The sequence below is a fragment of the Rhodococcus sp. Leaf278 genome, assembly GCF_001426085.1.
GTDB lineage: Bacteria > Actinomycetota > Actinomycetes > Mycobacteriales > Mycobacteriaceae > Rhodococcoides.
Map to the genome: position 1 here is coordinate 170,095 of NZ_LMRR01000042.1, position 115,343 is coordinate 285,437.

Below are 115,343 nucleotides of genomic sequence, written 5' to 3' on the forward strand. Positions count from 1 at the left end.
CCTCGAGCGCGTCCGCAACGGCGCGATCAGTTCGGTGTTGATCCTCATCGCCTTCGGTGTCACCTTCACCTCGCTCGGACTGTGGTCGCTGATGATCCTGTTCCTGACCAAGCCCATCGATCTCCTGGTGAGGCGAGCAACCGAGTAGATTGGTCGGGTGAGCACCGAGAGCACGTCGAAGCAGCAGCCGCTTCTGGTGCTGGGCAAGATCACCGAGATACTCGACGCCTTCTCGTTCGACCGTCCCTCGTTGACTCTCGGAGAGATTCAACAGACCACCGGACTACCGACCTCGACCGTCCAGCGACTGGTCACCAATCTGGTGCAGCAAGGATTCCTGGACCGGAACGGCGATCGCATTCGCATCGGGGTGCGCATGGCCTACTGGGCCGCGACGGCGACCAAGGACCTGGACGTGCTCTCCGTCGTCAACCCGATACTCAAGGACATGCGCGATCTGACGACCGAAACGGCGTGTTTCTTTCGGCCCGAACAGAATTACCGTGTCTGCGTCGCGATCGCCGAGACACGGCATGCGCTGCGACGAGACATGTACGTAGGCAAGGTCATCCCGCTCAGCGCGGGATCGGCCAGTCGCGTCCTGCTGGCGTGGGATTCGGAACTGGCCGAGCGTGTCCTCTCCCGTGAGCTCGAATCGATGACCGAGCAGACGGTGACCGAAGCCGAGACGATGCGAGCCCTGTTGGCACAGACCAGGTCCGACGGCTACGCGATCACCACCGGTGAGCGCGAAACCGGAGCATCGGGCCTGTCCGCTCCGGTGTTCGACTCGGCGGCAGACATCGTCGGTGCCGTCACGATCAGCGGCCCGACATTGCGGATGCCGCAATCGCAGTGCGAGGCCTGGGTGGACCTGCTGATCTCGCATGCCGAGCAGATCACGAGAACCCTCGGCGGACGCTATCCCGCGTGACCCCAGGCGTCGGGATTCACCGGGTGCGGAGGCAGCGAACCCCCGAACATGGCCGCGGCGTTGGTGGCACACAGCCGTGCCATCTCCGAACGCACCGACACCGTCGCGCTCCCCACGTGTGGGAGCAACACCGTATTGGGCAGGTCTGCCAGGCCGGGTTCGAGGGCCGGTTCACGCTCGTAGACGTCCAAACCTGCTGCGGCGATCGACTTCTCACGCAGTGCGACCACCAGTGCCGCCTCGTCGACCACCGGCCCCCGCGCGGTGTTGATCAGAATCGCCGACGATTTCATCGCCGCGAGTGCGGCTGAGTCCACCAGATGGTGGGTGGAGTCCGAAAGCGGAACATGCAGGGACAGAAAGTCGCTTGTCGTGACGATCTCGTCCCACGACGCATGCTCGACGCGGCCTGCGAACTCACCGAGCTCGTCCTCGGAGACCTCGCGATCGCCGGGCGGACGGGGACAGAACTTGACCGTCATGCCGAAGCCCAACGCCCGGCGAGCGGTGGCGCGGGCGATACGACCGAAGCCGGCCAGCCCCAGCACTCGACCCGAGACGTCGCTGCCGAGAAGCAGTTCCGGCTCCCATCCGGTGAACGAGCCGGAGCGGACGAACGCATCGGCCTCGACGGCGCGGCGAGCCGTGGACAGGATCAGCAGCATCGCGATGTCCGCGGTCGAATCGGTCAACACCCCAGGGGTATTGGCGACCGTGATGCCGCGTTCGGTGGCCGCCGCGACGTCGATGTTGTCGTATCCGACAGCATAGTTGGATATCCCGACGAGTGATGCCGAGGCCAGCAGCTCCGCATCGAACCGGTCGCGTAGCTGGGAGACCACGACGGAGTAGTCCCCCGAGGCGCATGCCTCGACCAACTGCTCGTGATCGAGCTCCCGCAGGTCCACTTCCCCGGCGGCGCGCAGGATATCCATGCCCGGGGACGGGATCTCGGTGGTGACGAGGATGCGGCTCATACGACCCACTCGAACGCTCGAGCTTCGGATCGTGCGCCCTGAACGGTTTTCGATCGCATGGGCTCGCCCAGCTCGGTGAGCAGCTCCTCGGACAGAGAGACCATGGCTGCCAGGGTTTTCGGCTCGAACCAGTCCGGCCGCGTGGCGAACAGAATGTCCTCCGACGAGGTATTGCCGCTGGCCCCGGGGGCGAAGGGACAGCCACCCAGTCCGCCGAGCGAACCGTCGACCATCGTTGCTCCGGCGGAGATCGCGGCAAGAGTGTTCGTAACGCCCAGGCCCCAGGTGTCGTGCCCGTGGAACACCACTCTGCGATCCGGAGTCTCGGCGCGCACCCGCGAGATCAGTGACGACACCTGCACCGGGACGGCCTGCCCGAGGGTGTCGCAGATGACGATATCGGTTGCACCGGTTGCACGTTCGTCGTTGGCTATCTCGATGACCCGATCGGGCGGTACCTGCCCCTCGAACGGGCACGTGAAGGACGTCGCGATACACAGCTCGATCTCACCGCCCACCGATCGCGTGATGTCGACGGCATCGGGCATGGCCGCGAGCGACACCTCGGTGGTACGCCCGATGTTGGCCTGATTGTGCGAGTCCGACGCGGAGAAGCAGTACTGAAAGTTGCGAGCCCCAGCGGCGGCGGCCTTCTCGACGTGACGTGGAGTGGCGACCCACACCCAGCAGCGCGCAAGTTCCTCGGCGGTCAATTCACCGATGACCTCGAGGGTGTTGGCCATCGGCGGCACCTTGTCGCCCCGCGCCATCGAGCCGATCTCGAGCGACGGTACACCGAGTTCGATGAGGGCCCTGATGATCTCGAGTTTACGTTCGGTGGAGAGCATCTTGCCGGTGAGCTGCAGACCGTCGCGCATCGTGACGTCGCGCAAGTCGGCGGAAGGGTCGAATCGGTACATCTACAGGCCCATCTCTTCGTCGGTACGTCCGAGCAGGGTCGACAGTACTTCTCGGGTGTGTTCGCCCAGATCCGGTCCGACCGAACGAATCGGCAGGGATGCGTCGCCGATCACCGGGACCACCCCGACGAACCCGACGTCGGCGAGTTCGTCGTTACCGGTGTCCACCTGGAAGTGCTGAATCATGTTGCGGGCGGCATACTGCTCGTCGGCGACGATATCGGCCGCCGTGTAGATCGGTCCCGACGGCACCCCGGCAGCGTCGAGGATCTTCAAAGCCTGGTCGCGCGAATGTAATCCGGTCCAGGCCGAGATAGCGGCGTCCAACTCGTCGCGCCGACGCCATCGGCCCGCGTTGGACGCCAGGTCCGGATCGGCTCCCAGATCAGGACGGTCGATGGTCTCCATGTATCGCTGGAAGATGGCGTCGCCGTTGCCGGCGATGATGATCGAGTGACCGTCGTTGCACGGGTAGGCGTTCGACGGGGCGATGCCTTCCATCCGGCCGCCCGTTCGTTCACGTTCGACGCCATAGGCGAGGTAATCCGGGATCAGCGATTCCATCATCGACAGAATCGACTCGTTCAGTGCGACATCGATGGAACGTTGTTCGAGCGACAACGGATCCGATTTCTCTGCTGCGCGCTGCGTCTGGCGCTGGAACAGCGCCATGACGCAACCGAATGCCGCGTACAGACCGGCGATCGAATCCCCGATCGAGACACCGACTCGCACCGGCGGGCGGTCCGGATCACCGACGAGGTTGCGGAAGCCGCCGTATGCCTCTGCGACAGCGGCGAATCCAGGTCGCTGCGACATCGGGCCGGTCTGCCCGAAGGCCGAGATACGCGTGATGATCAACTCGGGGTTCGCTGCGCTGAGCACCTCCGGCGAGATGCCCCATTTCTCCAGAGTGCCGGGCCGGAAATTCTCGAGCACGATGTCGCATTTCGCGGCGAGGTCGACGACATCCTTGCGACCCTGTTCGGTACGCAGGTCCAGCACGATCGACTTCTTGTTCCGGTTGATCGTGCGGTAGAGCATCGACGTGGTGCCCGAGTACAACCGCCAGTTACGCAGTTCGTCGCCGGTTCCGGGCCGTTCGACCTTGATCACCTCGGCACCGAAGTCGGCGAGCATCCGCGCCGCAGTAGGGGCGGCTATGTAGTTGCCGAGTTCGAGTACTCGAACTCCGCTGAGCGGCAATGCCATCGTGTTCCTTTCGGTACTCACAGAATCAGTGCTCACAGAATCAGGGCTCACAGGATCCAGCTCATCGGCACGATCAACGCGATGGCGATGACCGACGCCAACGAGACACCCACCGAGCACGTCTTGAGTGTGCCCCTGGTCGACTGACCCATCAAGGACTGCAGCAGCCAGAAGGTGTTGCTGGTGACGTGCACGGCGAACAGGGATCCGGCACCGGCGGCGAGTGCAATGAACACCGGGTCGAGGCCGATCAGCGGAGCGACCGGGGCGAGGATGCCGGCGGAGGTGATGGCGGAGATCGTCACCGATCCGACGGCGATGTGCAGCGCGGCAGCGATGACCCACACCATCAACAGCGGCGCCGCGGTGCTGGCCGTGAAGTACTGGCCGAGAATGTCGCCGAGACCCGCTTCGTTGATGACGGCCGCGAGCGACCCGCCGACACCGGTGAGGATCAGGATCTGCCCGCTCTCGGCGAAGCCTCGGGCGAGCGCCTTCTCCACCCGGGCCTGACCGACGTGGAAGCGGCCGATGAGGCACGTCCCGACCAAGCCGATGAGCAGCGCGATCACCGGGCTCGCGATGAATTCGACCACAGGTACCGATATTTCGGCCACTTCGAGTACCGCGCCGACGGCGATGAGGACGAGCGCGAGCAGCAGCGGCGAGAGCAACACCAGCAGCGAGGTCTGCTTCTCGGTGCGCACCTTCTGCGCCACGCCACCGCCGGCTTCGAGGGGCTGGTCGTCGGAATCGACGGGATCGGGAATCACAGGCTCCGGGACTACGACAATCTGCTGCTCGTCCTTCTCCTCGTTCCACCAGCCGTGCCGGAACACGAACGACATGATGGCCACCGACAGCACGACGACGGGAACGATCAGGATCAGTCCGTAGATCATCATCTTGCCCAGCGGCACGCCGAGCAGTCCGGCCAGCGCGAGCGTCGCGACACCGGGGACCATGAACACGATTCCGCATTCGAGCGAGATGGCCAGTGCCGTAGCCATTCTCGCTGTGCCGTACTTACCGATCTTGGGGGCGAGGTTACGAGCGAGCGGCGCCGAGATCACGAGCAGCACGTCGAGGAAGATGGACTGCAACACGGTTGCGATGGTCAGCGACAGCGCGTACGGGAGCCGCTTGGGCCCGAACGTTTTCAGCAGGGTGCCGACGAGACGCTGGATGGCGCTCATCTCCTGCAGCACCGACCCCATGAGCACACCGAACGCGATGAGCAGCCCCACCTCGGCCATGATCTCGCCGAATCCGCCGGTGATGGTGTCGACGGTGGTCGATACGCCGAGCTTCGTCGCCAGACCCAGGTACGCGGCCCCGAGTACGAGCGAGATCACCGGGTTGAAGTGAAAACGAACGATGAAGACCACCACCGCCAGCACGGCGACGACGGTGTTGATCACGATCCACATGTCGGACATCGGCAATTCTTCCTGCTGGACGAGTGACCGACGCCATGAGGATCGGTGTGGTGTGATCCGTCACACCGCTACCCGCATTATGGGCATAGATTTGCTTGGTGAGCAAGAATCCACACAGCAAGAATCCACGCGGGTCCGAGAAGAGCCAGGTCAGATCGGCTGCGCGCGCCTGACCGACAGCGCCGCTCGTGCCGCCTCCAGCTCGACAGGGGAACGCACCATCAACTCCCCGACCCGCAGAATGCCGTCGGACAGTGGTTCCACGCGCAGTCCGCCGCGACCGATCAGCGCCTTACGTGCGCCGTCGGCCACCATGCGGTCCATCCACGCGCACGGGTGGGCCGGCCGCCCGCCGCGGAACGTGATCCAGCCGTCGCCGGAATCGAGTTCGAATTCGAGACCGCGGAGCGGGTCGAGTTCGAGACCACGCACAACTACATTTCTTCGGGCCACCGAGGGATCGGGCACCTCCACACCGAGCACGTCCCCCACCGCTTCCCATGCCTCGACGGCCAGGAAGCTCACCGCGGCCTCCGTGTGTGCTTTGACTCCGAAGAAGCGATCACCCCGGATGCCCTTGTGGGCCACGATCTCGACACTGGGCGGCAGGTCGGTCGCTACCTCGACCGGGCCGTCCTTGGATCTTCCGAAATACGCGTGCGAGGGGGCCCGCAGCAGCTGCACGATCTCGGCTCGGTACTCGAAAGGCATGCACTCGAGTCTGCCCGGTACCGAACCCCGCCGGTTCTTACCCACGGGTAAGGACCGATCAGTACACTCGCGACATGGCTGTGACGACACGCGTGACCACCTCAGACGGCATCATCGAGGGAAAGCCCGTCGGTGACCTCACCACCTGGCGAGGCATTCCCTACGCCGCCCCACCCGTCGGCCCACTGCGTTTCCGGGCGCCGCAACCCACCGAACGGTGGGACGGCGTGCGCGACGCCACCGAGTGGGGCAACGCCTCCGTTCAGCACAAGCGAGGCACGATGCTCGCGATCGGCAAGTACCAGCCGTCGAGCGAGGACTGCCTGACGCTCAATGTGCTCGCTCCCAGCGCACCGAGCGCGAACCCGCGGCCGGTCATGGTGTTCATCCATGGCGGCGCGTACACCCTCGGCACGTCGGCTACTCCCCTGTACGGCGGCGGCTCACTGGTGCGCCGCTCGCTGAAGGACGGCGACGGCATCATCTACGTCTCGGTCAACTACCGACTCGGCGCTCTCGGCTACCTCGACATGTCCCAGTTCTCCACTCCCGAGCGGCCGTTCGACTCCAACCTCGGCTTGCGAGATCAGGTAGCCGCTCTGGAATGGGTGCAACGCAACATCGCCGAGTTCGGCGGCGATCCGAGCAACGTCACCGTTTTCGGTGAGTCTGCCGGCGGCAACGCCGTCACCACCCTGATGACGGTTCCCTCGGCCAAAGACCTTTTCGCTCAGGCCATTTCCGAGAGTTCCGCTCCCGGCATGACTGCCACCAAGGAGCGCGCCGATCAATGGGCGCGTGAATACGTCGGCTACCTCGGCGGCACCGTCGAGAACGCTGCCGAGACCCTCGAGAACGCCGAGGTACTACGGCTCGGACGCGCGGGAACCAAGCTGGGTCTCACCACGTTGCACCGCACTCCGGGCCTGCTCCCGTTCGGCCCGGTGATCGACGGTGACTTCCTACCGATCAGCCCGGTCGAGGCGTATGCGAACGGCACCGCGCACCGCGTGCCGCTGATCATCGGTACCAATGCCCGTGAGGGAACGCTGTTTCCGAAGTTTCTCGACGCGTTGCCCACCAATCCGGAGCGCATCACCAAGCTGTTCTCACTCACCGATCCCGACGCCGAAGCGGTGGTCACCTCAGGCTACCGGGGCTACCCGAACGAGCGTGCCGCCATCGACTTCGGCGGCGACTTCACCTTCTGGAAGCCGTCACTGGAAGTGGCCGAGGGACATTCGCGTCACGCACCGACGTATTTCTACCGATTCGACTTCGCGCCGCGATCGATGAAGCTGCTCGGATTGGACGCCACCCACGGCTTCGAGTTGTTCGCCGTGTTCGGCATCAGTGAGACCTTGTTCGGTAAGGCGCTCACCCTGGCCGGCGGACGCAAGGCGTTCTCCGAGGTCACCGAGCAGGTGCAATCGCACTGGATTGCGTTCGCCACCAACGGAAAGCCGTTGGAGTCGTGGCCGGCGTACGACGAAGGCGACCGAAAGACACTGATCTTCGACACCCGCACTCGGGTGCAGAAGGATCCACGGAGCGACCGCCGCAAGGCGTGGGAAGGCTACCGCGGCTACGCCAGCCAGAAACTCGAACCCGTCACTTGAGCAGACGTGACATTCGACGGTCGGCAAGAATTTTGCCGGCCGTCTGGCAGGTGGCGCAGTACTGAAACGATCGATCGACGTACGCGACTTCGCGTACCGGATCTCCGCACACCGGGCACGGCAGCCCAGTTCTGGCGTGCACCCGCATACCAGATCGCTTCTCCCCCTTCAGCCGCGCCGCGTCCTGCCCGGCCGAGCGGGCCACCGCGTCGGACAGCACCGAGCGCATCGACGCGTAGAGCGTCGCGACGGATTCGGGATCGAGCTTGCTCGACGACGCGAACGGCGAGAGCTTCGCGACGTGCAATATCTCGTCCGAGTACGCGTTGCCGATACCGGCCAACAGAGATTGGTCCACCAACGAGGTCTTCAGTCGCGCGGTGGTGCCGGCGAGTATTTCGGCGAACTCGAGCTCGGTGACCGTCAGCGCATCGGGTCCGAGGCGAGCGACGCTCGCCACCTGCGCAGGGTCACGGACCACCCAGACCGCCAATCGCTTCTTGGTACCGGCTTCGGTGAGGTCGATGGCGGGCGTCGCGCCTTCGGGAGTGAAGAAGTGGATCCGCAGTGCCAACGGACCTTTGCCGGGCTTGGGCGGCGCGGCGCTGGGATTGTCCACCCACCGCAGCCAACCGCCGCGCGAGAGATGCGTGATCAACCACAGGTCGCCGGCCCGCAGTGCCAGGTGTTTACCGAACCGCGCGGCATCGGTGACGTCCTGGCCCTGCAGTTCGGTGATCGGCGGATCGAACGTCTTGAGAACACTCAGCGCGGCGATGTCGATGCGGCCGATGACGGCACCGACGGCATGTTCGCGCAGGAAGCCGGCAAGGGCTTCGACCTCGGGCAATTCCGGCATGAAACCAGTATGCAGCTACGATGACCGTCGTGATGGTTCCGACTCCGTACGAAGATCTGCTGCGCCGCATCATCGATACCGGGACGGCGAAGTCCGACCGCACCGGGACCGGCACCACCAGCGTGTTCGGGCATCAGATGCGCTTCGATCTGGCAGCGGGCTTCCCGTTGATCACCACCAAGAAGGTCCATCTGAAGTCGATCGTGTACGAATTGCTGTGGTTCCTGCGCGGCGACTCCAACGCCACCTGGCTGCAGGAGCACGGCGTGAGCATCTGGGACGAGTGGGCAGCTCCGGACGGCGAGCTCGGCCCCGTCTACGGAGTGCAGTGGCGGTCGTGGCCCACCCCGTCCGGCGAGCACATCGACCAGATCAGCCAGGTCATCGAGACCTTGAAGACCGATCCGGATTCGCGGCGCATGATCGTCTCGGCCTGGAACGTCGGCGAGATCCCGCGGATGGCGCTTCCGCCCTGCCACGCGTTCTTCCAGTTCTACGTGGCCGACGGCAAACTGTCCTGCCAGCTGTACCAACGCAGCGCAGACATGTTCCTCGGTGTGCCGTTCAACATCGCCAGCTACGCGCTGCTCACGCACATGGTGGCGGCCCAGACGGGTCTGGAAGTGGGCGAATTCGTGTGGACCGGCGGCGACTGCCACATCTACGACAACCACCGCGAACAGGTTACCGAGCAGCTCTCCCGCGAGGCGTATCCGTACCCCACTCTGAAACTGGCACAACGAGATTCGATCTTCGACTACACCTTCGAGGACATCGAGATAGTGGACTATCAGCACCATCCGGCCATCAAGGCTCCGGTCGCAGTGTGACTGCCCCGCAATTCGTCGGTCTGATCTGGGCTCAGAGCCGGGCCGGGGTCATCGGCGACGGGGGTGGCATCCCCTGGCGCATTCCCGAGGACATGGCGCACTTCAAAGCCACGACGGCCGAGCACCCGGTGATCATGGGGCGCAGGACCTGGGATTCGTTGCCGGCGAAGTTCCGCCCGCTGCCGGGCCGTCGCAACATCGTGGTCACCCGTAACGCGTCGTGGACCGCCGACGGTGCCGAAAGCGCACCGAGTGTCGCCGACGCTGTGGCCCTGGCGAGCGGAAGCCCGGTTTGGATCATCGGTGGCGGCGAAATCTATCGCAGTGCATTGAGTATCGCGACGCACCTCGAAGTCACCGAGGTCGATCTCGACATCTCCGGCGATACCGTCGCCCCCGAGATTCCGGACGGCTGGACCGCGAAGGCCGGTGAGTGGCAGAACAGCAGAGTGAACGACACTCGGTTTCGCTACGTCGAGTACGGACAGGCTACCCAACCTTCCTGAGCGCGTTCAGGATTCCCCCGTCGCGACCGCAGACCGTGCGTCATACTGACGATCATGGACAAGAAGTCACTCACCGCACTTGCCCGCCAACAACTCAAGCTCGCCGTCGGTGCGTCGAGTGGCCGCAGTTCGCAGACGGTGTACGGCGGTCACCGACGCCACCTGAGGCAGACTGTCGTGGCGTTGGCCGCCGGTAACAAGTTGGCCGAACACGACCTGTCCGGCGAGTCGACGGTGCTGGTGCTGAGCGGAAAGCTCGAGCTGATCAGCGGCGAGCGATCCTGGAAGGGCTCGACCGGCGATCTGCTCGTCATCCCCGACGCCCGCCACAGCGTCGAGGCCCTCGAAGACGTGAGCTTTTTGCTGACCGTCGCTATGTGAGTGCTTTTCGCACTACCAATACCGGGCAGTCCGCAGTGTTCACGAGTGCAAAACTCGTGGACCCCAGCAGCATTCCACCGAATCCGCCGCGTCCCCGGTTGCCCACCACTATCAATGCCGCGGTTTCGGACAGGCCACTGAGAACCCGTACCGGTCGGTCCTGCGCCACGATGCGCTGCACCTCGACCTCGGGGAATCGCTCCTGCCAGCCGGCGAGGCTCTCTGCCAGCAGTGCCTCTTCGCCGTCGGCAATGGCGTGCCAATCCTTGGGCGCGCGGCCGAACGATTGCGTCAAATCCACATCGGACCACACGTGTACCGCGATCAATACGGCATCGCGCGCCGACGCTTCGACGAACGCCGACTCGACGGCAGTCTGATTGACGTCCGATCCATCGATGCCGACAACGACCGGGCCCTCGGCGACCGGACGACCGTCGATGTCACGGCCCCGCACCACTGCCACCGGCGAGACGCTGTGGGCCGCCAAAGACAATGTGACAGCGCCGGTTTCACTGGCGCCGATCACCAGAATCTCGGCCTGCGCCGAGACGCCGATGAGAACGTCCATGACGCCGCCCTCGATGGCGCTCGACGTCACCTCGAACGCGGGATCGTCGACGACCAGCGCGGCCAGGGTCTCTGCCGCCACCAACCTGGACTTGGCCGTCGCAACGAATTCCGTTGCTTCTCCGGCGAATTCGCTCAGATCGACAACTCCCGGCATGTCGACGGCAGTGACGATGTGCAACCGCCGATCGCGTCGATGCGCGCACAAGGCCGCCCAGATCACTGCCTTGTCCGCCGCGGCGGATCCGTCTATACCGACGATGATCGGTCGAGAGCCTGTCACGATGGGGGCCTCCGGTCGTTGCCCCGAACACAAGGTGTGGAGCGTGAAGAAGAGTAGGAGTTCAGGTTAGTCGATCCACCCCGTCGAGGTAAGTGGTGTCAGCTGGCGCGCAATGCGTTTGCGTACTCCCGCGTTCGCACAGAGCTGCGTTCGATGGTGGCGGCCTGGGCATCGAGATGGTCCAGGTAGTCCGCCAATTGATCGCGACTACGCGCCCCGGCACCGAGATCTGTCCGCTCGAAGATGCGCCACTGGGCCAACACGGGCCGCAGTACCTCGTCGAGATGGCGCGCAAGATCGTAGATGCCGTCGCGCGCGATGAGCATTGCACTGCGCGCGAAACCGGGGAGGTTGGTACCCGGTAGCTGGAAATTCATGACGACCTCGGTGATAGCGGTGACCGTCAGGCCGGGTGCCACGGTGAGCGCTGCCGAGACCAAGTTCGCGAAGAATCGGACGTGCAGTTCCTGATCGGCGACGATGCGTCCGAGGAGACGATCCGCCACCGGATCATGGCACTGGTCCGCGGTGTTGCGATGACTGACAGTCGAGACCGACTCGTCGAGGACCACCTGAACCAGTGACCGAAGCAGGTGTGCACCGTTCATGGGGGCGTCGAACCCCACCGTCATACATTGCGCTCGAGCTCGTCCGAGGGCGACCGGATCGACGCTGCGGGTGGCGACCAGGTAATCGGTGAGGGCCACCGAGTGCCGACGTCGTTCACTGCTCCAGTCGGTGAGCCAGGACGGCCAGGCACCGATCTCGGTTGCCCCTGCATCCCGGCGGTAGAGCGGAATGTTCTGCTCGACCAGAAGATTGGTCACCAACGCGGCTTTGGCAGTTTCGGTCAGCGGCGAGGGACGCGATCCCCAGTACATCTCGGCACGCACGAAATCGGCCGGTACCCACTGAACCGACTCGACGCGGTGACGGGCGAGATTTTCCTCGATCGTCGGGCGCAACTCCCGGAGGACAGTGAACTGACCGATATCACTGTGCATGCTCGTCCCTTCGTTGCCCACTCCCGACGGGATCAAGGTAGATGTGCGCCGCGTGCGCCGTGAACAGCTTCCCGATTGTTTAGGGCAAGTCGCAGCCGGCCACGTCGGTCGCTCGAGATAGATCACAACGAGTTTTGCCGAAACCATGGATCACACGTAGATAACAACCTATGATCGATCCTGTTAGAGGCCAGGAAACAAACTTGAAGTACGAAAACAACGCGGTTTCAGGTTCGATTGTTTACATTGAGCCATCGAAGCGCGTTGATACGCGCCAGTAAGTTTGCAGTCCGTATGACCTGAAGAACCAACACGAAGGGTTGATCTGTGACCGTTCACAACTCGACTAGCCTCGGAATCATGGTCGCGGGTCAGCCTGCGTCGGCTCCTCTTCGCGACTTCCGCGCGGTGGCGCGGCTCCTGGTAGGACACTTCGCAGCCAACACTCCCTGCGGGTCGTTGCCAGGCGAACAGCTCCACGGCGACGTCACCGAATTCACCGTCAAATGCATCAGCATCGCGGTCCAGATGCTCGACGAGCGCCGCGCCCCGGCGGAATCCGACCTGGCCGAGCTTCGCGCCAAGGCCAGCCAGTGGGCTCGCGAAGGAGTTCCGCTCGAATCGGTGCTCAGCGTCTACCACGAGGGCATCCAGATCGGCTGGAATCTCGTGTCGAAGCGAGCGGGTGAGGGCGATGCAGCGCAGCTGATCGAGGCCGCGCGCATGTTCGTGCTGCTGTCGGAGAAGGTATCCATCGCCGCCAGCAAGAGCTATGTGGAAGAACTGCAGGCCGTGGCCAGCGAACACCACACTGCAGCGCACACTCTGGTCACCTCACTTCTCAGCGGCCACAACGCGGTGTCGATGGCACGTCAGTCCGGCATCGAACTCGCCGACAGCTACCTCGTGCTCGCCATCTCGGTGCCGCCGCACCCGGACGAGAACGACCCCAACATCCAGAAGACGGTCGCCGCTCGCAGAAAGCTGCGTCGTGTCCAGGCCGAGCTGGCCACGATCTGCGGCCGCACTCCCCTGTCCTTGCTGAGCACCGAGGGTGGCACCGTCCTGATTCCCGGTGTCCACGACGACGAGTGGGTCGAGGCTCTGGTGCATCGCATCGCAACCGCCGCCGAGGTGCCCGTCACCGTCACGGCCGAGCAGGCCGCCACTGCGGACATCCCCACCGCAGCCGATCAGGTCCACGAACTGCTGTCTCTGGCCCATCAACTGCACCGCCCGTCCGGCCTGTACCGCATGGACGATCTCGTGCTGGAGTACCAGCTGACGCGTCCGGGCCCCGGCCGACGCCACCTGACTCAGATACTCGAGCCGCTCGATTCGTCACCCGAGCTGCTCGAAACCCTGGAGATCCATATCTCGCACGATCTGAACCGTCAGCGGTCTGCTCGTCAGCTCCATCTGCACACCAACACCGTCGACTACCGCCTCAAGCGGATCGCACAGCTCACCGGCTTCGACCCCACACGTCCGTCCGGAATCCGACACCTACAGGCCGCGCTGGTGGCCCGCCGACTCGAATCCTCGCGCGGCGCAGCTTGATCTGAGAGTTCCGAACGGTTTCTCGATCCGACGGCAGGTAGCGTCGAAGATACATTCGAGAAGCAAGGGGATTCGTCCGTGGCGAAGTTGATGCTGGAGTTGTCCGGGGTGGTCAAGGAGTACCCCACCGGAGAGCAACCGGTGCGGGCGTTGGACGGCATCGATCTCACGATCGAGGGCGGCCAGTTCGTCTCGCTCGTCGCACCGTCCGGTGCCGGCAAGTCGACGCTGCTGCACATGCTGGGCGCACTCGACACACCGACGTCGGGTTCCATCAGGTTCAACGATGTCGAAGTCACCACCCTCGACGACAACGCCCAATCCGATTTCCGACGCCACCAGGTGGGCTTCGTCTTCCAGTTCTTCAATCTGTTGCCGACGATGTCGGCCTGGGAGAACGTCGCCGTCCCCAAGTTGTTGGACGGCACTCCCATCAAGAAGGCCAAGGCCGACGCGATGCGACTGCTCGAGATGGTCGGGCTCTCGCAACGCTCCGAGCACCGGCCGGCGCAGCTGTCCGGTGGTCAGATCCAACGCATTGCGATCGCCCGAGCACTGATGATGAATCCGGCACTGTTGATCGCCGACGAACCCACCGGCAATCTCGACTCGAAGACCTCCCACAACATCCTCGAAATACTGGCGGACGTGGCACACGCCAGCGAGGGGCGTCGAGCAGTGGTGATGGCGACCCATGACCTCGAGGCGGCGCGCTCCACCGACCGCATCGTCAGCATGATCGACGGTCGCGTCGAGACCGACACACCGACGGCCGGTCTCGATCGGTGATCGGTACCGCTCTCAGCAGATTTCGAGTCATCAGCCTTCGCGACCTCCGCATGCACTGGGTGCGTTCGCTCGTGTCCGCGGGTGTCGTGGCCGTCGCCGCCGGGCTGCTCATCGCCGTCCTCGGCACCTACGGGTCGTTGACCGGATCCGTCGAACGTCTCGCGGTGACGATCGCAGGAAACGCGAGTTACGAAGTCGTCGGTGTCACCGACTCCGGCTTCGACCAGAGCGAACTCGACGTGGTGCGCTCCGTTCCCGGTGTCGACACAGCGGTTCCCCTGCTGCGCAGCACCGTTCGATCCGACGTCGGAGATCTGACGGTCCTCGGTGTCGACTCGTCCATCACGGCACTGCAGTCGGACCTGCAGGGCGCGGTCGGCAATGCGGCAGGACTGTTGTCCGATCCTTCCGGTGTACTGGTAGGTGCCGCAACGGGTCTGAACCAGGGAGACACCGTCACGATCGATGACGTTCCGACGGCGGTGGTCGGCGTGATCGACGGCCCCGGCACGCAACGCATCGGTGGGGGCATGTTCGCGGTTGCGCTCCTTCCCGCTGCGCAGGCACTCACCGATCGCCCCGATCAGCTCGATTCGATCTTCGTCCTGGGTAACGGCGACACACTGCGGTCCGACCTCGACGCCGCACTCGCCGGCCGAGTGTCGGTGATGAGCCCAGACTTCCGGGCCGACCGCGCTAACCAGGCGATGAGTCTGACCCGCAATGCCACGCTCATGGTCTCGCTCATCGCGTTCGTCGTCGCGGCCTTCCTCGTCTTCAACGTCATGAACATGGCCATCGCGAAGCGTCGACCCACCATCTCTCTTCTTCGCGCCGTCGGTGGACGCCGCGCGGATATCGTCCGCGACCTGCTGTTCGAGTCCGTACTCGTCGGACTGGTCGGCGGTGCCGTCGGTGTTCCACTCGGAATCGCGATGGGCCGCATCGCCATCGAGAGCCTTCCACCGTTCCTGTCGCAGGCATTCGACGCTCGAATCGAGTACGTGTTGCCCGGTTTTGCCATTCCCGTGGCGATCGCAGCGTGCGTACTGGCCTGCGTCGGAGCCTCGGCCGTCGCTGCGGTGCAGGTGTATCGCATCTCGCCGATCGAAGCACTCGCCGTCGGCGGCGGAGAAACGGCAGACGGACCGCGTCGCGGATTTGTTGCTGCTGCCACCGCGTTCGGCCTCGTCGCCATTGCCGGATCGTTCGTGTTCGCCGTCAACGTCGACGGCCAACTGACCCTCGGGGCCGGTGCGCTGTTCATGTTCGGCGTCGTTGCGCTGTGCGTCGGGGGGACGGGACCGATCGTGTCGGCCACGGCGGCCGTCCCTCGCCGCTGGGGTGGTGCCGGCCGGCTGGCCACGGCCACCATCGAACGTGCCCCGCGACGGATCTGGGCAACGGTCATGACGATCGTGATTGCGGTGGGAGTCAGTGTCGGAGTGTCGGGTTCGTTGACCAACATGACCGACTCGGCGGCCGAATCGCTGTCGTCGTTGGCGAACACCGACCTGTACGTGTCGATGTCCTCGCCCGACGCCATACCGTCGGGCCCCATCGTTCCTACGGAGGTGGCAGACGCCGTCCGTTCGACGCCCGGAGTCGCTCGCGTCGTCGAGGGGCAGTGGGCATACGCGACGATCGACGGCGAGACGGTATCCATCCAGGGCGTCGCCGACGGCAGCAATGCGGTGACGCTCGCATCGCTCACCGACACCGTGCGTTCCCAGGTGCTCGCCGGTGACGGTGTGGTGCTGTCCCAGGGATTCGGCAGAACGTTGGGTGTATCGGTGGGCGACTACATCGACCTGCCGACGCCGACGGGCGTGAAGAACGTGCGAGTGCTGGATCTGGTCCAGTACATCAATGCCGCGGGCGGCACGATGGCAATCTCGTTGGACTCGATGCAGCGTTGGTACGACCGACCCGGCGCGACCTACCTGGAGATCGGCGTCGACGGAGACGTTGCGGCCGTTGAGGATTCGTTGCGTTCGACACTGCCGCCCGAGGTCTTCGTGTACACCGGCGCTGCCGCACTCGAGGGCACCAGCGCTGCCATCCGACAGTCCGGCGCACTGGCCATCGCGTTGCAGTGGATCGTCGCGCTCGTCGCCGCGGTCGCGTTGCTCAACACGTTGACGCTGTCGGTCCTGGAGCGTCGACGCGAACTCGGCGTACTGCGAGCCATGGGCGGTGGACGGGGAACCCTGGCACGAATGGTGTTGGCGGAGGCACTGTCGGTCGGCATCGTGGGCGGCGTGCTCGGCCTGATCATCGGCGCGGGTCTGCAGTATCTGAGCACCTTGATCCTCGGGGCCAGCATCGGAATCCCGGTTGCCTACACCGCCGGTTGGTCGGTGCTGCTGTACGGCCTCGTCGCCCTGGGCCTGTCGCTGCTGGGTTCCGCTCCACCCGCCGTGCACGCCTCGCGACTGAACATCGTGGAGGCCATTGCGGCGGACTAGGTTGTGGGCGGGGCCTCTGGATTCGGCGGGTCTGGCAGGATTCGCGGGGCCTCTGGATTTCGCAAACGCGCGCGCGTTTGTCAGGTGCGAGCGGAATGGTCAGCGGACAGGTAGCAAGACTGCGCGCGCCTAGCGAATGCGAGCGCGTTTGTGGGAGGGAAGGGTTGTCGGATGGCCACATTCAGCGTCGAGGTCGAGGATTACGACGTCGAGCGGCTGCGCGACTGCGTGGGAGGTCCCGAGTGGGAGCTACAGCCCGAACGTGCCGCGGTTCTGATCCACGACATGCAGCCGTACTACCTCAACGTGCTCGACGACTCTGTCCGCTCGAAAGTGTTTGCGGCGGCATCGGAGGTGGTCGCGTGGGCGCGGTCGAGTGGGGTACCCATTCTGGCCAGTGCTCCACGAGCGGCGAGTGACGTCGCCCAGCGGGGACTGCTGGGACCGATGTGGGGGTTGGGCCCAAACGCCGAGGAGGTAGCGATCACCGAGCCGGACTTCGTTCCGATCGCAAAGCGAAGTTACAGCGCCTTCTACGCCACCGATCTGGAGGTCGAACTGCGCCGACGCGGCCGTGACCAGCTCATCATCGTGGGCGTGTTCGCGTCGGCGGGAATTTTGGCGACGACGTTCGACGCTTTCGCCCGCGATATTGAGTGCTTCGTCGGCGTCGAAGCGATTGCCGATTACACCGCTCACCAGCACCGCACCGCATTGAAGCTGATTGCGTCACTGACCGGTCGAGTGGCGTCGATCCAGAACCTGCTTCCCGATCCGCGGGGTGGGCCGCTAGACTAGCGAGCGCGATGTGGGTCGGCTGTGCACTCTGGCAGCAAACCTATCCGCAACCGATTGTTCCGAAGATCGAAAAGTGTTGCGGTGCAGCAGTTTACGACCAACAGAACAGTTGCCAGCCTTCGTAGCTCAGGGGATAGAGCAACCCTCTCCTAAAGGGTAGGTCGCAGGTTCGAATCCTGCCGAGGGCACCACAGAGCCCGCAAGACTGCTGTGATGCCCGGATGCGGCACTTGCGAAGGCGAGCGTATGGCGAAATAGTGCAGGTGTGGACCACTCCCCTGACGAGAATGCGCCACTCGTCCACGTGAACCACAAGAGTTTCCCGCGCTTCACCGACTCGCCACTGCCTACACCCACCGTGGGCGACGTCGCGTTGGCCTTCGTCAGCGGGTTCGGGGGAACGGCGATCGGCGGACTGATCGGGGCCGTGGCGGGGTTCATGATCGGAGGGGTCGCCGAGGCAGCTTTGCTCGCCATAATTCTGGCCGGCATTATCGGATGCGCCGGCCTCTATTTCGCTTTGATTCGTCGACGTCGATGGTCGTTGTCGGACTTGGGCTTTCGATCCCCCGCGCACAGCCTCCTCCATCTTCTGTGGCAGGTTCCGCTCCTGATGCTCCTCGCTGTGCTGGCCACGGCCGGAATTGGCGCACTCCTCGACGTCGCACCGGACGACAACCAGAACGCGATAGTGAAAGACGCCGTCGAAATCGGACCGGCCTCGATCGCCGCGATACTCGTGTTGATTGCGGGCGTCGTTCCCTTGATAGAGGAGATAGTGTTTCGCAGGATCCTGCTCGATTGGCTCAGGTCCAAGATGCCGACAGCGGTCAGTGCTGCGCTCGTCACCGTCGTCTTCGCACTGTGCCACATTGCACCGCCGGCGATGCTGTACATCCTCTTCCTGGGCACCGGCCTTGTTGCACTACGTCTCTGGTACCGATCGCTCTGGGCTCCGCTGATTTTGCACGCATTCAACAACGCCGTTGTCAGCTCCATCGCCATCGCAGTAGTGCTCACCTGACCTCCGAAGCAGGTCTTGCGTACCATCGAATTCACCCGTACTATCGAACATGCATTCGAGTACTGGGGAGGAACTCGTGGTCACAGCTTTGAAAAATTTGCCGCTGACACCTGATGAGGTGTTGCGTTTCGTCGCACGTCTTCAGGCGTCCGATGTCGTTGTCGACGCAGCAGCAGGCATCGATTTGATCTCCGCTCTCGAGACGGTCAAGTGCGTCAGCGTGGCAACGCAAGCCGTGGTGACCGATGCCGTCGCAACAGCCATCAGCAACGAACGCAAAGAGCTCGGCAAACCGAAAGCTCAGTGGCGCAGCGGGATTGCGTCACAGATCGGCCTGGCCCGACGCGAATCGCCGAACCGTGGCGGCACTCACCTCGGACTCGCACGCGCGCTGGTGCACGAAATGCCGCACACTCTCGCGCGCCTGAAAGCCGGCGAACTCAACGAGTGGCGGGTCATGATTCTTGCTCGCGAGACGGCGTGCCTCACCGTCGACGATCGCCGCACCATCGACGAACGATTGTGCGCAGACCCCGCGACATTGGCCGGTGCCGGCGACCGCACCATCGAGGGTCGCGCTCGCGCACTTGCCAACGAACTCGACGCCGCCTCCCAGGTGAAGCGGCGTGCGAAGGCATACGCAGCTCGGCGCACCAGCACCCGCCCCGCACCCGAATCCATGGGTTTCTTCACCGTCCTCACATCGATGGAGAAGTCCGTCTGCATGTGGGCCACGCTGCGACGAGATGCCGACACCATCATCAACTCGGGCGGCGACACACGCACGCGCGACCAGATCATGGCCGACCTCGTGTTCGAGCGGGTCACCGGCGCGTCAGCAGCCCAAGGCCCGCCAGTGACCGTCGACATCGTCATCTCCGATTCGACGCTGCTCGCCGGCGGTGACACGTCCGCATATCTGCACGGCTACGGCGAAATCCCGTCCGATGTCGCACGGCAACTGATTCGAGACGCGCTCGACGACGCACAAGGCAATGAGACGCACGTCGCATTACGTCGCCTCTATGCCCATCCGAAATCCGGAGCGCTGACGGCAGTGGAGTCCATTTCGCGAGGTTTTCCCACCGCGTTGGGACGCCTCATCGACCTCCGAGATCGCACCTGCCGCACCCCGTGGTGCGACGCGCCGATCCGACACCACGATCACATCCGGCCACACTCCGCGGGTGGTAAAACCAGCGCCGAGAACGGCGCAGGCCTTTGTGCCGCATGCAATTACGCGAAAGAAGGGGAAGGCTGGACGGCCGAAGCGCGGCGAGACAAACGCAACGCGCGACATCGGTACAGGCTCATCTCACCCACCGGCCACACCTATGACTCGAGTGCCCCGCCCATGCCGGTGGTCGAGCTCTACAACTCGCGAATCGAGAACGTGATGATCACGGGTCTCTTCGACGACGGCGCCGCGTGACGAACCTGCGCGGGAAGAGACCGAGCCACAACTCGGTTACACTCGGTGACGACGCGCGTAGCTGCACGTCAGACGTCGTGGAATGCTCCCGAATCACCATGTGCACCCCGCACAGGCTTCTCTTACGGCGATCGAAACTGCCCACCGGCAGTCTCGCCACCTTGCATCTCGGCCCAAGGCCCGCAGGTGCAACACCCTGCCCGAAAGGCACTTTTCATCACTATGACGACCCCACAAACATTTGCTGCACTCGGTGTACCCCAGGCCATCGCGGATGTACTCGCGAGCCAGGGCAAGACCGAAGCCTTCCCCATCCAGGCCGATACGCTCCCCGACACACTGCAGGGACGCGACGTGCTCGGACGCGGAAAGACCGGCAGCGGAAAGACACTCGCCTTCGCGATCCCGATGGTCGCTCGGCTCGCAGGCCAGCTTCCCGGCAATCGCAAGCCCGGCCGCCCGCGTGGCCTGATTCTCGCTCCGACGCGTGAGCTCGCCACCCAGATCGCCGTCGCAATCGAGCCCCTCGCCGCCGCGTACTCGCTGAAGGTCACCACGATCTTCGGTGGTGTGTCGCAGGTTCGCCAGGTCTCCGCGCTCAAGGGTGGAGTCGACATCGTCGTCGCCTGCCCCGGTCGCCTCGAAGACCTGATGAAGCAGCGCCACCTCACGCTCGACGGCGTTCAGATCACCGTCCTCGACGAGGCCGATCACATGGCCGATCTGGGCTTCCTGCCTGTCGTCACCCGCATCCTCGCCGCCACCCCGGACAAGGGTCAGCGCATGCTGTTCTCGGCGACCCTGGACAACGGCGTCGACAAGCTGGTCAAGCGCTTCCTGCACAACCAGATCACGCACTCCGTCGACGAGGCCACCTCCCACGTCGAGGCCATGACGCACAGCGTCTTCGAGGTCGACGGCGTCGAAGCCAAGAAGAAGCTAGTCCATCAGCTCGCCTCGGGCACCGGACGACGCATCCTGTTCATGCGCACCAAGCACCAGGCCCGCAAGCTGGCCAAGCAGCTCACCGACGCCGGAATCCCGTCTGTCGACCTGCACGGCAACCTCTCGCAGGCCGCACGTGACCGCAACCTCGCAGCCTTCTCCTCCGGCCAGGCTCGCGTTCTCGTCGCCACCGACGTCGCGGCCCGCGGCGTCCACGTCGACGACGTTCAGCTCGTCGTCCACGTCGATCCCCCGGCCGAGCACAAGGCGTACCTGCACCGCTCCGGCCGCACGGCGCGCGCCGGCAGCGCTGGCGACGTCGTGACCGTCGTCCTGCCCGAGCAGCGCAAGGACACCGCAGTGCTGCTGCGCAAGGCCGATATCAAGGTCACCCCGATCCGCGTCACCGCCGATTCGCCCGCAGTGGCGAACCTCGTCGGCGAGCAGGCCCGCTACGTCGAGCCTGCACCGCGAGTCGAGCAGGCCCCCGCCCGCACCGGAGCCCCGCGCAACAGCAACGCTCGCCGCGGCGGCCCGGCCCGTTCGGGTGGTCAGCCGCGCAGTGGTGGTCAGCCGCGCAGTGGTGGCGGACAGCCCCGTTCCGGTGGACAGCCGCGTAGCGGTGGCGGCGGCCACAGCCGTCGTGCAGCAGGACCGGCTACGAGCCAGCGCAGCCGCTGATCTCGGCCTGAGCGCGGAAAGCCCTTTTTACGAGGGCTTTCCGCGCTTTTCTGTTCTCACGCTCACCGCCGCAGCAACCGCACAAAGGCCGGCCGGCCCGAACCACGGACGTCGCGCCGAACGGTGGGTCTCGGTCGAGCTGGCACACTGGAGCGGTGACCGTCAGTTCTTCTCGCACTCCGAAGTCAGGGCCCCTCGGTCCTCAGGAATTGGCGACCGCCGCGGTCATGAGCAGCTTCACAGTCGCATTGACGGTGATCGGTGTGCTCGTGCCGATGGCAGCGATTCTTCAGGTCGTCGCGGCCGTTCCGATGTCGGTGGTCGCACTTCGATATCGGACCCGCGCGCTTCTCACCGCTGCAGTAGCAGGCACCCTCGTCGGATTCGTCGCTGCCGGTACACAGACGGCACTCACCGTGGCCAGCGCGGCGCTGTTGGGCGGCCTGGTCGGGCGAGCGAAGCGCAAGAAGCAAGGCCTGTTCGGTGTGCTGGTCACCTCGATGGTCGTCGGGCCCGCACTGGGAGCCCTCACGGTGTTGCTCTTGCTGATCCTCGTTCCGCTACGAACGTTGTTCCTCGACACCCTTCGCAACACCCTCGAGGGCGTGTCCAGGTTGCTCGAGCGCACGTCGGCCTTGCAGGGTGCCGCCGATGTGCTCCGCAGCAGCTCCACCGCGGTGCTCGACAACTGGTGGTGGTGGGTCGGCGGTTCCATCGCGTTCGGGATCGTCACCGGAACACTGTTCGCCTGGCTGATCCTCACCGCCATCCTCGACCGTCTCTCCACCATCCCCACCCCCGAAGCTCTTGTCTCGAGCACCGACGACGACGAGATCGGGCCATTGCCGGTCACCCTCGCCTCGGTCGGTTATCGGTACCCGGGAAGCGCCACAGCTGCGTTGACCGGAGTCGACCTACACATCGAACACGGTGAATTCGTCGCGATCGTCGGCCACAACGGCTCCGGCAAATCGACCCTGACGAGGATCATCGCCGGCCTGGAACCGTCGGAAGGCACCGTCAGCAGGCCCGGCGCAACCGGTCTCGGCCGATACGGTGGCACCGCCATGGTCCTGCAGCGACCCGAGAGCCAGATCCTCGGTACCCGCGTCGCCGACGACGTGGTGTGGGGTCTACCGCCCGGCGACTCCCGGCCCGACGTCGAGGCACTGCTCGTCGAGGTGGGTCTCGGCGGCATGGGTGCCCGTGACACCGCATCCCTGTCCGGTGGCGAGATGCAGCGCCTCGCCGTGGCCGCAGCCCTGGCACGCCGTCCTGCCCTGCTCATCGCCGATGAAGCAACCGCCATGATCGACGCGTCCGGACGCGAGCATCTGGTCTCACTCCTCGCCGAACTACCTCGCAGACATGGCATGTCGGTCGTGCTCGTCACCCATCATGTTTCAGAAACCGTTGCCGCAGATCGCGTGGTGCACTTGCACGAGGGGTATCAGGTGCAGCACGACTCGGCGTGGATGCAACCGAGTACCGTCAATTCTGCTGTACTGCATGATAATTCGAGCCAGCGTCTACTCGAAGTGGTCGACGTTCAACACACCTACAACCGTCGCACTCCCTGGGCTCAGGTCGCACTGAACGGGATCGACATCACTGTCAAGCGTGGTGAAGGAGTTCTCGTTCTCGGCGGAAACGGTTCGGGCAAGTCCACTCTGGCCTGGATCATGGCCGGACTCACCGGCCCGACGAAGGGCACCGCGCAACTCGACGGCAAGGCCATGACCACACGGGTAGGCGACGTCGGACTGGCATTTCAGCATTCTCGCCTGCAGTTGCAGCGCCGCACCGTCTCCGAGGACATCGCCGCCGCAGCCGGGCCCGAAACAGGTTCTGCCACTGTCTCGTCCGCCATGGATGCGGTCGGACTCGACAGGTCTTTGGCTGCCCGCGACATCGATTCGCTCAGCGGTGGGCAGATGCGACGCGTCGTGCTGGCCGGGCTCATTGCGCGCCGGCCACGCGTGCTCGTTCTCGATGAGCCCCTGGCCGGTCTCGATCCACCCGGACGCGACGACATCATCGGCGTACTCGCCGGACTGCGTGAACGCGGCGTCGCGATCGTGGTGATCTCACACGATGTGGATGGCATGGACACCGTCTGCAGCCGCACCATCACGATGTCCGACGGCCACATCGTCTCCGATTCGATCCTGGGGAGGGTGCCCTCGTGACCACCGTTGTGCTGCGTCAAGTCCCCCGGTCGTCGCCGATCCATCGCCTGTGGGCCGGCACCAAACTCGTCGTCGTCCTGCTCCTCAGCGTCACTCTGGTCGTAGCACCGACATGGCCTGCGCTCGGAATCGTGTTCGGGCTCTTGGTGATCGCGGGGATCGTCGCGCACATTCCGATCACGGCACTGCCGCGCCCACCATGGTGGATCTGGGCGTTGTTCGGCGTCGGTGCCTTGATCAATCTGCCGATCGGTGGCGCAGCAGTGGTGCTGTATCTGCGTGCGACGCTCTTCGTCTTCGTGTTGCTCGGTGCCTCGATGATGATCGGCTGGACCACCTCCATGAGTGACATAGCCCCGGCCGTATCGAAACTCGGCGCACCGCTGAAGAAGCTGAAACTGCCGGTCGACGAGTGGGCGATCGCCGTGGCGTTGAGCCTGCGGTCGCTACCGCTGTTGATCGAAGAGATGCGCACTCTCAACGCCGCCCGACGCCTGCGCCCCAAGCCCGTGGTCAACAGCGCCTCGGACAATTCGCTGGTCGACATCGTCACGACGGTCATGTCGGTAGCCATCCGACGGGCCGACGAGATGGGTACGGCGATCGCTGCCCGCGGCGGCACCGGAATGATCACCGCGACCGACTCGCGCTTCAAGGCCTCGGACGCAGTGACGCTGACCGTGGTGACTCTCGCGTGCGCCGCAGCGATTGCGATCAGCTTCCTGTGGGGCTGAACTACTCCCCTGCGAGGCGCTCGGTGCGCGAGTTCAGTGCCTTGACGAACACATCGGGGATGTCGCGCGGATCCTCGGCCACGTAGCTCGTTCCACCCGTGACGGCCGAAATCTGCTGCAGCGCAACAGGATCTGCGTCACTGGTGACACCGACGGTCACGATGACGATGGGACGCACCGGATCTTGCTCCTTCTGTAGCGCTGCCAGCAGTTGATCGAGGGTGATGCTGCCGTTGTCTTCGTTGGCTCCGTCGGTCAGGATGATGACACTGTTGACGTAGTTGGGGTCGTAGCCCTCCTTGACCCTCCGGAAGGCGGCCAGAGTCGTGTCGTAGAGCCCGGTGCCGCCACCGACAAGCCTGGGCAGGCCACGAATGGCGTCGAGAATGGCCTGACGTTGCGGCTTGCCGTCGAACGTGTTGCTCACCGGGCCGAGTGGCACCAGTTCTCGGTAATCCTGTTGGCCTCCCCCGAGTCCGATGGAAAAAGCCCACAGACCCATCTGCGTCTGGTCACTGAACAAATCGTTCGCACCGACCGACGCGTCGACCGTCAACGCGATACGCGTCGAGTCACCCGACGTCGCGGCCATCGAACCCGATACGTCCTCGACGACGAGCGTGCGCAACGGCAGCGCGAGTACGGCCCAGTCGCGCAGTGTCGTCTCGATGGACAGGGGGTTCTTGATCTCCAGCGAGGCCACGGATCCGACGCCCTTGCCGTCGGGCAGCGGGGTGCCGCTCGCAGTACGGAAGCCGGCCGCGACCAATGTGTCGGTGGCCGACTGCGTGGCCAGAACCGAGGCCAACGCGGCTCCGGCTTTCTTGACGCGGTCGTAGTCCGGGCCGGCCGGAGTGGTTACCGCCAACGGGTAGTTGAGGAAATAACTGCCGGTCGGTGGAACCGACTCGGTGAGCTCCGCGCCCGGGTTGTCTGCCTCGTAGGCGAGCAACGCCTGTTCGGTGGCCACGCTGCTACCGCCCTCGGTGGCCACCTCGGCGACGAGATCGGGAGTGTCGTGCGGCTTGTCGGCAATTCTTCCGAAGTCCTGCGCCATCGGCACCAGAGCTGCGGACACGGCCTTGGCGTCCGAGATCGCAACCTCGGACTCGGCGAGCGCACCCAGAATGGCCGCATTCGACGCACTGCTGGTGAGGGGGTCTCCGATGCGTTGCCCCGGGAGCTGCAACACGCTGAGCCAGGTGTCGGTGACCGGCACCGCATCGGACTTCGATACCAGGACGGGCACGGTGTTCGCGACGGACGTCTTGGCCAGCTCGGGCAGAGCACCGGTCGAGCGGAGGGTCTTGAGCAACCACAACGTCGAATCGGGGATCCATAGGTCGGGGCGGTTCTCGGTGCCCGCGATCTCCGTCGCGGTGTCGGTGGGACGCTCGGAACGGATGTCGAAATTCACGCACCCACGGTCGACCTCGCCGGCCTGAGACACGATCTGCTGCACCGGCTCGGCAATGGAGGTGTCCACTGCCAGCGACACCGTGTCCAGGGAATCGCAGGAATCCGCACCCGACGCTCGGACGGCCTGGACGCCGAACCAACCGCCGACCGCGACGACCACCACCGCGAGCGCAGCAGCACCCCACGTCACGACAGGACTGAACCTACGACTACTGCCGCTGTGACGTCCCGACATCGACTTCGCCCCCTACATCAATCCCCGACACCCCTCTGCGCCGCGGTTGTTCCGCGCTGCCCGAGGTGACGGACAGCACGCGGCGCACAGCATAGCCGCTTCCGTCAGCGACCGGAACGACTTCTCAGCGCATTGACGAAGACATTCGGAATTTCGGCCGGATTGCGCGCGATGAAGCTGGTGCCACCGGTGGCGGCCGAAATCTGCTGCAGCACACCGGCATCGGCGTCGTCGGTGATACCGATGGTAACGATGACGACGGGCTTGGACGGGTCCTGCTCGGCGCGCAGGGTCGACAACAGCTCGTCCAGCGAGATGCTGTCGGGATCCTCGTTGGCCCCGTCGGTGAGAATGATGACGCTGTTGACTGCATCGGGGTCGTACCCCTCCTGCACGGTGCGGAACGCCGCCAGCGTTGTGTCGTAGAGGCCGGTACCGCCCCCGACCAGCGACGGAAGGGTTCGAGTCTGCTGCAGCAGCACCTCACGTTGGGTGGTGTTGCCGACTTTCTCGTCCATCCGCCGGATCGGTGCCAGCTCTTTGTAATCCTGGCTGCCACCGCCGAGTCCGATAGAGAACGCCCACAATCCCATCGACGCATTGTCGGGGAACAGGCGATTGCCGGTCTCGCTGGCCTGCACCGTCATGGCGATGCGCGTGTTTGCACCTGCGCTGTAGTTCATGGATCCGGAGACGTCCTCCATCACCAATGCCCGCGAGGGTAGCGCCAACACCTGATATTGCTTCAGCGTCGACTCGGCGGCCTGTTGATCAGCAATCGTCAGGGGCGTCACCTCGCCGATCCCACGACCGGAATCCAACACCGCATTGTCTGCTCCACGGAACCCGGCCTCGGACAACGCCTGTTGGCCCTGCTCGGATTCGATGGCCGAGGCCAGAGCGGTACCCACGGACTTCGCGGCCTCGTGTCGGTCCTCCGCAGGCTCGGTCACGGCCAAGGGAAAGTTCAGGAAGACGCTGCCCGTGGGCGGCACCGTCGCGCCCAGCTCCAGGTTCTTCTCGTTCTGGTACGCCAAGTAGGTCTGCTCCGAGACCACCGCGACTCCGCCGTCGGCGACCACGTCGTCGAGACGGACCGTCGGATCGGCCTCTCCGCGAGTGGCGGCCTGAGCCTGCGCGACGGGAACGAGCGCCGCCGAGACCGAGTCGAGGGCTTTCTCGTCCGATCCGGCCTCGGCCACCGCGCCCAGGATCGCCGCGTCGGACATGGTGTTGGTCAACGGGTTTCCGATACGCAGGCCTTCGAGTTTCAAGGCAGTGAGCCACGTGTCGAAGAACGGCACCTCGTCTTTACGGGCTGCGAGCACCGCCGGCGTACTGGCCACCGACTGGCTCGCGAGGTCGATCAGCGCGGCAGTCGATCGCACGGTCTTGCCGATCCACAAGGACGAATCCGGAATCCAGAGCGAGGGAGCGTCGTCGCCCTTGGCCACCGCGGCCGAGACCTGACCCGATTCGCTCGCGGTCACCTCGATCCGAGCGCAATCGAGATCCTCGGCGGATGTGCCGTCGACGATCTTCTGCAGCACCGGTGCAATCGCGGGGTCCGCGGCCAGCGAGTAGGACGAGGAGTCGCCGCACTCGCTGCCGAAGACCTTCTGAGCCCCGAACACTCCGCCTCCGACGACAAGAAGCAGGACGACGGCAACGACGACGTACTTGGCGAACCCTCTGCTGCTCGTCGCGGACGACGGCGCGCTGTGCCTACCGGGCATGCATCTCCACTCCTACACCGTCAGGCGTAGATCTTGACGAACGTCTTCAGCGAGTTCTCGATGTCGCCCTTGAGTGCGCGGGCGACGCCGGAACCGATCGGACCGAACAGCGGCGCACCGCCCAGGTTGACGTCGATCGTGATCTCGGAGCCGTCGCCCTTGGACTTCACCGACAGGTTGAGCCCGATCTTGACTCCGCCCTTGCCGTTGCCCTTCAGCTCGAGCTTCTTGGGCGGATCGTAGGACTCGATCTTCCAGGAAACCCGGTTACGCATACCTTTCACGCTGGCGATGGAGTCCAGAGTGGTGCCGACGGCCAGCTGCTCGGGCAGCTCGCCGCGCCACGCTTCATGGATGGAGAGCCACTGCTCGTACCCGGACAGATCGGACGCGTGCTCCCACGTCTGCTCGGGGGTCAGTGGGACGTCGAGGGAAACCTTCAGCTTGGCCACAGCAGGGATGGTAACCGCTGGACGAGAAGTGCCCGTGTGAGGCCTTGCTCACACGGGCACTTCTCGACGCATCTACAGGTGTATTAGTGCGCGCTGGCCTTCTCCGCACCGATGCCGGTGAGGGAGCGTACCTCCATTTCGGCCTGCTTGTCGGTGTTCTCGGTGTCCTTCGAGATCAGGGTTCCGACGATGCCGAGGATGAATGCCAGCGGGATCGACACGATGCCCGGGTTGGACAGCGGGAACCAGGCGAAGTCCGAGCCGGGAACCATCGACGTCGGCGATCCGGAGACAGCCGGGGAGAAGATGATCAGCACGATCGTCGAGATCAGGCCGCCGTACATGCTGAACAGTGCGCCGGTGGTGGTGAAGCGACGCCAGAACAGCGAGTACAGGATGGTCGGCAGGTTCGCAGCCGCGGCGACGGCGAAGGCGAGGGCCACCAGGAAGGCGATGTTCTGCCCGTTGGCGAGGATGCCGAGGCCGATGGCCAGCAGACCGATGACGACGGCCGTGATGCGCGAGACCTTGACCTGCTTCTTGTCGTCCACCTTGCCCTTCTTGATGACGCTTGCGTAGATGTCGTGAGCGAACGACGCCGACGCGGTGATCGTCAAGCCGGCAACCACGGCGAGGATGGTCGCGAAGGCCACCGCCGAGATGACGCCGAGCAGAATGACGCCGCCGAGCTCGAAGGCCAACAGCGGAGCCGCGGAGTTCTGACCGCCGGCCGAGGCCAGGATGCGGTCGGGTCCGACGATCGCTGCGGCACCGTAGCCGAGCACCAGGGTGAACAGGTAGAACGCACCGATGAGCGCGATGGCCCACACGACGCTACGACGAGCTTCCTTGGCGGTGGGCACGGTATAGAAGCGCATCAGCACGTGCGGCAGACCCGCGGTGCCGAGGACGAGTGCGATGCCGAGCGAGAGGAAGTTGATCTTCGAGGTGGCACTGCCGCCGTACTGGGCACCGGGCTCGATGACGTCTCGAGCTGCGACGGCCTCGTTGGCCGATCCGGCCACCATGGTCTGCGCGCTGCCGAGCAGTTCGGAGAAGTTCAGGCCGAACTTGGCGAGCACGAGCACCGTCATGAACGCGGCGCCGGCGATGAGCAGAACAGCCTTGATGATCTGCACCCAGGTGGTGCCCTTCATGCCGCCGATGAGCACGTACGCGATCATCAGCACACCGACGATGGCGATGACGATGGACTGCCCGGTGCGGTCGGAGATGTCGAGCAGCAGTGCGACGAGTCCGCCGGCACCTGCCATCTGTGCGAGCAGATAGAACAGCGAGACGGTCAAGGTGGACAGCGCGGCCGCAGTGCGGACCGGGCCTTGCTTGAGCCGGAAACTCAGCACGTCCGCCATGGTGAATTTGCCGGTGTTCCTGAGCAATTCGGCGACCAGGAGCAGGGCGACGAGCCAGGCGACGAGGAAGCCGATGGAGTACAGGAAGCCGTCGTAGCCGTAGACGGCAATGGCACCGGCGATACCGAGAAAGCTTGCCGCGGAAAGGTAGTCGCCGGCGATGGCGACGCCGTTCTGCGGTCCGGAGAATCCGCCGCCTGCGGTGAAGAACTCCGCGGAGGTTGCGTTCTTCTTCGATGCGCGAATGACGACGGCCATCGTGATGAGGACGAACGCACCGAAGATGGCGATGTTGACGATCGGTTCACCGACAGTGGTATCGGCGGCCTGGGCTAATACGTTCACGACTTGGCTCCCTGGGAGGCTTCCATCTCGGCGCGCAGGGCTGCGGCGCGAGGATCGAGTTCACGGTTGGCGAACTTCACGTAGATGCCGGTGATGGCGAACGTCGTGATGAACTGGGCGAGGCCGAGCAGCAGGCCGACGTTGATGTTGCCCCACACCTTGGTCGACATGAAGTCGACTGCGTAGGTGCTCAGCAACACGTAGACGACGTACCAGACCAGGAAGAACCCGGCCATCGGGAACACGAAGCTACGCAGGCGGCGTCGGAGTTCCTGGAACTCCGGACTGGCCTGCATGTCGACGAACGCTTGCGCGTCCGGTGGCGAATTGGTTTCCGGTGCGGTCACCTGGGACTCCTGAAGTAGATGTGAGCTCTAGCTGATCCGGAACAGTAATGAGAGTCAGGTCACAAAATCAGGCGGTGGCCTCGATCACACGGCGGGCTGCGGGAGTGTGCGACGAGCGGTCGAGAATTGCAGTCGAGCGGGCGGGAGTGGAGCCTGCGGAATGACCCGAAGACGCAATTAGAGTTCGCGCTCTCGGTCTTTGCCCATGTCGAGGCCCTCGGGCAGGTGCAGTCGGGCGAAGATGCGGGAGATGTCCGACGGCACCGTTTTTCGGGTGGCGAGGCTGACGACGATCATCGCGGCGAAGGCGATGGGCACACTCACCGCGGCGGGGTAGCCGAGTATCGCGGCCGCCCAGCCGCCGAGGATGCCGTCGGAGACGGGGGTGACGACGGAGATCGACGCGGCCACGAGGGAGATCCCGCCGCCCAGGAACAGTCCGGTTGCCGCTCCTGCGGCGGTCAGTCCGCGCCACCAGATGCCCAGCACGAGCAGTGGGCACAGGGTGGAGGCCGCGACGGCGAACACGAGCCCGACGGTGCGTGAGAGGTCCAGTGAGACAACGCCGATCGACAGGGCGAGCGGTACAGCGCCGGCGAGTATCGCAGCGACACGGAAGTCGCGCACTTTGCCCGAGAGCACATCGGTACTCAACACCCCGGCGATGCTGACCAGCAGACCGGACGAGGTGGACAGGAACGCCGCGATGGCACCGGCGGCCACGAGCGCGGCGAGCAGCTGCCCCGGAATGCCGGACAGCACGGAGCCGGGCAACAGCAGTACCGCGGCGTCCGATGCCCCGGTGATGAGCAGTTGCGGTACGTACAGGCGGGCGAACACGCCGAGCACCGTCGGGAACAGATAGAACATGCCGAGTAGCGCCAGGACGGTCAGCGAGGTGAGTCGTGCGGCTCGGCCGTCCGGGTTGGTGTAGAACCGCACCAGCACGTGCGGCAGTCCGAGAGTTCCGAGGAACGTCGCCAGGATCAGCGAGTACACCTGATACAGCGGATGCCCGCCGCCCAGTCCCCCGCCGGGCATCGACCATGCCCGATCGGTGGTCGGGGCTCCCGCCACCACCGGGACGGGCGAGCCTGCGTCGAGGGTGAGCAGGGTGCCGGATCCGAGGCGGTGTTCGCCCGCCTCCAGGCTCACTCGTCCGTCCACGCTCTGCTCGTCCAAGGTGCCGGCCACGGATACGACGATCGGCGAATCGACCTGCACCACAACGTCGGTGGTGATGTCGACAACGGTCTGTTCGGACACGGTCGGTGGGGCCGGGCTACCGACGCTACGGTCGTCGGCGAAGAAGTGCACGGCCAGGACCAGGGCCGGGATTGCGATCGCGGTGAGCTTGAGCCAGTACTGGAACGCCTGCACGAACGTGATCGAGCGCATTCCACCGCCGACGACATTGGCGATGACGATGAGCCCGACCGCCAGTGCTCCCACCCAGCCCGGCACTCCGAGAAGGATGTTCAGGGTCAGGCCCGCGCCCTGGAACTGCGGCACCAGATACAGCGCGCAGATGACCACCACCACCAGCATGGCCACGGTACGTAACCATGGTGCACCGAGCCGGAACTCGACGAAATCCGGCACCGTGTACGCACCGCTCCGGCGCAGCGGCGCGGCGACGAACAACAGCAGACCCAGGTACCCCGCGGTGAAACCCACGGGATACCACAGTGCATCGGCACCGTACTTGGCGATGAGACCGGCGACACCGAGAAACGATGCAGCAGAGAGATATTCACCGCTGATGGCCGCGGCGTTCCACCGCGGCCCGACGGAACGCGACGCCACCAGAAAGTCCGACGTGGTGCGGGCCAACCGAACTCCGTAGACGCCGATACCCACGGTGGCCGCAGCTGCAATGAGCAGCGCGATCACCGTGGCGACGGGAATGGATTGGTTCACCGACGCCCTAGTCCTCGACCAGACCGACGAACTCCGTCTCGTTGCGCTCGGCTCGGCGCACGTAGGCCCAGCCGACCCCGAAGAGCGGCGGATAGATCGCCACCCCCAGCACCAACCACGGCAACCCGACACCCAGCAGCGCGACATCGGTGAAACGCGCGAGCAGCAAGCCCGACAACGGAATTGCGAACAGAATCGACAGCGTCATCACCGCCAACCGCACCGACAACAACAGTTGCGCACGAACGAGACTACGAACCAGAGCGTCGCCCACCTCGGTTTGCTCCTGCACTTCGACGCGGGTGCGCACCATCCGTGCGCCGCGACGTTGCGAGAGCACGACACGCTGCCGATGCGGCTGACTCACGCCTCGACCCCGATCATCGCGACGACCACGATTGGAGCGGCCCGCGGACCAGCCTGTCCTTGAGCTCCCTCGCGTGCCTGCGGCTCACCGGCAACTCGCAGGCCGCCAGATCTCCACTTCCGCGCAAGCACACCACCAGACCCGATCCGACGCTGCGGATTCCCGTCACCAGTCGAAGCGAGACCAGATAGGAACGGTGCACCCGCAGGAATCCTGCTTCTGCCCAACGACTTTCGAGTGCCGAGATCGGTATTCGCACCAGGTGCGAACCGGTGGCGGTATGCAGTCTGGCGTAGTCGCCGTCGGCCTCGACCCAGGCGACCGTGGATCGGTGCACCAACGTGGTGGTTCCGCCGAGTTCGACCGGAATGACCTCGTCGGACGAGGTGTCGGCGGACTCCGTCGGTCGACGGCGGGCAACCAGGACCCGCCGCACGGCCTCGGCGAGCCGATCCTCGCGCAGGGGCTTGAGCAGGTAGTCCACGGCACCCAGATCGTAGGCAGCCAGCGCCCGGTCGTCGTGGGCGGTGACGAACACGACGGCGGGTGGCCGAGCGAACGCGGACAGGATGCCGGCCAGTTCGAGTCCGTCGAGGCCGGGCATGTTGATGTCGAGGAACACGGCGTCGACAACGGATTGCCCCGAGGTCTGCTTGAGCTGTCGTAGCGCGGTGGTCGAGTCCTGCGCGGTGAAGACCTCGGCAACGGCGTCCTGCTCGCGCAGCAGGAAGGCGAGCTCGTCCAGCGCGGGGCGCTCGTCGTCCACCGCGAGTACGACCAGTCCGCGTCCGCCCGTGGTTCCGGCCTGCGTCATGCCCGCACACCCGGCCTGAATTTCGGCACGCGCATGCTCACCTTGGTGCCTGCGCCCGGTGCGGTGTCCACGACGAGACCGTAGTCGTTTCCGAAGGCCGCCCGCAGCCGATCGTCCACGTTCGCCAATCCGACATGGGCCGCGTCCTCGGTGTGCAGGCTGCCCGACCGCAGTACCTCGGGGTCCATGCCCACACCGTCGTCCTCGATACTGATCACCGCGTCGGTGCCCTCGTCGGCGGCGATGATCGTCACGCGGCCGCCGTCGGGCTTGCCGGACAGGCCGTGCCGAACGGCGTTCTCGACGAGCGGCTGCAGCGCGAGGAACGGCAGCGCGACGCCCAATACCTCGGGCGCGACCTGCAACGAGACCTGCAAGGAATCACCGAAGCGAGCGCGCTCGAGCGTCAGGTACCGGTCGATGTTGCGAAGCTCGTCCGCGAGCACGGTGAATTCGCCGGCGTTGCGGAACGAGTATCGGGTGAAGTCGGCGAACTCGAGCACCAGTTCCCGGGCCCGATCTGGATCGGTGCGGACGAACGAGGCGATGGTTCCCAGTGCGTTGTAGATGAAGTGCGGGCTGATCTGTGCCCGGAGCGCCCGGACCTCGGCGCGGTCCAGCCGAGCCCTCGACGCATCGAGTTCGGCGAGCTCGATCTGCCCGCATGCGTAGCGTGCGACCTCGGCGATGGCACCGAGCACTCCCGGCCCCGGCTCGTCGACCATGGCCGCACCCAACACCCCGACCACCGGCGAATCGTCGACCACCAAAGGCTGCGCCACGAGCGCCTTCACCGGGTGGATCGAACCGAGCGGCAGGCGAACCAACACTCGGCGTTGCCCGTCCACGGCTCGTTTCGCCGCCTCGACGAAGGCCGGTGTCAGCTCCTCCCACGGACCGTCCCAGGCCAGCAGGGAACCGTCGGGATCGCAGATACCGAGCGCTTCCGCCCCGGTCAGCACCCGCAGATGGGGCGCCGCGACCGATGCCGAGCGGGCGTCGAGACCGTCACGCAGCGGCTTGGCCGCCAGCGAAGCGGTGTGCAGGGTGGAGTGCACGGCGCGTTCGGCCGGTGTGGTCAGATCGCGTCGACCACGCAGGCTGATGACGGCGATCACCGTGACGATCACCGCCACGATCACCGCCAGCCACGCCAGAGCAGCCGTCATCGCGCGCACGTGCTCGACGTCGGTACGTTCAGAAATCGTTCGACGAGCCAGTCGACTCCGGTGCCGTTGGCTGCCAGCTCGGCGTGGCCCTGCTGCGGTTCGGATCTGAACTCGACGTCGTCGCCCATCGCGCAGGCCGTCGCAACGGCATCGCGAGTCCACTGCGGATCGATCAGGTCGTCGCGCTCGCCGACCAGCACGAACAGCGGAACTTCGGTACGGGACGTCGGCAACGACACCGATTCGAGCCAGTCCGTCATCCGGTTCACTGCCTGCTCGGTGGCCGGGAGAGCATCCGCCGGATCGATGACGGCTCCGGCGTCCGCCTTGGAGAATCCGAGCAGATCGCTGCATGCCGTCAGTGCGGTCACGTTGTCGGCGAACGTGCCGCGGATGTAGTCCGAACGCTCAGCGCTCGGATCCGCGACGTGCAGCCCCTCGAACAGATACGGCAACAGCAGCTGACGCGCCAACGTCTGTTCGGTCTCGGGGGCGAGAATGCGAGTCAGATCGGCGGTGGGCGAAAGCGCCGCGGCACCCACCAACTGCAAGCCGTCACCGTAGTCTGCGTTGTGCTCGGCAGCCGCCCAGACCGCTTGTCCACCTTGAGAAGTGCCCACTGCACCCCACCGGGTGCCGACGTCGGGCACCACGTTACGGGCCGCACGCACCGCGTCGATGACGTCGTACGCGGCTGCGTCTCGGTCGAGGTACGCCGGATCCCCCGGTGTCCCGAGCCCCTGGTAATCGGTCACCACCACCACGGTGCCGCGCTCGAGGAACGGCGTCACCAATCCGATGGTGCCCAACAGATTCGGATACAGCGAGGGTGCGCACTCGTCGGTGACGCCGGTGGTGCCGTGGCCCACCGACACGATCGGCCAGCCGCCGGGAGGCGCAGAACCCTTGGGCACGAACACCGTTGCCGACGTCTCGGTTCCGCCGCCGGTGACGCCGTCGGTGGTGCGGTACACGATCTTCGATGCCGTTCCGCCGAGATACGCGACGCCGATGTCGACTTGGCCCAGTTGCATGGACGATACGATCGAGCCACGTTCGGAGCCCTCGGGCGCGGTTGTCGGGGCCTGGACGGACGGTTCCGGTGGCACCACCGGCGTGCTGCAGGCGGACAGAGCGAATGCCAGTGCAGCGGCCGCCACCAACCCGCTCGACCTCACTGTCTCTGCGCTCCTACATTGTGTTCGTCTACGTCGCGCGTCGTTGGATGCGGGCCTCGGCCGCAATCTCTTCCACGTCCAGACCATTCAACACTGCCCGTAGAGCTTCGTCCTCCAACTCCCCCGAGTCGCGGGCCGCTATGAGGGCCGCTCGTTGCGCGACCAGCACGTTGTGACGCAACGAATCGAACAGCGCGCCGGCCGCAGCGATTCGCTCCTCCCGATCCTCGGTCTCCTCCGCGTCCAACCGAGCCCGCACCGAACGGCGAACACGCGAGATCACCTCGGCCACCCGCTCCCGGTCCACTCCGGCGATACCGTCCTTCGCAGCACGCTCGAGGTAGGTCTCCGCCGCAGTACGCGCGATGGCCTGCGAGAGCAGGCGCTGATTGTCGGTGCGCTGCTGCTCGAGCGGATCGGCGACGTCGAGTCGGCGGATCAGCAGCGGCAGCGTCAGGCCCTGCAGCAGCAACGTCCCGACCGCAACGACGAACGCCACGGCCTGGATCACTGCGCGACCGGGGAATTCGTCCCCCACCACCGTCGTCAGCGGCACACCGGCGGCCGCAGCAAGCGTCACCACTCCGCGCATCCCGGCCCAGGACAGCACCAGGTTCTGCTGCCAGGTCAGACCGGTCTCGGGAGGTGCTTTCCGCCGAAAAAGTCTGCGCAGCAACACGTCCCGACCGGAATTGGCGAAGATCCAGGCCGGACGAACGGCCATGACCACCAGCAGCACCACCAGTGCGTACGCGAAGACGTGATGGACCGGCAATCCCTCACGCTGCACTTCCCGGATCACGAACTTCAGCTGTAAACCCATGTAGGCGAACACAAAAGCCTCGAGGAGCAGATCCAGCGTCGGCCACACCTGGCGTTCCTGGACCCGAGTGGCGACCGAGACGTCGGCGGTGACGCGGCCCAACACGAAGCCGGCGGTGACAACGGCAAGGACGCCGGAGGCGTGGATTTCCTCTGCCGCCAGATAGGCCGCGAACGGCAGCACGAGACCGAGCACGGTTTCGAGGGCCGAGTCGGCGATGCGCTTGCGGACGAACCGGACGATGCGCGAGAGGATCAGACCGACCAGCACGCCACCGACGATCTCGTAGGCGAAGAACAACACCGGCGAACCCAGTTCGATGCGGCTACCCGTCACCGACGCCACGGCCAGGGTGAACAGGGTCAATGCCGCCGCGTCGTTCACCAGGCTCTCGCCGGTGAGGATGGCCATCATTCTCGCGGGCAGGCCGAGCTTGCGGCCGACGGCAATGGCCGACACCGCGTCGGGTGGGGCCACCACGGCACCGAGCACCAGGGCCGCACCGAGAGTCAGTTCCGGAATGAGCAAATTTGCGAACCAGCCGACGGCGACCGTCGTCACGACCACCATGACCAGGCCGAGCCGGAGGATCTGGCCGAGGTTCCGCCGGAAGGTGACGAACGAGTAATCGAGCGCAGCCGAATACAGCAACGGCGGAAGCACCACGCCGAGGATCAGTTGCGGCGAGAGACTGACGTGCGGAACGCCGGGAACGAACGACGCGATGGACCCGACGGTGACCAGAACGAGCGGGACCTGGAGGTCCAGACGCTTGGCGAAACCGGCGACGGCGATCGCGAAGATGACTACGAGAAGAAGAATCGGTCCGTCCACCCCGACGATTGTGCCGTCAGCCGCACCCTACGGCGCGACCGACGGCAGCGACAGCCCGATTCGCTCTACTTGTCCGGAATTGCCTTCTTGGCTGCTTCCTGGACCTTGTCGATCTTGTCGGAGTACTTGCCGCCGGTCTTGTTGTCGATGAAGTCCCCCGCCTTCTCGACCACATCGTCGATCTTGTCCGAGTTCTCGGCCGCAAGGTCCTTGCCCTTGTCGACGATGCCCTTCAGATTGTCTGCGAAGCCCATGACTTACTCCTACCTCTCGGGGTGCAACCGAACACCTGGCAGCTTACGTTTTGTACTGCCTGTTGCGTAGTACCGATCCGAACCGGTGAGCGACCTCGACGAGCACGATGCCGATGCCGCCGATGATCAGTGCACCGGTGGTCGCTCCGACGTTCGACGGGTCGAGTTTGAAGAAGGTACGGCAGAACGGAATTGCGAACAGCAGCAGGTAGCCGCCGACCGATCCGGCGAGCAGCAGCATCTTCCACCAGTTGTAGGGCCGTGCGACGACGGCCAACACCCACAGCGCGATCATGATCAGCGTGATCAGCGCAGTCGTACTGGCCTGTGTCACCTGAGCCTCGGTGGCATTCGGTCCCGCGTACACCAGCAGATAAGAAACGAACGTGCACGAGCCGACGATCAGTCCGGACGGGACGGCCAGCCGCATCACCCGGGAGACGAACCCGCTGCGCGCTCGCTCGTTGTTGGGGGCGAGCGAGAGCACGAAGGCCGGAATGCCGATGGTGAACCAGGCCGCGATCGTCACGTGCCGCGGCAGGAACGGATACGGAATCGGCTCGAAGTGGAAGATCTGCGACAGCACGCCGGAGAGCCCGATGAGAAACGCCAGCAGCACCGAGTACACGGTCTTGGTGAGGAACAGGTTGGAGACGCGCTCGATATTGCCGATGACGCGTCGTCCCTCCCCCACGACGTAAGGCAGAGTGGCGAACTTGTTGTCCAACAACACGATCTGCGCGACGGCTCGCGTCGCCGCACTTCCCGAACCCATCGACACGCCGATATCGGCGTCCTTGAGGGCCAGCACGTCGTTGACGCCGTCGCCGGTCATCGCGACCGTGTGACCACGAGATTGCAACGCGCCGACCATCGCCCGCTTCTGATCGGGCCGAACGCGGCCGAACGTAGTGGAATGCGCGAGCGTGTCGGCCAGCTTCTCCGAGTCCTCGGGCAGCTCTCGCGCGTCGATCGGAGCGTCACCGCCGGGGAGTCCGAGCGAGCCGGCGACCGCACCGACCGAGACGGCATTGTCACCGGAAATGACCTTGACCTGCACATGCTGACTTGCAAAGTACTCCAACGTCTCTCGGGCATCCTCGCGCACCTTCTGCTCGAGAATCACCAACGCTCGCGGGGTGACGACACCGGGCGCGGCCGGATCGTCGACGGGGGCGTCGCTGCTGGCCAGCAGCAATACCCGCAGACCCTTGGATCCGGCGGATTCGGCCTGTCGGGCCGTCTCCGAGTTCGGGTCCAACAACACGTCCGGGGCACCGAGCAACCAGTTCCCGTGCTCCCCATACGACAGACCGCTCCACTTCTTGGCCGAGGAGAACGGCGCCACGGCGCTCTGCGTCCACCCCGGCGCGTCGGGATAGGCCTCACCGACGGCCTGCACACTGGCATTGGGCCGCGGATCGTCGTGCGCCAGGGACGCGAGAGCCTGTGTGACGGAATCGGAGTCGCGCTCGTCTGCGAGCACCAACTCGGACAGGCGCATGCCGTTCTCGGTGAGGGTGCCGGTCTTGTCGGCGCACACTACGTCGACGCGCGCGAGTCCTTCGATCGCCGGCAGCTCCTGCACCAGGCACTGCCGTTGACCGAGCCGGATCACACCCACCGCGAACGCGATGGACGTCATCAGTACCAGGCCCTCGGGGACCATCGGAACGAGCGCGGCCACCATGCCGCCCAGGGCCGGCCGCAAAGCCTGCCCGCTGGAGAACAATTGGTTGTAGATGATGAGCGCGCCGGCCGGAATCATCAGGTAAGTGATGAATTTCAGGATCTTGTCGATACCGCTACGCAGCTCGGACTTGACCAGGGTGAACTTGCTGGCTTCCTCGGCGAGCTTGGCCGCGTAGGCGTCGCGACCCACCTTCGTCGCGCGATATGCCCCACTACCCGAGACCACGAAGCTGCCCGAAAGTACCTGCGCTGCATGAAGTTTGTGCACCGTATCGGCTTCACCGGTGAGCAACGACTCGTCGATCTCCAGGCTCGCGGTCTCGATCACCTCGCCGTCGACCACTATCTGATCACCGGGTCCGAGTTCGACGATGTCGCCGAGAACTACCTCGTCCGGCGGAATCTGCTGCGAGATACCGTCACGTCGTACCTGTGGCTTGTTCTGACCGACGATCGCCAGCCGATCCAGCGTGCGCTTGGCGCGAACCTCCTGAATGATGCCGATGCCACTGTTCGCGACGATCAGCAGCCCGAACATGCCGTCGATCACCGAGCCCGTGGAGAGCACGATGATCAACAGCACACCGAGAATCGCGTTGATACGAGTGAACACGTTGCCGCGGACGATGTCGCGAACCGACCGAGACGCGCGGGCCGGAACGTCGTTCGATTTTCCCTCGGACGTGAGCCTGGCGACGTCCGCCTGGGTCAGCCCGGTGTCACGCTGCGCGTCGGCGTCGATAGACATGCGTGCAGCCTAAACCCGGTCGGTCAGCCCAGCCGAGCCCACCAACGATCGTCGTGCAGCGTTCGCGTGCCGTCTATTCGTTGCCCCGGCATCGGCACCGCCACCTGTACCCCGACGTCCTGGGCAGCGGCGTGTAGGCGCACGATCGGCTCGGACCACGGGTGAAAAGCCAGGTTGAACGTCGCCCAGTGAATAGGCACGAAGATGCCCGACGCCGTCAGGTCCACGTGCGCGGTGACTGCTTCCTCCGGATTCATGTGGATGTCCGGCCAGCGCACGTCGTAGGCCCCGACGGGAAGAAGGGTCAGGTCGAACGGTCCGTAGTTGCTGCCGATCTCGGCGAACTTCGGTGTGTAGCCGGTGTCGCCGCCGAAGAAGACACGACGAACCGGACCGGCAAAGGCCCAGGACGCCCACTGCGTCGAATCGCGGGTCAGGCCACGGCCCGAGAAGTGCCGAGCTTCGGTGCAGGTGACGGTCAGGCCACCGATGTTCGTCTGCTCGTCCCAGTCCAACTCGATGATGCGTTCCTCGGGCACCCGCCACTTGCGCAGGTGCGCGCCGATTCCCAACGGCACGACGAACGGTGCCGACTGCGTGCTCGCCAACTTCTGCACCGTCGCCTTGTCGAGGTGGTCGTAATGATCATGGGAGATCACGATGGCGTCGACGCGCGGCAGGTCGATCAACTCGACCGGAGTCGGATGCAGCCGCGCGGGCCCGACCACAGTCGACGGCGACACGCGATTGCTCCACACCGGATCCGCGAGAACGCGGTAGCCGTCGACCTCGATGAGCACGCTCGAGTGGCCGTACCAGGTGACCGCAAGCTCACCCGCATCCACGGGAGCGATCGGCGGGGCCAGCGGGATCGGTCGCTGCGGCCGCCCCTTGCCGCGTTCGGTGACGAGCGAAACGAGCATGTTCTTCTCGCCCTTGTCGCCTCGCCCCGGCACGTAGCTCGAGCTGGGGTCCGAATTGTGGAACCGACGGTCGCGGTATCGCGGCGATCCGGCGGCGTACGGGGTGATGTGCACGCGTCGGGCACCGATGGCCGACGGAAGACCCCACAGCGCCCGGGCCAACCATGCCCCGCTCAGTGCTCCCGTTGCTCCCAGTACGAGTTTCGTCTTCGTCACGGCCACCACAGTAGGCGGCGCCGACGTCTGCGCAGCTCACCCGTAGCCTTGCCGTAGAATATTCGCGTCGGTTTTGCTGCTAGAAGGGGAGACATTGAGTACCGAACAGCTCGAATTCCAGGCGGAGACGCGTCAGCTCCTGGATCTGATGGTGCACTCCATCTACTCCAACAAGGACAGCTTTCTCCGTGAACTGATCTCGAACTCCTCGGACGCGCTGGACAAGCTGCGCCTGGAGTCGTACCGCAACAAGGACCTGGACGTCGACGTCTCGGATCTGCACATCGAGATCGATATCGACTCCGCCGCCCGTACCCTCACCATCCGCGACAACGGCATCGGCATGTCCAGGTCCGAGGTGATCGACCTGATCGGCACGCTCGCCAAGTCCGGCACCGCCGAGGTGCGCAAGAAGCTCAAGGAAGCCAAGGATGCAGCTGCGTCCGAGGAACTGATCGGCCAGTTCGGCATCGGCTTCTACTCCACGTTCATGGTGGCCGAGAAGGTCACGCTGCTCACCCGCAAAGCCGGCGAGAGCACTGCCACCAAGTGGGAGTCCACCGGCGAGGGCACCTACGAGATCACCGACGTCGACGACGCCCCGCAGGGCTCCTCGGTGACATTGGCCCTCAAGCCGGCCGACGAGGAGGACCACCTCCACGACTACGCGTCCGAGCGCAAGATCAAGGAACTGGTCAAGAAGTACTCCGACTTCATTGCCTGGCCCATTCGCATCGACGTCGAAAAGCGCGTCAAGAGTGACGAAGAGGGCGGCGAGGACACGGTCACGATCGAGACCGAAACGATCAACTCGCAGAAGGCACTGTGGACCCGCTCCAAGGACGAGGTGTCCGAGGAGGAATACAAGGAGTTCTACAAGCACGTCAGCCACGCTTGGGACGAGCCGCTCGAGGTCATTCCCTTCAAGGCCGAGGGCACGTTCGAATACCAAGCGCTGCTGTTCATTCCGTCGCAGGCACCGTTCGACCTCTTCATGCGCGAGAGCAAGGCCGGCGTGCACCTGTACGTCAAGCGCGTGTTCATCATGGACGACTCGCAGGAACTGCTGCCCGAGTACCTGCGCTTCGTCAAGGGTGTCGTCGACGCAGCAGACCTCTCGCTCAACGTCTCTCGCGAGATCCTGCAGCAGGATCGGCAGATCCGCGCGATCCGCCGACGCCTCACCAAGAAGGTGCTCTCGACGGTCAAGGAGCTGCAGAGCGAGCAGCCCGACAAGTACAAGACGCTGTGGTCGCAGTTCGGCACGGTCCTCAAGGAGGGCCTGATCTCCGACAACGACAACCGCGAAACCCTCTTGGGCATCGCGTCGTTCGCGTCCACCAACTCCGAGGAGGGCGTGACCACCCTCGCCGAGTACGTCGACCGGATGAAGGACGGGCAGCAGCAGATCTACTACATGACGGGCGAATCCCGTCAGCAGATCGAGAGCTCGCCGCACATGGAGGCCTTCAAGGCTCGCGGGCTCGAGGTGCTCCTCCTCACCGATTCGGTCGACGAGGTGTGGGTCGGCAACGTCACCGAATTCGACGGAAAGTCGTTCCAGTCCATCGCCAAGGGCGAGGTGGACCTCGACACCGAGGAGGAGAAGAAGGAGTCCGAGGCCAAGCGCGAGGAGCAGGACAAGGAATTCGCCGACCTGCTCACCTGGCTCACCGAGACCCTCGGCGAGGACGTGAAGGAGGTACGTCTGTCGACGCGCCTGACGACGTCACCGGCCTGCGTCGTCGGCGACGAGTTCAGCTTCTCTCCGCAGCTCGAGAAGATGTACAAGGCGTCGGGACAGTTCGTGCCGACCTCCAAGCGCATCCTCGAACTCAACCCCACCCATGATCTGGTGACGGGATTGAAGAAGGCTCGCGAGGATCGCAGTGACGACCCGCACCTCGCCGAGACCGCCGAATTGCTCTACGCGACGGCACTTCTCGCCGAAGGTACGGAACTGAAGGATCCGGCGAAGTTCTCCAAGCTCCTCGCCGATCGCCTAACCCGCACGGTGTAAGGGCTTCGCCCGTCGTGCGCGTTTTGCGCCCCTGTGGGTACGCAAAACGCGCACGTGCGGCGCGGCGGGCTCACTGCGGGGGCAGGATGTGCTCACCCGTCTTGTCGGTGCTCAGCGACAGGGAGCTGATGTACTGCTTCTCCCCGTTCGGCCCCGGCACGTTGGACGCGATCATGTCGGGTCGCTCGAATTCCATGCCACTGACGTGGCACATCACGAGCTCGTCGGACGGGTTGCCGTGCTCGTCGAACATCGGTAGATCGATACCGTCGTCTGTGCGCCGCAGGTAGTACTTGCCCTTGGTCGCCATCGCCAGGATGGGCGGAAGTACCAGTGCGAGAACGAGAGCCACGATCGGCGAATACGGTTTGATCGCAGATCCGAAGGCACCGAAGAACACCAGAATCGACAGGATCGCCGATACCGCCATCGATCCGAAGCCCACCGGGTTGATGTTGTAGAGCATGCCGCGTCGGAACTCGGGCACCTTGGGCGAGAGCTTCAGGATGTACTTGTTGAAGACGATGTCCGAGGCCACGACGGCGATCCATGCGATACCGCAGTTGGCGTAGAAGCCGAGGATGCTGTTGAGGAAGTCGAACATGTTGGCTTCCATCAGGATCAGCGCGATCGCGAGATTGAACAGCACGAACACCATGCGGCCGGGGTACGTCTTGGTGAGGCGGGTGTAGGAGTTGGTCCATGCCAGCGATCCGGAATAGGCGTTGGTCACGTTGATCTTGATCTGGCTGATGACGACCAGGATCACCGCGAGGGTCATCGCGAGCCAACCCGGCATGAAGTTCTCATAGATCTCCAGGAACTGGTGCACCGGCTCGTTGGCAATCGTCGATCCGTCGACGACGTTGGCGATCAGATACACGGCGAGGAACAGACCGACGACCTGCTTGAGCGCACCGAAGATGACCCAGCCCGGTCCAGCGAGAAGCACTGCCGTCCACCAGCGTCGAGAATTTTCCGGTGTCTTCGGCGGCATGAATCGTAGGTAGTCGATCTGCTCGGCGATCTGCGCGATGAGCGAGAGACACACGCCCGCGGCCAGCAATGCCGATCCGACATTGACGCCCTTACCGTCGGCTCCGTCCTGACCGCCGTAGGCGAAGAACTCCCCGACCGAATCGGGATTGCTGATCACCAGGTAGACGAACGGCAACACCATCAGCACGAGCCACAGCGGGGTGGTCCAGACCTGCAGCTTGGCAAGGGCTTTCATACCGTAGATCACCAACGGAATCACCATGATGGTCGAGACCGCGTACCCGATGGGCAACGGAATACTCAGCCCCAGTTCGAGTCCTTGCGCCATGATCGAACCTTCGAGCGCGAAGAAGATGAACGTGAACGTCGCAAAGATGACGTTGGTGACCACCGAACCGTAGTACCCGAATCCGCTTCCCCGAGTGATCAAATCGAGGTCGATGTTGTAGCGGGCGGCATAGTAGGCGAGCGGGAGCCCGGTCAGGAAGATCACGACGGCGAACACCAGGATGCCCCAGAGCGCGTTCCCGGTTCCGTACGAGATTCCGATATTGGCACCGATGGCGAAGTCCGCGAGATACGCGATTCCGCCGAGTGCGGACGTCGCGACAACACCGGTTCCCCACTTGCGGTAGCTACGCGGCGCGAAGCGCAGCGTGTAGTCCTCGAGCGTCTCTTTCAGCGCGGTGTCTGTCGGCGCAGGCTGTACGGCGGTCATGGATCAGTAACGTAGATCCGTCGCGTTGCCGTGATGTCTTACGTCTGTGTAGCTAATGTAAAAAAATCCGGCGTTTCGGACATTTCCCGCGTTCGAGGCTCTATCAGGCGACTGCGGGTGCCGCCAGCAGCGAGAAGTTGGACAGTTCGGCACGGAGCATGTTCATCGCCCGATGCTGAGCCACCCGCACCGCACCGGCCGTCATTCCCAGCGCTTCGCCAGTTTGCGGTGCCGTCAGACCCCAGACCACTCGCATCAGAATGATCTTGCGGTACTTCGTGGGCAGAGTGTCCATCAGCGCTTGGGCATGACTACGGAGTTCGCCACCGAGAGCGAGCTGCTCCGGACCGGCGTCCTGAGACTGCTCCTCCGGCATTTCGTCGATGGAGAACGTCTGACGCAGTACCGATTTACGTCCGGCATCGGCCAACTTGTGGGCAGCGATTCCGTAGACGAAGGCCATGAAGGGCTTGCCCATGTCGCGGTACTTGGGTATGGCGGTAACGAGCGCAAGGCACACGTCCTGCACCACATCGTCGGCGGCGACGTCGAGGTTGCCTATCCGGGCGGCGCAATATCTGCGTACCGGGGGCTGGATCAGCACGAGCACCTGCTCGAGGGCGGTTCGATCTCCCGCCACGGCATGCGGCACGACCTTTTCCAGCCTGTCCACGGTCTCGCTCATGGCCGATCTCCTCACTGGCAACGCGCGTCCTCTCCTGAACGCTCATGAGTGCTTCGGCGCAGATTCCCTTTCGGCTTGGTCGCAGCGGCTACCACATCCAAGAAGAATGTGATTCAGGTAACACGGCGTGTCGCAGGAGCGAAGTACCGGACAACACCGTCGTCGCAGCACGTGACCCTCACACCCGCGGAGCGCACATGAACACCAGCGAGCAGATCCATCAGGTCGGTCGCCGCAGCACCGTCGCTGCCGCTGATGGCACTGCCCTGGCGGTTCGGGAATTCGGACACCCGAATGCGCCGCTGACCGCGGTGTTCGTGCATGGGCACTGCCTGCGCATGCAGTCGTGGACCGATCTGCGTCGACAGGTGGAGCAGACCTGGGGAGACGACGTACGAATCGTGATGTACGACCACCGGGGCCACGGGGAATCGAGTGCGGCCACCTCGGAGAGCTGCACCATCGATCAGCTCGGCGAGGATCTGGCCGACGTGATCCGCGCGGTCGTACCGGTGGGACCGTTCGTCGTGATCGGACACTCCATGGGCGGAATGACGGCGCTGTCCTACGCGCGCCAGTACCCCGACGCCATCGGCACGCGTCTGGTCGGGGTCGGGTTGATCGCAACGTCCGCGGGCGGCATCACCGACGACGGACTCGGTAGTTGCCTTGCGCATCCGGCTGTGTCTGCGTTTCAGGCGGCTGTTCGACGCGCCCCTCGACTGATGTCGGGTGCCAAGAAACTCAGTCGCGGTGTGTGTGCGCCGATAGTGCGGACGGCCGGATGCGGATCCCGAAAGGTGAGCCCCCGGGTGGTGACACTGGCGACGGCGATGCTCGGGGAGACGTCCATCGTGACGATGGCAGGATTCCTCGGGGCTTTCTGCGCACTCGACGAAGTGGCCGGCCTGGCCGCGCTCGCCTCGATTCCCACCTTGGTGCTCTGCGGCTCGGACGACCTGATGACCCCGATGCGACACTCGGAAACCCTTGCCGCCCATCTTCCCGACGCACGGCTGGTGCGCGTCGCGCAGGCCGGACACATGGTGATTCTCGAACGAGCACACGAGGTGGCGGACGCCGTCGTAGAACTCGTGACGGCAGCTCGGCGTGCTCACGTGGGCGATCTCGCCCTGGCTCGGTAGACCTCCGGACGACTGTGGCCCACACCGGATATCCGATGCGGGCCACAGCTTTACGGTGTACTACTTCTTGACTGCGGGCGGAGCGTTGAGGAGCTGGATGAACTGTCCGGCGTTGGCTGCAACCGCACCGAGGCCACCGCCGGCGGTACCGGCAAGCGATCCGATGGAACCGAGAGCGATCGCGCCGATGACACAGCCGCCGATGGGGCCCATTCCGAGGAGAGTTGCGACCGGGGCAGTCACGACGACTCCGGTGATGATTCCGAGGATGCATCCGCCGACGATTCCGGTTGCAGCACCGAGGAATCCGCCGACAGAAGCCGTGAGGCTGAGGTTGTCCTTGACGCCTGCGACTGCGGCGGGCAGGTCGACCTGCTGCAGGCCGGGAAGGGAGGTGGAGACCGGGGTTGCCGCGGCAGGTGAGGCATCGGCGGTCAGGGTGGCGTGGTTTCCGTCGATGACGGCGGCGACGGGGTGCGAGAAACCGTCCGCGGCAATGGCCAGCGGTACGGATTCGACCAGTGCGCCATTGGCGTCACGGACAACGAGGTGGTTGTCCTCGTTGCTCAGGGTGCCGGCCGTCGTGTCGACGAGGACCTGGTTGCCGGCCTGGGTGACGTTCCACCCGACGGCAGCGGCGGGAGCCGGTGCCGGATCCGCATAGGCGGTGCCCATGGCGGTCGTCATCGCTGCAATGACCAATGCGGACGTTGCCGCGAATCGAGTCAGCTTCATGTTCCTCTGTCTTTCGTCGTGTCCATCACTCGATACCGAGCAGCGAAAAACTATGGGAACGACAAGCGGGTCAGGCGAACCGAAGATGAACGAACGGGGTCGAAGCGAACAACGATCGAACGCATCAACCCAAAAGGGACACAACACTTTTCAAGTACCATGTGGTTCGTAAAGGTCGCGTACGGGTTGGCCCTACTTACCGAAAAGGCCAGGCTTGTTGCTGCCTCCGTGGCCCACTCCGAAGTCGTACGCGGACTCGGCGTGCTCGTGCTCGTCGAGGCCGTCGGCTTCGTGCTGTGCATCGGCACGCACACCCATGACCGCCTTGATCGCGAACGCGATGCCGGTGGTGACCACCGCGCAGTAGGCGAACACTGCCACCACCGCGATCGCCTGTACCCCCAGCTGATGCAGGCCGCCGCCGTAGAGCAGACCGTCCACACCCGCCGGCATCTGCGCACTGGCAACGAGCCCGATCATCAGCGTGCCGACGATGCCACCGACCAGGTGCACGCCGACGACATCGAGTGAATCGTCGTACCCGAAGCGGTATTTGAGGCCGATGGCCAGAGCGCACAGTGCACCCGACGCGATGCCGATTGCTGCGGCACCTATCGGGGTGACTGCCGCGCACGACGGTGTGATGGCCACCAACCCGGCCACGACGCCGGAGGCCGCGCCGAACGACGTGGCGTGACCGTCCCGCCACTTCTCGACGACGAGCCAGGCGGCCATGGACAGCGCGCCGGCACCCATCGTGTTCACCAAGGCCACAGCGGCGACGCCGTCCGCGGCCAACGACGACCCCGCGTTGAAGCCGAACCAACCGAACCACAGCAATCCGGCACCGAGCATGACGGCCGGAAGGTTGTGTGGGCGCATGGGATCTCGCGGCCACCCGCTCCGCTTGCCGACCACGAGCGCAAGCACCAGCCCGGCGACTCCGGCGTTGATCTCCACCGCGGTACCGCCGGCGAAGTCGATCGCGCCGAGCTTGTTGGTCAACCATCCACCGAACTCACTGGTGAGTCCGTCGAGCGAGAACACCCAGTGCGCCACCGGGAAATACACGAGGGTGGACCACAACGCCGCGAACAGCACCCAGGGAACGAACCGCATGCGGTCTGCGACAGCGCCGGAGATCAGCGCCACCGTTACCATGGCGAATCCGGCCTGGAATGCCGCGAACACCAGTGCCGGAACGGTTCCCACCAACGGAATCGATACCGCTCCCCCGGCCGAGGTGTACACCCCGCCGAGCAAACCCTCGAAACCGGCGTACTGCAACGGGTTTCCGATCCACCCGCCGATCACGTTGTCGCCGAACACCATCGAGAAGCCGAACGCCAACCACAGCAGCCACACCACGGCGATGGCCGACAGGCTCATCATCATCATGTTCAGCACGCTCTTCGAGCGCACCATGCCGCCGTAGAAGAAGGCCAGGCCGGGCGTCATCAGCAGCACCAGCGCAGTACTGGCCAGCAGCCAGGCGGTATCGCCCGCGTCGGGCGCTCCGCTGATCACTTGCCCACGAACTTCGGCTTGCGCTTCTCGGCACGTGCGCGGCGCGCTTCCTTCATGTCCTCGCTGCTCCACGCGGCTTCGAATGCGGCCTGCTGCTCCGGCGTCGGATCATCGTGAATCTCGTCGTCGTTGAACACGAGCTTGAGGTGTTTCAGGGCCAGCGGAGCGAGTTCGGTGATCGACTGTGCCCACTGCGTCGCAACGCCCCGGTCGCCGAGTTTGTTGGCCAGCCCGCACGTGTACGCCTGCTCTGCGTGCACCCGCTCCCCGCCGAGCAGAATCGTGCGCGCCACTCCCCCACCGGCGAGCGCAGCCAACCGTCGGATGGTCCAGTTGCTCACCGCGATACCGAGGCGCGTCGAAGGGATCTCGAAAAATGCGTCGGGCGCGACCACCCGCAGATCGCAGGCGATCGCCAACTGGGTGCCTGCCCCCACGGCCGGACCGTTGATCGCCGCGACCACCGGAATCGACACGGACTCGACGGCGATCAACATCTCTTCGAGAATCTGCCCGAACGAGTCCGGAAACGCATCACCGGTCAGATCCGCGCCCGCACAGAAGGTGGTGCCCTGCCCGGTGATGACGAGAACCCGGGCCCCGTCACGCTCGGCCTGTTCGACACCCTGGCGCACGGCAAGACACAGCTCCGTGTTCAACGCATTGCGTCGATCCGGCCGCTGCAATTCGAGAGTGACGACATCGCCGTCACGAGAGAGTCCGATCACGAAAGCAGAGGTTACCGACCAGTACCGGTTTTACCTACTGGGTGGCTGATCTACTGGTGACCGTGATCGACACTCGAGTTGCCGTCATCGGCGCGGGGCAGGCCGGGCTCTCGGCCGGCTACCACCTTCACCGCGCAGGCCTGAACGCAGAGACAGGCTTCGTGATGCTGGACAGCGCCCCCGGCCCCGGCGGCGCCTGGCAGTTCCGGTGGCCCTCGCTGACGCTGAGCACCGTCAACGGAGTACACGACCTGCCCGGTATGGCCTTCGCGGAAACGCTGGGCGACGAGCCGGCCGACACCATCGCGGCGGCCGAAGCCGTTCCCCGCTACTACCGCGAGTACGAGGACCGCTTCGAACTGCATGTTCGACGCCCCGTCACGGTCACCGTCGTGTGCGATCGTGAACCTCTTTTCCGGATCGAGGCCGGGGAGACGGTCGTCATGGCCGAGGGATTGATCAACGCGACAGGAACGTGGGAGAAGCCGTTCGTTCCGCATTACGACGGAGCCGAGACGTTCACCGGCCGGCAACTGCATACGAAGGATTACCGGACGGCCGACGAGTTCGCCGGCAAGCACGTCGTGGTGGTGGGCGGCGGGATCTCGGCCGTCCAGCTGCTCGACGAGATTTCTCAGGTGACGACGACTACGTGGGTGACGCGTCGACCACCGGTGTTCCGGGACGGCGAGTTCGATCAGAATGCCGGACGCACGGCCGTGGCGATGGTCGAGGAGCGGGTGCGGGCGGGTCTGCCGCCGGGCTCGGTCGTGTCGGTGACCGGGTTGTTGCTGACGCCGTCGTTGGCCGCAGCACGCGAGCGCGGCGCACTCGAGCGCAAGCCGATGTTCTCGAAGATCACCACAGATTCGGTGGTGTGGGACGACGGATCGAGCCAACACGCGGATGTGATTCTGTGGGCCACCGGTTTTCGCAGCGCCCTCGACCACTTGGCTCCACTGCGTTTGCGCGGGCACGGCGGAGGGATCGTCATGGACGGCAGGCTCGCCACCCGCGTGGCAGCGAACCACCGCGTCCACCTGCTCGGCTACGGGCCGTCTGCAAGCACGATCGGAGCGAACCGGGCCGGACGGGCCGCGGTGACGGAGTTGCTCGAGACTCTGGGTTAACCGAGTTGCTCGACGACGAACTTGGCCAGGGAACCCAGACGCGCACGGCTCGGCATCGAGGTCGGAACGTCCAACGCATCCAACGGAGCCGACGTCACCGGCCCCACGCAGATCGCGGCGACTGGGCCTCGGAGCGCGTCAAGGAAAGCGTCGAGCAGACCGTTGTCCTTGGCCGTGGAGAGCAGGGACGCGACGGCGGGGGCACTGGTGAACGTCACCGCGTCCACTCGGTGCTCGATGATCTGCGCCAACAGGTCGATGAGCGGGGCCTGGTCGACCGGGCGAATCCAGCGGTACACCGGGATCGGTCGGACACGTGCACCGAGTTCGCTCAGCGCATCACTGAGGTGGATCGTCGGTTCCCATTCGGTGATGACGCCGTGCAGCTGAACCGCGACGTCGACCCCCGAAACACCCTCGGCGGCAAGATGATCGGATACTTCCTGCGAGGCCTCGGTGGCCGGCGACCACTCGTCACGAAGCCCCGTGCCGCGAATTGCCCCGCGCGCCTTGGGACCTCGGGCGATGATTCGCGTCTGCCCCAGCGCTGCAAGGAGGTCGTCGCGCATACCCCAGTCGGCCGCCGCGTCGAGCCAGCCCCGGAAACCGATGCCCGTGCTGATCACGACGATCTGCGGTGGGCGCTCGACGATGCCCTCGGTGGCGGACTTCAACTCGGAGTCGTCTATCAGGGGCAGAACGTGAATCGCCGCGGCGTGAACGATGTTCGCGCCGCGGCGTTCGAGCATGGTGGCCAATTCGTCCGCACGCCGCTCGGCGGTGAGGGCAACGGTCTTGCCGTCGAGCGGTTCCGACATGGGTACAGACTAGGCCCCCGACGTGAGCGGAACTTCGTAGTGGGCTACGAAGTTCCATTCACGTCAGCTGCTGAACTTGTCCGGGTCCGGGCCGGTGCGGCCGTCGGCGGAGTCCAGCGCGTTGATCTGCTGAAGTTCGTCGTTGCTCAGCTCGAAGCCGAAGACGTCGAAGTTGCTGGCGATGCGCTCGGGGGTGACCGACTTGGGGATCACGACGTTGCCGAGCTGGATGTGCCAGCGCAGGATCACCTGGGCCGGGGTGACTCCGTGTGCCTCGGCGATGGGCGCGAAGGCCGGATCGTCCAGGACGGTGCCGGACCCGAGCGGGCTCCAGGCCTCGGTGGCGATGCCCTTCGAGGTGTGGAAAGCGCGCATCTCTTCCTGGATCAGACGCGGATGCAGCTCGATCTGGTTGACCGACGGCGTCTCGCCGACCGCGTCGATCAGCTTCTCGAGGGTGGGGATGGTGAAATTGGAGACGCCGATCGAACCGATCCGGCCATCGGCCTTGAGCTTCTGGAAAGCCTTGAACGTATCGATGTACTTGTCGCGATCGAGCTGCTGCCAGTGAATGAGGTACAGGTCGAGGTACTCGAGTCCGAGGCGATCCATGCTGGCGTCGAACGCCTTCAACGTGGAGTCGTAGCCCTGATCGTCGTTCCACAACTTGGTGGTGATGAACAGCTCGTCGCGGGCAATTCCGGACTCCGCGATCGCTTTGCCGGTGCCGGCCTCGTTCTCGTACACCTTGGCGGTGTCGATGCTGCGGTAGCCGACCTTCAACGCCTCGGCCACTGCGGCCTGGGCACCGTCGTCGGGAACCTGCCACACACCGAACCCGAGCTGGGGAATGGACGTGCCGTCGTTGAGCACGATGGTCGGGACAGTACTGGTCTCGGCTGAATACGTCATACAAATGGCAACGGTGAGTGGGGTGGTGTTGTTCCCGCCCCTTAGTGTTTCCGTGTGACCGCAACGCTTCGTATCGACGATCTCGCCGCCTTTCACGGCGATCGCACCCTGTTCTCCGGCCTCGATCTGACGGTGACCGAGGGCGACGTCATCGGTCTGGTCGGTGCGAACGGCGCGGGTAAGTCGACGCTGTTGACCCTGCTCGCGGGTGTGGGCACAGCCGATCACGAGGGTGAGATCTACACCAGTCCGCCGGATGCGACTGTGGGTTACCTGGCGCAGGAGCCCGAACGGATAGCCGGGGAAACGGTGCTGGATTTCCTCGGTCGACGCACCGGAGTCACGGCGGCAGAATCGTCCATGAACGCCGCCGCCGAGGCTCTCGGTTCAAGCGATGACGATCTTTACACCCCGGCGCTGGAACGATGGCTGGCCCTCGGCGGCGCGGATCTGGCGGAGCGAACCGCGAAAGTGCTTGCGGATCTCGGCCTCGAGGTCGACGGGTCTGCACTGATGACGGACCTGTCGGGTGGGCAGGCTGCCCGCGCCGGTCTTGCCGCGATTCTGCTCGCCCGCTACGACATCCTGCTGCTCGACGAGCCCACCAACGACCTCGATCTCGCCGGTCTCGAACAGCTCGAGCAGTTCGTCGTCGCCACTCGAGCGGCAATCGTCGTCGTCAGTCACGATCGTGAGTTTCTGGCGCGGACGGTGACGGGCGTCGTCGAGCTCGATCGGGCGCAGCGCCGCATCGACGTGTACGACGGCAGCTACCAGTCCTATCTGGCGGAACGCGAAATAGCGCGCCAGCATGCGCGGGAGAAGTACGACGAGTTCGCAGACACCAAGTCGGCGTTGGAGTCCCGGGCCCAGATGCAGCGGAACTGGATGGAGTCCGGGGTACGCAATGCCCGCCGAAAGGCCACCGACAACGACAAGATCGCCCGCAAGACGCGCGCCGAGTCGACCGAGAAGCAAGCCGCGAAAGCTCGTCAGACACAACGCCGCATCGAACGACTCGAAGTGGTGGAAGAACCGCGCAAGGAGTGGGAACTGCGCATGGAAATCGCGGCGGCTCCCCGTAGCGGCACCGTCGTCTCGGTTCTGAGCGGTGCTCTCGTGCGCCGATCCGGGTTCACATTCGGCCCGGTGACGACGCAGATCGAGTGGGGCGATCGAATCCTGATCACCGGTCCCAACGGCTCCGGCAAGACCACGCTGTTATCGGTACTGCTGGGCCGCCTGAGCCCCGATGGGGGCACTGCGTCATTGGGATCCGGAGTCGCCATCGGTGAAATCGACCAGGCACGAGCTTATTTCGTCGGTGACGGCACCGTATCCGACGCTTTGAGTGCAGCAGTTCCCGAGTGGCCCGACGCCGAGGTGCGCACGCTGCTGGCCAAGTTCGGTCTGCGCGGCGACGACGCACTGCGGCCGGCGTCCTCACTCTCGCCCGGTGAGCGAACCCGTGCCGCACTCGCACTGCTGCAGGCCCGTGGAGTGAATTTGCTCGTCTTGGACGAGCCGACCAACCACCTCGACCTGCCCGCCATCGAACAACTCGAACGTGCGATGGAGAACTTCGAGGGCACGTTGCTGCTGGTGACGCACGACCGCCGAATGCTCGACACGGTCCGCAGCACGAGGCACTGGACGATGGCCGACGGGCAGCTGTCGGAACAGTAGTGGCGGTGATCGAAATCGGGTGCAGCTGACCGCGGTGAGCGCGGTCAGCTGCACCCGATTCACGTCAACTCAGCAAAGTCTCGTTCACCTCGGTGGCAGGGATCATCGGCAACCCGTGGTGCGTGGCGTTCGCTAGTATCACCGTCCTCGCCTGGGGCAGAACAGTATGCACAGTCGCTTCGATCTTGGACGCGTTGTGTACCTTTCCTTTCGCTGCCAGCACCACGGTGGTGCGCACGCCGAAGTTATTGAACGCACCGGGTTTCGGCCGCTTCGGGACGATGGTTTTTGTGGTCGGGGCATACGCGGCCCCCAGAGCGAGTACGTCGAGCCAGTCCGAATCCAGCTGCACACCATCGGTTTCCCATCGCACGAAGCTGCGCTGGCGTTTCTCGTTGCGAGACAGCAATATCGGCAGGGCGTGAATCAGGTATCGCGGACTCATGGAGCCGAAACAGGAATTGGGATCGAGCAGTGTCAGCGCATCGACGCGGTTTTCGTTGCGTAGGGCGTAAGCCAACGCGATCATCGCCCCATAGGAATGGCCGCACAATGCTGCTGTTGGCAGTCCCAGCTCATCCAGCACCGCGGACACCCAGTTCAGCAGCTTGTCGACGGAGTCGATGGACTGCTCTCCGGGAACGCTCCGTCCGACGTCGCCCATCAAGTCCACCGCGTACACCCGATAGTGCTGCGAGAGCGCCGCAACGTTGGCGAACCAGACGGTCGACGTGGCGCCGGCCCCCGGCAGCAGCACCAGCGCCGGACCGTCGACGGGACCGCAAGCGTTGATTCGGGTGGTGCCGTGCACCGTGCTCACGTCGATGGCCTGGGAATCTGCCGGCCACTTCTGCAGTACTCGGTCGTAGGCCGTGAAGAATCTGTCCAGCGTCACTGGCACCCCTATTCTCTCGATGATCGAGATAGTAGACAATAGAGAGACGTTACGTCCAGCATCTCCCGAGGGATCAGCACATGACCGAGCCCGCCTCCGCCGTCCATCAGCTACGTGCGTTGACCGTCGACCTCGACCTTCTGGGCGCGGAGTTCGCACAGAGACATGCGCTCCACCCGACGGATATCCGGGCGCTCATCTGCCTGCTCGATGCCGACCGAGCCGGAACGCGCGCCACGCCCGGCTGGCTGGGAACCCAGCTGGGCTTGGAATCCGCGTCGGTCACGGCCCTGGTCGATCGAATGAGCAAGCGAGACTTGGTAGCACGGGAAGCGGACCCATCCGATCGCCGGCGAGTTCTGCTACGCGTGACCGCTCATGCGTCGGAGCTCGGCACTACGTTCTTCGGCCCCGTCATCGGCCGAGCAGTCGACGAGCTGGCGCGTTTCACACCCGAGCAGCGGTCGACGATCGACGAGTTTCTGACGACGATGCGCGCCATCGTCGCCGACGCCCGAGAGCAACAGGAAACGTAGCCAACCCGAGCAATCCGTTATTACCCGTTGACAGATTGTTGGGTTTATACAACACTTCATTGTCATGAGCCCCGTAAAGCGCGGTACCGCGCTCCCGATCTACAACAGGGTGGGTGTTCTGCGGGCTGAACGGAAGATGAGCCGCGCGCAACTGGCCGAACTCGTCGAAGTGAATCCCCAGACGGTGGGGGCCCTCGAACGAGGCGACCACTACCCGAGCCTCGACCTCGCGATGCGCATCTGCGACGTGTTCGATCTGCCGATCGAAGCAGTGTTCTCACGGGAAGAACTCGGACCACTCTCCGCCGAACTCTTCCGAAGGGAGAAGGATCGATGAACACGCAGCCCGACATCCTCACCCGTTATCAGGCATACCGCACGCGGCGCTTCTTGGAGAACGACGCGACATCCCGTCACTGGCTCCCGAACTGGCGCACGCAGAAACGTCGACGCATTCTCGCCGTCTCACTGATGGCGTCCTTGCTCACCCTGATAGTGGTTGCCGTGTGGTCCCTGTTCTCGCGGTGGGCACCGATCGCATGGATCCCGGCCACGGTGATGTTTCTCGTCACGTGGACGATGCTGCAAACAGTGTCCCGTCGCCACAGCGATGCACCGGTGGGCGCACTCGACGAATGGGAAGTGCAGCAGCGCAACGAAGCACGCTCGATCGGCCTCACTGTCACGCAGGCCCTGGTGATGGTGGCAGTTCTGATTCTGATAGTGCTGTCGGGAGCGTACGACAACGAAAACCTGGCTTACGCAGGAGCTTTGTGGACGCTCGCTGCCTTGCTGGCCGGCGGGTGCTCTCCAGCAATCATTCTCGCCTGGATCACCCCCGACCCCGAACCAGAAGACTCCGAAGTTTTCGACCAGCAGTAACGACCGAAAGGGCACCATGAGCACCCTCACGATCGACTCCGTCTCCAAGAGATACGGCGACAAGATCGCCCTCGACAACCTCAGTTTCGACGTCCGGCCGGGCGAGCTGTTCGGCTTCGTCGGCAGCAACGGCGCAGGCAAGACCACCACGATGCGCATTGCGCTCGGAGTTCTGTCCGCTGACTCCGGCCAGGTTCTGTTGGGCGGCAGGCCCGTCGACCTCGACGTCCGCCGCACCATCGGGTACATGCCCGAGGAGCGCGGCCTGTACCCGAAGATGAAGGTCGGCCCGCAATTGGCGTACATGGCCGAGCTGCACGGCTTGTCGTCGAAGGATGCCAAAGCCGCGGTGATTCGCTGGACCGAACGTCTCGGCATCGACGAGCGAGTGAACGACACCGTCGACGCCCTCAGCCTGGGTAACCAGCAGCGCGTGCAGTTGGCAGCAGCGCTGGTGCACGATCCCGCGGTTCTCGTGTTGGACGAGCCGTTCTCCGGCCTCGACCCGATCGCCGTCGACGTCATGAGCGAGGTACTACGCGAAAAGGCCGCTGCCGGAGTGCCGGTGGTGTTCTCGAGCCACCAGCTCGATCTGGTGCAACGCCTGTGCGACCGCGTCGGCATCATCGCGGCCGGCTCGATGAAGGCCGTCGGCACCGTCGACGAGCTCCGCGGATCGGGAGATTCGCACCTGCACGTCCACGCACCGAACGCTGCCCCCGGATGGGCGTCGGGCATCGCCGGAGTGAGCACCCTCGGCCACAGCGACGGCGTCACCGTACTGGGGTTGGCACCGGGAGCCGACGATCAATCGGTTCTGCGGGCCGCGCTCGCGACCGGACCGGTCCACGAATTCTCCATTCAGAAACCTTCCCTGAGCGACCTGTTCCGAGAGGCGGTAGTGGCATGAGCTCACAACTGAATTCCTTCAGCGCGGTCTCACTGATCGCCAAGCGCGAGTTCACCGTTCAGGTGATGAAGAAGAGCTTCGTCATCAGCAACGTCATCATTCTCGCCGTCATCGTCGGCGGCATCATCGCGTACTCGATCTTCTCCGGCAGCGGTGACGAGGAACGCGACGTGGTCGGAATCGCGGGCGATCAATCCATCGCGGCCATAGTGGAAGCAACCGGAGACGCCGTCGGTTCGCCCGTCGAGGTTCGCGAGATCGCCGACGCAGCGGCCGCACGGAGCGGCGTCGAATCCGGCGACCTGGACGTGGCGCTGGTTCCGGACGGAACCGCAGGCGCGTACACCGCCGTCACCGAGTCCGATCTGACCGGAACGCTGCGCGCCGTCGTCGAGGGCAGTGTCGCGACGCAAGCCACGAATTCTGCACTGGCGCAACAGGGCGTCGACCAGAACGAGCTCGGGGCAGCAACGAGCGCCGCGACGGTCACCGTCGACGCGATCGATCCGCCCGACCCCGAAGCCGGTCAACGGACCGCGCTGGCCCTCTCCGCTGTTTTCCTGCTGTACGCCCAGATCATCGGCTTCGGCATGTACGTCGCGATGGGTGTCGTCGAAGAGAAGTCGTCGCGTGTCGTCGAACTGCTGCTCTCCACCGTTCGCCCACTGCAGCTACTCTGGGGCAAGATCCTCGGCATCGGTGCGGTCGGCATCCTGCAGCTCGCTCTGTACGGAATAGCCGGTGTGGGAGCAGGATTGGGCACGGGCGTGCTCACCGTCACCGGTGCCGCCGTCAGTGTCTTCGCTGCCACGCTGGCCTGGTTCATCTTGGGCTTTGCCTTCTTCGCGGTGCTCTATGCGGCGGGCGGTTCCATGGTCTCGCGGCAAGAGGACGTGAACTCGACGACCATGCCGCTGCTGATCCTGATCATGGCCATGTTCTTCGCGGCCTTCTACTCTGTCAGCGATCCGGAGAGCACCCTCGCGAACACATTGAGCTGGATCCCTCCGTTCTCCGCGATCATGATGCCGTTGCGCATCGCTGCCGGTGTGACCTCTCCGGTGCAGATCGTCGGATCGGCGGTCCTGATGATCATCACCACCGCGATTCTGGCGATGGGCGCGGCGAAGATCTACCAGCGCTCCATTCTCCGAATCGGCAAGACCGTCTCCTGGAAGGAAGCGTTCGCTCGATAGAGTTCGCGTCATGAGCCCACGGACGTCCGCCGCCGAGATTCTCGATTCCGTTCTCGACGGCGGATCGTTCGTGTCGTGGGACTCCACGCCGGTGGACGTTCGTCCTGGGGAGGCCTATCTGAAGGACCTGGCCAAGGCTCGCGAAAAGAGTGGCGTCGACGAATCGGTATTGACGGGCGAGGGCACCATCGAGGGCCGACGAGTGGTGATCATCGCCTGCGAGTTCGCCTTTCTCGCCGGCTCCATCGGCGTTGCGGCGGCCGAGCGCATCACCTCCGCTGTCGAACGCGCCACCGCCGAACGGCTCCCGCTGATCGCCTCCCCCACCTCCGGCGGAACGCGAATGCAGGAGGGCACTCTCGCGTTCGTGCAGATGGTCAAGATCGCCGCCGCCGTCACCGCGCACAAGATGGCCCATCTGCCCTATCTGGTGTACCTCCGCAATCCCACTACCGGCGGCGTCTTCGCATCCTGGGGATCATTGGCTCACGTCACCGTCGCCGAACCCGAAGCGCTCATAGGATTTCTCGGCCCCCGCGTCTACCAGGCGTTGTACGACAAGCCATTTCCCGAGGGTGTCCAGACCGCCGAGAACCTCTACCAACATGGGGTCATCGACGGGGTGGTGCCGGTCGATCAACTGAGAAATCTTCTCACCCGAGCCCTGCGCGTCATCCTCGACGTCACCGAGTGGCCCGATCTCGTGGAGGACGAGCGGTACGTCGTACCGGAGCAGTCGGCCTGGCACTCGGTGCAGTCTTCTCGCCGGGCAGATCGGCCAGGGATTCGGCAGATCATCGAACATGCTGCGTCCGAGCACGTTCCGCTCAGCGGGACCGGCCAGGGTGAGGCCGATACCTCGATTCTCCTGTCACTGTGCCGTATTCGTGGCGTGTCGTGCGTGCTGTTCGGCAACGACCGAAGCAGCAGTACCGCCACGGCAACGATGGGCCCGGCAGCACTCCGCGAAGCACGCCGCGGCATGCGTCTCGCCGAGGAGCTCCGGCTGCCCCTCGTGCTCGTCATCGACACGTTCGGTGCAGCACTGTCCAGGGAGGCCGAGGAAGGAGGTCTGGCACCCGAGATCGCCCGCTCGATCTCCGATCTGGTCACCGTCGACACCCCCACGGTGTCGGTGCTGCTCGGCCAAGGCACCGGCGGCGGCGCACTCGCACTGCTGCCTGCCGATCGAGTGCTGTGCGCCCAGAACGCTTGGCTTGCACCACTTCCGCCCGAGGGGGCCAGTGCCATCGTGCACCGCGACACCGCACATGCACCGGACATGGCCGAGGCGCAGGGAATTCGGTCGGTCGACCTCATGCGCGACGGCATCGTCGACGCCGTCGTCCCCGAACTCCCCGACGCGGCCGACGAGCCGGCCGCATTCTCCGGTCGCATCGCCGATGCCATCATCCGAGAACTGCGCGGGTTGTCGACCGTCGGCACCGCTGCCCGCACGCGATCCAGACTCGCTCGCTACCGCACGCTGGGGTGAGCGGCTGGCGCCGCATGTGAACGGAACTTCGTAACCTGCTACGAACTTTCGTGCACCTGCGAGGTCACGAGCGCCACCACGTCACCCGCACGGAGGTCGGCGGGCAACTCCACCGGACTGACGCAGCTGCGCCCTGGGCTGTGCACGTCGACCTTGACCACCGGACCCACCGAATGCCGGTTGACCACCACAGCCTGCAGCAGGTCACCGAATTCGGCATCGACGCCCACTTCGCCTGCGATGACCGAGCGCACCCGAGTCACCAGGATGCGGCCCCACTGCACCGGTGTGCCCTGGGCATCGGCCAGATCCTCCAGCGCAACGCCGTCGACGACGATCCGGCCGCATACACAGTGCGTGTCGGCGGGCCACAGCGAAGGATCGCACCGCGCAACATAGGCGGCACCGAGAGACGGAAGCATGTCGAGAAGTGTCATGAGAAGCAGTCTTGCGCTGTGCGGAGGCGTCGAACAGAGGTGTTGACGCAATCTTGACGGTGCCGCGTCGAATATTGATGGCAGACTATTTCCTGTACTCACTGGTACATTCGATCGGGTGATTGCAGACGACGTCTATCGCCGCGGCCGAGCGGGGCTGCCCTCCTGGATCGCCGATTCCCACGGCCGACGCACCCCACTCCCGATTGCGCGTTGGATGGGCGGCACCTTTGCGACCGCAGCGGACATCCGGTCGGACGAGGCATCGATCGCCTTCTGCACCGGTCCCACACTCGATCTCGGTTGCGGACCAGGGCGTTTGACCGAAGCGCTCACTCGAGCCGGAGTGCCCGCCCTGGGAGTGGACAGCTCGTCGGTTGCCGTGGAGATGACGAATCACCGTGGTGGACGAGCAATGCAGCAAGACATCTTCTCGGCGCTCCCCGGTGCGGGTCAGTGGTCGCACGTGTTGCTCGCGGACGGCAATATCGGTATCGGCGGCGACCCTGCCGCACTGCTGGCAACGGTTCGAGGACTGCTGCACGAGACGGGTACGGCCATCGTCGAATCCGCCTTCGAGATCGACGATCGGACCACAACGGTCCGTTGGGAGACAGGAGAATCGGTCGGCGAATGGTTCAGCTGGGCCAGCGTCGGAGTGAACGCGCTGTACGCGCTGGCCGTAGCGGCGGGACTGCAAGTCCGGCGAACCATAGAGTCGAACGGTCGGGTATTCACGGAACTCGCCGTTCACAACTTCGAGCGAGGAATCGAGGGCGTGTGAGCAAGGAGCTACCGCGAACCGCAAAGGGCCGACGAACAAGAGCCGCGATCGTCGATGCAGCCGCGACGATGATGTACACCCACGGCGTTGCCGGCACGACGCTCGACGACGTACTCGCCGCCTCCGAAACCGGAAAGTCGCAGCTGTACCACTACTTTTCCGACAAGTCGGACCTGGTCGAGGCAGTGATCGCCCGTCAACTCGAACGTGTCCTCGCCGCTCAGCCACGCCTGGCCAACATCGACAGCCTCGACGACATCGACGCGTGGGCCGCCGAGGTCGTCCGAAACCACGAGCAGCCCGGTGGGCCGTTCTCGTGTCCCCTCGGCTCGCTCGCGGCAGAACTCAAGAACGATGCAGCCTTCGTCCCCAGTCTCCATGCCGCGTTCCGGCGCTGGGAGCAACCACTGGAGCAGGGAATTCGTCGAATGGTCGACCGCGGGGAACTGGACGTGGCAACCGATCCGGCCGCTGCCGCCGCCACTCTGATCGCCTCGCTGCAGGGCGGCATGCTGATCGCGCGGATCGCCGGTGACGTGCAACCGCTGCGCGATGCGCTCGACGCTGCGGTCGCTGCGGTTCGTCGACTGCGCACCGAGACATGACGAGCGAACGAACTCTGGTGACCGGACCCCGAGTGCGCTACGCTCGACCTCACTAGTTTGTACTAGCGGGTACAAAATTGGAGACGGGAACCAGAATGCAACGACTTCCTACGTTTCGAAGCCCGATCCGCGGCGTCTGGTTCACCTCTGTTCTGGCATCCGTACTGCTCGTCGCGCTGCCGATCGTGACGATCACCGGATTCATTTCCTGGGCCGCCTACGGTCCCCAATTCGGCCAATCCATGCCGGGTGACGTCGGATGGCTGCGGCTACCGTCGTTCGACTGGCCGACCGAACCCGTCTGGTTCTACCGACTCACTCAGGGCCTCCACGTGGGACTCGGACTGATCATGGTGCCGATCGTCCTGGCCAAGCTGTGGTCGGTGATCCCGAAACTGATCGAGATGCCACCGGTTCGAAGTGTCGCCCACCTCCTCGAACGAATATCGTTGCTGGCGTTGGTCGGTGGCGTCCTGTTCGAGATCATCACCGGAGTGCTGAACATTCAGTACGACTACCTCTTCGGTTTCAGCTTCTACACCGCGCACTACTGGGGTGCCTGGGTGTTCGTCGCCGGCTTCCTCGCTCACGTGGTGCTGAAGTTTCCGACCATGGTCACGGCACTGAGAACCCGTCCGTTCCTGGAGCTGATGCGCATTCGAGTGGCCGACACCGTTCCCGACGTCGACGACGAATCCGGTCTTGCTGCAACCGATCCCGCCCCTGCGACCATCAGTCGGCGCGGCGCACTGGCACTCGTGGGCGGCAGCGCACTGTTTGTCGCCGTCCTCAGCGTGGGGCAGACGACGGGCGGCTTTCTTCGCGGAGCGGCGATTCTGCTCCCCCGCGGCCGTTCCTACGGCGACGGACCCAACGATTTTCAGATCAACCGGACTGCCGAGGCCGCAGGCATCGACGAGGCGCGGACGGGAGATTCGTGGCGGCTGACCGTGCGCGCCGGCAGCAACGAAGTCGTGTTCACCAGAGCCCAACTCGAACAAATGGATCTGCACACAGTCGAATTGCCGATCTCCTGCGTCGAAGGCTGGTCGACGGTTCAGACGTGGACCGGTGTCCGGCTGCGAGATCTCGCTGTACTCGCAGGAATCGACTCCGTGGACACCGGCGAGGTGCGTTCCCTCGAACCTTCCGGGTCGTTCAACCGCGTCACCTTCGGTGGCCACCAGATGGTGCATCCCGATTCGCTGCTCGCCCTTCGCGTGAACGGTGCCGATCTGTCCCTCGATCACGGTTATCCCGCTCGCATCATGATGCCGGCGATTCCCGGGGTACATGCCACCAAATGGATCGAATCCGTCGAATTCTTCGGGGAGAACGCATGAGCACGTTTCGGGCACGGTACGGCGCAGGCCCGCTGCACCTGGTGGCGACGGCCTGCTGCCTCGCACTGGCCGGTGTCGTGGTTCTGACAATAGGCTTTCCGGCACTGTGGAACGCCGACGTCTGGTGGCAGTCCATCGGGCTGTGGTTCGTGGGCGCTGCTGTGGTGCACGACGCGATTCTGTTTCCGCTGTATGCCCTACTCGACCGGACGCTGGTGGCTCGCCTCGGCCGGTTCGTCAACGCGGTTCGCATTCCTGCGCTCGGCGCAGGTCTGAGCCTGCTGCTGTTCGCACCGGGCATCTTCTCCCAGGGAAGCGAGACGTACGAGGCGGCCACCGGCCTGACACAAGAGCCGTATGCGATGCGATGGCTGTTGCTGGTGGCCGGGATGTTCGCGGCCAGCGCCGCGTTCTATGGCGGCCGCGAAATGCTCAGGCAGAGGCGTTGACGCAATCTTGGCGGCCGAGCCATCGATATCGACGCCGATGGGCACCATTGCACGCAACGACCGTCGGTCGACGGGATCCCGCCGGTCGTCGCCGGTAGTGCGCAACCCGGCCCGCACCACGCAGCCCCGAACTACGCTCCACAACATGAGTGGCGAGTATCGGCAAGCATTCGACAGCAGCATCGACAACCGCGAGCAATTCTGGCTGTCTGCGGCGGCAGAAGTCGACTGGGATACCCCTCCCACCACCGCATTCGACGGCTCACACTGGTTCCCCGGGGCCCGCCTCAACACGTGCTTCAATGCCCTGGACCGGCACGTCGATGCCGGACACGGCGACCGGACCGCATTGATCTACGACTCTGCGATGCTCGGACTCACCCGCAGCTACACCTACGCCGAACTTCTCGACCAGGTCGCTCGATTCGCCGGGGTACTGCGCGGGCAAGGTGTGGTGCCGGGCGATCGTGTGGTGATCTATCTACCGATGATTCCCGAGGCTGTCGTCGCGATGTTGGCGTGCGCGAGGCTGGGCGCGGTGCACTCGGTGGTCTTCGGCGGCTTCGCAGCCAAGGAACTCGCAGCGCGCATCGACGACGCCGAACCGGCACTGCTGATCACCGCAAGCGGCGGGTTCGAGCCGGGTCGCGTCATCGAGTATCTGCCGCTGGTGGCACGGGCACTGACTCTCACCACCGCGAACACACCGTCGGTGATCGTGAAATCACGAGAGGGAATTACCGGTGACCACGAGTGGCTGGACTGGGACACCCTCGTCGCCGACGCCACAGCAGCACAACCGGTTTCGGTGCTGGCCACCGATCCGCTGTACATTCTCTACACCTCGGGAACGACCGGCAAGCCGAAGGGCGTGGTCCGCGACAACGGCGGCCATGCCGTCGCGCTGACGTGGTCGATGCGCAACATCTACGACGTGGGGCCAGGGCAAGTGATGTGGACGGCGTCCGATGTCGGCTGGGTCGTCGGACATTCGTACATCGTCTACGCACCCCTGTTCGCCGGTGCCACAACGGTTCTGTACGAAGGCAAGCCCGTCGGGACTCCCGATGCCGGGGCATTCTGGCGGGTGATCCAGGATCACGGCATCCGCGCCCTGTTCACCGCACCGACTGCGCTGCGCGCCATCCGCAAGGTCGATCCGCACGCCACCGAGCTCGAGAAATACGACACCTCCTCGCTCGAGACCCTGTTCGTCGCAGGCGAGCGCCTCGATCCCGATACCTACGAGTGGGCTTCGCGCACGCTCGATCGACCGGTGGTCGACCACTGGTGGCAGACCGAGACCGGCTGGGCCATCTGCGCCAATCTTCGCGGCCTGGAGCCACTTCCGATCAAACCCGGATCGCCGACGGTACCGGTACCCGGCTTCCAGGTCGGTATCCTCGACGCCACCGGCAACCCCGTCGACGCGGGCACCGAGGGCAACATCGTCGTGCAGTTGCCGCTGCCACCGGGCGCACTGGTAGGCCTTTGGAACGACGAATCACGTTTCCAGCGTTCGTATCTCGATACGTTCCCCGGCTACTACCTCACCGGCGATTCCGGATATATCGATGCCGACGGCTATGTCTACGTACTCGGACGCAGCGACGACGTCATCAACGTTGCAGGGCATCGCTTGTCGACCGGGTCGATGGAGGCGGTGCTCGCCGGCCATCCCGCCGTCGCCGAATGCGCGGTCATCGGTATCCACGACGACCTCAAAGGCCAGCGCCCCAGTGGTTACGTAGTACTCAAAGCCGGGGAGAACATCACCGAGGAGCAGCTGCGTACCGAACTGGTGGCCATGGTGCGCGATCAGATCGGTGCGCTCGCGACGTTCCGCGACGTGACGATCGTCGGAGCGCTGCCGAAGACCCGGTCGGGCAAGATCCTGCGGAAGACGATGCGCCAGATCGTCGCAGGCGAGGAGTACGGCGTGCCGTCGACGATCGAGGATCCGGCCGTCCTCGATGCACTGGAGAAGCTGCTCGGCCGCTGACCCGTCGTGCGCGTTTTGCGTATGTCCAGGTACGCAAAACGCGCACGACGAGCAGGGACCATCGCGACGCGAATTCGCGCAACGATGGCCGAAATCCGCGCGCCATGGCAACCTGCCGCGCGATAGCGTCATCGTCATGACAGATCTCGATACCCGGCCCGCCGTGGATTGGCTCGCTCTCGGCGCAGTCGTCGTCACGGTGGTCTCGTGGGCCTCGGCCTTCGTGGCCATTCGCGGAGTCGGTGAATCGTTCGGTGCAGGGCCACTTGCATTGGGCCGACTACTCATCGGATCGTTCGCACTCGGCGCGATAGTCCTCGTCAGAAGACAGTGGGTCAAACCGAACCGGACTCAATGGTTGCAGATCATCAGCATCGGCGTCTTCTGGTTCGGCATCTACAACGTCTCCCTCAACGCCGCCGAACAACGCGTCGACGCCGGGACGACCTCGATGATCATTCAGATCGGACCGATACTCGTCGCCCTGTTCGCGGGTCTGCTTCTGGGCGAGGGCTTTCCGAGGTGGTTGGTGATCGGTGCCGGCATCGCGTTCGCCGGTGCCGTCATGGTCGGTGTCGTCACCGCCGTGACCACCACGTCCACGACCAAGACGGACGCCGACTTCCTCGGCATCGCACTGTGTCTGGTGTCCGCGGTGACGTACGCCATCGGAGTGCTCAGCCAGAAGCCGGTGCTGCGCACCATTCCCGGACTTCAAGTCACGTGGATGGCCTGCACCATCGGCGCGGTCTGCACGCTGCCCTTCGCACCGGCTCTACTCGACGACCTGTCGACGGCCTCGACCGGAGCCACCGGCGGACTGATCTACCTGGGCCTGGTGCCAACTGCGCTGGCGTTCAGCACCTGGGCCTACGCATTGACGAGAATGAACGCAGGCAAGCTCGGCATCACCACGTACGCCGTCCCGCCGATCACCATCACTCTCGCCTGGCTGCTGCTGGGTGAGGTTCCGCATTACCTCGCCGTGGTCGGCGGAATGATATGCCTGGTGGGGGTCGGGTTGTCGCGCAAGCGATAACGGTCGCTAGATTGCCTTGAATCGCGCGATCGCCACTTCCCGCTCGTGCTTGTGGTCGACGATCGGCTCCACGTATTCCTTGGGCCGGCCGAACTTCAACGTGTGCACGGCTTTTCCTTCTTCACCTCGTAGCTCGGGCACCCAGCGGCGCACGTAATCGCCGGTGGGGTCGAACTTCTCGCCCTGGGTGATCGGATTGAACACTCGGAAGTACGGCGACGCGTCGGTCCCGGTTCCCGCGGTCCACTGCCAGCCGTGCTGGTTGTTGGCCAGATCGCCGTCGACGAGGTGCTGCATGAAGTACCGCGCACCGCGCCACCACGGCAGGTGCAGATCCTTGACGAGGAACGACGCGACGATCATCCGGACCCGGTTGTGCATCCACTTCTCCGAGTTCAACTGCCGCATACCGGCATCGACGATCGGGAAGCCCGTCTCCCCCTTGCACCAGGCATCGAACAACTCGTCGGCATGCTTACCGGAGTCCAGTTCGATTGCGTCGAACTTCTTGACGTAGTTCTCTCGGGCACTGTCGGGTCGCTGAAAGAGGATGTCGGCGTAAAAGTCTCGCCAGCAGATCTGCCGACGGTACGACGCGGACCCCTCGCTGCGGAGCTTGCCGAGATCGGCCAACATCGTCCGCGGGTGAATGGTTCCGTACTTGAGTTGTACCGACATCCGACTCGTCGAATCGAGGTCGGGACGATTGCGCTCGTCGTCGTATGCAGAGACCTCGTCGAGAAAGTCCTTCCACTGCTTGGACGCGGCCGCTTCCCCGGCAGCCGCGTCGGACGCCTCCTTCTCCGAAGGAATCTTCACCCGCCGAACACCTTTCACGTCGTCGGGGTCGATCCACTCCACGGTCTTCGCGGACGTGTCGGCAGGACCGCGCCAGCCGTGTTCGAGCCACTGGCGCGAGTACGGCGTGAAAACCTTGTACGGCTCACCGTCGTTCTTGACGATCCGCCCGGGGGCGACCGCATACGGGGATCCGGTCTCGACCAGATTCACCTTCTCACCCACACGCTGGTCGCGATCGCGGCCGTACGGGCCGTAGTCGGCACTGATGTGGACGTCCTGCGCGTCGATCGCCTTCGCCACCTTCGGCACGACGGTCTCGGGGTCGCCGTGCACCACCATCAGTCTGCCGTCGAGCTGCTCGTTCAGCGCCTCGAGAGACCGAAAGAGAAAGTCCTTCCGCGGCCCGCCGGAGGGCTTCAGCAAGCGGTCGTCGAGCACGAAGAGCCCGAGTACCGGATCTCCGGACTCGGCGGCGGCGGTCAGGGTGGGCAGATCCCCCAGACGGAGGTCACGGCGAAACCATACGAGCGACATGGTGTCAGTCTTACCCAACCGTCCGGAGTGCAACCCGCCCGCGTCGATTCCTCCGCCCGGCCCCGGAGGCAGCTACCGTGTCTGCGGCACCGCGCCTGCCGGCGAGGAACGCGCCGAGATGGCAATCGACTGGACCGCGCCACACCGCTACGAGTTCTTTCCCGAATACCTGGTACGACGCCACTTGATGCCGCTCGCGCGGACGGCCGTCGTGCTGGCCACAGTGGTCCTGGGCCTTCAGCCTCTCCTGTTCGAGCTCGGCACGGACCGCAGTGGACGATCCGGTGCGATGACAGTCGCGGCACTGGTCGCCCTCGTCGATACCGGCTGGGCGGTGCTGCTGTGGCGATCACGCCCGTGGTCACGGCCGGCATCGGCGTCTGCGGACCGGTGCATGCGGACTTGTCCTCGGTCGATCGAACACTGCGCGCGGGCGGCGACCGTGCACATCACGATTCGATGTCGTGAAAGAAGTCTCAGAATTCCGCCAACGATGACTCACCATGGTCGCAGGAAGCCCCTCTAGCTTGGGAAACACCCCGAGAGACGAGGAGAACATCATGTCGAACATCCGCCCCTTCCCTGGCGCTCTTTCCCTGGTGAACAGCACCTGCACTTTCGAGAAGTACTACGAGCAGCTCTATGCCAAGGCACCGGCTCTCGCCTGGTCGCTCGATGCCGACACCGGCCGCCGCAGTGCACTCGAGGAGTTCTTCGCCAAGACACCCGAGGAACGCCGAACCACCGTCGACAGCTGGGTTGCCTAGCATTGGACCGGTGACCGAATCGTCGAGTTCCCCCGCCACCGTCCTCGTCGTCGATGACGACGCCGACGTGCTGTCCTCGCTGCAACGCGGACTGCGCCTGTCGGGGTTCACCGTCATCACCGCATCCGACGGAGCGGAGGCACTCGGCGTGGTCTCCCGATCCACGCCCGATGCCATCGTGCTCGACATCAACATGCCGGTACTCGACGGAGCCAGCGTCGTGACCGCGTTGCGCGCCATGGGAAACGACATTCCGATCTGCGTGCTCAGTGCCCGCAGCTCGGTGGACGATCGCATTGCCGGGCTGGAATCCGGTGCCGACGACTACCTCACCAAACCGTTCGTGCTGGCCGAACTCGTGGCGAGAATCCGCGCCATGCTGCGCCGACGCGGCACCAATCCGGTTGTGCCGGTAGCAGATTCGGGGGTACCGAACTCGGCGGTGGCCATCGGGAGCCTCGTGGTCGACATCCCCGGCTATCGAGTACATCGCGGCGGAGTCGACATCGACCTGACCAAGCGGGAATTCGAGCTGCTGGCAATTCTGGCCCGGAACAAAGGCGTTGTCCTCACGCGTGAGCGACTGCTCGAACTGGTGTGGGGCTACGACTTCGTCGCCGACACCAATGTCGTCGACGTGTTCGTCGGCTATCTCCGTCGCAAACTCGAATCCGATGGTTCCCCCCGCATCCTGCACACAGTCCGCGGCGTCGGGTTCGTCGTCCGAGAAGCCGCATGAGCTTCTCGCTGCGCGCGCGCGTCGCCGCCGCCACAGCCCTCGGTGCCACCCTTGTGGTCGCTGCCCTCGCGGTGGTCACGTCGGTCGCCATCTCCCGCAACAACGTCAATCAGCTCGACGAGCGGCTGACTACAGCGTCGCAGGTGCTGGTTCCCAACTCGTCGACGCTGGAGGCCTTCATAGATCAACTCTCCGGCGCATTCGCCGTCACCATCCGTAGCGGTGACATAGTGGTCGCGTCGACACCGACACGGCTGCCCGCGCTGGAGACCGGCTCGCAGACCGTCGACGTGGACGGCCAACGTTTCCGCGTCTACACGGCGGTGTCGACCGTCGTCTCCACCGTCTCCATATCGATCGGAGTGCCGGCCCTCGAAGCACAACAGGTCACCGACGAGCAACAGCAACAAGTGCTCATGCTGGGGCTGGTTGCGATTGCCGTGTCCACCGGCCTGGGCTGGCTGTTCGGCGGGCGAGCCGTCAGACCGTTGGTGACGTTGACGCGGCAGGTCAGCGCGCAACCTCCGACCGCGCCCGACACCCGCACCGGCGTGACCGAGGCCGATGCACTCGCAGTCGCGATCGGCGGCATGCTGACCAGACTGAACGAGGCCCAGGACCGCACCAATGCCGCGCTCGACACCGCACGCGACTTCGCAGCCGTCTCCGCACACGAACTGCGCACCCCACTGACGGCGATGCGCACCGACCTCGAGGTCCTGCGAACCCTCGACCTCGAACCCGCGCAGCAACGGGAGATTCTGGGCGACCTGGAGCGAACGCAAGGACGCGTGGAGACCACGCTGACCGCCCTGGAACGACTGGCGTCGGGTGAGTTGTCCAGTGAGGGCGACAGAGTCGAGACCGACATCATCGACATCTGCGACGTCGCCGCCCAGGACGCGCAGAGACTGCACCCCGAGCTCGACATCCGCGTGGAGTCCGCTCCCGATTGCGAGATCACGATGCGCGCACTACCGACCGGTCTGCGATTGGCCGTCGACAACGTGATCGGCAATGCCGTTCGGCACGGCAACGCAACCTCGATCGTCATCACCGCCGAACGCGTGGACACGACGGTGCGAGTTGTGATCGACGACAACGGGTCCGGGGTACCCGTCGATGAACGCGAATCGGTGTTCGGCCGCTTCGAGCGCGGCACCAGGGCAGCCAAGGGTGGCTCGGGTCTCGGTCTGGCCCTGGTTGCGCAGCAGGCCGAATTGCACGGTGGCCGTGTCTACTTCACCGACAGTCCACTGGGCGGCGCGCGCCTGGTGATGGAGTTGCAGATTCGCTAGGTTCGGCATTCGTTACGCGGGAGAAACCCGCAGGATCGCCCGATGCGAGGAGTATGGACCGGTGCACTCGTCATCGGATTTCACCGTTCCCACTGTCGACATCTCGCCGTACGTTCCGGGTGACCACTCCTCGGGGGCCGACGCGACCGCGCGCCGAAGCGTGGCGTCGGAGGTCGATCATGCATGCTGCACAGTCGGTTTCATGCAGATCGTCGGCCACGGCATCCCCGACGAGATCGTTGCCGGGCTCGCGTCGGCGATGGATTCGTTCTTCGGAATGGACCCAGCGCAGAAATCGGCCTACATCTGCCCGCCCGAGCTCAACCGCGGCTACACCGCACCGAAGAGCGAAACGTTGAGCCTGAGCCTCGGGCTCGATTCGGCGTCGGGCATGAACGACTACTTCGAGGCATTCAATGTCGGCACCGGTGAGCCGAACACCTGGCCAGAGTCGGTCGGGTTCCGAAGCGCCGTCGAACCGTATTTCGCCGAAGCCGGCCGCGTGGCACGTACGCTGACCGGGGTGTTCGCCGACGCACTCGGGGAATCGCCGGACCTGTTCTCACGCATCACCGATCGGTCGCTCGACACGCTACGAATGAACAATTACGCACTCGACCCGGGCACCGAAGTACCGGACCGCGAACTCACCGGAATGAGCGAACACACCGACTACGGATTGGTGACGGTGCTCTGGGCCGATAGGGTACCCGGCCTACAGGTCCTCGGAACCGACCGGGTGTGGCACGACGTGCAGCCTGTCGAGGGCGCAATGCTGGTCAATCTGGGTGATCTGACGGCCCGGTTGACCAACGATCGCTGGATGTCGACTCTGCATCGCGTGCGGCCACCGGTGTCGGGCGGGACGATCCAGCGCAGACGTTCTGCTGCCTTCTTCCACGACGGCAATCTCGACGCTGTGATCGCGCCGTTGGCGTCGTGCATCGAGGCCGGCGCAGAGCCCCGGTACCGACCGGTGACCGTGGCCGAACACATCCAGGCAAAGCTGGCAGGTTCCCGAGGCGGGACGGCCAACGCCTCGGCAACCCGCGAAGCCGAGCGGGTACGTCGCGCTGTTACTTGACGTCGAGCAGATCGATGACGAACACGAGGGTCTTGCCGGAGAGGCGATGACCTGCACCGGCGGGGCCGTAGGCGAGCTCCGGCGGAATGGTGAGCTGACGGCGTCCGCCGACCTTCATCCCGGGGATGCCGTCCTGCCAGCCCTGAATCAGTCCCTGCAGCGGGAACTGAATGGATTCGCCGCGGTTCCAGGACGAGTCGAACTCCTCGCCCGAATCGAACTCGACACCGACGTAGTGCACCTCGACGGTGCCGCCTGCAACTGCCTCTGCGCCGTCACCTTCGACGAGGTCGACCGTCACCAGGTCCAAGGGTGCCGGTCCGGCCTGAAATTCGATCACTGGCTTCGTCACTGAAGTCTCCTGCGGTTGATGCCGGCCCGCCGACGCCGACTGTCGATCTGGGGCATATTCCGCTCCGACTTTACGTCGTGACGGTCAGCCAATAGGCGCTGGCATCAAATTCGTCTTGTATTCGCAGGTCAGAGCATTGCCGGTCGCGGGGTCGGTCATCTCCACCTTCCACGCGTCGGAGAACTGATTCACCCCGTGGTGCATCGAGATGGTGCCCGAGATCAATACCGTTCCACGCGAGAACAGTCCGCGCTCGGTGAGCACGTCCAGCCAGTACTGCGGGGCGAGAAGATCACCGAGAGTTCCCGATTGGATGAGTACTCCGTCGGCCCACGCGGTCAGGGTGATCTCGTCCAGTCGGTCGGCCACCTCGCTCAAGCGCCATGCGCCGGTGCCGAGCACGTCGGGAGCCGCGTTCTTGCTCCACGCGACGCTGTGAACTTCGAGGTCCCGATCGGTGTGATCGCATGCCACCGTGAGCAATACGTCCTCCATCGTGTCGCCCAAGACAACCAGGGCCCACTCGGCTTCACCCGAGGTACGACCGTGTTGGACGGCGACGGCATCGGTCTGCTGCGCCAGGTACGGCGAGATGGGATACAGCGCCGGGGTCACCGTCGGGGCAGGGACGCCCAGTTCGGCAAGCTCGGCGATGTGCGACGCCACTTCTTCCTGGTTGCGACCGGCATAGCCCGCATTGAGCAGCGCGGTCACTTCGACCGATTCGGTCGTGCCGTCGGGCAGCGTGAATGTGAGCATCAGTAAGGACCCTCTCCTCGTAAATTTTCTGTTTCCGATACGCCCAAAACCTTGCGCATACGTCTTGTATACAGCAAGTATGGAGCACGTACAACGGATAGAGTGATCCCAGGCACACGAAGGAGTCGTCATGACCGAACCTGTTTCGGTGGATAGAAAGGGCCTGGCCAAGGCCTTTGCCGCCAGCCTGACCGGAACGGCATTGGAGTGGTACGACTTCGCCGTCTACTCGGCCGCCGCAGCGCTGGTGTTCCCGCTCGTCTTCTTTCCGGACAGCGACCCACTGACCGGAACACTGCTGGCCTTCTCGACGTACGCCGTCGGGTACATCGCCCGTCCGGTCGGTGGATTCGTCTTCGGACGTCTCGGCGACGTCATCGGGCGTAAACAGCTACTCGTCATCACCCTGCTGTTGATCGGCGTCACGACATTCGCCATCGGCTTGATCCCCGGCTACGACACCATCGGCATCGCGGCCCCGATCATCCTCGTCACGATGCGGTTCTGCCAGGGAGTTGCGGTCGGCGGCGAGTGGGGCGGAGCCGTTCTGCTCTCCAGCGAATACGGCGATCCCCGCAAACGCGGCTTCTGGTCCTCGGCAGCCCAGATCGGACCACCGGCAGGCAACCTGCTCGCCAACGGCGCACTCGCGATCCTGACACTGTCACTGACCGACCAGCAGTTCGAGTCCTGGGGATGGCGAGTGGCATTCCTCTTCTCGGCCGTACTCGTCGGGTTCGGTTTGTGGATCCGCCTGAAGCTCGAGGACACCCCGGTGTTCAAGGCGCTCCAGGAGAGCGGCGACCGCTCCGAGGCACCGATCAGTGAGGTGTTCAAGACCGAACTGCGACCGCTGTTGGCGGGCATCATGTCTCGTGTCGCACCGGACGTCATCTACGCACTGTTCACGGTCTTCTCGATCACCTACGGAACCCAGAAGTTGGGCTTCGAGCGCAGCGAGGTACTCACCGCCATTCTGATCGGATCGGCATGCCAACTCGGCCTGATACCGCTCGCCGGAGCAGTGTCCGACCGCATCAACCGGCGCCTCGTGTACGGCGTCGCGGCCGTCGGCGGTGTTGCCTGGAGCGCGATCTTCTTCCTCGTCATCGGCGGAGGATCGCTACCGCTGCTGATCCTGGGAGTCGTTGTCGGCCTTGCATTCCACTCGTTCATGTACGGGCCACAGGCAGCCTTCGTCACCGAGCAGTTCAGCGTGCGATTGCGTTCCACCGGTAGCTCGTTGGCGTACACGATCGCCGGGGTGTTCGGTGGCGCGATGGCCCCGCTGATCTTCGTGTACCTGTTGGACAAGACGGACAGCTGGGTGCCGATCGCCGGATACATCGTGATCGTCGGAGCGGTGACACTCGTCGGCCTGGCACTCGGCCGCAACCCCGACCCCACCGAGGACGAGCACTACGTACTACTGAATCAGGAGCACGAAAACGCTACGCGCGCAGCAGAGTCTGAAGTGTGACCTCGAGGTGAGCGTCGATCTTCTCGTGTACCAGGCCTTCATCGCCCGCACCGAGTGCGTCGATGATGGCCTGGTGCTCGGCGCACACCCGATGCTGCCGGTTGGCCGCGGTGAACAACGCACTCAAGCCCACGCGAAGCTGGCGCGCTCGCAGACCGGCGTACGTACGCGAGAGCAGTTCGCTTCCCGCCGAATCGATCAGACTCTGATGAAACGTGCCGTCCCAGTCGATGAACTGCTTGGGTGCATCCGCATCGCCCGAGTTCATCAACAATTCCTGCTGCGTCAGCGCATTCTGCATCGCCGCAATCGGAGCATCGCCGGCGCGCAGCGCTCGGGTGGCTGCATGCCGCTCGAGGACACCGCGCAGATCCATCAGTTCGGCGATCTGCCGTCCGGACATCGCCGGCACGTGCGCGCCGCGCTTGGGCACCATCTCGACCAGGCCCTCGGACTGCAACATGAGCAGGGCTTCACGAACCGGTGTGCGCGATACGCCGATTCGCGTGGCGAGCTCTTGCTCGTTGAGAAAAGTGCCGGTGGCGGCCGGTGACGACAGCACCTGATCGCGCACGAAAAGGTACGCCTTCTCCCTCCCCGACAGCGACTGCATACGATATGTATACCTGTCTTCCTCCGACGAAACCAGGAGTCACACCGTGAGCTCGCCCATTCGCATCAGCCTCGCCCAGATCACCAGCGGCGAAGACCCCACCGAGAACCTCAAACTCATCGAGACCCACACCCGCGCCGCAGCGCACGCCGAATCGGACGTCGTCGTGTTTCCGGAGGCGACGATGCGCTGCTTCGGCGGACCCATCCGAAAGTTCGCACAGCCTCTCGACGGCGAATGGGCCGACGCAGTGCGCTCCATTGCGTCCGATGCCGGGATCACCGTCGTCGCCGGAATGTTCACCCCCGCGGCAGATGACCGAGTGACCAACACACTGCTCGTCACCGGCCCCGGCATCGATGCGAGCTACGACAAGATTCACCTGTTCGACGCGTTCGGATTCGCCGAATCCGACACCGTCGCACCGGGTTCGGACCCACTGGTGGTGGACATCGCCGGAGTTCGGGTGGGCTTCGCGACCTGCTACGACATCCGCTTCCCGGCGCTGTTCCAGAAGCTCGGCGACCTCGGTGCGGAACTCATCGTCGTACCGGCATCGTGGGGATCGGGTGACGGCAAAGTGGACCAGTGGACCCTGCTCGCCCGCGCCCGCGCGTTGGATTCGACGACCTTCATCGCAGCCTGCGACCAAGCCGAACCCGCTGCCGCCGAAGGAAATGCACCATTGGGCGTGGGCCACAGCATCGTCTGCTCCCCCACCGGCGAGATTCTCGGTCAACTGGACGCGACGCCCGGCATGCTGACGATCGACATCGATACTGCAATGGTCGACGCCGTGCGCAAGACGCTGCCGGTATTGAAGAACCGCAGGCACTTCGACGCCTGACGGTGCCGCGAACTCGAAGTTATGGATGGATTCCGGCCGAAATACGTCCATAACCTCGAACTCGGCGCGCGCACTCGGCCGTCCCGCAGCGAGATCGCAGTTATGCAGCCGAAAGTGGCCATAGCGCCTTCGTAAGTGCGAACTCGACGCGCGAACTCGAAGTTGGGGATAGATTCCGGCCGAATTACGTCCATAACCTCGAACTCGACGCGCGACCCTCACACAACAACAACGCCGCCGAACCCTGATGGGTTCGGCGGCGTTGTTGTGCAGCAAGAACTAGCGCGAGCTGACGTCCTGGTAGTCGCGCTCGGTGTAACCGGTGTAGATCTGGCGCGGACGGCCGATCTTGCCGGTCGTGTCCTCGTTCTGCTCGCGCCAGTGCGCGATCCAGCCGGGGAGACGGCCCATCGCGAAAAGCACCGTGAACATGCGCGGCGGGAAGCCCATCGCGCGGTAGATCAGGCCGGTGTAGAAGTCCACGTTGGGGTAGAGCTTGCGCTCGACGAAGTAGTCGTCGGTGAGCGCGGTCTCTTCGAGCTTGAGGGCGATCTCGAGCAGTTCGTCGCCGTTGCCCAGCTTGCCGAGGATCGTGTGCGCAGTTTCCTTGACCAGCGTCGCGCGCGGATCGAAGTTCTTGTACACCCGGTGTCCGAAGCCCATGAGCTTGACGCCGTCTTCCTTGTTCTTCACTCGACGCAGGAAGTCCGTGGCGTCGCCGCCCTCGGCCTTGATCTTGTCGAGCATCTCGAGGACGGCCTGGTTGGCTCCGCCGTGCAGCGGGCCCCACAGCGCATTGATGCCACCGGAGATCGAGGTGAACAGGTTGGCCTGCGAGGATCCGACGAGGCGCACCGTCGACGTGGAGCAGTTCTGCTCGTGGTCGGCGTGCAGGATGAGCAGCATGTCGAGGGCCTTGACGATCTCGGGATCGACCTCGTACGGCTCGGCGGGGAAGCCGAACGTCATGCGAAGGAAGTTCTCGACCAGGCTCTTCGAGTTGTCCGGGTACAGGAACGGCTGGCCGACCGACTTCTTGTAGGCGTAGGCCGCGATGGTCGGCAACTTCGCCAGCAGGCGGATCGTGGAGAGCTCGACCTGCTCGGGATCGTTGGGCTCGAGCGAATCCTGGTAGTACGCCGACAGTGCGTTGACCGCGCTGGACAGCACCGGCATCGGGTGCGCGTTGCGCGGGAAGCCGTCGAAGAACCGCTTGAGGTCCTCGTGCAGCAGCGTGTGGCGACGGATCCGGTCGGTGAACGTCTCGAGCTCGTCTGCGGACGGCAGCTCCCCGTAGATCAGCAGGTAGCTGACCTCGATGAACGACGACTTGCCCGCAAGTTGTTCGATCGGGTATCCGCGGTAGCGCAGGATGCCCGCGTCACCGTCGATGTACGTGATGGCCGACTTGGTCGATGCGGTGTTGACGAACCCGCCGTCCAATGTCGTATAGCCGGTGGTGGCCAGCAACTTTCCCAGCTCGATGCCGTTGTTGCCTTCGGAAGCCTCGGCAATCGACATGGAGTACTCGCCACCGGGATAGGTGAGGGTGGCTTTGGCATCATTCTCAGCGGGCACGAATGGTCCCTCTCGAACTCGTGTAACGGACACGTACTTGAAGCGGACAGTTCTAACGTCGATAGTGAAACTAGTCTCTCGATGCCTCGGACGCCCAGGGAGGGTCGGCACCGGGGCGCGAAACCGTGATTGCCGCTGCCTTCGCGGCGAAATCGAGCGCTTGTTGCCAATCTTGCTTGCTCATCGCTTTGACCGCGTTCGATGTGATAATGGTCTCCTTCTCCAAAAAGCTGAGCAGGGCACCGTGGACGGTGTCACCTGCGCCGATCGTGTCGACGACATCCACGGCCACACCTGGCACCGAGATTTCGTCGGACGCGGTGAAGACCGAAATTCCGTCGCCGCCGCGAGTCATGACCACTGCGGTGACCCCGGCCGCGAGCCAATCGTCGACGGTGGTTCCCTGCGTTCCCAGCCCCAGCCAGTACGAGTCGTCCTCGGACACCTTGAGGATGTCGATGCTGGGCAACCACGAGCGGAAGCGGTCACGGAAACCGTCGGCGGTGATGTCGCCGCTGGTGCTGTCGATGGCGGCCGGCCGGATGTTGGGGTCCAGCATCGTGAGCTTGCCCGCCGCCCTCGCCCGATGCAGCAATCCCGCGTACATCGATGCACCGGGCTCGTAGAGCAGAGACAACGTGCCGAACGAGAGCACGCTGATCTCGTCCGGGAGATCGCCGGGATCGGCGACGAGCCGGTCGGCGGTCCCGTCGGCATAGAAGGAGTACTCGGCGCTGCCGTCCTCGGCGAGGGTGGTCATCGCCAAGGTGGTCGGCTCGTCGCCGCGCTGCACCCACGAGATGTCGACGCCTGCGTCGCGCAGACTCGCCAGGATCTGCTCGCCGAACGAGTCGCGCGAGATCCGTGAGAGGTACGCAACCGGCGAACCCAATCGACCGATCGAGATGGCGACGTTGAACGGTCCGCCGCCGAGTTTTGGTGAGAGCAGCGGTCCCTCGTGCACCGGTACCAAGTCGACCAACGCTTCACCGCACACCAATATCGTCACTTCTCGTACCTCATTCCCCAGGTTCCCGACCAGGTTTGCCCCGGCTCGAGCACGATCAGATCGATCTCGGAGTTCAGCGCATCAGGCGGGCACGTCATCGGTTCGATCGCCAACGCCCGGCCCCTGTCGGGATAGGCCTGATCGTTGGCCGGATCGGCGGTGAACACCTGCACCCAGCCGAAGTTCGCGTCGGTCCACAACACGGTCGCGGTGCCGTCGGGGCCCCGCAGAACGTGATTCGCACGGCCGTCGCCGTCGGGCAGCGACGCACTGAACGGAGTATCGAGCTGGACGCCCTGCAGCGTGCGTGGCTCCCGGAAGTCGTACTCGGTATCGGCCGTCGGAACCGAATTGCCCACGGGCAGATTGCGCACCGGATCGAGCGGTAGCCGGGTCCCGGCCGAGAGTTCGAGCGTGCACTCGTCGAGCGGCACGTCCCCGACCCGGGCATAGGTGTGAAAACCCATCCCGTAGGGCGCGGCGGACTCACCGGTGTTCTTCGCAGACGCAGTCACGGTGAGACCGTCCGCCGACAGCTCGTGGACCACCGTCACCGTCAGCGGGAACGGCCAACCCTGATGCGTCCCGACGTCCACGCTCTGCTCGACGCGATTGTCGGTGTGCTCCACCAGAGTCCATGCCACCTTGCGGACGAATCCGTGGCTGGCGTTGTTCCGTGAGGGCTCGGAGATCTCCAACCGATGTTCGACGCCTTCGAAAGCGAAGGTCCCGTCGGCTGTCCGGTTGGGCCACGGGGCCAACACCAGTCCCGCCGACAGCGGCGGCTTGCTGCCGGCCTCCCAGGTTTCGGTGAGCGCAGCGCCGTCGTACTCGAGAACCCGCAGGCCCGCTCCGACGGCAGCGATGTCTGCCCGATATTTGCCGCTCGTCAACGAGTAGGTCTGTGCGTCACCCATGAGAGCCATTCTTTACTACGACACCCACTCGGTAGCGGATGAATGCCGGGAGAGCCAGCGCAGCAATCGAAACACCGATGACGACCAGCACGCCGCCGCCGGCCGCAGCGGCTGCCGTCCCCACCGACGCGGCTGCGGCCCCGTGCAGCACGTCGCCGATACGCGGCCCTCCCGCGACGACGACGATGAAGACACCTTGCAGTCGGCCGCGCATCTCGTCGGTCGCGACGGTCTGCAGCATCGTGCTGCGGAACGCCGCGGAGATCATGTCGGCCCCGCCGCCGAGGGCCAGGAACGCCAGCGCGAACCACAGGGCAACTGCGGTCGCCCCGTCGGTAGCCGCGCCGACGGCCAGACCGAAGCCGATCATCGCCACGCCCCACACGACGATGCAGATCAGCACGGCCAGCCCTTGCCTGCGCACGCGCGGAAGCCAGCCCGAGAACACTCCACCCACCACCGCGCCCGCGGACATGGCCGCGAACAGCATGCCCAGCACCGGTCCACCCGACGCCGGATCACCGAAGCTCTCGTGTGCGATTTGCGGAAAGAGAGCCCTGGGCATACCGAACACCATGGCGATGATGTCGACGACGAACGATGCCAGCAGCACCTTCTGGGTGGCGAGATATGCGAAACCGTCGAACACCGAACGCAATCCGGCTCGCTGACCCGACTTGGCCGGCGGAATTCCCGGCAGCCGAATCACGGCCCACAGTGTTGCGAACAGCGCGATGGTGTCGATGAGGTAGAGGGTCTCGAGCCCGATGTAGTAGATCAGAATGCCTGCACTGAGCGGCCCTGCGATGGCACCGAAGTTGAACACCGTCATGTTCAGCGAGTTCGCAGCCGGTAGTTGCTCGGCCGGCAGGATCCTCGGCAGAATCGCGCTGCGGGTCGGCTGATTGACCGCGAAGAACGCCTGCTGAATTGCCAAGAGCACCAGGATGATCCACACATTGTTCAGTTCGAGGAACGCCTGTAGCCAGAACAGCGCGGACGTTCCGATCAGACCGCACGTGGTGATCATCAGCAGGGTGCGGCGGTCCATCACGTCGGCCAGCGCGCCGCCCCACAGACCGAACACGATGAGCGGCACCAGGGCGAACACACCCGTCAGGCCCACGTAGGCAGAACTCAGCGTGATCTGAAATACCTGTTGCGGCACAGCAACAATGGAGAGCTGGGCACCGATGACGGTGACGATGTTCGCCAACCACAACCGGCGATAGGCCGGGGTCTTCAGCGGTGTCGTGTCGGCAAGAATGCCGCGCAATCCGCTCACGGCTGCAGACGCTCGATCACACCACTTGCCAACGTGATGCGGATCCTGTTGTGCATCCGACTTGTTCGGCCCTGCCAGAATTCGACCGTCTCAGGCAGGACGCGGAAGCCGCCCCAATTCGGTGGCACCGGCACGTCGACACCGTCGAACGTTGCGGTGACCTCGGCCAACTTGGCGGCCAGGTCTTCTCGCGAGCCGACGGGTCGCGACTGTTCGGACGCCCACGCCCCCAACTGAGAACCGCGCGGCCTGGTGCGCCAATAGGTTTCGGTGGTCTCGGCGTCGACCTTGACCACCGAGCCGCGCACGGTGAGCTGCCGGGCACTCGCGATCCACGGGAAGGTCACCGACGCGTAGGGATTCGCCTCGAGTGCACGGCCCTTGTCCGAGTCGTAATTGGTGTAGAAGACCACGCCGTCGGCATCGAGACCCTTGCACAGCACCGTGCGAGTCGCTGGTCGGCCTGCCTCGTCGACAGTCCCCAACACGATCGCGTTGGGCTCGGGTAGATCTGCCGCCACCGCGTCGGCCAACCACTGCTGCGCCAGTGGGAGCCACCCGCCGGCCAGAGCATCGATATCGAGGTCCTCGGGCTCGCCGTAGTCGACTCGCATGTTCGCCAAGCGCTGTTCATCTGCAGACACGAACCCAGACGCTACTCCCGCGTACATGCTCGCTATGGTTCTGGCACAGTACGCCCGCATGCGGCGCAGAGCCGGGCGTAAACGCGACGAGGGAGTCCACAGGCCATGGCTGTTCAACACGTTCCCGAGGATTTCGTGCCCGGTCTCGAAGGTGTCGTCGCCTTCACCTCCGACATCGCCGAACCCGACAAGGACGGCGGCGCACTGCGCTACCGGGGTGTCGACATCGAAGAACTCGTCGCGCAGAACGTCACCTTCGGCGATGTCTGGGCACTGTTGGTCGACGGCGAATTCGGCCGCGGTCTCCCACCGGCCGAACCGTTCCCCCTTCCGATCCACACCGGCGACGTCCGCGTCGACGTCCAGGCCGGCCTCGCGATGCTCGCGCCGATCTGGGGCTACCAGCCGCTGCTCGACATCGACGACACCACCGCTCGCGACAACCTCGCCCGCGCGTCGGTGATGGCCTTGTCCTACGTCGCCCAGTCCGCTCGCGGCATCTACCAGCCCGCCGTTCCGCAGAGCCGCATCGATCAGGCTGCCACCGTCACCGAACGCTTCATGGTCCGGTGGAAGGGTGAGCCCGACCCCGCCCACGTCGCCGCTATCGACGCGTACTGGGTCTCGGCTGCCGAGCACGGCATGAACGCATCGACGTTCACCGCACGCGTGATCGCCTCCACCGGGGCTGACGTCGCCGCCTGTCTCTCCGGTGCCATCGGCGCGATGTCCGGCCCGCTGCACGGCGGCGCACCCGCCCGCGTGCTGCCGATGATCGAGGAGGTCGAGAGGACCGGGGACGCTCGCGCGCTGATCACCGGAATTCTGGACCGCAAGGAAAAGCTCATGGGCTTCGGGCACCGCGTGTACCGCGCCGAGGACCCCCGAGCCCGCGTGCTGCGCGCCACTGCCAAGCGCCTGAACGCTCCGCGGTACGAGGTTGCCGCCGCGCTCGAACAGGCCGCGTTGACGGAACTGCGCGAACGCCGCCCCGATCGGGCCATCGAGACCAATGTGGAGTTCTGGGCCGCCGTGATCCTCGACTTCGCCGAGGTTCCGGCACACATGATGCCCGCCATGTTCACCTGCGGTCGTACCGCCGGCTGGTGCGCGCACATTCTGGAGCAGAAGCGTCTGGGCAAGCTCGTTCGCCCCGCGGCCCTCTACACCGGCCCCGAACCGCGCACCCCCGACTCCGTCGACGGCTGGGAGCTGATCCGGTAGTCGACGGTGTCATGGCACCCGACTAACCTGTGGGTGCCATATTCCCTCGACGCTAGGACGCGCTACTCCATGGCCGATTTGCCGATCATTCCCGCCGACCTTCTTCCCGCCGACGGACGCTTCGGTTGCGGCCCGTCCAAGGTTCGCCCCGAGCAGCTGCAATCCCTGGTCGACGTCGGCGCGTCCGTGTTCGGCACCAGCCACCGGCAGAAGCCCGTCAAGGACGTCGTCGGACGCGTACGCAGTGGCTTGAAGGACCTGTTCTCGCTGCCCGAGGGCTACCAGGTGGTACTCGGCAACGGTGGCACCACCGCGTTCTGGGACGCCGCTGCGTTCGGACTCATTCGCGAGAAGTCGCTGCACCTGACCAACGGCGAGTTCAGCTCGAAGTTCGCCTCGGTGGCCAAGAACAACCCCTTCATCGGCGATCCGATCGTCGTCAAGGCCGAGCCGGGCAGTGCACCCGAGCCCACGTCCGACCCATCCGTCGACCTCATCGGTTGGGCACACAACGAGACGTCCACCGGCGTGGCCATCCCGGTCAGCCGTCCGGCCGGCTCCGAGAACGCCCTCGTCGCGATCGACGCCACCTCCGGAGCCGGCGGTCTTCCGGTGAACGTCGCCGATTCCGACGTCTACTACTTCGCACCGCAGAAGTGCTTCGCCGCCGACGGTGGGCTGTGGGTTGCGTTGATGAGCCCGGCCGCGCTTGCCCGCGTCGACGAGATCGCCTCCAGTGGCCGTTGGGTTCCGGACTTCCTGTCGTTGCCGATCGCCGTCGACAACAGCAGCAAGGATCAGACGTACAACACCCCGGCAGTGGCGACACTGCTGCTGTTCGCGGATCAGATCGAGTGGCTCAACTCGCAGGGCGGCCTGGATTGGGCCACCAAGCGCACCGCCGATTCGTCCTCGCGCCTGTACGACTGGGCCGAGAAGAGCGAGTTCGCAACGCCGTTCGTGACCAACCCGGATCACCGCAGCCAGGTTGTCGGAACCATCGACTTCGACGAGAAGGTCGACGCAGCTCAGGTCGCCAAGATCCTGCGGGCCAACGGCGTCGTCGACACCGAGCCGTACCGCAAGCTCGGCCGCAACCAGTTGCGCGTCGGTATGTTCCCCGCGATCGAGCCGGACGACATCACCGCGCTGACGAAGAGCATCGACTGGGTCGTGTCCACCCTGAGCTGATTGCCAGGGATGAGCTGATTACCAGCAAGCTCCCAGCTGGAGTGCTCCCTTCGAGGCCTACACTTGCGTTGAAGTACGCAAGCGTAAAGACCTCGGAGGGAGCGCTCGTATGTTCAGGCTCCTGGCTTTCGCACTCCGGGTTCGCGTGACACTGATCTACTGCGTCCTCGCGGGGGCAGGCACGGTGGCGCTCGGACAAATCGGACCACACGATCGCTGGCACGTGCTGCATGCGGCGAGTACCAACCTGCACAATCTGACCGACGGCCACCTTGCCACCCTCGTCACGAGTGTCTTTCTCACCGAAGGCCGGGTGAACTGGCTATGGCTGGCCGGCGTCGCACTCTTGTTCGCCGTCGCCGAATGGATGTCCGGTTGGCGACGATTCCTGCTCACGTTCAGCGCCGGCCACGTCGGCGCGACCGCGCTGGTTGCTGTCGGGCTGTTCATCGGCATCCGCGTCGATTGGCTGGCCGACTCGCTGGCGATGGCCGTCGATGTCGGGGTCAGCTACGCCGCAGCAGCGGTTGCCGGGTCCATGATCAGGTTTCTGCCGATGCCGTGGCGACTGTGCTGGGCTGCACTGTGGATCGGGGTCGTCGCCGTCAGCGGCATACAGAGCCCGTCGTTCACCGCCGTCGGGCACGCTCTCGCCCTGACTATCGGCCTCGGCCTGGGCGCGCTGTACTTACAGCGGGACGGATCGGCATTGCGCCACAAGGCAATTGACGCAACTTCGGGCGATCGAGTGCAGCCGAGCCCGCAGCTGTCTACGCTCTGGTAGAGAAACGATCGTCGGCGGAAGCGATGCGTGTCGAACACCCACCGAGGACATCGGGTGAACTAGGGTCGAATTCGACGGTATCGCGAGCCGGCGCGATGAGGAGGTCACAGTGCGAGACTTACATGTGGTGGGTCTCGAGGCCGACGGAAAGTTCGTCGTCTGCGCAGATCCCAAGACCGGCGACAGATTCCGGCTTCCAGCCGACGACAAACTCCGCGCAGCCTCACGCGGCGACATCGCTCGACTAGGACAGATTGAGATCGAAATGGACAGCTTGCTGCGGCCGAAGGAAATCCAGGCTCGAATTCGGAGTGGAGCGACCATCGAACAGGTCGCCGCCGATTCCGGAATGGCCGTCAGCCGCGTCGAGGTGTTCGCTCACCCCGTTCTGCTCGAACGCTCACAGGCTGCGTCGATGGCTCAGGCAGGTCATCCGCTGCGCCACGACGGACCCGCCGTCCAGACTCTGCTCGATGTCGTCACACTCGCCTTTCGCGCTCGCGGGCACAACCTCGACGACGCCGAGTGGGACGCGTGGCGCGACGAGGACAACAAGTGGGTCGCACAGCTGAAGTGGCAAGCGGGACGCACCACCAACAAGGCGCACTGGCAGTTCCTGCCCGACGGGCACGGCGGCACCATCGCGCCACTGGACGACACCGCACACGAACTGATCGATCCCGACTTCGGACGTCAGCTACGGGGCCTCGCTCCGGTACGCGCCCTCGCGCCTGCAGCGGCAGACGACGAAGCCTCACAGCAGAGCTTCGACGAGTACTACGGCACCACCTCGGACAGTGAACTGGACGCCGAAACCGTCGACATCGAAGACGACGAAGCCCCGGCTCCCGACGTCGATCAGCCGCGCGAGCCGGTGGCCAGAGACCCCAAGCCCGCCCCCAAGGCTGCACCCGGACACGGTGGTAAGGACAAGCGCGGCAAACCCGCCATGCCATCCTGGGAAGACGTCCTGCTCGGAGTACGCAGCAGCGGTCACAACTGACGTCGTAGATGACCGATTCACCGCTCGGTGACAAATCGCCGACGCTCACGCCGTAGGCTTTCGACGAAGCTTACGGAGAGAGAGGTGCCGGTAGTGGGGGCCAAAGCGTCAACGATCTGGTACGTGGACACACCGGATCCGATTTCTGTACTCCGAGAGGCGACCACCTCGGACTGGAATGCTGCGACGGCCCTCGTCGGCCGTCTGTACCCTCACCTGACCGCTGTGCCCCTCGCGCAAGGTCCGATATCGACATCGGCAGGGGTGGACGACGATCACGTCTTCATCGGCTGCTATCCGGGCGTGACCGTGGTGTGCGGGTCCAATCTTTCGGTGCCGACACCGTCGACGCTGCCCGAATCGTTCACTCGCCCTCTGGCATCCGAGCACACCTACCTCGTCGCGTCGGATCCCCAGCACGCGTGGGGAGCGTTCGCCTACTGGGAACGCGGTGAGTTTCGGCGATCGTTCAGCGCTACTCCGGTGTACATCTACGAGGACGCGGGCCTGCCACTGGTGTGGGAGCGATCCTTCTGGGCCGGTGAGCATCCGCTGATCTATCCCCCAGGAGTGATGCCGGATCCGCAGTCACTGCCGTTCCACCCACAGGAATTCGCCGAGGCCGCCAACGCCGAATGGCTCGGATTCCGCTACACCGGTGCCCCGCACGCAGACGAGTTCGATCCGGCCACACTGCCGGTCTGCGGTTTCAGGATGTACGTTCCCGGGCAGGAGCCGCAGCGTCAAAATGTCGAGGCCCAGAACGCACCCGCACCGGAATCGACCGAACCGGCACCGCGACCGAAGAAGCGTTGGTTCTCGCGCAAATAGTGGCTCGGTGTGGGCACCGTTGCACACAACGATCGCCGGTCGACGGGTTTCCGTCGATCGTGAACGGTAGTGCGCAACCCTGCCCGCGGTCGGTCAGAACGCCAGGGCCGCCAGGGCCACGAAGCTCACTAGCGCACCGACACTCGCACCGTAGACAGCCCAGCGCCACACCGGGACGCGGAGCCACCGCAGGACCGTCGGGGCCGCGCCTGCCACGACGACGAGGTTGAGACCTATCGCGAGCAACGGATGCACTCGCGCCAGTTCCAGTCCGAACGCCGCCAGTGCCACCGCCACGAGAATCGCCGAGACCACGGCGATCGGAAGACCGGTCCACAGAACGCCCGGGTCGCGAGCGGTCACGTCAGACGCACCCGTTCGTAGAACCCCATCGCCGCCGCTGTCGCGACGTTGAGCGAATCGGTGCCCGGTGCCATCGGGATGCGAGCGCGAATGTCTGTGGCGCGCATCGCATGTTCGGTCAGACCCGGGCCCTCGGCGCCGAGCAACAGCGCCACCTTCTCCCCCGTCATCGCGGCAGCCAGCGACACGGCCTCCGGATTGGGTGTGAGCGAGATCAGCTGAAAGCCGTGCGCGCGTACGCGATCGAGGCCGCGCGGCCACTCGGGCACCTTCGCGAAGGGCACCCGGAGCACGTGCCCCATCGAGACCCGTACCGACCGCCGGTAGAGCGGATCCGCACACGCGGCACCGAACAGCACAGCGTCGACGCCGAGTCCGGCTGCATTACGGAACATCGACCCGAGATTCTCGTGATCGTTGACGCCCTCCAGAATCGCGACCGTCGTAGCGTCGGCCAGCACCTCGTCCAGATCGAGAGCAGGCGGCCTGTTTGCCGCCGCCAACACTCCACGGTTGAGATGGAAGCCGACGACCTCGGCCATCACCTCGGCCGACGTCCGATAGAACGGAACATCCGATTCGGCGAGATCGTCGCGCAAGGCGTCGAGCCGTCGATCCACGCCCAGCAAGCTGATCATCGGGAAGCGCGACGTCAGCAGGCGCTGCGCAACCAGCACCCCCTCGGAGATCACCAAGCCCTTGCCCTCGGGCAGATCGGGTCGCCTGTCCGAGGAGTTCAGGTCGCGAAAATCGTCCAGCCGGGGGTCGAGAGGATCGTCGACATCAATTACATGAACCACCCGCTCATCTTGTCACCCGGCCTTTCCGGCACTCCGTCGGCGAAGGCCTACTTCTATATGGAAAAGTAAAGAGCGATGACTACCGACGAATCGATCACCATCCGTACCGCCACCGACGACGACTGGGATGCCGTCGCGCTGCTCGACGCCCATGCCTTCGGCGAGCACCAGAACGCCGAGGACTTGGCGGAGACGCAGATCCTGACCCAGTCCGAGCACGTGTACCTGGCGTGGGACGGCGAGACCCCGGTGGGTGTGGCCATGCACTTCCCGATGTCGGTCACCGTTCCCGGTGGTGCGCAGGTCGAGGCGTCCGGAGTCTCCTGGGTGTCGGTCGCGCCGACGCATCGTCGACGCGGCATCCTGCGGTCGATGTTCACCCAGCAGCACCGCGCTCTGAACGACGCGGGCGCGCCGCTGTCTTTGCTGACAGCCAGCGAGGCGACGATCTACGGACGCTTCGGGTACGGCCCGATCACCGAGGAGATCAGCGTCTCGATCGACCGTCGGTTCGCGCAGTTCCGTAAGGACGCTCCCCCGGCGACGGGCGTGCGACTGATCGAATCGGCCGAGGCCACCGAATTGTTCCCGGACATCTACCACCGGTGGCAGCAGCAGACCGCAGGCGCGCAGCCCAAGCCGCCGATTCGGTGGGAACGGTTCTTCGCCGACCGCGAGAACCGGCGCGGCGGACTGACGGCACTGTTCTTCATCGTCCATCCCGACGGCTACGTCGCCTACCGACGCGGACGCAACCCCAGCCGGGTGGTGGTGGAGGAATTCATCGCGGTGACCGACGACGCGTACGCCGCGCTGTGGCAGATCCTGGTGGGGGTCGACCTGGTCGACACCATCGAAGTCCGGCAGGCACGGGACGAAGCACTGCCGTTCCTGCTGACCAACAACCGGCTACCGAAGGTCACTGCTCACCACGACGCTCTGTGGGCCCGCATCATGCACGTCGAGGCAGCGCTCGAGGCGCGTACCTACGCTCTCGACACATCGCTGATCATCGCTGTCCGAGATCCGTTCCTCGACGCAGGCGGTACCTACTCGTTCAGCGTCACCGATGGCACAGCGACCTGCACCCGGGTGGAATCCGAACCGGACATCGAACTGGACATCGATGTGCTGGCCAGCATCTATTTCGGCACCCACCGGGCTCGGTTGTTCGCCGCGGCGAATCGACTCACCGCTCGCACCGAGGAATCTCTGCATGCGCTCGATCTGACGTTCGGAACAGCGCGCCCGGCCGTCATGGGGTGGGGTTTCTAGCGCTCCTGCCCCACCACACCGTGGGTGAATGCGAAGTGCACGGCCTGAGCCCGGTCACGTAGTTGTGCCTTGGCGAACAGATGATTGATATGTGTTTTGACCGTCGCCTCGCTGACGAACATCTGCTGAGCGATCTCCCGGTTCGAGAGGCCGGCGGCGATCGCGCGTAAGACCTCCACCTCGCGTGGCGTCAACCCGGCCGGGACCTCCTGTGTCCGAGGCGCTTCGACGGCGTCGAGCAACCGCGCTTGCACCTCGGGATTCAGCACGGCTTGCCCGGCGGCGGCCGCTCGCAATGCCGCCGCGATCTCGACCCGCCCGGCATCCTTGGTGAGATACCCGCGTGCGCCCGCGCCGAGAGCGTCGAGTACCGAACGTTCGTCCGAGAAGGTCGTCAACACCACCACGGGCAGATCGGGGAAGAGCCCCTTCAGTATTCGCGTTGCCTCGATCCCGTCGGTCCCCGGCATCCGCAGATCCATCAGGACAACGTCCACGCCCCCGCTGTCCATCGCCGCCGTCACCTCGGTCACGGCGGCAGCGCCGTCCGATGCGGTGGCGACGACGGTGATGTCCTCGACCAGATCCAACATCACTGCCAGCGCCTCGCGTACCGACGCCTGGTCGTCCGCGATCACAATCCGAATGCTCATGCTCTCGCTTCCGTGTCGGACTCGATAGGTTGTCGCAGAGGCACTTCGGCGCGCACGACCCAGCCTCGCCCGTCCGGACCTGCAGTGACCGACCCGCCCACGAGGGCCGCGCGTTCGCGCATGCCGACCAGGCCCATTCCGGTGCTCTCGACCGTTTCTGGCAGCGACGGGGCCGGACCGTTGGTCACGGAGAGTTCGACCGATCCGGCATCGAACCGAAGTAGTACCTCGACGGCAGCGCCGGGGGCGTGGTTGCGAGTGTTGGTCATCGCCTCCTGCGCGCACCGGACCAGGAACTGGGCCTGCGAGGTATCGAGATCTCGCGGTGTGCCGTCGACACGGAAGCTCGCGTCATCACCCACGAGTGCGGCCAACGTCGGCACGAGGGGCAGCGCATCCTGACGCAAAGTCTGGACGGCACGGCGGGTTTCGGTGAGCCCTTCCCGAGCGAGACTCTGCGCCTTGCCCACTGCCGCTCTGGCCTCCTCGACGCGGCCCGCGTCGAGTAACGCGTCGGCAACTTCGAGTTGCATGTTGACGCCGGACAGCGAGTGAGCGAGAACGTCGTGAATATCGCGAGCGATGCGGGCCCGCTCGGCCAGAGCATGCTCGCGAAGTTCGGCATCGGTGGCGCGGCGCGCAGCGAGCAGTGCGTCCAGCCGACTGCGCCGCGAGTACCCGATCAGTACCGGCCAACCCGCGAACAATCCTGCAGCCCAGGGCCATCCGTCGACACCACTGTGCTCTGCAACCCACAGAGCGGCTGCGCACGCCACGCTGAGCGAGATCGCGAACGGGAACGAGATCGACGGCTTGAACCGCCACCCTGCATGTCCCGCAAACAGAAACGGAAACAGAGTAGCCGCAGCCGTGCCGTCCACGGCCAGGATTGCCGCAGAGGCGATCAGCGCGACACCCGCGCCGGCCAGAGAGATCCCAGGGCCGATCAACCGTCGTGGAAGCGACGAGGCCAGTAGCACCACACTGTTGACGACGAGCAGCGCGAGTACGAGCGGATTGCTCAGGTCCGAGGTGGCGAAGGCCCCGACGATCACGACGATCGCGACATACGGCCGGCTCGACAGCCGGAGGCGGTCGAGCGTGGGCAACCGTACGTCGGAGTGGGGTGCCGATGTCACCGAATCTTCGACCCTCCGCCGCGAACCCGATTGTGCATGTCGGTCAGCGTAGGCGACGTGGTGTGGTTTCCGACCTTGTCGGCGCGCCACACGATGGTTGCGTCCAAGTGCATGGCTCGGTAGAGGACGGCGACCGACTCGGCGAGGAATCCGATGCCCACGGCCAGCATCGTGGCCTGGCCGGCGGCAGAGGCGGCAGTCGGGTCTATGACGACCTCCAAGGGAATGAGCAGAATCCGAACGGCGATGGCGGCGATCCACAGACCGATCGACGCGACGGAGTACCGCATCCACACCATCCCGTCTCGCTCGGTGATTCTGACGGTGTAACCGCGGATCGCACCGAGGACGATTCCGACGACGCAGCCGAGGAAGAGGAACCCGATCGCCATGGGCGACAGGACCGTCGAGTCGAGTGTCGTCAGCCCGACGAGGGCGAGGATCGCTGGAATTATCAGCAGGCGCCGGGCTTCCATGAGCTGGCCGGTCATGCGCCGCACCAGCAGGTATCCGACCAGAAGGACTACGAGAGCAATCGTTGCGATGTTCATGGCAGTAACGCTACGAAGATCGCGAGGGTGGCGAATCGACCCACGGGTGGAGAACGGGTGGAGAAACCCGAGCGAAAAGGACCATGACTTTTGTCATGGCTGGACCGTGACGGTGTCACTTCAGGTCATGATGCGCTGCACTGTTTTCGGCGGTTCGGGCGCAGCAGACTCGTAGTCATGAAGCAACCAGACGAAGGAAACCTGTTCACCGATCTGATGGAGATCGGGCCGGCTCCGACGATGGCGCGTGAGATCGTCGTCATCGTCATCAGCTTGGCCATTGTCGCCGTGTTGTTCGCGATCGTCGGCACGTCCCTTCCGGCGTTCGTCGCACTCGGCGTCATCGTCGCCTTCATGGGCGTCCGGTTCGTCATCGGACTGCGGCACTGGGAGAAGCAATCATGAGCATCATCGACGTCGACGGAATGACGCGCCGCTACGGCTCGGGCAAGAACGCGTACGAGGCCGTCCAAGCCCTCGATCTGCATATCGCCGAGGGCGAGCTGTTCGGATTGTTGGGCACCAACGGTGCCGGCAAGACCTCCACTCTCGAAGTGATCCAGGGTCTTTCGCGCCCCAGCAAGGGAACCGTCCGGATCATGGGAATGGATCCGGTGGCCGATCGCCGTAAGGTGCGCCCGGCTCTGGGCATCATGTTGCAGAAAGGCGGCCTGCCACAGGATCTGACAACCGCCGAGAGCCTGCGGATGTGGGCAGGTACCTGCAGTGATCCGCTGCCGGTGGCGGACGTGCTCGAACGCGTCGACCTGGCCGATCGCGCCGATACCCGGGTGAAGTTTCTCTCCGGCGGCGAGCAGCGCAGGCTGGACCTCGCCTGCGCGATCATCAGCCGTCCGCGCATCCTGTTCCTGGACGAGCCGACCACCGGGCTCGATCCCGAAAGTCGTCGCAACACATGGCGATTGATTCAGGAGCTGAAGAACTCCGGCGTGACGATCATGTTGACGACTCACTACCTGGACGAGGCCGAGTCCCTGTGCGATCGACTCGCGATCATGCACCGCGGCAGAGTCGTTCGCAGCGGCACCGTGGACGAGGTGGTCGCCGACCACCCGGCGAAGATCGAGTTGAAGGCCCCCGGCACGGCATTGCCGTCGCTGCCCGGTACGTCGATCGACGTCTCGGGTGACACCGTCTCGATCCAGACATCCTCGGTACAGGACACGCTCACCGACCTGCTCGTGTGGGCCCGCACCAATGGCGTCACTCTGCACGGTCTGGATGCCCGCGCGGCATCACTGGAGACCGTGTTCCTCTCCATCGCAGACGAATTCGACAACTCCACCGTGAACGACCCAGCTATCGAAAAGACCGAGGTGATGAGCGCATGAGCACGATGACCGCCCTGTCGCGAGCAGAATTCACACTGCTCGGACGCAACCGAGTACTTCTGTTCAACGCGATCGTCATGCCGTTGATCTTCCCTATCGCGCTGCTGATCCTTGGCAGCCGGAGTGACGGCGGACTGAAAGACGCAGGCGTCGCGAGTGCGTTGGAGATCTTCGCATTGTTCCTGGTGGTGCTCGTGGTCTACTACAACATGCTCTCGGTCTACGCCACCCGTCGAGACGAGTTGGTGCTCAAGCGACTTCGCACCGGCGAGAGCTCGGACGTCCAGATTCTGCTCGGCCCGGCAATACCCTCGCTGATCCTCACCGTCGCCCTCGGTGTGATCGTCGGAGCTGTGGTGATCGCCTTCGGTGGGCCAGTTCCCGTCAACGTGCTGCTCGTCGCCGTGGCCCTCCTCGGCGGTGCCGGGCTGTTCGCCGCACTGGCACTGATCACCTCGACCTTCACCCGCAACGCCGAAGCGGCACAGATCACCAGCCTGCCGGTCATTCTGATCGCGTTGGCCGGCTCGTCCGCGCTGCGCGGCGTCGTCCCGGATTCACTGAGGAACGTCATCGACCTGACCCCCATGGCCGCGGTCTCGGACCTGCTGAATCTGGGCTGGTTCGGTAACACCACTCCCGGCGACGCGTCGTTCGGTTTCGCCGGCACCTTCGGCGAGGCCGCCATGCCTCTGGCGGTGATGCTGGCCTGGATCGTCGGAAGCCTGCTGATCGCCCGGACGCACTTCCGCTGGGAACCGCGGTCCTAGACCGCCCCCTTCCCCGTCCATCTGCAAGGCTGGAGATCATGAAGCTGTACGAGTACCTCAATCCACTGCACGGCTGGAACGACAGCAGTGCAGTGGACAAGGTACGCGTCTACACCCGCCAGTCGTTTCTGCTGATCTCCGTCGCTGTTGCCGTGGCAGGGATGCTGACGTCATTGCAGTTCGACGACTATCTCTCGATGGCAGCGATCGCGGCCTGCTCCGCCGCCGCCTTCGTGGTCGTGCAGCGCACCCCCGCACTCGGCGGCGAGTCGACGGCCGACCCACGAATCCCGTTGGCGATCCTGGCCGTCGCCGCTGTGGTCCTGGTCGCCGGCGGGACCACGAGCAACACCCTGTGGGCCGGCGTATTGGTCACCACCGCAGTTGCGACCCGGATTCCATTGCGATGGTCTCTGGTGGCGGCCGTCGCCGCCGCTGCGCTCGCGGCGGCTCTGGGAACCCCGGCAGTGGAAACTCTGATACTCGGCGTCTTCATAGCCTTCATGGCGTTCACCGTGCAACTGTCGGCGTGGTTGCTGCGCATCGTCACCGAACTCGACGCCACCCGCGACGCCGCGGCTGCGCTGTCGGTAGCGGAGGAGCGACTGAGGTTCTCACGAGACCTGCACGACGTCGTCGGACGAGCGCTCTCGGCCATAGCCGTCAAGAGCGAACTCGCCGCGACGCTGGCTCGTCGAGGTGACGACCGAGCGGCGGGCCAGATGGACGAGGTTCGCATTCTGGCCCAGGAATCCATGGCCGACGCCAGAAAGCTGGTTCGGGGTTACCGATCGGTCGATGTGGCGTCGGAACTCGACGGAGCTCGATCGCTGCTGTCCGCCGCAGGTATCTCCACCGAACTGATCGGCGAGACGTCGGTCCTGTCCGAGCGCGCGGCCGAGGCGGCCGCCTGGGTGGTTCGTGAGGGAGTGACGAACATTCTGCGACATTCCGAGGCCACGTATTGCCGGATCGAGCTGACCGACAACAGTATTCGACTGATCAACGATCATCCGCAACCATCGACCGGCCGCGACGACGGCACCGGCCTGAGCGGCCTGCGCGAAAGGTTGGTCTCGGTCGGAGGCACCCTGGACGCGCAGAAGACCACCGAAGCGTTCACCCTCACGGCGGCGCTGCCGACCCAGAACCCGAGGACCACATCATGATTCGAGTTCTACTGGCCGACGACGAGAATCTGATCAGAACGGCACTGGCGACCATGCTCGATCTGGAGGACGACATCGAGATCGTCGGTCAGGCCGACTCCGGTGAGCAGGCGCTGACCGTGGCCGCCGAACTGGCACCCGATGTGGCAGTGCTGGATTTGCAGATGGGCGGCATCGACGGCATCGAGACGGCCCAGAAGATTGCCGAAACCCTGCCCGCCTGCGCGTCGATCATCGTCACCAGCCACGGTCGACCGGGTTACCTGAAGAAGGCACTGGAGGCGGGAGTGCGGGGGTTCCTGCCGAAGACCACCTCGGCCGCCACCCTCGCCGAGGTGGTGCGCACCGTGCACGGCGGCGGGCGCTACGTCGATCCGACACTCGCCGCGGAAGCCATCGGGGCCGGCGACTCACCGCTCACACCGCGTGAGGCCGACGTGCTCGAATTCGCCGCCGATGGCGCATCCATAGCGGAGATCGCACAGCGCGCACATCTGTCTCCGGGGACCACCCGCAATTACCTGTCCGCCGCCGCTGCGAAGCTCGGCGCGGCGAACCGGCACGAGGCCTGCGCACTGGCTCGACGCCACGGGTGGATCTGACGCGTCATACTTTGGCGGTTGCGGAGACCGTGTCGAGGGTGGGCAGCCGGTGACCTTCGGCGGGCGGCACCACGGTGATCCGCAAGTTGTTGTGCCGCAGCAGGTACACCGCAGCGAAGAGACCCGTGGCCAGTGAGATGACGCCGCCGAACAACAACGGTGCGCGTGGGTCGAGGACGTCGGCGAGCCAGCCGAGCACCGGGCTGCCCAGCGGAGTTCCGCCCAGGAAGCACAGCATGTAGATGCCCATCACGCGTCCGCGCATGTCGGATGGAACCGACATCTGCAGAATGTTCATCGCCGACGTCGTGAACGTCAACGTCAACGCGCCGGTGGGCACCAACAGCACCGCCACGAGAACGTAATTGGGCATCAACCCCACGAGCAGCTCGAAGAGCCCGAACATGATGACGGCACCGATGAAGAGCCGTAGTCGTGGGGCCGCGGCGCGCCGGGCCGCCAGGGTCGCTCCCGCCAATGTGCCCACCGCGAGGGTCGTCGACAGCAATCCGTATGCGTCGGCTCCACTGCCGAACGTGTTGCGCGCCAGCACCGACAGACTCAGGGGAAAGTTGAGACCGAACGTCGAGACCATGAATACCGTCGCCAGCAATACGCGCAGGTCTCCCCGCCCCCAGACGTACCGAAAGCCCTCTCGCACCTGCCCTTTGGCGCGCGGTGCCGGTTCGACACGGAAGAGTTGACCGACGTTCATGGCCAGGAGGGCGCCGAACACCGCGGCGAACGACACCGCGTTGATCAGGAACACCCAGCCGGTACCGACGAGGGTGATGAGCACACCGGACACCGCAGGCCCGACGATCCGCGCCATGTTGAACGTCATCGAGTTCAACGCGATCGCGTTGGAGAGGGTTTCCTTGCCGACCATCTCGATGGTGAAGGATTGCCGCACGGGTGCGTCGATGGCGGACGAGCAGCCGAGGATGAAGGCAATGACATAGACGTGCCACAACTCCACCATGTTGCCGACGTCGAGCACGCCGAGCACCAGACCGCAGACTGCCGCGAACACCTGGGTGATCATGAGGAGCTTGCGCTTGTCGTATCGGTCTGCCAGTACTCCGCCCCACACCGAGAGAAACAGCGTCGGCCCGAATTGCAGAGCCATGACGATGCCGACGGCGAAGCCGTTGCCGCCGGACAGCGTCAGTACGAGCCAATCCTGGGCAACCCGCTGCATCCACGTTCCGACCAGCGAGACGATCTGCCCCGACGCCCACAATCGGTAGTTGCGAGTCTTCAGAGCAGCGAACATCGACGAACCGGACGTAGGGGAAGCAGGGGCCACCATTCAGATAATAAACCTAGGTAACTACTCGGAGTCGCTCACCAGTGCACCGATGATGTTCACCGCGTCCCGCAGAATGTCGAGCTGCTCGGGCGTAAGGCCCGCGAGCTGGGCGGTCATCCATGCCTCGCGTGCGCTCGCCTCGTCGGCGATCAGCTCCTGACCGGCCGGTGAAAGCGACACGATCACCTGGCGTCCATCGGTGGGGTGCGGCGTGCGCACCACGAGGCCGAGTTCGGCCAACGACGCGATCACCCGCGTCATCGACGGTGGCTGCACCCTCTCCCGCGCCGCCAGCGCACCGGGCGTCATGTCGCCCTCCCGACTCAGCGTGGCCAGAGCGGACAGCTGAGTCAGCGATACTTGCGAGTCCACTCGCCTACCTCGAAGGTGGCGAGTCAGCCTCACCACCGCAAGCGACAGATCGCTTGCCAATTCCCGATTGTCATTAACTATGTTTCCCGACGTCACAGCGCAGAGAATACGCCCTGGCACGCACCGCGCATCATGTAACCGCTTCGGTGATGGGTCCCACCGCGAAATATGCAACAAACAGCAGTGCAACAATCCACAACAGGGGATGTACCGACTTCGCCCGGCCGGATCCGACCGCAAGAACCACCCAGGTGATGAAACCGACGCCGATCCCGTTGGCGATCGAGTACGTGAAGGGCATCACCACGATGGTCAGGAAGGCGGGCAGCGCGTAATCGAAGCGTCGGAAATCGATGTCGAGTACTTGTCCGATCATCAGCGCACCCACCACGACCAGAGCCGGAGCGGCCGCTTCGATCGGAACGACGGCCGTGAGCGGAGTGAAGAACATGGCCAACAAGAACAACAATCCGGTGACCACGTTGGCCAGCCCGGTGCGAGCACCCTCGGCGATTCCCGACGCGGATTCCACGAACACGGTGTTCGACGACGCCGACGCACCGCCACCGACGATCGCTCCGGCCCCCTCGACCACGAGAGCCTTACCGATGTTCGGCAGCGTTCCGTCCTTGTCCAGCTTCGCTTCTTTGCCCAAGCCGGTCATCGTGCCCATTGCGTCGAAGAAGTTGGCGAGTACGAGTGTGAACACCAGCAGGCTTGCCGCCAGCACTCCGATCCGAGTGAACGCTCCGAAGAGATCGACGTTGCCGACCAACGACAGATCGGGAGATTGCACCAACTGACTCGGCAACTGCGGCACCGACAGATTCCACCCCTTGGGGTCGACGCCGTTGGAGGGCCCCACATCGGTGACGGCCTCGACGATCGCCGCGAAGATCGTCGTGACCACGATCCCGATCAGCAGTCCGCCGCGAACCTTGCGTACTACGAGTACGCCCATCAGCAGCAGCCCGAACACGAAGATGACGGTCGGCCATGACGCAATCGACCCATCGATGCCGAGCCCGACGGGAACCGTCGTACCTGCGGCGTCGGGGATACGGCGCACGAACCCGGAGTCGACCAGCCCGATGAAGGCGATGAACGCTCCGATGCCGGCGGCGATCGCTGCTTTCAGCTCCGCCGGGATCGCATTGAAGACCGCTGTGCGGAATCCGGTGACGGCCAGCAGCACGATGATGATGCCGTCGATGACCACCAGCCCCATCGCCTCGGGCCAGGTCACCTGCGGTGCGATGGTCACGGCGAGCAATGTGTTGATGCCGAGGCCCGCCGCGATACCGAAGGGGTAGTTGGCGATGATGCCGAAGGCGATGCTCATGAACCCGGCCACCAGCGCGGTCACGGCAGCCACCTGGGCCACCGGCAGGATGTTGCCGAGCACGTCGGTCTTGGCCGCTGCGTCGTCGGCGGAGAAGCTGCCCAGAATCAGCGGATTGAGGACGACGATGTACGCCATGGCCACGAAAGTGACCACGCCTCCCCGCACCTCGGACCCCACCGTCGAGCCCCGCTCGGTGATCTTGAAGTAGTTGTCGAGTAGCCGCGACGACAATTGCATGAGCGAACGATAAAGCACATCGCGAGACTTGGGGAAATATGGTGGCGTAGCGTGATTTTGTGGCCGACCTCCCCCAGATCCCGCGCAGCCTGACCGATCCGGTGCCGGTGTTGGCAATCGGCATCCTCGGCTGGATCGTCGCACTGGTGGTGTTCACCGCCACCGGAGACCGCACCGACGACGCCCTCGCAACCTGTTGGTCGGGGCTGGCCGTGGGTGCAGTAGGGTTCGGAATCTTCCTGATACAGAGAGCGGCGTCACGTCGCGGAAGCAAAACCGCCCAGCGCGGCCTCGATTGAGACCAGCATCACGTTAGCTCGATCACCACACCGCCCCTGACGTGGGCAAACTAACCCCTCAGCCGGTTGAGTAACACAAAGTTAACGTGGACCATGGGTTATGTCAGTTGATACAACCTCTTGATCCACGAAAGCCAGGCCATGAAGCTCGTCTCTCAGTACCGCAACCGTCGCAACCACGTCCGCTCGCTCCGCGCCCTCTACGCACGCGCCAATGCTGTCTCCAGCCCGGCCATGCGCGACGAGCTGCTCGTCATCGCTCAGCGCTCGGATTTCTCGCGCTGATCAGCCTGACGGCATAGATCCATCCCAGCCCCCACAGGGCACCGAACACCCAGCCGGCCAGCACGTCCGTGGTCCAATGCGCACCCAGGTAGATCCGAGAGAATCCGATCAGCAGGGCCGCGACCACAGGTAGCACGAGCAGTACCGGCCGATGCAGCCACGGATGCGGCGATCGCAGCATCAGCGCGATCGCCACCGTGGCAAGCAACATCGACATCATCGCGTGGCCCGACGGAAACGAATGGCTCGCAATGTCCACCAGCCGCTCGGGAATCGGTGGACGCTCCCGCGCGAACGCGAATTTGAGCGCATTCATCAGACCCCAGCCGGTGAGCATCGAACCCGCAACGACAACGGCATCCGCCCTGCGTCCGACGCGAAGCACCGCAACGACAACCACCGCGGCCAACAGGAACATCGACACCGTGTTGCCGAGTGTGGTGACGATCCAGAACACCGTGGTGAGCCAGTCGACTCGATGATCGACCATCCAGTCCAGCACTGTGGCATCAAAGCCCACGAGGACGCTCCCAACTCTCCGAACAATGTACGGTCCCGTCCGCGTCGACCCAGAACGGCACGGCGTGGTCACCGCTGACGTCTCCGGTCGATCGGACCACCAGTTCTCGGTGGACCACCACTCCGCCCTGCGGAAGCGGCAATCCCATTACCGCACAAGCCAATACGGCTCCAGGTTCGCGGTCCCAGGAGCTGACACGTCCGACTCCGAGTACTTCTCCGCTGATCGCCTCCGACGCCGGTCTGATGTCCAGAACGTCTGCCAGAGCGGCTGCTGTGGTGATGTCCGAGAGAACTGCAACCTCCGGCGGTACGACGCCTGCCAGCCATGGTGTGTCGATCACCAACGCATCCGACGCGTCGATGACCGCTCCGCCGAGAGTGCGGACTCGATCAGGCGGGTCGATGTCGGCGATGTCGATGCGCCCGTCGACAACCGCAGTGGCGATCAGCGTGTGAGTCCGTGCGATCACCGCAGAGGTCGGACTCCGCCGTGGATCCCCCAGTGCCTCGAGCAGTAACCGGCACGTCTCGACGCTGTCGCAGGCCGATGCGCTCAATACGGCCGACAACTCGTCGGCGCGCGGGTGATCCAGCGGATCGAGCAGGCCTGCGAATGTCTCGTCGGAAGGCGCTCGGAACGCGCTCAGGGGCACCCTCTGCATCCGCGCATGACGCCTGAGCCACCACGCGGTGTAGCCGTCGCGATCGGTCAGAGCCGCACGGGTACTCGGATCGTCGAGCAGAACGGTCAACGCCTCCGACCATGCGTCCGAACGAACGAGATCGAGATCTCGGACTGCGAGCAGCGTCGCCGGTTCCGCGGACAGTTCGGACCAGCACCCCGACTCGTCGTCGAGGTCGTGATCCGGCCCGGTCGGCAGCTCGTCGCGTATCACCGAGAAACCCCACCCGACGCCCACCGCGCGCAGCGCCCGCTCACCGAACCTCGTCACCACCGCAGGCGCGAGAACGCCGAACGGGGAATCCTGCACCAGCAGATCCGCCAACGGCGCTCCGGGAAGCAACAATTCGTCGGCACTGCGCAGCTCGCCGTCCTCGTCTTCGAGTGGCAGGCCGCCGATCCAACCAGGTAGTTCACCCGCCTCCGCGGCCAGGGCGAGAACCGCGCTCACCAGGGTGTCGACGTCGTCGCCGTCCCAGTCGAGATCGTCGAGCGCCGCTTCGAGAGCCGGGTCCCTCAGCAATTCGGACGCGGTTGCCTCGCGAGCCCCGAGCCTCGTCAGCAGCGGACTCACTGCGCCCGGATGCACCAGACGGACCCACGTCACCGCCGCCGAGGCATCCGATCCGATCACCGTTGTTCGCGCACCGGTGACCGTGCGGCCGTCTGCCAGCGGAACAGGCAGAGCTGCAAGCTCTTCCGCAGCAACACCGTCGACGACGAGGGGCGTCAACGCGTCGAACAGCCGCTGCCACCACGACGGTTCGCGGCCCAGACCACCGAGCATCTCCGCCAGCCGCGCCAACCCGATCCGGTGCACCCCAACTGCCGACAGCGCCGACGCGTAGCGCGCGCCCGACAGCGTCGCGTCGACCAGATCCGGTAGGACGTCGATCAGCACCGAGGTGAGTTCCGCGGAGGCATCCGCGACGACATTCGACCGCTCCGGCACGAGGTCGCGTCCGCGCGCACCGGGAAGCCATGGAGCGCTGGACAATCGGCGAAAGATCAGCTCTCGCAACTGCCCGTCGACCTCGCTTCGGGCGAATCCGACCTCGGGAACGAACGACACTCTCGACGCTGCGGGCAGTGACGCCACGAAATCCGCGTACCCGTGTGCCAGCGCATCGAACGAGACACCCGGAAGCACGCGCCGTCGGTCCGGCTGCATCGGTACATCGGCAATCACCAAGGCGGGCAACGACAACAGCTCGTCCGATCGGGTGGGAGCCCGCAACACGTCGGGGGACGCCGGAACGGGTAGACCGTCGACGACCGGAGCCAGCCAGCGCGCGGCAGGGGTGCTGAACTGTCGCCATGTTCGCGACCCGATCGCGATGTCGATACTCTGGGCGTCGAGTGTCGTTCTGACGCAGTCGATCACATAGCCGTCGATGTCGATCGAGTCCAGTGCCTCGAGTTCGAGAAGCAGATCGACAGCCTCGTCCGCGTATCCGGACGCGAAGGACGCCGCGTCCGAATCCGGTCGCGGCGCCAACACGATCTCGGTGTCGTACCCCGCTGCGGGGGGTTCGACCACGGGCCACGCCAACCTCAGTACCGGCACGCCCGCCTCGGGCACGGCCATTCCGCGCTCGCGCAGTGCGTCCGCGGTACGCCGTGCACTGAACAGCACACCGCCGTCACGGGAGCGCACCTCGATCTCGTCGGACACCGATCGCACCGCGGTGAAACCGACTCCGAACTGCCCGACGCCGCCATCCATTGCAGTCTTGGCCGATGCCCTCAGCGCGGTCAGCGCATGCACACCCGAAACATCGAGCGCAGCACCGGTATTGGCGATGTGAAGGGAACCGACATCATCGGTCCACACTGCCAACCGTCCCGAAACACCGGCCCGCGCCGCCGCGTCCGCAGCGTTCTGCGCGAGCTCGGTCAACAGCCGGTCACGATAACCTCCGCGCACCAGGTCGGACTCGGACGCCGAGTCCTCACGAAGCCGGGTGGGCGACGAGCCCCAGGCCGCGAGAATCGACTCGCGCAGCGACCCGGTATCGAACGGGTCGATCAGCTCGGAGATACCGAATCCTCTTCGTGCACAGCATCTTCCGTCACCTCGGAGTGAGGAACTTCCGTGGCCGTCGTGTCCGCAACCGCAGGTGCCTCCTCCTGCGGCGCCGTTGCCTCGTTCTGCGCATCGGCTGTGCCTGTCGGCGCGTCGCTCGGGTCCGCACTGTCGGTGGTCTCGTCCGCGGAAGCAGTCTCGTCCGACGCAATGGCCTCGGCCGACACACTCGACTCGTGGGACACAACGGTCTCGTCGGACACAACGGTCTCGTCGGACACAACGGTCTCGTCGGACACAACGGTCTCGTCGGACACACTCGCCTCGACCGGAGGACTCGTCTCGGCCGGAGGCGTCGGTGCCACGGTGACGTCGAGGGCCGCGTCGTCGTACGGCTCGAATTGCGGTGATCCTGCTCCGGTAGGCAATTCGGTGTCGGAGTGCGCACCGCAGCCGTACTCGGCATGCACCACGTGCCCGTCCGCGGCGAACTCGTTGCCGCACACTCCGAATGCAGCCGACAACGATCCGGCGATGGGCAGGTAGAAGCCGCAGCGCCCACACGTCGACGGCGCAGCTTTGGCCATCTCGGTATCAGGGCCGAAATCGCCGTCGTGCCAGCGTTGGGCGGCGTCGAGACGTCCTTCGAGGCTGGTGACCTTGGTTCTGCCGAGACCGATCTCGCCTGCCACCTCGTCGATGGCGGGATCACCGGAGCTGACATAGCCCGGCACCAGGCGTGGGTCGTCTTGCCTCGGAGACAGCAGATCGCCCGGTCCCAGATCCCCGGGGCGGATACGTTCGTCCCAGGGCACCCAGGACGGTGCCACCAGCGCGTCGGGCCCGGGCAGCAGAACCAACTCACTGACAGTGGCGCGATCGGCGTCCTCCGGGGCCGCGACCACCACAGCCCACTGCCATCCTCGGTAGCCCTCGAGATCGCTGGCGAACCGGTGGGTGGCCGCGCTGGCGTCCTCGGCGGTGACCCCCAGATACTCGCCGACACCTCCCTCGCCCAGGTCGAGCAGAGCCTGCCGCGCGAGGTCCACGGCATCGGCCAAGACGGGGCGGATGGAATCGAGCTCTGGAGAAGATACGAAACTCACACATTCAGTTTGCCGCATCGACTCGGTGACGCCCAGTTCGGGCTGCCATCATGGATGCAATGACCGTCCGCGCTCGCACCTTCGTAGCCGTCCTGGCCTCTGCACTGGCGGTGGCCTCCTGCTCGTCGACACCAGGATCGACGGCCGAAGCGCCGACCTCCGACTCGGTGCCGAACCTGACCGCGGAAGTCGTGCGCACGTACGACCGCGGCGGCGACGCGTTCACCCAGGGATTCGAGATCGACGGTGACGTGCTCTACGAGGGCACCGGGCTGGAAGGTTCGTCGTTCGTCAGGCGCACATCGCTCGCGGACATGACCGAGCTCGAGCGGGTCGATCTGCCGTCCGACCTGTTCGGCGAAGGGATCACCGTCGACGGGGACACCCTGTGGCAGATCACCTGGCAAGACGGAGTCGCTATCGAACGCGACCGGGACACCCTGACCGAACAGCGTCGAGTGAACTACGACGGCGAAGGTTGGGGACTCTGCACCGAGGGCCGAGGAACACAGGGTCGGGGAACACCGGACGACCGCCTCGTCATGAGCGACGGCACATCCACCCTGACCTTCCGCGACCCCACCACTTTCGACGCCGTCGACACAGTGGACGTCACGCTCGACGGCAATCCGGTGGAGCGGCTCAACGAACTCGAGTGCGCCGAGGACGGGTCTATCTACGCCAATGTGTGGCAGACGTTCGACATCATGCGCATCGACCCCGAGACCGGGAAGGTGACGGCCGTCATCGACGGCACACCGCTGTGGGACTCGATGTCTGCCGCCGATCGAGGCGGAGCCGACGTTTTCAATGGCATCGCTCAGGTCCCGGGTACGGACCGATTCCTCGTGACCGGCAAATTCTGGCCCAAGATCTTCGAGGTGCGATTCACCGATACCGCGCCGGTAGGACAGAATTGACCCCGTGACCGATCCTCGTCTCCCCCACACCCCACCGGGTGCGGACGGCTCGGAACAGGTTCACTCCGCAGGCTCCGCTCACGGCCCAGGACAAGTTCGCCCCGCAGGCTCCGCTCACAACCCCGAGCAAGACAGCTCGATGGATCATCCGGGTCTGGCCAACTACCCGCCCGCACCTGCCGCCACCCATGTTCCGAGTCGTCGCGAGCCGTTGCCGCCCCTGCACCCACCGCGGACCGAGAAGATCACCGCTCCGCGCGGCCGAGCCGGTGCTCGCAAGCCCCCGCCGATGCCGAAGAAGCTGACCGTCACTCGCGTCGCCGCCATGCGGGGACGCGAGCTCACCGGCAAGGGCATCGCGTCGTTCCAGCGAGCTGCGAAAGCCGACGGCGCGGACAAGTCCGGACTGACTGCGCTGACCTACGCGACCATGGCGAACTTCGCGTCGGATGCGGCGTTGGCGATCGCCTTGGCGAACACACTGTTCTTCTCCGCGGCCACCGGTGAGGACAAGACCAAGGTCGCGCTCTATCTCGTCATCACCATTGCGCCGTTCGCGCTGATCGCCCCGTTGATCGGACCGCTGCTGGACCGGCTGCAGCACGGTCGACGCATCGCGCTCGCCACATCGTTCGGGTTGCGCACCGTGCTGGCGGTGGTGCTGGTGTTCAACTTCGACAGTTGGGTGCTGTATCCCGCCGCGCTCGGCATGCTCGTGCTCAGCAAATCCTTTGCAGTGCTCAAGAGTGCGGTGACGCCGAGGGTGCTGCCCCCGGAGATCGACCTCGTCCGCGTCAATTCTCGGCTCACCGTCTTCGGCCTGCTCGGCGGCACCATCGCGGCAGGGGCCGTGGCCGGCGGCATCGCGTTCTTCGCAGGCTCACCCGGCGCGCTGTGGTTCGTCGCCGCGATCACCGTGCTCGGCGGCTACCTCAGCATGCAGATCCCGTCCTGGGTCGAGATCACCGAGGGCGAAGTGCCGGCCACCCTGAGCTATCACGCCGAGCAGCACAACGGCAGCGACTTCGCCGGAAACAGCGCCCCGACCGAAAACCTGCGCCGCCCACCGCCGCGCACCAAGAACTCGAGCAGCACCAAGAACCGCAGACAGCCCCTCGGCCGGGCCGTCATCGTGGGACTGTGGGGAAACGGCACCATCCGAATTCTCACCGGATTCCTGACGCTCTACATAGCGTTCGTTGCCAAATCCCGTACCGAACACGAGCCGCTCCAGCAGGCCGCGATGCTCGGACTCGTCGGAGCCGCAGCCGGTCTCGGCAACTTCTCGGGTAACGCGCTCGGTGCCAGGATCAAACTCGGCCGGCCGTCCCTGGTGGTTCTTCGCTGCACCCTCGCCGTCACGGTGGTGGCCGTCGTCGCCGCGGTCACCGACAGCCTGCTCACCGCAGCGGTGGCCGCGCTCGTTGCATCGAGCGCCAGTGCGCTGGCCAAGGTCTCCCTCGACGCATCCCTGCAGGCCGATCTGCCGCCGGAGTCGATAGCGTCGGGATTCGGCCGCTCCGAAACCGTCATGCAGCTGTGCTGGGTTCTGGGCGGCACCCTGGGTGTGCTGCTCCCCACCGAATACTGGCTCGGTTTCACCGTCCTGTCGGTGTTGCTTACGATCGGGCTCGTGCAGACATTCCTCACCTACCGCGGCAGATCGCTTCTGCCCGGCTTCGGCGGCAACCGCCCCGACCACGTCGAACAAGAAATGTCCGACGGCTCCTTCGGCGAAAACGTGACCAAGTGAATCTCGCTCCCCGTACCAAGAAGATCGCGGCGATCACCGCCGCCGGTCTTGTCGTCATCGCCATCGCGTTCGTCGCGGTGCTCGCCCTGCTGATCGGTAAAGCGCCGGAGAAGGATCCGACCGTCACCGCATACGCCAACGGCCGAGCCGTCGTGGTGGAGCCGTATCTGTACTGCGCTGTCAGCGACCCGCTGTGCACCAACGTCGGTGAGACCACCGAGATCCAGGTCGGCAATGCCGAGACGGTCCAGCTCTCGTTGCCCGCCCCCATCTACTCCGCGCCGTGGGTGCTCGCCGTGGTCTACGGCGACGACAGCGGCGACGTGGTGGAGAACACCGAGTTCAACGAGCCGGACACCAAGCTCAGCGTCACGGTTCCCACGAAGGACGACAGCAACCGGACACTGCTCGGCATAGAGGTGCGCTTGCCCACCGGCATCATCGACACCGATACCAATCAGGAAGGGTTCGTCAGCCACGCCATCTGGTCGATCGGCACCCGCCCGTAGCGTCGGTGGACGTCAGCTGTCGAGCTCACGGGCGACAGCCCGGACGACCTCGGAGATTCGCTGCGCGATCTTGCGATCGGGGTACTTGCCCTTACGTAGTTCGGGCTGCACCGTCGCCTCGAGCAGTGTGATCATGTCCTCGACCATTCCGTGCAGCTCGTCGGGCGTGTGCTTGCGCTCGACGGGTTCACGGCGAGTGCTACCGGCGTTCTGCCGCACCGACGGTGCGGGCTCGAGCACCTTCAGGCTCAGCGCCTGGGGTCCGCGGCGGCCGGCAGCCATGCCGAATTCGACGCGCTGACCGGCTTTGAGGCCTTCGACGCCCTCCGGCAACGCCGACGAACGCACGTAGACGTCCTCGCCTTCCTCCTGAGAGAGGAATCCGAATCCCTTGTCGACGTCGTACCACTTCACCTTGCCGGTCGGCACTGAGCTCACCCGTTCATCTGTTGCTGTCGGTCGTTTCGTTGTGCGCGGGCCCGATGTTCGGACCGGCGGTCTGCACAAATTTCGCGCCCCACGAAACGTAGGACGCGAATACATCAGTCTAGCGCGGTGAGTCTCGATGAAGCATTCGAGTTCTTCGCACCCGGTACTTCGCACTACCGTGGTGCAGGTGGACACACCGACCCGTAAGAGCAACACCGTTCTGCTGCGCATCGCGCTCGCGCTGTTCGCGATAGGCCTCGTCGCCATCGTCGCGATCCTGCTGTTTCCGGTCTTCTCCGACGCGAAGCCCCCGCTGAGCCTCTACCTGACGGCCATGTTCTCGGCACCGGCCGGGTTCGTACTGGCGTTGGTGTACGCGCTGGCGTCCGGACGGCGGGCTCGGTAGATCATGCGATTGATCCTGAACATCATCTGGCTGGTCTTCGGTGGGCTGTGGCTGGCCATCGGTTACTTCTTCGCCGGCCTTCTGCTGTGCATCCTGATCGTCACCATCCCGTTCGGCATCGCGTCGTTCCGGATCGGTGTGTACGCACTGTGGCCGTTCGGGTCGACGATTGTCGACAAGCCCGGGTCCGGGTCCGGCGCGCTCGTCGGGAACGTGCTCTGGCTGATACTCGCCGGCTGGTGGTTGGCGCTGGCTCATGTGGTCACGGCAGTCGCAATGGCGATCACCATCATCGGCATTCCGCTCGCGATCGCGAACCTGAAGTTGATCCCCGTATCTCTGATGCCCCTCGGGAAGGACATCGTTGCCGTTCGGTGACTTTCCGGACGGGTCTCAGCCACTGTGACTTCCATCACATAACGCTTGGATAACAGGTCGGCAACGGGCTGGGGTTCACTGCCCACGACGCCCACTAGCTGGGCAGACACACGAGGCACAAAAGAGGTACGGAATGGCGTCGAGACGACTCCGCAAAATCGACAGTTACCAAATAGTGACGTAAGCCGGGAATTTCAGTACGGTCAGCAGCGGCCGGAAAGTTCGGCCGAACTCCGGTCCGCAGCGCCAAACCTCGTCCCGCGGATACCGGAACACCCTCGACGATCACCCAGGGGACGAGGACGGGGGACCCACGTCCTCCACGGACAACCGGGAAGTTGTCGCAACTCACGACGTTGCACCGACTTCCCTTGGGGTGAAGCCCAATTGCCCATTCGAGAAGAATGAGCGAAAAGGCCGGGCTACCTCTCAGCCCGAACCCGACAGCTGACCTCGCAGGCGCGTGTGGAGAGGATTTCAACTCGTATGAGCGGACGTCATCGCAAGCCGAGCACCACTGGCAAGACCGTCGCCAAGGTTGCTGTCACCGGAGCCATCATGAGCACCGCGGGCATCGCCTTCACCGGCACCGCAAACGCGGCACCGGATTCCGACTGGGATCGCCTTGCACAGTGTGAAGCCGGCGGCAACTGGGGCATCAACACCGGCAACGGCTTCCAGGGCGGGTTGCAGTTCTCCCCCAGCACCTGGAACGCACACGGCGGCCAGCAGTACGCAGCCACGGCCAACCAGGCCAGCCGCGAAGAGCAGATCGCAGTCGCAGAGAAGGTCCTCGACTCGCAGGGCTGGGGCGCATGGCCGTCCTGCTCCTCGAGCCTCGGCCTGAGCAGCGCGCCGACCGAGCGCAGCGTTCCGGTCACCCCGAGGGCACCCCAGCTTCCCGAGGTTCCCGAGTTGACGGCGGCAGTGGACAGCTCCGCCGAGGTCGTCAACGGCATCGTCGCCGCCGTGCAGAACATCACCAACGATCCGGCCATCGCCTCGTTCGTCCAGAACGCAGCGCAGGGCATTCAGCTCGATCCGCAGGTCGTGAACTTCTACCAGGCCAACAAGGCATTCCTGCCTCAGTAAGCGCCTGCGACGGTTCGCGTCTCGTACGAAAAAAGCCCCCGACATCGTCGGGGGCTTTTTTCGTGCTGCGTGGCCTTTGCTACCGGTTGACCACGGTTACCGGATGTGCGTAGGGCAGGTCTTCGACGGGCAGCGGGAACTCGGTGTCCTCACCGAAGGGCGACAAGCCACCCGATCGAGCGGACGAGAGTTCGGTCACCGCGTGGTCACCGCGAGCGGTGTCCGGCCAGCCTGGATCGACATAGGGCTTCTTCGACTTGTTCACCATCCGCCTATTTTGACACCTGCACTGCGGCAAGCACCAGCCCAGGTCTCTAATCTGATAGACGATGACCGACACGACTGTGCCTCGACACACCGACACGCCCCCCGATCTACCCCAGTGGATCGCAGCTCGCTCCGACGCCGAGCTGATCAAGGCCATGTCGCTGCGTCCCGATCTGACCGCTCCGCCGCCCGCCTCCCTGGCCGTGCTCGCCGGACGGGCCGAGCAGCGACGGTCGATTCTGCACACCGCGGACACCCTCGACACACTCGCCCTGACCGTCCTCGAGATCCTCGCCATCGAAGAGGCCTACGAGCGGCCCGTCACCCGCGCCGCTCTACTGGCCGTCGTAGCCAAACGCGCACCGGCCAAGAGCGTCGACAAGGCGCTGGCTCAGCTCCGCGAGCGGCTGCTGGTGTGGGGCGACGCGTCCGGTTTCCGAATCAGCGCCACCGCCGCGGACGCCGTGCCGTGGCGCATCGGGCGCGCGCTCGATCCGGTCGACAATCTCACCGAGTCGCACATCACCGCGGCTCTCGCCGAACTGGGCGACGGGGAACGCAATCTGCTCGACACCCTCGCCAGATCGTCCCCGACCGGCCGCACCCGAGACGCGGCACCGGGCACTCCGCCGGACCGGCCGGTGCAGAAGCTGCTCGCCGCCGGCCTGCTGATCTGGCTGGACGAGCAAACCGTCGAGCTGCCTGTCCAGGTGGGGCAGATTCTGCGCGGCGAGCCGATGTCCGACCCACGGTCGCTCGCCGAGCCGAAACTCCCCACCAAGACACAGTCGCTCACCGACGTCGATGCCGCTGCCGCAGGCGAGGCGCTCGAACTCGGTCGGCACTGCGCCCTGATCATCGAAGCCCTGTCCGCCTCGCCTGCCCCTGCCCTCAAAGCAGGTGGACTCGGCGTACGCGAGCTCCGCAAGGTCACCAAGGCAAGCGGCCTCGACGACGACCGCGTCAGCATCCTCGTCGAACTGCTCGCAGCAGCCCATCTGATCTCCAGCGGAACACCGGACCCGGTTCCCACATCCGACACCGGCGACGACTACTGGGCTCCCACACCCGCAGTCGACGCCTGGCTCACCGCTGCCCCGGCGGCCCGCTGGCACACGCTCGCGTCCGCCTGGCTCGAGGTGCCGCGGGCGCCGTGGGTCATCGGGATGCGCGACCCCAACGACAAGCCCATCGCCGCACTGTCCGAGGAGGTCCGCTCTCCGGCAGCACCGCGGGATCGACGGATGATCCTGGAACTGCTCGCCGAACTCGGCAGTGGCCACTCGGCCGAGCCGGCGGATCTCGCCCGAACCCTGGCGTGGCGTCGTCCACGCTGGTCCGGACGGTTCGGCGTGACGCCCGTCGGACACGTCGTCGCCGAAGCAACCGCTCTGGGAATCGTCGCCCGTGGAGCGATGTCGACCCCGGGACGCTCGCTGCTGCACGACGGCAACGCGGAGGCCGACATGCGCGCCGCCCTGCCCCAACCCATCGACTACGTCCTGGTGCAGGCCGACCTCACGCTGGTGGCCCCCGGTCCGCTCGAGCCGGACCTGCACGATCGAATCGAACTGGTCGCCGATGTGGAATCCGCAGGCGCAGCGACGATGTACCGGATCAGCGACACGAGCCTGCGACGCGCCCTCGACGTGGGACTGAGCGCATCCGAGCTGCACGCGTTGTTCGCCACCCACTCACGCACACCGGTGCCGCAGGCCTTGACCTATCTCATCGACGACGTGGCGCGCCGACACGGTCGCCTGCGTGCCGGCGTCGCCTCGTCGTTCGTCCGATGCGAGGATCCGGCGTTGCTGGCGGAGGTGATGGCGTCCCCGGCCGCAGAATCGCTGGCCCTTCGTGCCCTCGCCCCGACCGTCGCGATCTCGCAGGCCCCGCTTGCCGAGGTACTGACGGTGCTGGCCGGGGCCGGGTTCGCGCCTGCCGGCGAGGACTCGTCCGGAACCATCGTCGATCTGCGCGCCCGCGGTTCGCGGGTATCGGCGAGGCGTCCACGCCAGACGTTCCGCACTCCCGCTGTGCCCACCGAAGAACAGCTGGGTTCGTTGGTGCGCGGGATGCGCGCGGCCGACCGGGCAGCAGGCAACGCCGGTGCGGTGGTGCGCGCCGACGGATCTCGTGCCAGCAGCACCGCCACGATGACGCTGTTGCAGACGGCAGCCAAGGTCAAACGCAGCGTCAGCATCGGCTACGTCGATGCACAGGGAGTCGCGACCCATCGGATCGTCGATCCGATCAGTATCGGCGGCGGCCAACTCGACGCGTTCGACCCCGCCACCGGAGGGGTTCGACGCTTCACCCTGCATCGCATCACCTCGGTCGCTCTGGTCGAGTAGTTCGACGCTCACGTGCACACGCGCCCCTACCTGTGGACAATGGAGAAGTTGCGCTCTTTCGGGCGCGGCGGAAGTCTCTAGGAGGAACCGTGACCGACGGCCCGCTGATCGTTCAGTCCGACAAAACGCTGTTGCTCGAGATCGATCACGAGCTCGCGGGTGCAGCACGGGCGGCCATCGCACCGTTCGCGGAGCTCGAACGTGCACCCGAGCACGTGCACACGTATCGCATCACCCCGCTGGCCCTGTGGAACGCGCGCGCGGCCGGCCACGACGCCGAGCAGGTAGTCGACGCGCTGGTGAACTTCTCCCGTTACGCGGTGCCGCAGCCGCTGTTGGTCGACATCGTCGACACCATGGCTCGCTACGGCCGACTGCAGTTGGTCAAGAGCCCGATCCACGGCCTGGCTCTGATCAGTCTCGACCGCGCCGTGCTCACAGAAGTGATGCGCCACAAGAAGATTGCGCCGATGCTCGGTGCCATGGTGGACGAGGACACCGTCATCGTCCACCCGAGCGAGCGCGGCCACCTCAAGCAGATGCTGCTCAAGATCGGTTGGCCCGCCGAGGACCTCGCCGGATACGTGGACGGCGAAGCTCACCCCATCGAACTCGACACCGAGGGCGGCAAGTGGACACTGCGCGACTACCAGGAGATGGCGGCGGATTCGTTCTGGGCCGGCGGCTCGGGCGTCGTCGTGCTGCCGTGTGGCGCGGGGAAGACCATGGTCGGCGCAGCGGCGATGGCCAGAGCCAAGGCGACCACGCTGATTCTGGTCACGAACACCGTCGCCGGTCGGCAGTGGAAACGCGAACTCATTGCGCGCACCTCGCTCACCGAGGAGGAAATAGGCGAGTATTCGGGGGAGCGAAAAGAGATTCGCCCTGTGACAATCGCCACCTACCAGGTGATCACGCGTCGCACCAAGGGTGAATACAAGCACCTGGAACTGTTCGACTCCCGCGACTGGGGTCTGGTGATCTACGACGAGGTCCATCTGCTCCCCGCCCCGGTGTTCCGCATGACGGCAGATCTGCAGTCGCGTCGACGCCTCGGCCTGACGGCAACCCTCGTCCGCGAGGACGGGCGCGAGGGCGACGTTTTCTCGCTGATCGGCCCGAAGCGCTACGACGCGCCCTGGAAGGACATCGAGGCGCAGGGGTGGATCGCCCCGGCGGAGTGCATCGAAGTGCGTGTCACCCTGACCGACGCCGAGCGCATGTCGTACGCCGTCGCCGAACCCGAGGAGCGCTACAAGCTCTGCTCCACGGCGCACACCAAGATCGCCGTCGTGAAATCGATCCTGGCGAAGCATCAGGACGCTCCGACGCTGGTGATCGGCGCGTACCTCGATCAGCTGAACGAGCTCGGTGAGGCCCTGAACGCTCCGGTGATCCAGGGCTCGACCAAGAACAAGGAACGCGAGGTGCTGTTCGACGCCTTCCGCAAGGGAGAGATTCAGACGCTCGTCGTGAGCAAGGTGGCGAACTTCTCGATCGATCTTCCCGAAGCATCTGTCGCAGTACAGGTTTCGGGCACCTTTGGATCGAGGCAGGAGGAGGCGCAGCGCCTCGGGCGACTGCTCAGACCCAAGCACGACGGCGGTCAGGCCCATTTCTACTCGGTGGTCTCGCGCGACACTCTCGACGCCGAGTACGCCGCGCACCGCCAGCGTTTCCTCGCCGAGCAGGGGTACGCGTACCGCATCACCGACGCCGACGACCTGCTGGGCCCGGCCATCTGAGGCTTCGTGTCCGTATCGGCGGCGTGCTAGGAATAGCAGTGTGCGCCGATTCGAGTTCCCTGTAGACGTAGCCCACGCGAAGTCGGTCAACGAGACGTTCACCGAGCTTCGCAGGCTGCGTGCCTCCGCGGCGCTCACCGCAGTGATCCTGACTGCCCTGGGGTTGTGGTTCGTCTGGATCGGCACCGCGTGGTCCTACATCCTCGGCGCGGTGTTCCTCATCGGTGCGGCCACCTCGCTGTGGGTGATGCTCTGGGCACCGCGAAAGATGGGGTCCATCGAATCGCAATATGCTGCAGGCGAACTGGTCCCCGCGATGGTGGCCGAGACACTACCGGGCGGGGCGCTGCTGCTGGCCCTGATCGATATCGGCAAGCCCGGGGTGGACGAACCGTACTACGTGCTGATCACCCGTAGCGTCCGGGCACTGCCCGGCCACGCGATGGAGCGGGGTGCGCAGGTGCCTGCAGTGTCGGTGCTCGCAGATCGTGGCCGGAACAAGGGCGGGCGAACATGGCAGTTGGTCTCGGCGATGCCCATCGCCTGGGGCACTCCCGATCCAACGGTTCTCGCTCGCGCAACCGACGAGATCACCGAGGGAGAGTGGGCGTTGCTGCACGCGAACATCGGCTTGTCCGAGAAGGTCCGCAAGGCCAAGAACCAACAGTTGCTCATCGACCCGGCGGATCTTCCCGACGATCTGCGGCGACCTACGCGAGAGCCGGAATGACCTCGCGCTCGAAGAGTTCGATGCCGGAGCGGTCGTAAGCAGCTTCGGGGAAGTAGAAGATTCCGTACGTCATCCCCTGCTCCTGCAGCGCCGTCAGGTTCTGGGCGATCTGCTCCGGGGTTCCCACGGCCGGCATGCCGCGGAACGCCGTCAGAGCTCCTTCGGCTTTGTCCGCACCCACGTACTCGGTGAGCCGACTCTCCAGGGCGCGGAGCTTGTCTTCCACCTCCGACTCGGTCGACCCGATGACCACGTTGTAGTTCGCCGAGCGGACGATTGCATCGAAATCGGTGCCCACGGTGGCGCAATGCTCACGCAGCAGCGCCGATTTGGCGGCGAATCCGGTGGGGGTTCCATCGAAGTTCGTGTAGTTCGCGTACTTTGCGGCGATCTTCAGGGTGACCTTCTCGCCACCGCCTGCGATCCACAGCGGTATCCCGCCCTCCTGCAGCGGCAGCGGCCGCACCACGGCACCGTCTATCTGGTAATGCTCTCCGTCGAGAAACACCTCGCCGGCCGTCCATGCCTGCTTGAAGATCTGCACGCCCTCGTCCAGCCGGGCCAATCGTTCACCCGCAGAGGGGAACCCGTAACCGTAGGCGCGGAACTCGTGCTCGTGCCAACCGCCGCCGATCCCCATCTCGACGCGTCCGCCGGAAATGATGTCCACCGTGGCAGCAACTTTGGCGAGGTAGGCCGGATTGCGGTACGACATCGCAGTGCACATCTGGCCGAGCCTGATCCGGGACGTGCTCGCGGCCAGTGCGGACATCA

114 protein-coding genes, 1 tRNA gene and 1 riboswitch (2 of these 116 only partly in view) are annotated in these 115,343 nt (G+C 64.9%); of the genes, 61 read left to right on the top strand and 54 right to left on the bottom strand.

The features are described from left to right. Positions 1-148, top strand: the end of a protein-coding gene (locus tag ASG84_RS22585) for a TMEM175 family protein (protein ID WP_057479209.1). The gene continues 446 nt to the left of window position 1, outside the view; 148 of the gene's 594 nt are visible here — the last part of the coding sequence; its start codon lies beyond the left edge, outside the window; its stop codon occupies positions 146-148. 9 nt (positions 149-157) lie between these two features. Further along, positions 158-934: an IclR family transcriptional regulator gene (locus tag ASG84_RS22590; RefSeq protein ID WP_057479210.1), complete on the top strand. Its 777-nt coding sequence runs from the start codon at positions 158-160 to the stop codon at positions 932-934. On the opposite strand, the gene ASG84_RS22595 is transcribed toward ASG84_RS22590, so the two are convergent. From ASG84_RS22595 to ASG84_RS22615, 5 genes are all read right to left on the bottom strand, one after another. After that, complete coding sequence (locus ASG84_RS22595; RefSeq protein WP_057479211.1) at positions 922-1,911, bottom strand: 2-hydroxyacid dehydrogenase; 990 nt, start codon at positions 1,909-1,911, stop codon at positions 922-924. The genes ASG84_RS22590 and ASG84_RS22595 overlap by 13 nt on opposite strands. After that, a complete protein-coding gene (locus tag ASG84_RS22600; RefSeq protein WP_057479212.1) occupies positions 1,908-2,831 on the bottom strand; it encodes a hydroxymethylglutaryl-CoA lyase in 924 nt (307 codons plus the stop codon). The genes ASG84_RS22595 and ASG84_RS22600 overlap by 4 nt, the downstream gene beginning before the upstream one ends. Then, complete coding sequence (locus ASG84_RS22605; RefSeq protein ID WP_156399666.1) at positions 2,832-4,043, bottom strand: CaiB/BaiF CoA transferase family protein; 1,212 nt, start codon at positions 4,041-4,043, stop codon at positions 2,832-2,834. Between the two features lie 47 nt (positions 4,044-4,090). Beyond that, complete coding sequence (locus tag ASG84_RS22610; protein WP_057479213.1) at positions 4,091-5,482, bottom strand: GntP family permease; 1,392 nt, start codon at positions 5,480-5,482, stop codon at positions 4,091-4,093. Between the two features lie 150 nt (positions 5,483-5,632). After that, a complete protein-coding gene (locus tag ASG84_RS22615; RefSeq protein WP_057479214.1) occupies positions 5,633-6,193 on the bottom strand; it encodes a molybdenum cofactor biosysynthesis protein in 561 nt (186 codons plus the stop codon). A gap of 74 nt (positions 6,194-6,267) precedes the next feature. On the opposite strand from ASG84_RS22615, the gene ASG84_RS22620 reads away from it, so the two are divergent. Beyond that, complete coding sequence (locus tag ASG84_RS22620) at positions 6,268-7,812, top strand: carboxylesterase/lipase family protein (RefSeq protein WP_057479215.1); 1,545 nt, start codon at positions 6,268-6,270, stop codon at positions 7,810-7,812. On the opposite strand, the gene ASG84_RS22625 is transcribed toward ASG84_RS22620, so the two are convergent. After that, positions 7,805-8,671 (bottom strand): Fpg/Nei family DNA glycosylase, encoded by an 867-nt coding sequence (locus ASG84_RS22625; RefSeq protein ID WP_057479216.1) that lies wholly within the window; start codon positions 8,669-8,671, stop codon positions 7,805-7,807. The genes ASG84_RS22620 and ASG84_RS22625 overlap by 8 nt on opposite strands. A 29-nt stretch (positions 8,672-8,700) precedes the next feature. On the opposite strand from ASG84_RS22625, the gene ASG84_RS22630 reads away from it, so the two are divergent. From ASG84_RS22630 to ASG84_RS22640, 3 genes are read left to right on the top strand one after another with little or no spacing between them, the layout of a single operon-like run. Then, on the top strand, positions 8,701-9,501 hold the full coding sequence (locus ASG84_RS22630; RefSeq protein ID WP_057479334.1) for a thymidylate synthase: 801 nt from the start codon (positions 8,701-8,703) through the stop codon (positions 9,499-9,501). After that, entirely contained in the window at positions 9,498-10,007 is a 510-nt protein-coding gene (locus tag ASG84_RS22635; protein WP_057479217.1) for a dihydrofolate reductase, read from the top strand. The genes ASG84_RS22630 and ASG84_RS22635 overlap by 4 nt, the downstream gene beginning before the upstream one ends. A gap of 54 nt (positions 10,008-10,061) precedes the next feature. Next, the gene (locus tag ASG84_RS22640; protein WP_032395790.1) at positions 10,062-10,388 is read left to right on the top strand and encodes a cupin domain-containing protein; all 327 of its coding nucleotides are present in this window, start codon (positions 10,062-10,064) and stop codon (positions 10,386-10,388) included. Here ASG84_RS22640 and ASG84_RS22645 read toward each other — a convergent pair. After that, positions 10,381-11,241 carry a universal stress protein gene (locus ASG84_RS22645; RefSeq protein ID WP_057479218.1) on the bottom strand — a complete coding sequence of 287 codons (861 nt, stop codon included), beginning with the start codon at positions 11,239-11,241 and terminating at the stop codon, positions 10,381-10,383. The two genes, ASG84_RS22640 and ASG84_RS22645, sit on opposite strands and share 8 nt — an antisense overlap. A 98-nt stretch (positions 11,242-11,339) precedes the next feature. Next, entirely contained in the window at positions 11,340-12,245 is a 906-nt protein-coding gene (locus tag ASG84_RS22650) for an acyl-ACP desaturase (RefSeq protein ID WP_057479219.1), read from the bottom strand. Between the two features lie 360 nt (positions 12,246-12,605). On the opposite strand from ASG84_RS22650, the gene ASG84_RS22655 reads away from it, so the two are divergent. From ASG84_RS22655 to ASG84_RS22700, 10 genes are all read left to right on the top strand, one after another. Continuing rightward, positions 12,606-13,805: a PucR family transcriptional regulator gene (locus ASG84_RS22655; protein ID WP_235581797.1), complete on the top strand. Its 1,200-nt coding sequence runs from the start codon at positions 12,606-12,608 to the stop codon at positions 13,803-13,805. A gap of 87 nt (positions 13,806-13,892) precedes the next feature. Continuing rightward, on the top strand, positions 13,893-14,594 hold the full coding sequence (locus ASG84_RS22660; protein ID WP_057479335.1) for an ABC transporter ATP-binding protein: 702 nt from the start codon (positions 13,893-13,895) through the stop codon (positions 14,592-14,594). 50 nt (positions 14,595-14,644) lie between these two features. Beyond that, complete coding sequence (locus ASG84_RS22665; RefSeq protein WP_156399668.1) at positions 14,645-17,062, top strand: ABC transporter permease; 2,418 nt, start codon at positions 14,645-14,647, stop codon at positions 17,060-17,062. Positions 17,063-17,233: 171 nt separating this feature from the next. After that, positions 17,234-17,860 carry an isochorismatase family protein gene (locus ASG84_RS22670; RefSeq protein ID WP_057479222.1) on the top strand — a complete coding sequence of 209 codons (627 nt, stop codon included), beginning with the start codon at positions 17,234-17,236 and terminating at the stop codon, positions 17,858-17,860. Positions 17,861-17,975: 115 nt separating this feature from the next. Then, positions 17,976-18,051, top strand: a tRNA-Arg gene (locus tag ASG84_RS22675). A gap of 74 nt (positions 18,052-18,125) precedes the next feature. Next, positions 18,126-18,884, top strand: coding sequence for a CPBP family intramembrane glutamic endopeptidase (locus tag ASG84_RS22680; RefSeq protein WP_235581798.1), 759 nt, complete (start codon positions 18,126-18,128; stop codon positions 18,882-18,884). Positions 18,885-18,960: 76 nt separating this feature from the next. Next, positions 18,961-20,316: an HNH endonuclease gene (locus ASG84_RS22685; RefSeq protein WP_082521165.1), complete on the top strand. Its 1,356-nt coding sequence runs from the start codon at positions 18,961-18,963 to the stop codon at positions 20,314-20,316. A 222-nt stretch (positions 20,317-20,538) separates the two neighbouring features. Continuing rightward, complete coding sequence (locus ASG84_RS22690) at positions 20,539-21,942, top strand: DEAD/DEAH box helicase (RefSeq protein ID WP_057479224.1); 1,404 nt, start codon at positions 20,539-20,541, stop codon at positions 21,940-21,942. Between the two features lie 155 nt (positions 21,943-22,097). Then, a complete protein-coding gene (locus ASG84_RS22695) occupies positions 22,098-24,131 on the top strand; it encodes an ABC transporter ATP-binding protein (RefSeq protein ID WP_200936655.1) in 2,034 nt (677 codons plus the stop codon). Then, entirely contained in the window at positions 24,128-24,865 is a 738-nt protein-coding gene (locus ASG84_RS22700) for an energy-coupling factor transporter transmembrane component T family protein (protein WP_057479225.1), read from the top strand. The genes ASG84_RS22695 and ASG84_RS22700 overlap by 4 nt, the downstream gene beginning before the upstream one ends. A gap of 1 nt (position 24,866) precedes the next feature. On the opposite strand, the gene ASG84_RS22705 is transcribed toward ASG84_RS22700, so the two are convergent. The 14 genes from ASG84_RS22705 to ASG84_RS22770 form a co-directional block, all read right to left on the bottom strand. After that, positions 24,867-26,519: a VWA domain-containing protein gene (locus ASG84_RS22705; protein WP_057479226.1), complete on the bottom strand. Its 1,653-nt coding sequence runs from the start codon at positions 26,517-26,519 to the stop codon at positions 24,867-24,869. A gap of 104 nt (positions 26,520-26,623) precedes the next feature. Continuing rightward, positions 26,624-28,255, bottom strand: coding sequence for a substrate-binding domain-containing protein (locus tag ASG84_RS22710; RefSeq protein WP_057479227.1), 1,632 nt, complete (start codon positions 28,253-28,255; stop codon positions 26,624-26,626). Between the two features lie 20 nt (positions 28,256-28,275). Further along, complete coding sequence (locus ASG84_RS22715; RefSeq protein WP_057479228.1) at positions 28,276-28,707, bottom strand: type II toxin-antitoxin system Rv0910 family toxin; 432 nt, start codon at positions 28,705-28,707, stop codon at positions 28,276-28,278. Positions 28,708-28,790: 83 nt separating this feature from the next. Then, positions 28,791-30,425: a solute symporter family protein gene (locus ASG84_RS22720; protein ID WP_057479229.1), complete on the bottom strand. Its 1,635-nt coding sequence runs from the start codon at positions 30,423-30,425 to the stop codon at positions 28,791-28,793. Beyond that, entirely contained in the window at positions 30,422-30,721 is a 300-nt protein-coding gene (locus tag ASG84_RS22725; protein WP_082521166.1) for a DUF485 domain-containing protein, read from the bottom strand. The genes ASG84_RS22720 and ASG84_RS22725 overlap by 4 nt, the downstream gene beginning before the upstream one ends. Before the next feature lie 228 nt (positions 30,722-30,949). Beyond that, positions 30,950-32,692 (bottom strand): sodium/solute symporter, encoded by a 1,743-nt coding sequence (locus tag ASG84_RS22730; RefSeq protein WP_057479231.1) that lies wholly within the window; start codon positions 32,690-32,692, stop codon positions 30,950-30,952. Between the two features lie 7 nt (positions 32,693-32,699). Next, the gene (locus tag ASG84_RS22735; RefSeq protein WP_442971024.1) at positions 32,700-33,005 is read right to left on the bottom strand and encodes a hypothetical protein; all 306 of its coding nucleotides are present in this window, start codon (positions 33,003-33,005) and stop codon (positions 32,700-32,702) included. A gap of 67 nt (positions 33,006-33,072) precedes the next feature. After that, positions 33,073-33,873: a LytR/AlgR family response regulator transcription factor gene (locus ASG84_RS22740; RefSeq protein WP_057479233.1), complete on the bottom strand. Its 801-nt coding sequence runs from the start codon at positions 33,871-33,873 to the stop codon at positions 33,073-33,075. Further along, positions 33,870-35,042: a sensor histidine kinase gene (locus tag ASG84_RS22745; protein WP_057479338.1), complete on the bottom strand. Its 1,173-nt coding sequence runs from the start codon at positions 35,040-35,042 to the stop codon at positions 33,870-33,872. The genes ASG84_RS22740 and ASG84_RS22745 overlap by 4 nt, the downstream gene beginning before the upstream one ends. Next, positions 35,039-36,220: a lipase family protein gene (locus tag ASG84_RS22750; protein ID WP_057479234.1), complete on the bottom strand. Its 1,182-nt coding sequence runs from the start codon at positions 36,218-36,220 to the stop codon at positions 35,039-35,041. The genes ASG84_RS22745 and ASG84_RS22750 overlap by 4 nt, the downstream gene beginning before the upstream one ends. A gap of 28 nt (positions 36,221-36,248) precedes the next feature. Beyond that, complete coding sequence (locus ASG84_RS22755; protein WP_057479235.1) at positions 36,249-37,877, bottom strand: Na+/H+ antiporter; 1,629 nt, start codon at positions 37,875-37,877, stop codon at positions 36,249-36,251. A gap of 65 nt (positions 37,878-37,942) precedes the next feature. Then, positions 37,943-38,131, bottom strand: a complete 189-nt coding sequence (locus ASG84_RS22760; RefSeq protein ID WP_032377365.1) for an antitoxin — start codon at positions 38,129-38,131, stop codon at positions 37,943-37,945. 43 nt (positions 38,132-38,174) lie between these two features. Next, on the bottom strand, positions 38,175-40,571 hold the full coding sequence (locus tag ASG84_RS22765; RefSeq protein ID WP_057479236.1) for an HAD-IC family P-type ATPase: 2,397 nt from the start codon (positions 40,569-40,571) through the stop codon (positions 38,175-38,177). 23 nt (positions 40,572-40,594) lie between these two features. After that, on the bottom strand, positions 40,595-41,710 hold the full coding sequence (locus tag ASG84_RS22770) for an MBL fold metallo-hydrolase (protein WP_057479339.1): 1,116 nt from the start codon (positions 41,708-41,710) through the stop codon (positions 40,595-40,597). A gap of 94 nt (positions 41,711-41,804) precedes the next feature. Here ASG84_RS22770 and htpG point away from each other — a divergent pair, with 94 nt between their 5' ends. Then, the gene (gene htpG / locus ASG84_RS22775) at positions 41,805-43,730 is read left to right on the top strand and encodes a molecular chaperone HtpG (protein WP_057479237.1); all 1,926 of its coding nucleotides are present in this window, start codon (positions 41,805-41,807) and stop codon (positions 43,728-43,730) included. Between the two features lie 70 nt (positions 43,731-43,800). Here the strand turns inward: htpG and ASG84_RS22780 are convergent, their stop codons facing one another. Both ASG84_RS22780 and shbA read right to left on the bottom strand, forming a co-directional pair. Next, positions 43,801-45,447: a purine-cytosine permease family protein gene (locus ASG84_RS22780; protein WP_057479238.1), complete on the bottom strand. Its 1,647-nt coding sequence runs from the start codon at positions 45,445-45,447 to the stop codon at positions 43,801-43,803. A 103-nt stretch (positions 45,448-45,550) separates the two neighbouring features. After that, a complete protein-coding gene (shbA, locus tag ASG84_RS22785; RefSeq protein WP_057479239.1) occupies positions 45,551-46,132 on the bottom strand; it encodes an RNA polymerase sigma factor ShbA in 582 nt (193 codons plus the stop codon). A gap of 197 nt (positions 46,133-46,329) precedes the next feature. On the opposite strand from shbA, the gene ASG84_RS22790 reads away from it, so the two are divergent. Next, a complete protein-coding gene (locus ASG84_RS22790; protein WP_057479240.1) occupies positions 46,330-47,277 on the top strand; it encodes an alpha/beta fold hydrolase in 948 nt (315 codons plus the stop codon). Positions 47,278-47,337: 60 nt separating this feature from the next. Here the strand turns inward: ASG84_RS22790 and ASG84_RS22795 are convergent, their stop codons facing one another. From ASG84_RS22795 to ASG84_RS22805, 3 genes are all read right to left on the bottom strand, one after another. After that, complete coding sequence (locus ASG84_RS22795; protein WP_057479241.1) at positions 47,338-48,012, bottom strand: hypothetical protein; 675 nt, start codon at positions 48,010-48,012, stop codon at positions 47,338-47,340. Positions 48,013-48,204: 192 nt separating this feature from the next. Further along, on the bottom strand, positions 48,205-49,539 hold the full coding sequence (locus tag ASG84_RS22800; protein ID WP_057479242.1) for an ammonium transporter: 1,335 nt from the start codon (positions 49,537-49,539) through the stop codon (positions 48,205-48,207). Beyond that, positions 49,536-50,267 carry an enoyl-CoA hydratase gene (locus ASG84_RS22805; RefSeq protein ID WP_057479243.1) on the bottom strand — a complete coding sequence of 244 codons (732 nt, stop codon included), beginning with the start codon at positions 50,265-50,267 and terminating at the stop codon, positions 49,536-49,538. The genes ASG84_RS22800 and ASG84_RS22805 overlap by 4 nt, the downstream gene beginning before the upstream one ends. A 56-nt stretch (positions 50,268-50,323) precedes the next feature. On the opposite strand from ASG84_RS22805, the gene ASG84_RS22810 reads away from it, so the two are divergent. Next, a complete protein-coding gene (locus ASG84_RS22810; protein ID WP_057479340.1) occupies positions 50,324-51,397 on the top strand; it encodes an NAD(P)-binding domain-containing protein in 1,074 nt (357 codons plus the stop codon). Here the strand turns inward: ASG84_RS22810 and ASG84_RS22815 are convergent. Then, the gene (locus ASG84_RS22815; protein ID WP_057479244.1) at positions 51,394-52,215 is read right to left on the bottom strand and encodes a uroporphyrinogen-III synthase; all 822 of its coding nucleotides are present in this window, start codon (positions 52,213-52,215) and stop codon (positions 51,394-51,396) included. The two genes, ASG84_RS22810 and ASG84_RS22815, sit on opposite strands and share 4 nt — an antisense overlap. A 63-nt stretch (positions 52,216-52,278) precedes the next feature. Further along, positions 52,279-53,127: an aldo/keto reductase gene (locus ASG84_RS22820; RefSeq protein WP_057479245.1), complete on the bottom strand. Its 849-nt coding sequence runs from the start codon at positions 53,125-53,127 to the stop codon at positions 52,279-52,281. A gap of 54 nt (positions 53,128-53,181) precedes the next feature. Between ASG84_RS22820 and ASG84_RS22825 the strand changes: the two genes are divergently transcribed. Next, a complete protein-coding gene (locus ASG84_RS22825) occupies positions 53,182-54,813 on the top strand; it encodes an ABC-F family ATP-binding cassette domain-containing protein (protein ID WP_057479246.1) in 1,632 nt (543 codons plus the stop codon). Positions 54,814-54,877: 64 nt separating this feature from the next. On the opposite strand, the gene ASG84_RS22830 is transcribed toward ASG84_RS22825, so the two are convergent. Then, complete coding sequence (locus ASG84_RS22830; protein ID WP_057479247.1) at positions 54,878-55,708, bottom strand: alpha/beta fold hydrolase; 831 nt, start codon at positions 55,706-55,708, stop codon at positions 54,878-54,880. 80 nt (positions 55,709-55,788) lie between these two features. Between ASG84_RS22830 and ASG84_RS22835 the strand changes: the two genes are divergently transcribed. The 6 genes from ASG84_RS22835 to ASG84_RS22860 all read left to right on the top strand — a co-directional run bounded on the left by ASG84_RS22835 (position 55,789) and on the right by ASG84_RS22860 (position 60,727). Next, on the top strand, positions 55,789-56,244 hold the full coding sequence (locus ASG84_RS22835) for a MarR family winged helix-turn-helix transcriptional regulator (RefSeq protein ID WP_057479248.1): 456 nt from the start codon (positions 55,789-55,791) through the stop codon (positions 56,242-56,244). A gap of 64 nt (positions 56,245-56,308) precedes the next feature. After that, positions 56,309-56,581, top strand: a complete 273-nt coding sequence (locus ASG84_RS22840; RefSeq protein WP_032371288.1) for a helix-turn-helix transcriptional regulator — start codon at positions 56,309-56,311, stop codon at positions 56,579-56,581. Next, positions 56,578-57,126 carry a hypothetical protein gene (locus ASG84_RS22845; RefSeq protein WP_057479249.1) on the top strand — a complete coding sequence of 183 codons (549 nt, stop codon included), beginning with the start codon at positions 56,578-56,580 and terminating at the stop codon, positions 57,124-57,126. The genes ASG84_RS22840 and ASG84_RS22845 overlap by 4 nt, the downstream gene beginning before the upstream one ends. A gap of 16 nt (positions 57,127-57,142) precedes the next feature. Further along, positions 57,143-58,036 (top strand): ABC transporter ATP-binding protein, encoded by an 894-nt coding sequence (locus ASG84_RS22850; protein WP_057479250.1) that lies wholly within the window; start codon positions 57,143-57,145, stop codon positions 58,034-58,036. Beyond that, entirely contained in the window at positions 58,033-59,232 is a 1,200-nt protein-coding gene (locus ASG84_RS22855; RefSeq protein WP_057479251.1) for an ABC transporter permease, read from the top strand. Before ASG84_RS22850 ends, ASG84_RS22855 begins: the two co-directional genes overlap by 4 nt. A 10-nt stretch (positions 59,233-59,242) precedes the next feature. Then, a complete protein-coding gene (locus ASG84_RS22860; protein WP_057479252.1) occupies positions 59,243-60,727 on the top strand; it encodes a carboxyl transferase domain-containing protein in 1,485 nt (494 codons plus the stop codon). Between the two features lie 38 nt (positions 60,728-60,765). Here the strand turns inward: ASG84_RS22860 and ASG84_RS22865 are convergent, their stop codons facing one another. After that, entirely contained in the window at positions 60,766-61,164 is a 399-nt protein-coding gene (locus tag ASG84_RS22865; RefSeq protein WP_057479253.1) for a hypothetical protein, read from the bottom strand. 118 nt (positions 61,165-61,282) lie between these two features. Here ASG84_RS22865 and ASG84_RS22870 point away from each other — a divergent pair, with 118 nt between their 5' ends. From ASG84_RS22870 to ASG84_RS22895, 6 genes are all read left to right on the top strand, one after another. Continuing rightward, complete coding sequence (locus ASG84_RS22870) at positions 61,283-61,948, top strand: class I SAM-dependent methyltransferase (protein ID WP_057479254.1); 666 nt, start codon at positions 61,283-61,285, stop codon at positions 61,946-61,948. Next, positions 61,945-62,553: a TetR/AcrR family transcriptional regulator gene (locus tag ASG84_RS22875; RefSeq protein WP_057479255.1), complete on the top strand. Its 609-nt coding sequence runs from the start codon at positions 61,945-61,947 to the stop codon at positions 62,551-62,553. The genes ASG84_RS22870 and ASG84_RS22875 overlap by 4 nt, the downstream gene beginning before the upstream one ends. Positions 62,554-62,648: 95 nt before the next feature. Beyond that, entirely contained in the window at positions 62,649-63,896 is a 1,248-nt protein-coding gene (locus tag ASG84_RS22880) for a molybdopterin-dependent oxidoreductase (RefSeq protein ID WP_057479341.1), read from the top strand. Continuing rightward, a complete protein-coding gene (locus tag ASG84_RS22885; protein ID WP_057479256.1) occupies positions 63,893-64,345 on the top strand; it encodes a hypothetical protein in 453 nt (150 codons plus the stop codon). Before ASG84_RS22880 ends, ASG84_RS22885 begins: the two co-directional genes overlap by 4 nt. 145 nt (positions 64,346-64,490) lie before the next feature. Next, positions 64,491-66,347: a propionyl-CoA synthetase gene (locus tag ASG84_RS22890; protein WP_057479342.1), complete on the top strand. Its 1,857-nt coding sequence runs from the start codon at positions 64,491-64,493 to the stop codon at positions 66,345-66,347. 136 nt (positions 66,348-66,483) lie between these two features. Beyond that, entirely contained in the window at positions 66,484-67,386 is a 903-nt protein-coding gene (locus ASG84_RS22895) for a DMT family transporter (protein WP_057479257.1), read from the top strand. Between the two features lie 6 nt (positions 67,387-67,392). On the opposite strand, the gene ASG84_RS22900 is transcribed toward ASG84_RS22895, so the two are convergent. Continuing rightward, positions 67,393-68,721, bottom strand: a complete 1,329-nt coding sequence (locus tag ASG84_RS22900) for a cryptochrome/photolyase family protein (RefSeq protein ID WP_057479343.1) — start codon at positions 68,719-68,721, stop codon at positions 67,393-67,395. 342 nt (positions 68,722-69,063) lie between these two features. Here ASG84_RS22900 and ASG84_RS28575 point away from each other — a divergent pair, with 342 nt between their 5' ends. The 5 genes from ASG84_RS28575 (at position 69,064) to ASG84_RS22920 (ending at position 72,609) form a co-directional block, all read left to right on the top strand. Further along, positions 69,064-69,189, top strand: a complete 126-nt coding sequence (locus ASG84_RS28575) for a hypothetical protein (protein WP_268793503.1) — start codon at positions 69,064-69,066, stop codon at positions 69,187-69,189. A gap of 92 nt (positions 69,190-69,281) precedes the next feature. Further along, on the top strand, positions 69,282-69,488 hold the full coding sequence (locus ASG84_RS22905; RefSeq protein ID WP_057479344.1) for a hypothetical protein: 207 nt from the start codon (positions 69,282-69,284) through the stop codon (positions 69,486-69,488). Between the two features lie 10 nt (positions 69,489-69,498). Next, positions 69,499-70,227, top strand: coding sequence for a response regulator transcription factor (locus ASG84_RS22910; RefSeq protein ID WP_057479258.1), 729 nt, complete (start codon positions 69,499-69,501; stop codon positions 70,225-70,227). After that, complete coding sequence (locus ASG84_RS22915) at positions 70,224-71,525, top strand: sensor histidine kinase (RefSeq protein WP_057479259.1); 1,302 nt, start codon at positions 70,224-70,226, stop codon at positions 71,523-71,525. The genes ASG84_RS22910 and ASG84_RS22915 overlap by 4 nt, the downstream gene beginning before the upstream one ends. A 61-nt stretch (positions 71,526-71,586) precedes the next feature. Further along, positions 71,587-72,609: an isopenicillin N synthase family dioxygenase gene (locus ASG84_RS22920; RefSeq protein WP_057479260.1), complete on the top strand. Its 1,023-nt coding sequence runs from the start codon at positions 71,587-71,589 to the stop codon at positions 72,607-72,609. Here the strand turns inward: ASG84_RS22920 and ASG84_RS22925 are convergent. Together ASG84_RS22925 and ASG84_RS22930 are read right to left on the bottom strand one after the other, a co-directional pair. Next, complete coding sequence (locus tag ASG84_RS22925; RefSeq protein ID WP_057479261.1) at positions 72,602-72,961, bottom strand: FKBP-type peptidyl-prolyl cis-trans isomerase; 360 nt, start codon at positions 72,959-72,961, stop codon at positions 72,602-72,604. The genes ASG84_RS22920 and ASG84_RS22925 overlap by 8 nt on opposite strands. Before the next feature lie 84 nt (positions 72,962-73,045). After that, a complete protein-coding gene (locus tag ASG84_RS22930) occupies positions 73,046-73,720 on the bottom strand; it encodes a DUF2848 domain-containing protein (protein ID WP_057479262.1) in 675 nt (224 codons plus the stop codon). A gap of 130 nt (positions 73,721-73,850) precedes the next feature. Between ASG84_RS22930 and ASG84_RS22935 the strand changes: the two genes are divergently transcribed. Next, complete coding sequence (locus ASG84_RS22935) at positions 73,851-75,200, top strand: MFS transporter (protein WP_057479263.1); 1,350 nt, start codon at positions 73,851-73,853, stop codon at positions 75,198-75,200. Here ASG84_RS22935 and ASG84_RS22940 read toward each other — a convergent pair. Beyond that, positions 75,172-75,813 (bottom strand): GntR family transcriptional regulator, encoded by a 642-nt coding sequence (locus tag ASG84_RS22940; protein WP_057479264.1) that lies wholly within the window; start codon positions 75,811-75,813, stop codon positions 75,172-75,174. The genes ASG84_RS22935 and ASG84_RS22940 overlap by 29 nt on opposite strands. Before the next feature lie 46 nt (positions 75,814-75,859). Here ASG84_RS22940 and ASG84_RS22945 point away from each other — a divergent pair, with 46 nt between their 5' ends. Then, positions 75,860-76,660: a carbon-nitrogen hydrolase family protein gene (locus ASG84_RS22945; RefSeq protein WP_156399671.1), complete on the top strand. Its 801-nt coding sequence runs from the start codon at positions 75,860-75,862 to the stop codon at positions 76,658-76,660. 279 nt (positions 76,661-76,939) lie between these two features. Here the strand turns inward: ASG84_RS22945 and ASG84_RS22950 are convergent, their stop codons facing one another. From ASG84_RS22950 to pdxH, 5 genes are all read right to left on the bottom strand, one after another. After that, on the bottom strand, positions 76,940-78,238 hold the full coding sequence (locus ASG84_RS22950) for a citrate synthase (protein WP_082521158.1): 1,299 nt from the start codon (positions 78,236-78,238) through the stop codon (positions 76,940-76,942). Positions 78,239-78,308: 70 nt separating this feature from the next. Further along, positions 78,309-79,247: a carbohydrate kinase family protein gene (locus ASG84_RS22955; protein WP_057479266.1), complete on the bottom strand. Its 939-nt coding sequence runs from the start codon at positions 79,245-79,247 to the stop codon at positions 78,309-78,311. Continuing rightward, positions 79,244-80,173 carry an aldose 1-epimerase family protein gene (locus ASG84_RS22960; protein ID WP_057479267.1) on the bottom strand — a complete coding sequence of 310 codons (930 nt, stop codon included), beginning with the start codon at positions 80,171-80,173 and terminating at the stop codon, positions 79,244-79,246. Before ASG84_RS22960 ends, ASG84_RS22955 begins: the two co-directional genes overlap by 4 nt. After that, a complete protein-coding gene (locus ASG84_RS22965; RefSeq protein ID WP_057479346.1) occupies positions 80,157-81,440 on the bottom strand; it encodes an MFS transporter in 1,284 nt (427 codons plus the stop codon). The genes ASG84_RS22960 and ASG84_RS22965 overlap by 17 nt, the downstream gene beginning before the upstream one ends. A 5-nt stretch (positions 81,441-81,445) precedes the next feature. Beyond that, the gene (pdxH, locus tag ASG84_RS22970; RefSeq protein ID WP_082521160.1) at positions 81,446-82,120 is read right to left on the bottom strand and encodes a pyridoxamine 5'-phosphate oxidase; all 675 of its coding nucleotides are present in this window, start codon (positions 82,118-82,120) and stop codon (positions 81,446-81,448) included. A 78-nt stretch (positions 82,121-82,198) separates the two neighbouring features. Between pdxH and ASG84_RS22975 the strand changes: the two genes are divergently transcribed. From ASG84_RS22975 to ASG84_RS22995, 5 genes are all read left to right on the top strand, one after another. Then, the gene (locus ASG84_RS22975) at positions 82,199-83,317 is read left to right on the top strand and encodes a citrate synthase 2 (protein WP_057479269.1); all 1,119 of its coding nucleotides are present in this window, start codon (positions 82,199-82,201) and stop codon (positions 83,315-83,317) included. Between the two features lie 69 nt (positions 83,318-83,386). Beyond that, positions 83,387-84,508 (top strand): phosphoserine transaminase, encoded by a 1,122-nt coding sequence (gene serC, locus ASG84_RS22980; RefSeq protein WP_032377404.1) that lies wholly within the window; start codon positions 83,387-83,389, stop codon positions 84,506-84,508. A gap of 109 nt (positions 84,509-84,617) precedes the next feature. Then, complete coding sequence (locus tag ASG84_RS22985; RefSeq protein ID WP_057479270.1) at positions 84,618-85,292, top strand: rhomboid-like protein; 675 nt, start codon at positions 84,618-84,620, stop codon at positions 85,290-85,292. Positions 85,293-85,401: 109 nt separating this feature from the next. Beyond that, on the top strand, positions 85,402-86,295 hold the full coding sequence (sepH, locus tag ASG84_RS22990; protein WP_057479271.1) for a septation protein SepH: 894 nt from the start codon (positions 85,402-85,404) through the stop codon (positions 86,293-86,295). A 123-nt stretch (positions 86,296-86,418) separates the two neighbouring features. Further along, a complete protein-coding gene (locus ASG84_RS22995) occupies positions 86,419-87,126 on the top strand; it encodes a DUF6928 family protein (protein ID WP_442971022.1) in 708 nt (235 codons plus the stop codon). A 93-nt stretch (positions 87,127-87,219) separates the two neighbouring features. Here the strand turns inward: ASG84_RS22995 and ASG84_RS23000 are convergent, their stop codons facing one another. Together ASG84_RS23000 and ASG84_RS23005 are read right to left on the bottom strand one after the other, a co-directional pair. Further along, the gene (locus ASG84_RS23000; RefSeq protein ID WP_057479273.1) at positions 87,220-87,489 is read right to left on the bottom strand and encodes a DUF2537 domain-containing protein; all 270 of its coding nucleotides are present in this window, start codon (positions 87,487-87,489) and stop codon (positions 87,220-87,222) included. Continuing rightward, on the bottom strand, positions 87,486-88,289 hold the full coding sequence (locus ASG84_RS23005) for a TrmH family RNA methyltransferase (protein ID WP_057479274.1): 804 nt from the start codon (positions 88,287-88,289) through the stop codon (positions 87,486-87,488). The genes ASG84_RS23000 and ASG84_RS23005 overlap by 4 nt, the downstream gene beginning before the upstream one ends. Positions 88,290-88,364: 75 nt before the next feature. Here ASG84_RS23005 and ASG84_RS23010 point away from each other — a divergent pair, with 75 nt between their 5' ends. Continuing rightward, a complete protein-coding gene (locus ASG84_RS23010; RefSeq protein WP_057479275.1) occupies positions 88,365-89,564 on the top strand; it encodes a GNAT family N-acetyltransferase in 1,200 nt (399 codons plus the stop codon). Here ASG84_RS23010 and ASG84_RS23015 read toward each other — a convergent pair. The 3 genes from ASG84_RS23015 to ASG84_RS23025 are packed head-to-tail and all read right to left on the bottom strand — an operon-like array spanning position 89,561 to position 91,907. Then, the gene (locus ASG84_RS23015; RefSeq protein ID WP_057479276.1) at positions 89,561-90,217 is read right to left on the bottom strand and encodes a response regulator transcription factor; all 657 of its coding nucleotides are present in this window, start codon (positions 90,215-90,217) and stop codon (positions 89,561-89,563) included. The two genes, ASG84_RS23010 and ASG84_RS23015, sit on opposite strands and share 4 nt — an antisense overlap. Then, positions 90,214-91,356 (bottom strand): sensor histidine kinase, encoded by a 1,143-nt coding sequence (locus ASG84_RS23020; protein ID WP_082521161.1) that lies wholly within the window; start codon positions 91,354-91,356, stop codon positions 90,214-90,216. The genes ASG84_RS23015 and ASG84_RS23020 overlap by 4 nt, the downstream gene beginning before the upstream one ends. Next, entirely contained in the window at positions 91,353-91,907 is a 555-nt protein-coding gene (locus tag ASG84_RS23025; protein WP_057479277.1) for a DUF1453 family protein, read from the bottom strand. The genes ASG84_RS23020 and ASG84_RS23025 overlap by 4 nt, the downstream gene beginning before the upstream one ends. 177 nt (positions 91,908-92,084) lie before the next feature. Here ASG84_RS23025 and ASG84_RS23030 point away from each other — a divergent pair, with 177 nt between their 5' ends. From ASG84_RS23030 to ASG84_RS23050, 5 genes are read left to right on the top strand one after another with little or no spacing between them, the layout of a single operon-like run. Then, positions 92,085-92,312 (top strand): hypothetical protein, encoded by a 228-nt coding sequence (locus ASG84_RS23030; RefSeq protein ID WP_174557234.1) that lies wholly within the window; start codon positions 92,085-92,087, stop codon positions 92,310-92,312. Further along, positions 92,309-93,259, top strand: coding sequence for an ABC transporter ATP-binding protein (locus tag ASG84_RS23035; protein WP_057479278.1), 951 nt, complete (start codon positions 92,309-92,311; stop codon positions 93,257-93,259). The genes ASG84_RS23030 and ASG84_RS23035 overlap by 4 nt, the downstream gene beginning before the upstream one ends. Continuing rightward, on the top strand, positions 93,256-94,029 hold the full coding sequence (locus ASG84_RS23040) for an ABC transporter permease (RefSeq protein ID WP_057479279.1): 774 nt from the start codon (positions 93,256-93,258) through the stop codon (positions 94,027-94,029). Before ASG84_RS23035 ends, ASG84_RS23040 begins: the two co-directional genes overlap by 4 nt. 38 nt (positions 94,030-94,067) lie before the next feature. Next, positions 94,068-95,198: a sensor histidine kinase gene (locus ASG84_RS23045; RefSeq protein WP_057479280.1), complete on the top strand. Its 1,131-nt coding sequence runs from the start codon at positions 94,068-94,070 to the stop codon at positions 95,196-95,198. Continuing rightward, positions 95,195-95,800: a response regulator transcription factor gene (locus ASG84_RS23050; RefSeq protein ID WP_057479281.1), complete on the top strand. Its 606-nt coding sequence runs from the start codon at positions 95,195-95,197 to the stop codon at positions 95,798-95,800. The genes ASG84_RS23045 and ASG84_RS23050 overlap by 4 nt, the downstream gene beginning before the upstream one ends. Positions 95,801-95,804: 4 nt before the next feature. Here ASG84_RS23050 and ASG84_RS23055 read toward each other — a convergent pair whose 3' ends face one another. The 3 genes from ASG84_RS23055 to ASG84_RS23065 are packed head-to-tail and all read right to left on the bottom strand — an operon-like array spanning position 95,805 to position 99,066. Beyond that, entirely contained in the window at positions 95,805-97,076 is a 1,272-nt protein-coding gene (locus ASG84_RS23055; protein ID WP_156399673.1) for an MFS transporter, read from the bottom strand. 57 nt (positions 97,077-97,133) lie between these two features. Further along, positions 97,134-97,565, bottom strand: a complete 432-nt coding sequence (locus ASG84_RS23060) for a MarR family winged helix-turn-helix transcriptional regulator (protein WP_057479348.1) — start codon at positions 97,563-97,565, stop codon at positions 97,134-97,136. Positions 97,566-97,614: 49 nt separating this feature from the next. Then, positions 97,615-99,066 (bottom strand): NCS2 family permease, encoded by a 1,452-nt coding sequence (locus tag ASG84_RS23065; RefSeq protein WP_057479283.1) that lies wholly within the window; start codon positions 99,064-99,066, stop codon positions 97,615-97,617. A 59-nt stretch (positions 99,067-99,125) separates the two neighbouring features. Here ASG84_RS23065 and ASG84_RS23070 point away from each other — a divergent pair, with 59 nt between their 5' ends. Both ASG84_RS23070 and ASG84_RS27670 read left to right on the top strand, forming a co-directional pair. Further along, entirely contained in the window at positions 99,126-99,365 is a 240-nt protein-coding gene (locus ASG84_RS23070) for a DUF2530 domain-containing protein (protein ID WP_057479284.1), read from the top strand. 141 nt (positions 99,366-99,506) lie between these two features. Then, positions 99,507-99,650, top strand: coding sequence for a hypothetical protein (locus ASG84_RS27670; protein ID WP_155289340.1), 144 nt, complete (start codon positions 99,507-99,509; stop codon positions 99,648-99,650). Here ASG84_RS27670 and ASG84_RS23075 read toward each other — a convergent pair. From ASG84_RS23075 to ASG84_RS23085, 3 genes are read right to left on the bottom strand one after another with little or no spacing between them, the layout of a single operon-like run. Then, positions 99,619-100,170, bottom strand: coding sequence for a phosphatase PAP2 family protein (locus tag ASG84_RS23075; protein ID WP_200936656.1), 552 nt, complete (start codon positions 100,168-100,170; stop codon positions 99,619-99,621). The genes ASG84_RS27670 and ASG84_RS23075 overlap by 32 nt on opposite strands. After that, positions 100,160-102,886, bottom strand: a complete 2,727-nt coding sequence (locus tag ASG84_RS23080) for a sacsin N-terminal ATP-binding-like domain-containing protein (RefSeq protein WP_057479350.1) — start codon at positions 102,884-102,886, stop codon at positions 100,160-100,162. The genes ASG84_RS23075 and ASG84_RS23080 overlap by 11 nt, the downstream gene beginning before the upstream one ends. After that, positions 102,883-103,986 (bottom strand): DUF3027 domain-containing protein, encoded by a 1,104-nt coding sequence (locus ASG84_RS23085; protein WP_442971023.1) that lies wholly within the window; start codon positions 103,984-103,986, stop codon positions 102,883-102,885. Before ASG84_RS23085 ends, ASG84_RS23080 begins: the two co-directional genes overlap by 4 nt. A gap of 59 nt (positions 103,987-104,045) precedes the next feature. Here ASG84_RS23085 and ASG84_RS23090 point away from each other — a divergent pair, with 59 nt between their 5' ends. The 3 genes from ASG84_RS23090 to ASG84_RS23100 all read left to right on the top strand — a co-directional run bounded on the left by ASG84_RS23090 (position 104,046) and on the right by ASG84_RS23100 (position 107,168). Beyond that, the gene (locus ASG84_RS23090; protein WP_057479351.1) at positions 104,046-104,906 is read left to right on the top strand and encodes a glutaminyl-peptide cyclotransferase; all 861 of its coding nucleotides are present in this window, start codon (positions 104,046-104,048) and stop codon (positions 104,904-104,906) included. Positions 104,907-105,045: 139 nt separating this feature from the next. Further along, positions 105,046-106,659: an MFS transporter gene (locus ASG84_RS23095; protein WP_235581803.1), complete on the top strand. Its 1,614-nt coding sequence runs from the start codon at positions 105,046-105,048 to the stop codon at positions 106,657-106,659. Then, on the top strand, positions 106,656-107,168 hold the full coding sequence (locus ASG84_RS23100; protein WP_057479285.1) for a DUF2771 domain-containing protein: 513 nt from the start codon (positions 106,656-106,658) through the stop codon (positions 107,166-107,168). Before ASG84_RS23095 ends, ASG84_RS23100 begins: the two co-directional genes overlap by 4 nt. A 12-nt stretch (positions 107,169-107,180) precedes the next feature. Here the strand turns inward: ASG84_RS23100 and ASG84_RS23105 are convergent, their stop codons facing one another. Beyond that, positions 107,181-107,597, bottom strand: coding sequence for a cold-shock protein (locus tag ASG84_RS23105; protein ID WP_057479286.1), 417 nt, complete (start codon positions 107,595-107,597; stop codon positions 107,181-107,183). 187 nt (positions 107,598-107,784) lie between these two features. Between ASG84_RS23105 and ASG84_RS23110 the strand changes: the two genes are divergently transcribed. The 3 genes from ASG84_RS23110 (at position 107,785) to ASG84_RS23120 (ending at position 109,473) form a co-directional block, all read left to right on the top strand. Then, positions 107,785-108,003 (top strand): hypothetical protein, encoded by a 219-nt coding sequence (locus ASG84_RS23110; protein ID WP_057479353.1) that lies wholly within the window; start codon positions 107,785-107,787, stop codon positions 108,001-108,003. A 3-nt stretch (positions 108,004-108,006) separates the two neighbouring features. Then, positions 108,007-108,381: a YccF domain-containing protein gene (locus ASG84_RS23115; RefSeq protein ID WP_057479287.1), complete on the top strand. Its 375-nt coding sequence runs from the start codon at positions 108,007-108,009 to the stop codon at positions 108,379-108,381. A 276-nt stretch (positions 108,382-108,657) separates the two neighbouring features. After that, positions 108,658-108,859: riboswitch (cyclic di-AMP (ydaO/yuaA leader) on the top strand. Between the two features lie 8 nt (positions 108,860-108,867). Next, complete coding sequence (locus ASG84_RS23120) at positions 108,868-109,473, top strand: transglycosylase family protein (RefSeq protein ID WP_057479288.1); 606 nt, start codon at positions 108,868-108,870, stop codon at positions 109,471-109,473. A gap of 79 nt (positions 109,474-109,552) precedes the next feature. Here the strand turns inward: ASG84_RS23120 and ASG84_RS23125 are convergent, their stop codons facing one another. Then, a complete protein-coding gene (locus ASG84_RS23125; RefSeq protein ID WP_032395857.1) occupies positions 109,553-109,741 on the bottom strand; it encodes a hypothetical protein in 189 nt (62 codons plus the stop codon). A gap of 61 nt (positions 109,742-109,802) precedes the next feature. On the opposite strand from ASG84_RS23125, the gene ASG84_RS23130 reads away from it, so the two are divergent. The 3 genes from ASG84_RS23130 (at position 109,803) to ASG84_RS23140 (ending at position 114,569) form a co-directional block, all read left to right on the top strand. Next, positions 109,803-112,094 (top strand): helicase-associated domain-containing protein, encoded by a 2,292-nt coding sequence (locus ASG84_RS23130; RefSeq protein WP_057479289.1) that lies wholly within the window; start codon positions 109,803-109,805, stop codon positions 112,092-112,094. 89 nt (positions 112,095-112,183) lie between these two features. After that, positions 112,184-113,839: a DNA repair helicase XPB gene (locus ASG84_RS23135; RefSeq protein ID WP_032378320.1), complete on the top strand. Its 1,656-nt coding sequence runs from the start codon at positions 112,184-112,186 to the stop codon at positions 113,837-113,839. Positions 113,840-113,879: 40 nt separating this feature from the next. Continuing rightward, entirely contained in the window at positions 113,880-114,569 is a 690-nt protein-coding gene (locus ASG84_RS23140) for a DUF3239 domain-containing protein (protein ID WP_057479290.1), read from the top strand. Here the strand turns inward: ASG84_RS23140 and ASG84_RS23145 are convergent. Next, positions 114,550-115,343, bottom strand: partial view of an LLM class F420-dependent oxidoreductase gene (locus ASG84_RS23145; protein WP_057479291.1) — the 3' portion only. 193 nt of this gene lie beyond the right edge of the window; only the last 794 of its 987 coding nucleotides appear in the window; its start codon lies off the right edge, out of view; it ends in the stop codon at positions 114,550-114,552. The two genes, ASG84_RS23140 and ASG84_RS23145, sit on opposite strands and share 20 nt — an antisense overlap.

What these genes read in the sequence shown, in the direction of transcription:
- ASG84_RS22640 (WP_032395790.1), top strand. Translation starts at nt 10,062, where the DNA reads ATGGACAAGAAGTCACTCACCGCACTTGCCCGCCAACAACTCAAGCTC.
- ASG84_RS22940 (WP_057479264.1), bottom strand. Translation starts at nt 75,813, where the DNA reads ATGCAGTCGCTGTCGGGGAGGGAGAAGGCGTACCTTTTCGTGCGCGAT.
- ASG84_RS22935 (WP_057479263.1), top strand. Translation starts at nt 73,851, where the DNA reads ATGACCGAACCTGTTTCGGTGGATAGAAAGGGCCTGGCCAAGGCCTTT.
- ASG84_RS23050 (WP_057479281.1), top strand. Translation starts at nt 95,195, where the DNA reads ATGATTCGAGTTCTACTGGCCGACGACGAGAATCTGATCAGAACGGCA.
- ASG84_RS23130 (WP_057479289.1), top strand. Translation starts at nt 109,803, where the DNA reads ATGACCGACACGACTGTGCCTCGACACACCGACACGCCCCCCGATCTA.
- ASG84_RS22655 (WP_235581797.1), top strand. Translation starts at nt 12,606, where the DNA reads ATGGTCGCGGGTCAGCCTGCGTCGGCTCCTCTTCGCGACTTCCGCGCG.
- ASG84_RS23010 (WP_057479275.1), top strand. Translation starts at nt 88,365, where the DNA reads ATGACTACCGACGAATCGATCACCATCCGTACCGCCACCGACGACGAC.
- ASG84_RS23115 (WP_057479287.1), top strand. Translation starts at nt 108,007, where the DNA reads ATGCGATTGATCCTGAACATCATCTGGCTGGTCTTCGGTGGGCTGTGG.
- ASG84_RS22900 (WP_057479343.1), bottom strand. Translation starts at nt 68,721, where the DNA reads ATGTCGCTCGTATGGTTTCGCCGTGACCTCCGTCTGGGGGATCTGCCC.
- ASG84_RS23090 (WP_057479351.1), top strand. Translation starts at nt 104,046, where the DNA reads ATGACCGTCCGCGCTCGCACCTTCGTAGCCGTCCTGGCCTCTGCACTG.
- ASG84_RS22745 (WP_057479338.1), bottom strand. Translation starts at nt 35,042, where the DNA reads ATGACGGCTGCTCTGGCGTGGCTGGCGGTGATCGTGGCGGTGATCGTC.
- ASG84_RS22975 (WP_057479269.1), top strand. Translation starts at nt 82,199, where the DNA reads ATGGCTGTTCAACACGTTCCCGAGGATTTCGTGCCCGGTCTCGAAGGT.
- ASG84_RS22960 (WP_057479267.1), bottom strand. Translation starts at nt 80,173, where the DNA reads ATGGCTCTCATGGGTGACGCACAGACCTACTCGTTGACGAGCGGCAAA.
- ASG84_RS22600 (WP_057479212.1), bottom strand. Translation starts at nt 2,831, where the DNA reads ATGTACCGATTCGACCCTTCCGCCGACTTGCGCGACGTCACGATGCGC.
- ASG84_RS22620 (WP_057479215.1), top strand. Translation starts at nt 6,268, where the DNA reads ATGGCTGTGACGACACGCGTGACCACCTCAGACGGCATCATCGAGGGA.
- ASG84_RS23055 (WP_156399673.1), bottom strand. Translation starts at nt 97,076, where the DNA reads ATGTTCGCTGCTCTGAAGACTCGCAACTACCGATTGTGGGCGTCGGGG.
- ASG84_RS22985 (WP_057479270.1), top strand. Translation starts at nt 84,618, where the DNA reads ATGTTCAGGCTCCTGGCTTTCGCACTCCGGGTTCGCGTGACACTGATC.
- ASG84_RS22735 (WP_442971024.1), bottom strand. Translation starts at nt 33,005, where the DNA reads ATGGTGCGCACCCGCGTCGAAGTGCAGGAGCAAACCGAGGTGGGCGAC.
- pdxH (WP_082521160.1), bottom strand. Translation starts at nt 82,120, where the DNA reads ATGTACGCGGGAGTAGCGTCTGGGTTCGTGTCTGCAGATGAACAGCGC.
- ASG84_RS22665 (WP_156399668.1), top strand. Translation starts at nt 14,645, where the DNA reads ATGCACTGGGTGCGTTCGCTCGTGTCCGCGGGTGTCGTGGCCGTCGCC.
- ASG84_RS23120 (WP_057479288.1), top strand. Translation starts at nt 108,868, where the DNA reads ATGAGCGGACGTCATCGCAAGCCGAGCACCACTGGCAAGACCGTCGCC.
- ASG84_RS22610 (WP_057479213.1), bottom strand. Translation starts at nt 5,482, where the DNA reads ATGTCCGACATGTGGATCGTGATCAACACCGTCGTCGCCGTGCTGGCG.
- ASG84_RS23095 (WP_235581803.1), top strand. Translation starts at nt 105,046, where the DNA reads ATGGATCATCCGGGTCTGGCCAACTACCCGCCCGCACCTGCCGCCACC.
- ASG84_RS22885 (WP_057479256.1), top strand. Translation starts at nt 63,893, where the DNA reads ATGAGCACGTTTCGGGCACGGTACGGCGCAGGCCCGCTGCACCTGGTG.
- serC (WP_032377404.1), top strand. Translation starts at nt 83,387, where the DNA reads ATGGCCGATTTGCCGATCATTCCCGCCGACCTTCTTCCCGCCGACGGA.
- ASG84_RS22795 (WP_057479241.1), bottom strand. Translation starts at nt 48,012, where the DNA reads ATGAAGCTGACTCGATTCGCGGCAACGTCCGCATTGGTCATTGCAGCG.
- ASG84_RS23025 (WP_057479277.1), bottom strand. Translation starts at nt 91,907, where the DNA reads ATGAACATCGCAACGATTGCTCTCGTAGTCCTTCTGGTCGGATACCTG.
- ASG84_RS22895 (WP_057479257.1), top strand. Translation starts at nt 66,484, where the DNA reads ATGACAGATCTCGATACCCGGCCCGCCGTGGATTGGCTCGCTCTCGGC.
- ASG84_RS22820 (WP_057479245.1), bottom strand. Translation starts at nt 53,127, where the DNA reads ATGACGTATTCAGCCGAGACCAGTACTGTCCCGACCATCGTGCTCAAC.
- ASG84_RS22840 (WP_032371288.1), top strand. Translation starts at nt 56,309, where the DNA reads ATGAGCCCCGTAAAGCGCGGTACCGCGCTCCCGATCTACAACAGGGTG.
- ASG84_RS22880 (WP_057479341.1), top strand. Translation starts at nt 62,649, where the DNA reads ATGCAACGACTTCCTACGTTTCGAAGCCCGATCCGCGGCGTCTGGTTC.
- ASG84_RS22845 (WP_057479249.1), top strand. Translation starts at nt 56,578, where the DNA reads ATGAACACGCAGCCCGACATCCTCACCCGTTATCAGGCATACCGCACG.
- ASG84_RS22740 (WP_057479233.1), bottom strand. Translation starts at nt 33,873, where the DNA reads ATGACGCAGGCCGGAACCACGGGCGGACGCGGACTGGTCGTACTCGCG.
- ASG84_RS22860 (WP_057479252.1), top strand. Translation starts at nt 59,243, where the DNA reads ATGAGCCCACGGACGTCCGCCGCCGAGATTCTCGATTCCGTTCTCGAC.
- ASG84_RS23030 (WP_174557234.1), top strand. Translation starts at nt 92,085, where the DNA reads ATGAAGCAACCAGACGAAGGAAACCTGTTCACCGATCTGATGGAGATC.
- ASG84_RS23035 (WP_057479278.1), top strand. Translation starts at nt 92,309, where the DNA reads ATGAGCATCATCGACGTCGACGGAATGACGCGCCGCTACGGCTCGGGC.
- ASG84_RS22905 (WP_057479344.1), top strand. Translation starts at nt 69,282, where the DNA reads ATGTCGAACATCCGCCCCTTCCCTGGCGCTCTTTCCCTGGTGAACAGC.
- ASG84_RS23125 (WP_032395857.1), bottom strand. Translation starts at nt 109,741, where the DNA reads ATGGTGAACAAGTCGAAGAAGCCCTATGTCGATCCAGGCTGGCCGGAC.
- ASG84_RS23045 (WP_057479280.1), top strand. Translation starts at nt 94,068, where the DNA reads ATGAAGCTGTACGAGTACCTCAATCCACTGCACGGCTGGAACGACAGC.
- ASG84_RS23040 (WP_057479279.1), top strand. Translation starts at nt 93,256, where the DNA reads ATGAGCACGATGACCGCCCTGTCGCGAGCAGAATTCACACTGCTCGGA.
- ASG84_RS22930 (WP_057479262.1), bottom strand. Translation starts at nt 73,720, where the DNA reads ATGCTCACATTCACGCTGCCCGACGGCACGACCGAATCGGTCGAAGTG.
- ASG84_RS22690 (WP_057479224.1), top strand. Translation starts at nt 20,539, where the DNA reads ATGACGACCCCACAAACATTTGCTGCACTCGGTGTACCCCAGGCCATC.
- ASG84_RS22605 (WP_156399666.1), bottom strand. Translation starts at nt 4,043, where the DNA reads ATGGCATTGCCGCTCAGCGGAGTTCGAGTACTCGAACTCGGCAACTAC.
- ASG84_RS22705 (WP_057479226.1), bottom strand. Translation starts at nt 26,519, where the DNA reads ATGTCGGGACGTCACAGCGGCAGTAGTCGTAGGTTCAGTCCTGTCGTG.
- ASG84_RS22850 (WP_057479250.1), top strand. Translation starts at nt 57,143, where the DNA reads ATGAGCACCCTCACGATCGACTCCGTCTCCAAGAGATACGGCGACAAG.
- ASG84_RS23015 (WP_057479276.1), bottom strand. Translation starts at nt 90,217, where the DNA reads ATGAGCATTCGGATTGTGATCGCGGACGACCAGGCGTCGGTACGCGAG.
- ASG84_RS27670 (WP_155289340.1), top strand. Translation starts at nt 99,507, where the DNA reads ATGAAGCTCGTCTCTCAGTACCGCAACCGTCGCAACCACGTCCGCTCG.
- ASG84_RS22725 (WP_082521166.1), bottom strand. Translation starts at nt 30,721, where the DNA reads ATGCAGGCCAGTCCGGAGTTCCAGGAACTCCGACGCCGCCTGCGTAGC.
- ASG84_RS22615 (WP_057479214.1), bottom strand. Translation starts at nt 6,193, where the DNA reads ATGCCTTTCGAGTACCGAGCCGAGATCGTGCAGCTGCTGCGGGCCCCC.
- ASG84_RS22855 (WP_057479251.1), top strand. Translation starts at nt 58,033, where the DNA reads ATGAGCTCACAACTGAATTCCTTCAGCGCGGTCTCACTGATCGCCAAG.
- ASG84_RS22815 (WP_057479244.1), bottom strand. Translation starts at nt 52,215, where the DNA reads ATGTCGGAACCGCTCGACGGCAAGACCGTTGCCCTCACCGCCGAGCGG.
- ASG84_RS22780 (WP_057479238.1), bottom strand. Translation starts at nt 45,447, where the DNA reads ATGACCGCCGTACAGCCTGCGCCGACAGACACCGCGCTGAAAGAGACG.
- ASG84_RS22670 (WP_057479222.1), top strand. Translation starts at nt 17,234, where the DNA reads ATGGCCACATTCAGCGTCGAGGTCGAGGATTACGACGTCGAGCGGCTG.
- ASG84_RS22710 (WP_057479227.1), bottom strand. Translation starts at nt 28,255, where the DNA reads ATGCCCGGTAGGCACAGCGCGCCGTCGTCCGCGACGAGCAGCAGAGGG.
- ASG84_RS22915 (WP_057479259.1), top strand. Translation starts at nt 70,224, where the DNA reads ATGAGCTTCTCGCTGCGCGCGCGCGTCGCCGCCGCCACAGCCCTCGGT.
- ASG84_RS22650 (WP_057479219.1), bottom strand. Translation starts at nt 12,245, where the DNA reads ATGCACAGTGATATCGGTCAGTTCACTGTCCTCCGGGAGTTGCGCCCG.
- ASG84_RS22835 (WP_057479248.1), top strand. Translation starts at nt 55,789, where the DNA reads ATGACCGAGCCCGCCTCCGCCGTCCATCAGCTACGTGCGTTGACCGTC.
- ASG84_RS23065 (WP_057479283.1), bottom strand. Translation starts at nt 99,066, where the DNA reads ATGCAATTGTCGTCGCGGCTACTCGACAACTACTTCAAGATCACCGAG.
- ASG84_RS22625 (WP_057479216.1), bottom strand. Translation starts at nt 8,671, where the DNA reads ATGCCGGAATTGCCCGAGGTCGAAGCCCTTGCCGGCTTCCTGCGCGAA.
- shbA (WP_057479239.1), bottom strand. Translation starts at nt 46,132, where the DNA reads ATGAGCGAGACCGTGGACAGGCTGGAAAAGGTCGTGCCGCATGCCGTG.
- ASG84_RS22865 (WP_057479253.1), bottom strand. Translation starts at nt 61,164, where the DNA reads ATGACACTTCTCGACATGCTTCCGTCTCTCGGTGCCGCCTATGTTGCG.
- ASG84_RS22595 (WP_057479211.1), bottom strand. Translation starts at nt 1,911, where the DNA reads ATGAGCCGCATCCTCGTCACCACCGAGATCCCGTCCCCGGGCATGGAT.
- ASG84_RS22765 (WP_057479236.1), bottom strand. Translation starts at nt 40,571, where the DNA reads ATGTCTATCGACGCCGACGCGCAGCGTGACACCGGGCTGACCCAGGCG.
- ASG84_RS22890 (WP_057479342.1), top strand. Translation starts at nt 64,491, where the DNA reads ATGAGTGGCGAGTATCGGCAAGCATTCGACAGCAGCATCGACAACCGC.
- ASG84_RS22760 (WP_032377365.1), bottom strand. Translation starts at nt 38,131, where the DNA reads ATGGGCTTCGCAGACAATCTGAAGGGCATCGTCGACAAGGGCAAGGAC.
- ASG84_RS22790 (WP_057479240.1), top strand. Translation starts at nt 46,330, where the DNA reads ATGAACACCAGCGAGCAGATCCATCAGGTCGGTCGCCGCAGCACCGTC.